Origin of the sequence: Pseudomonas sp. MH10, from assembly GCF_034353045.1 — a bacterium.
GTDB lineage: Bacteria > Pseudomonadota > Gammaproteobacteria > Pseudomonadales > Pseudomonadaceae > Aquipseudomonas.
In genome coordinates this window covers 2,576,886-2,692,228 of sequence record NZ_CP133783.1, presented here as the reverse complement: position 1 = coordinate 2,692,228, position 115,343 = coordinate 2,576,886, and the positions used below count along the sequence as shown (strand labels likewise).

General features: G+C 55.5%; 101 protein-coding genes and 1 pseudogene (2 of these 102 cut by a window edge). 47 read left to right on the top strand and 55 right to left on the bottom strand.

The window, feature by feature from the left end:
* From RHM59_RS12010 to RHM59_RS11975, 8 genes are all read right to left on the bottom strand, one after another.
* Positions 1-1,144 carry the 5' portion of an NAD(P)/FAD-dependent oxidoreductase gene (locus RHM59_RS12010; protein ID WP_322286620.1) on the bottom strand. It extends 104 nt beyond the left edge of the window, so 1,144 of the gene's 1,248 nt are visible here — the first part of the coding sequence; the start codon lies at positions 1,142-1,144; its stop codon lies beyond the left edge, outside the window.
* Positions 1,141-1,932: an SDR family NAD(P)-dependent oxidoreductase gene (locus RHM59_RS12005; protein ID WP_322286619.1), complete on the bottom strand. Its 792-nt coding sequence runs from the start codon at positions 1,930-1,932 to the stop codon at positions 1,141-1,143. The genes RHM59_RS12010 and RHM59_RS12005 overlap by 4 nt, the downstream gene beginning before the upstream one ends.
* Entirely contained in the window at positions 1,929-2,351 is a 423-nt protein-coding gene (locus tag RHM59_RS12000; RefSeq protein WP_322167738.1) for a nuclear transport factor 2 family protein, read from the bottom strand. The genes RHM59_RS12005 and RHM59_RS12000 overlap by 4 nt, the downstream gene beginning before the upstream one ends.
* Positions 2,344-3,789 carry a deoxyribodipyrimidine photo-lyase gene (gene phrB / locus RHM59_RS11995; protein ID WP_322286618.1) on the bottom strand — a complete coding sequence of 482 codons (1,446 nt, stop codon included), beginning with the start codon at positions 3,787-3,789 and terminating at the stop codon, positions 2,344-2,346. The genes RHM59_RS12000 and phrB overlap by 8 nt, the downstream gene beginning before the upstream one ends.
* Positions 3,790-3,798: 9 nt before the next feature.
* The gene (locus RHM59_RS11990) at positions 3,799-4,749 is read right to left on the bottom strand and encodes a MerR family transcriptional regulator (RefSeq protein WP_416194755.1); all 951 of its coding nucleotides are present in this window, start codon (positions 4,747-4,749) and stop codon (positions 3,799-3,801) included.
* A gap of 3 nt (positions 4,750-4,752) precedes the next feature.
* The gene (locus RHM59_RS11985) at positions 4,753-5,706 is read right to left on the bottom strand and encodes a DUF523 and DUF1722 domain-containing protein (RefSeq protein WP_322170740.1); all 954 of its coding nucleotides are present in this window, start codon (positions 5,704-5,706) and stop codon (positions 4,753-4,755) included.
* A gap of 181 nt (positions 5,707-5,887) precedes the next feature.
* Positions 5,888-6,103, bottom strand: a complete 216-nt coding sequence (locus RHM59_RS11980; protein WP_322167740.1) for a TIGR02450 family Trp-rich protein — start codon at positions 6,101-6,103, stop codon at positions 5,888-5,890.
* Positions 6,100-7,086 carry an NAD(P)/FAD-dependent oxidoreductase gene (locus tag RHM59_RS11975; protein ID WP_322167741.1) on the bottom strand — a complete coding sequence of 329 codons (987 nt, stop codon included), beginning with the start codon at positions 7,084-7,086 and terminating at the stop codon, positions 6,100-6,102. Before RHM59_RS11975 ends, RHM59_RS11980 begins: the two co-directional genes overlap by 4 nt.
* A gap of 312 nt (positions 7,087-7,398) precedes the next feature.
* Here RHM59_RS11975 and RHM59_RS11970 point away from each other — a divergent pair, with 312 nt between their 5' ends.
* Positions 7,399-8,301 (top strand): TIGR01777 family oxidoreductase, encoded by a 903-nt coding sequence (locus tag RHM59_RS11970; RefSeq protein WP_322286617.1) that lies wholly within the window; start codon positions 7,399-7,401, stop codon positions 8,299-8,301.
* Positions 8,302-8,314: 13 nt separating this feature from the next.
* Positions 8,315-9,340 (top strand): ferrochelatase, encoded by a 1,026-nt coding sequence (gene hemH / locus RHM59_RS11965; RefSeq protein WP_322167743.1) that lies wholly within the window; start codon positions 8,315-8,317, stop codon positions 9,338-9,340.
* A 1,754-nt stretch (positions 9,341-11,094) separates the two neighbouring features.
* Here the strand turns inward: hemH and RHM59_RS11960 are convergent.
* Positions 11,095-12,372 carry a uracil-xanthine permease family protein gene (locus RHM59_RS11960; protein WP_322286616.1) on the bottom strand — a complete coding sequence of 426 codons (1,278 nt, stop codon included), beginning with the start codon at positions 12,370-12,372 and terminating at the stop codon, positions 11,095-11,097.
* Positions 12,372-13,010: a uracil phosphoribosyltransferase gene (upp, locus tag RHM59_RS11955; protein WP_322167745.1), complete on the bottom strand. Its 639-nt coding sequence runs from the start codon at positions 13,008-13,010 to the stop codon at positions 12,372-12,374. The genes RHM59_RS11960 and upp overlap by 1 nt, the downstream gene beginning before the upstream one ends.
* A gap of 152 nt (positions 13,011-13,162) precedes the next feature.
* On the opposite strand from upp, the gene RHM59_RS11950 reads away from it, so the two are divergent.
* The 3 genes from RHM59_RS11950 to RHM59_RS11940 all read left to right on the top strand — a co-directional run bounded on the left by RHM59_RS11950 (position 13,163) and on the right by RHM59_RS11940 (position 14,630).
* A complete protein-coding gene (locus tag RHM59_RS11950; RefSeq protein WP_322167746.1) occupies positions 13,163-13,720 on the top strand; it encodes a hypoxanthine-guanine phosphoribosyltransferase in 558 nt (185 codons plus the stop codon).
* 46 nt (positions 13,721-13,766) lie between these two features.
* On the top strand, positions 13,767-14,273 hold the full coding sequence (locus RHM59_RS11945) for a hypothetical protein (protein WP_322286615.1): 507 nt from the start codon (positions 13,767-13,769) through the stop codon (positions 14,271-14,273).
* Between the two features lie 69 nt (positions 14,274-14,342).
* Entirely contained in the window at positions 14,343-14,630 is a 288-nt protein-coding gene (locus RHM59_RS11940; protein ID WP_322167748.1) for a PA4642 family protein, read from the top strand.
* A gap of 58 nt (positions 14,631-14,688) precedes the next feature.
* Here RHM59_RS11940 and mqo read toward each other — a convergent pair whose 3' ends face one another.
* A complete protein-coding gene (gene mqo / locus RHM59_RS11935; protein ID WP_322286614.1) occupies positions 14,689-16,197 on the bottom strand; it encodes a malate dehydrogenase (quinone) in 1,509 nt (502 codons plus the stop codon).
* A gap of 725 nt (positions 16,198-16,922) precedes the next feature.
* Positions 16,923-17,156 (bottom strand): hypothetical protein, encoded by a 234-nt coding sequence (locus RHM59_RS11930; RefSeq protein WP_322286613.1) that lies wholly within the window; start codon positions 17,154-17,156, stop codon positions 16,923-16,925.
* Positions 17,157-17,371: 215 nt separating this feature from the next.
* Between RHM59_RS11930 and RHM59_RS11925 the strand changes: the two genes are divergently transcribed.
* Complete coding sequence (locus RHM59_RS11925) at positions 17,372-17,956, top strand: YajG family lipoprotein (RefSeq protein WP_322167751.1); 585 nt, start codon at positions 17,372-17,374, stop codon at positions 17,954-17,956.
* A 110-nt stretch (positions 17,957-18,066) separates the two neighbouring features.
* Here RHM59_RS11925 and RHM59_RS11920 read toward each other — a convergent pair whose 3' ends face one another.
* Positions 18,067-18,273, bottom strand: a complete 207-nt coding sequence (locus RHM59_RS11920) for a hypothetical protein (RefSeq protein WP_322167752.1) — start codon at positions 18,271-18,273, stop codon at positions 18,067-18,069.
* A gap of 193 nt (positions 18,274-18,466) precedes the next feature.
* Here RHM59_RS11920 and RHM59_RS11915 point away from each other — a divergent pair, with 193 nt between their 5' ends.
* Positions 18,467-18,754, top strand: a complete 288-nt coding sequence (locus tag RHM59_RS11915) for a hypothetical protein (RefSeq protein WP_322167753.1) — start codon at positions 18,467-18,469, stop codon at positions 18,752-18,754.
* A gap of 71 nt (positions 18,755-18,825) precedes the next feature.
* On the opposite strand, the gene RHM59_RS11910 is transcribed toward RHM59_RS11915, so the two are convergent.
* Positions 18,826-19,989, bottom strand: coding sequence for a 1-acyl-sn-glycerol-3-phosphate acyltransferase (locus tag RHM59_RS11910; protein ID WP_322167754.1), 1,164 nt, complete (start codon positions 19,987-19,989; stop codon positions 18,826-18,828).
* A gap of 132 nt (positions 19,990-20,121) precedes the next feature.
* Here RHM59_RS11910 and RHM59_RS11905 point away from each other — a divergent pair, with 132 nt between their 5' ends.
* From RHM59_RS11905 to RHM59_RS11895, 3 genes are read left to right on the top strand one after another with little or no spacing between them, the layout of a single operon-like run.
* Positions 20,122-20,304 carry a CPXCG motif-containing cysteine-rich protein gene (locus tag RHM59_RS11905; RefSeq protein ID WP_322167755.1) on the top strand — a complete coding sequence of 61 codons (183 nt, stop codon included), beginning with the start codon at positions 20,122-20,124 and terminating at the stop codon, positions 20,302-20,304.
* Positions 20,304-20,564 (top strand): DUF2007 domain-containing protein, encoded by a 261-nt coding sequence (locus RHM59_RS11900; protein WP_322170744.1) that lies wholly within the window; start codon positions 20,304-20,306, stop codon positions 20,562-20,564. The genes RHM59_RS11905 and RHM59_RS11900 overlap by 1 nt, the downstream gene beginning before the upstream one ends.
* 42 nt (positions 20,565-20,606) lie before the next feature.
* Complete coding sequence (locus tag RHM59_RS11895; protein ID WP_322167756.1) at positions 20,607-21,227, top strand: SOS response-associated peptidase; 621 nt, start codon at positions 20,607-20,609, stop codon at positions 21,225-21,227.
* Positions 21,228-21,298: 71 nt separating this feature from the next.
* Here the strand turns inward: RHM59_RS11895 and RHM59_RS11890 are convergent, their stop codons facing one another.
* From RHM59_RS11890 to RHM59_RS11880, 3 genes are all read right to left on the bottom strand, one after another.
* Positions 21,299-21,883 (bottom strand): TMEM165/GDT1 family protein, encoded by a 585-nt coding sequence (locus RHM59_RS11890; protein WP_322167757.1) that lies wholly within the window; start codon positions 21,881-21,883, stop codon positions 21,299-21,301.
* A gap of 247 nt (positions 21,884-22,130) precedes the next feature.
* A complete protein-coding gene (locus RHM59_RS11885; RefSeq protein ID WP_322167758.1) occupies positions 22,131-23,129 on the bottom strand; it encodes a class I SAM-dependent methyltransferase in 999 nt (332 codons plus the stop codon).
* Between the two features lie 52 nt (positions 23,130-23,181).
* Positions 23,182-24,147: a 2-hydroxyacid dehydrogenase gene (locus RHM59_RS11880; RefSeq protein ID WP_322286612.1), complete on the bottom strand. Its 966-nt coding sequence runs from the start codon at positions 24,145-24,147 to the stop codon at positions 23,182-23,184.
* Positions 24,148-24,564: 417 nt separating this feature from the next.
* On the opposite strand from RHM59_RS11880, the gene RHM59_RS11875 reads away from it, so the two are divergent.
* The 5 genes from RHM59_RS11875 to RHM59_RS11855 all read left to right on the top strand — a co-directional run bounded on the left by RHM59_RS11875 (position 24,565) and on the right by RHM59_RS11855 (position 28,566).
* Entirely contained in the window at positions 24,565-25,422 is an 858-nt protein-coding gene (locus tag RHM59_RS11875) for a transporter substrate-binding domain-containing protein (protein WP_322286611.1), read from the top strand.
* A gap of 64 nt (positions 25,423-25,486) precedes the next feature.
* Positions 25,487-26,209, top strand: a complete 723-nt coding sequence (locus RHM59_RS11870) for an ABC transporter permease (RefSeq protein WP_322167761.1) — start codon at positions 25,487-25,489, stop codon at positions 26,207-26,209.
* Between the two features lie 16 nt (positions 26,210-26,225).
* On the top strand, positions 26,226-26,978 hold the full coding sequence (locus RHM59_RS11865) for an ABC transporter permease (protein WP_322167762.1): 753 nt from the start codon (positions 26,226-26,228) through the stop codon (positions 26,976-26,978).
* Positions 26,979-26,996: 18 nt separating this feature from the next.
* Entirely contained in the window at positions 26,997-27,788 is a 792-nt protein-coding gene (locus tag RHM59_RS11860) for an ABC transporter ATP-binding protein (protein WP_322286610.1), read from the top strand.
* A gap of 148 nt (positions 27,789-27,936) precedes the next feature.
* The gene (locus RHM59_RS11855; protein WP_322286609.1) at positions 27,937-28,566 is read left to right on the top strand and encodes a LysE family translocator; all 630 of its coding nucleotides are present in this window, start codon (positions 27,937-27,939) and stop codon (positions 28,564-28,566) included.
* 772 nt (positions 28,567-29,338) lie between these two features.
* Here RHM59_RS11855 and RHM59_RS11850 read toward each other — a convergent pair.
* The 4 genes from RHM59_RS11850 to RHM59_RS11835 all read right to left on the bottom strand — a co-directional run bounded on the left by RHM59_RS11850 (position 29,339) and on the right by RHM59_RS11835 (position 36,803).
* The gene (locus RHM59_RS11850; RefSeq protein WP_322286608.1) at positions 29,339-30,331 is read right to left on the bottom strand and encodes an IS5 family transposase; all 993 of its coding nucleotides are present in this window, start codon (positions 30,329-30,331) and stop codon (positions 29,339-29,341) included.
* A gap of 1,017 nt (positions 30,332-31,348) precedes the next feature.
* Positions 31,349-32,152, bottom strand: a complete 804-nt coding sequence (locus tag RHM59_RS11845; protein ID WP_322286607.1) for a hypothetical protein — start codon at positions 32,150-32,152, stop codon at positions 31,349-31,351.
* The gene (locus RHM59_RS11840; protein ID WP_322286606.1) at positions 32,149-34,728 is read right to left on the bottom strand and encodes a glycoside hydrolase family 19 protein; all 2,580 of its coding nucleotides are present in this window, start codon (positions 34,726-34,728) and stop codon (positions 32,149-32,151) included. The genes RHM59_RS11845 and RHM59_RS11840 overlap by 4 nt, the downstream gene beginning before the upstream one ends.
* 17 nt (positions 34,729-34,745) lie before the next feature.
* On the bottom strand, positions 34,746-36,803 hold the full coding sequence (locus RHM59_RS11835; RefSeq protein WP_322286605.1) for a type VI secretion system Vgr family protein: 2,058 nt from the start codon (positions 36,801-36,803) through the stop codon (positions 34,746-34,748).
* 516 nt (positions 36,804-37,319) lie between these two features.
* On the opposite strand from RHM59_RS11835, the gene RHM59_RS11830 reads away from it, so the two are divergent.
* A complete protein-coding gene (locus RHM59_RS11830; protein ID WP_322286604.1) occupies positions 37,320-39,002 on the top strand; it encodes a fatty acid--CoA ligase in 1,683 nt (560 codons plus the stop codon).
* 287 nt (positions 39,003-39,289) lie between these two features.
* On the opposite strand, the gene RHM59_RS11825 is transcribed toward RHM59_RS11830, so the two are convergent.
* Positions 39,290-40,282, bottom strand: a complete 993-nt coding sequence (locus tag RHM59_RS11825) for an IS5 family transposase (protein ID WP_322165339.1) — start codon at positions 40,280-40,282, stop codon at positions 39,290-39,292.
* A gap of 254 nt (positions 40,283-40,536) precedes the next feature.
* On the opposite strand from RHM59_RS11825, the gene RHM59_RS11820 reads away from it, so the two are divergent.
* From RHM59_RS11820 to RHM59_RS11810, 3 genes are all read left to right on the top strand, one after another.
* Entirely contained in the window at positions 40,537-42,474 is a 1,938-nt protein-coding gene (locus RHM59_RS11820) for a DUF1302 domain-containing protein (protein ID WP_322167768.1), read from the top strand.
* 29 nt (positions 42,475-42,503) lie between these two features.
* Positions 42,504-43,910 carry a DUF1329 domain-containing protein gene (locus tag RHM59_RS11815; RefSeq protein WP_322286603.1) on the top strand — a complete coding sequence of 469 codons (1,407 nt, stop codon included), beginning with the start codon at positions 42,504-42,506 and terminating at the stop codon, positions 43,908-43,910.
* Between the two features lie 189 nt (positions 43,911-44,099).
* A complete protein-coding gene (locus RHM59_RS11810) occupies positions 44,100-46,844 on the top strand; it encodes a LuxR C-terminal-related transcriptional regulator (RefSeq protein WP_322286602.1) in 2,745 nt (914 codons plus the stop codon).
* A 222-nt stretch (positions 46,845-47,066) separates the two neighbouring features.
* Here RHM59_RS11810 and RHM59_RS11805 read toward each other — a convergent pair whose 3' ends face one another.
* A complete protein-coding gene (locus tag RHM59_RS11805; protein ID WP_322167771.1) occupies positions 47,067-48,257 on the bottom strand; it encodes an HD-GYP domain-containing protein in 1,191 nt (396 codons plus the stop codon).
* Between the two features lie 441 nt (positions 48,258-48,698).
* Between RHM59_RS11805 and RHM59_RS11800 the strand changes: the two genes are divergently transcribed.
* Entirely contained in the window at positions 48,699-49,397 is a 699-nt protein-coding gene (locus RHM59_RS11800; RefSeq protein ID WP_322167772.1) for an OmpA family protein, read from the top strand.
* Between the two features lie 132 nt (positions 49,398-49,529).
* Here RHM59_RS11800 and RHM59_RS11795 read toward each other — a convergent pair whose 3' ends face one another.
* The 3 genes and pseudogenes from RHM59_RS11795 to RHM59_RS11785 all read right to left on the bottom strand — a co-directional run bounded on the left by RHM59_RS11795 (position 49,530) and on the right by RHM59_RS11785 (position 53,079).
* Complete coding sequence (locus tag RHM59_RS11795; protein ID WP_322286601.1) at positions 49,530-50,456, bottom strand: acyltransferase; 927 nt, start codon at positions 50,454-50,456, stop codon at positions 49,530-49,532.
* Between the two features lie 81 nt (positions 50,457-50,537).
* Positions 50,538-52,628: a phosphate acetyltransferase gene (gene pta, locus RHM59_RS11790; RefSeq protein ID WP_322167774.1), complete on the bottom strand. Its 2,091-nt coding sequence runs from the start codon at positions 52,626-52,628 to the stop codon at positions 50,538-50,540.
* Between the two features lie 111 nt (positions 52,629-52,739).
* A pseudogene (locus tag RHM59_RS11785) lies at positions 52,740-53,079 on the bottom strand (DUF3565 domain-containing protein).
* On the opposite strand from RHM59_RS11785, the gene RHM59_RS11780 reads away from it, so the two are divergent.
* The 4 genes from RHM59_RS11780 (at position 53,048) to RHM59_RS11765 (ending at position 56,030) form a co-directional block, all read left to right on the top strand.
* Positions 53,048-53,533 (top strand): peptidylprolyl isomerase, encoded by a 486-nt coding sequence (locus tag RHM59_RS11780; protein ID WP_322167775.1) that lies wholly within the window; start codon positions 53,048-53,050, stop codon positions 53,531-53,533. The pseudogene RHM59_RS11785 and the gene RHM59_RS11780 overlap by 32 nt on opposite strands.
* A 121-nt stretch (positions 53,534-53,654) precedes the next feature.
* Complete coding sequence (locus tag RHM59_RS11775) at positions 53,655-54,137, top strand: glutathione peroxidase (protein ID WP_322167776.1); 483 nt, start codon at positions 53,655-53,657, stop codon at positions 54,135-54,137.
* Positions 54,138-54,298: 161 nt separating this feature from the next.
* Positions 54,299-54,937 (top strand): TetR/AcrR family transcriptional regulator, encoded by a 639-nt coding sequence (locus tag RHM59_RS11770; protein WP_416195069.1) that lies wholly within the window; start codon positions 54,299-54,301, stop codon positions 54,935-54,937.
* Complete coding sequence (locus RHM59_RS11765; protein ID WP_322167778.1) at positions 54,927-56,030, top strand: NADH:flavin oxidoreductase; 1,104 nt, start codon at positions 54,927-54,929, stop codon at positions 56,028-56,030. The genes RHM59_RS11770 and RHM59_RS11765 overlap by 11 nt, the downstream gene beginning before the upstream one ends.
* Positions 56,031-56,742: 712 nt before the next feature.
* Here the strand turns inward: RHM59_RS11765 and cysZ are convergent.
* A complete protein-coding gene (cysZ, locus tag RHM59_RS11760) occupies positions 56,743-57,510 on the bottom strand; it encodes a sulfate transporter CysZ (protein WP_322167779.1) in 768 nt (255 codons plus the stop codon).
* A gap of 367 nt (positions 57,511-57,877) precedes the next feature.
* Here cysZ and trxB point away from each other — a divergent pair, with 367 nt between their 5' ends.
* Positions 57,878-58,840 (top strand): thioredoxin-disulfide reductase, encoded by a 963-nt coding sequence (gene trxB, locus RHM59_RS11755; protein WP_322167780.1) that lies wholly within the window; start codon positions 57,878-57,880, stop codon positions 58,838-58,840.
* 58 nt (positions 58,841-58,898) lie between these two features.
* Here the strand turns inward: trxB and RHM59_RS11750 are convergent, their stop codons facing one another.
* From RHM59_RS11750 to RHM59_RS11725, 6 genes are all read right to left on the bottom strand, one after another.
* Complete coding sequence (locus RHM59_RS11750; RefSeq protein WP_322167781.1) at positions 58,899-59,240, bottom strand: HopJ type III effector protein; 342 nt, start codon at positions 59,238-59,240, stop codon at positions 58,899-58,901.
* Positions 59,233-59,529, bottom strand: a complete 297-nt coding sequence (locus tag RHM59_RS11745) for a DUF1244 domain-containing protein (protein WP_322167782.1) — start codon at positions 59,527-59,529, stop codon at positions 59,233-59,235. Before RHM59_RS11745 ends, RHM59_RS11750 begins: the two co-directional genes overlap by 8 nt.
* Positions 59,530-59,578: 49 nt before the next feature.
* Positions 59,579-59,950 carry a dihydroneopterin triphosphate 2'-epimerase gene (gene folX / locus RHM59_RS11740; protein ID WP_322167783.1) on the bottom strand — a complete coding sequence of 124 codons (372 nt, stop codon included), beginning with the start codon at positions 59,948-59,950 and terminating at the stop codon, positions 59,579-59,581.
* A 2-nt stretch (positions 59,951-59,952) separates the two neighbouring features.
* Positions 59,953-60,513 (bottom strand): GTP cyclohydrolase I FolE, encoded by a 561-nt coding sequence (gene folE, locus RHM59_RS11735; RefSeq protein ID WP_322286599.1) that lies wholly within the window; start codon positions 60,511-60,513, stop codon positions 59,953-59,955.
* 21 nt (positions 60,514-60,534) lie between these two features.
* A complete protein-coding gene (folM, locus tag RHM59_RS11730) occupies positions 60,535-61,245 on the bottom strand; it encodes a dihydromonapterin reductase (protein WP_322170750.1) in 711 nt (236 codons plus the stop codon).
* A 164-nt stretch (positions 61,246-61,409) separates the two neighbouring features.
* A complete protein-coding gene (locus RHM59_RS11725; RefSeq protein ID WP_322167785.1) occupies positions 61,410-61,982 on the bottom strand; it encodes an antibiotic biosynthesis monooxygenase in 573 nt (190 codons plus the stop codon).
* Between the two features lie 201 nt (positions 61,983-62,183).
* Here RHM59_RS11725 and RHM59_RS11720 point away from each other — a divergent pair, with 201 nt between their 5' ends.
* Complete coding sequence (locus RHM59_RS11720) at positions 62,184-63,149, top strand: MerR family transcriptional regulator (protein WP_322184165.1); 966 nt, start codon at positions 62,184-62,186, stop codon at positions 63,147-63,149.
* Between the two features lie 39 nt (positions 63,150-63,188).
* Here RHM59_RS11720 and RHM59_RS11715 read toward each other — a convergent pair whose 3' ends face one another.
* Together RHM59_RS11715 and RHM59_RS11710 are read right to left on the bottom strand one after the other, a co-directional pair.
* A complete protein-coding gene (locus tag RHM59_RS11715) occupies positions 63,189-63,797 on the bottom strand; it encodes a hypothetical protein (protein ID WP_322286598.1) in 609 nt (202 codons plus the stop codon).
* Positions 63,798-63,847: 50 nt separating this feature from the next.
* The gene (locus RHM59_RS11710) at positions 63,848-64,309 is read right to left on the bottom strand and encodes a PAS domain-containing protein (RefSeq protein WP_322167788.1); all 462 of its coding nucleotides are present in this window, start codon (positions 64,307-64,309) and stop codon (positions 63,848-63,850) included.
* Between the two features lie 97 nt (positions 64,310-64,406).
* On the opposite strand from RHM59_RS11710, the gene RHM59_RS11705 reads away from it, so the two are divergent.
* The gene (locus RHM59_RS11705; RefSeq protein ID WP_322167789.1) at positions 64,407-64,862 is read left to right on the top strand and encodes a flavodoxin; all 456 of its coding nucleotides are present in this window, start codon (positions 64,407-64,409) and stop codon (positions 64,860-64,862) included.
* Here RHM59_RS11705 and RHM59_RS11700 read toward each other — a convergent pair.
* Positions 64,847-65,740: a LysR family transcriptional regulator gene (locus RHM59_RS11700; protein ID WP_322167790.1), complete on the bottom strand. Its 894-nt coding sequence runs from the start codon at positions 65,738-65,740 to the stop codon at positions 64,847-64,849. The two genes, RHM59_RS11705 and RHM59_RS11700, sit on opposite strands and share 16 nt — an antisense overlap.
* A 116-nt stretch (positions 65,741-65,856) precedes the next feature.
* Here RHM59_RS11700 and RHM59_RS11695 point away from each other — a divergent pair, with 116 nt between their 5' ends.
* The 5 genes from RHM59_RS11695 (at position 65,857) to RHM59_RS11675 (ending at position 69,716) form a co-directional block, all read left to right on the top strand.
* Positions 65,857-66,243 (top strand): CidA/LrgA family protein, encoded by a 387-nt coding sequence (locus RHM59_RS11695; protein ID WP_322286597.1) that lies wholly within the window; start codon positions 65,857-65,859, stop codon positions 66,241-66,243.
* A complete protein-coding gene (locus RHM59_RS11690) occupies positions 66,233-66,919 on the top strand; it encodes an LrgB family protein (RefSeq protein WP_322167792.1) in 687 nt (228 codons plus the stop codon). Before RHM59_RS11695 ends, RHM59_RS11690 begins: the two co-directional genes overlap by 11 nt.
* 121 nt (positions 66,920-67,040) lie before the next feature.
* Positions 67,041-67,823, top strand: coding sequence for a class II aldolase/adducin family protein (locus tag RHM59_RS11685; RefSeq protein WP_322167793.1), 783 nt, complete (start codon positions 67,041-67,043; stop codon positions 67,821-67,823).
* A 268-nt stretch (positions 67,824-68,091) separates the two neighbouring features.
* Positions 68,092-69,003, top strand: coding sequence for an SDR family oxidoreductase (locus RHM59_RS11680; RefSeq protein WP_322286596.1), 912 nt, complete (start codon positions 68,092-68,094; stop codon positions 69,001-69,003).
* A gap of 188 nt (positions 69,004-69,191) precedes the next feature.
* Complete coding sequence (locus RHM59_RS11675) at positions 69,192-69,716, top strand: hypothetical protein (protein WP_322167795.1); 525 nt, start codon at positions 69,192-69,194, stop codon at positions 69,714-69,716.
* 142 nt (positions 69,717-69,858) lie between these two features.
* On the opposite strand, the gene RHM59_RS11670 is transcribed toward RHM59_RS11675, so the two are convergent.
* Positions 69,859-70,257, bottom strand: coding sequence for a hypothetical protein (locus RHM59_RS11670; RefSeq protein ID WP_322167796.1), 399 nt, complete (start codon positions 70,255-70,257; stop codon positions 69,859-69,861).
* Between the two features lie 448 nt (positions 70,258-70,705).
* On the opposite strand from RHM59_RS11670, the gene RHM59_RS11665 reads away from it, so the two are divergent.
* Entirely contained in the window at positions 70,706-71,230 is a 525-nt protein-coding gene (locus RHM59_RS11665) for a hypothetical protein (RefSeq protein ID WP_322167797.1), read from the top strand.
* A gap of 73 nt (positions 71,231-71,303) precedes the next feature.
* Here the strand turns inward: RHM59_RS11665 and RHM59_RS11660 are convergent, their stop codons facing one another.
* The gene (locus tag RHM59_RS11660) at positions 71,304-71,702 is read right to left on the bottom strand and encodes a hypothetical protein (protein WP_322167798.1); all 399 of its coding nucleotides are present in this window, start codon (positions 71,700-71,702) and stop codon (positions 71,304-71,306) included.
* A gap of 768 nt (positions 71,703-72,470) precedes the next feature.
* On the opposite strand from RHM59_RS11660, the gene RHM59_RS11655 reads away from it, so the two are divergent.
* From RHM59_RS11655 to RHM59_RS11640, 4 genes are all read left to right on the top strand, one after another.
* Positions 72,471-74,270 (top strand): DUF1302 domain-containing protein, encoded by a 1,800-nt coding sequence (locus RHM59_RS11655; protein ID WP_322167799.1) that lies wholly within the window; start codon positions 72,471-72,473, stop codon positions 74,268-74,270.
* Between the two features lie 22 nt (positions 74,271-74,292).
* On the top strand, positions 74,293-75,660 hold the full coding sequence (locus RHM59_RS11650; RefSeq protein ID WP_322286698.1) for a DUF1329 domain-containing protein: 1,368 nt from the start codon (positions 74,293-74,295) through the stop codon (positions 75,658-75,660).
* A gap of 161 nt (positions 75,661-75,821) precedes the next feature.
* Positions 75,822-78,377 (top strand): helix-turn-helix transcriptional regulator, encoded by a 2,556-nt coding sequence (locus RHM59_RS11645; RefSeq protein ID WP_322167800.1) that lies wholly within the window; start codon positions 75,822-75,824, stop codon positions 78,375-78,377.
* Positions 78,378-78,584: 207 nt separating this feature from the next.
* Positions 78,585-82,136 (top strand): dermonecrotic toxin domain-containing protein, encoded by a 3,552-nt coding sequence (locus RHM59_RS11640; protein WP_322286595.1) that lies wholly within the window; start codon positions 78,585-78,587, stop codon positions 82,134-82,136.
* Between the two features lie 7 nt (positions 82,137-82,143).
* On the opposite strand, the gene RHM59_RS11635 is transcribed toward RHM59_RS11640, so the two are convergent.
* The gene (locus RHM59_RS11635) at positions 82,144-82,947 is read right to left on the bottom strand and encodes a SirB1 family protein (protein WP_322167802.1); all 804 of its coding nucleotides are present in this window, start codon (positions 82,945-82,947) and stop codon (positions 82,144-82,146) included.
* A 226-nt stretch (positions 82,948-83,173) separates the two neighbouring features.
* Here RHM59_RS11635 and RHM59_RS11630 point away from each other — a divergent pair, with 226 nt between their 5' ends.
* Positions 83,174-84,199, top strand: a complete 1,026-nt coding sequence (locus RHM59_RS11630) for a Glu/Leu/Phe/Val dehydrogenase family protein (RefSeq protein WP_322167803.1) — start codon at positions 83,174-83,176, stop codon at positions 84,197-84,199.
* Between the two features lie 134 nt (positions 84,200-84,333).
* On the opposite strand, the gene RHM59_RS11625 is transcribed toward RHM59_RS11630, so the two are convergent.
* Complete coding sequence (locus RHM59_RS11625; RefSeq protein WP_322167804.1) at positions 84,334-84,597, bottom strand: YebG family protein; 264 nt, start codon at positions 84,595-84,597, stop codon at positions 84,334-84,336.
* Positions 84,598-84,876: 279 nt separating this feature from the next.
* Between RHM59_RS11625 and RHM59_RS11620 the strand changes: the two genes are divergently transcribed.
* Positions 84,877-85,365 carry a phosphate-starvation-inducible protein PsiE gene (locus RHM59_RS11620; protein WP_322167805.1) on the top strand — a complete coding sequence of 163 codons (489 nt, stop codon included), beginning with the start codon at positions 84,877-84,879 and terminating at the stop codon, positions 85,363-85,365.
* Positions 85,366-85,371: 6 nt separating this feature from the next.
* On the opposite strand, the gene RHM59_RS11615 is transcribed toward RHM59_RS11620, so the two are convergent.
* Positions 85,372-85,698, bottom strand: coding sequence for a DUF3509 domain-containing protein (locus tag RHM59_RS11615; RefSeq protein WP_322167806.1), 327 nt, complete (start codon positions 85,696-85,698; stop codon positions 85,372-85,374).
* 184 nt (positions 85,699-85,882) lie between these two features.
* Complete coding sequence (locus RHM59_RS11610; protein ID WP_322167807.1) at positions 85,883-86,299, bottom strand: HPF/RaiA family ribosome-associated protein; 417 nt, start codon at positions 86,297-86,299, stop codon at positions 85,883-85,885.
* A gap of 316 nt (positions 86,300-86,615) precedes the next feature.
* Here RHM59_RS11610 and RHM59_RS11605 point away from each other — a divergent pair, with 316 nt between their 5' ends.
* Positions 86,616-87,200 carry a hypothetical protein gene (locus RHM59_RS11605; RefSeq protein ID WP_322167808.1) on the top strand — a complete coding sequence of 195 codons (585 nt, stop codon included), beginning with the start codon at positions 86,616-86,618 and terminating at the stop codon, positions 87,198-87,200.
* A 6-nt stretch (positions 87,201-87,206) separates the two neighbouring features.
* Here the strand turns inward: RHM59_RS11605 and RHM59_RS11600 are convergent, their stop codons facing one another.
* A complete protein-coding gene (locus RHM59_RS11600) occupies positions 87,207-88,079 on the bottom strand; it encodes an AraC family transcriptional regulator (protein WP_322286594.1) in 873 nt (290 codons plus the stop codon).
* A gap of 134 nt (positions 88,080-88,213) precedes the next feature.
* Here RHM59_RS11600 and RHM59_RS11595 point away from each other — a divergent pair, with 134 nt between their 5' ends.
* On the top strand, positions 88,214-89,113 hold the full coding sequence (locus RHM59_RS11595; RefSeq protein ID WP_322286593.1) for a DMT family transporter: 900 nt from the start codon (positions 88,214-88,216) through the stop codon (positions 89,111-89,113).
* A 189-nt stretch (positions 89,114-89,302) separates the two neighbouring features.
* On the opposite strand, the gene RHM59_RS11590 is transcribed toward RHM59_RS11595, so the two are convergent.
* A complete protein-coding gene (locus RHM59_RS11590) occupies positions 89,303-90,277 on the bottom strand; it encodes a D-glycerate dehydrogenase (protein ID WP_322286592.1) in 975 nt (324 codons plus the stop codon).
* Positions 90,278-90,310: 33 nt separating this feature from the next.
* Complete coding sequence (locus RHM59_RS11585; RefSeq protein ID WP_322167812.1) at positions 90,311-91,258, bottom strand: LysR family transcriptional regulator; 948 nt, start codon at positions 91,256-91,258, stop codon at positions 90,311-90,313.
* 185 nt (positions 91,259-91,443) lie between these two features.
* Here RHM59_RS11585 and RHM59_RS11580 point away from each other — a divergent pair, with 185 nt between their 5' ends.
* From RHM59_RS11580 to RHM59_RS11565, 4 genes are read left to right on the top strand one after another with little or no spacing between them, the layout of a single operon-like run.
* On the top strand, positions 91,444-92,955 hold the full coding sequence (locus RHM59_RS11580; protein ID WP_322286591.1) for an efflux transporter outer membrane subunit: 1,512 nt from the start codon (positions 91,444-91,446) through the stop codon (positions 92,953-92,955).
* Positions 92,956-93,010: 55 nt separating this feature from the next.
* On the top strand, positions 93,011-95,188 hold the full coding sequence (locus RHM59_RS11575) for an FUSC family protein (protein ID WP_322167814.1): 2,178 nt from the start codon (positions 93,011-93,013) through the stop codon (positions 95,186-95,188).
* Positions 95,178-95,378, top strand: coding sequence for a DUF1656 domain-containing protein (locus RHM59_RS11570; RefSeq protein WP_322167815.1), 201 nt, complete (start codon positions 95,178-95,180; stop codon positions 95,376-95,378). Before RHM59_RS11575 ends, RHM59_RS11570 begins: the two co-directional genes overlap by 11 nt.
* A gap of 55 nt (positions 95,379-95,433) precedes the next feature.
* Complete coding sequence (locus RHM59_RS11565) at positions 95,434-96,294, top strand: HlyD family secretion protein (protein WP_322286590.1); 861 nt, start codon at positions 95,434-95,436, stop codon at positions 96,292-96,294.
* A gap of 1,003 nt (positions 96,295-97,297) precedes the next feature.
* Here the strand turns inward: RHM59_RS11565 and RHM59_RS11560 are convergent.
* Together RHM59_RS11560 and RHM59_RS11555 are read right to left on the bottom strand one after the other, a co-directional pair.
* Positions 97,298-98,119: an SDR family oxidoreductase gene (locus tag RHM59_RS11560; RefSeq protein WP_322286589.1), complete on the bottom strand. Its 822-nt coding sequence runs from the start codon at positions 98,117-98,119 to the stop codon at positions 97,298-97,300.
* Positions 98,120-98,138: 19 nt separating this feature from the next.
* The gene (locus RHM59_RS11555; RefSeq protein WP_322286588.1) at positions 98,139-98,597 is read right to left on the bottom strand and encodes a multidrug transporter; all 459 of its coding nucleotides are present in this window, start codon (positions 98,595-98,597) and stop codon (positions 98,139-98,141) included.
* A gap of 158 nt (positions 98,598-98,755) precedes the next feature.
* On the opposite strand from RHM59_RS11555, the gene RHM59_RS11550 reads away from it, so the two are divergent.
* Positions 98,756-101,578, top strand: a complete 2,823-nt coding sequence (locus RHM59_RS11550; RefSeq protein WP_322286587.1) for an RHS repeat-associated core domain-containing protein — start codon at positions 98,756-98,758, stop codon at positions 101,576-101,578.
* A gap of 173 nt (positions 101,579-101,751) precedes the next feature.
* Positions 101,752-104,592 carry an RHS repeat domain-containing protein gene (locus tag RHM59_RS11545; RefSeq protein ID WP_416195068.1) on the top strand — a complete coding sequence of 947 codons (2,841 nt, stop codon included), beginning with the start codon at positions 101,752-101,754 and terminating at the stop codon, positions 104,590-104,592.
* A 188-nt stretch (positions 104,593-104,780) separates the two neighbouring features.
* Here RHM59_RS11545 and RHM59_RS11540 read toward each other — a convergent pair whose 3' ends face one another.
* The 8 genes from RHM59_RS11540 to RHM59_RS11505 all read right to left on the bottom strand — a co-directional run.
* Positions 104,781-106,232, bottom strand: coding sequence for a mannose-1-phosphate guanylyltransferase/mannose-6-phosphate isomerase (locus RHM59_RS11540; protein ID WP_322167821.1), 1,452 nt, complete (start codon positions 106,230-106,232; stop codon positions 104,781-104,783).
* Between the two features lie 122 nt (positions 106,233-106,354).
* Positions 106,355-107,038 (bottom strand): alginate O-acetyltransferase AlgF, encoded by a 684-nt coding sequence (locus RHM59_RS11535; protein ID WP_322167822.1) that lies wholly within the window; start codon positions 107,036-107,038, stop codon positions 106,355-106,357.
* A 12-nt stretch (positions 107,039-107,050) separates the two neighbouring features.
* Positions 107,051-108,226 (bottom strand): alginate O-acetyltransferase, encoded by a 1,176-nt coding sequence (locus RHM59_RS11530; RefSeq protein ID WP_322167823.1) that lies wholly within the window; start codon positions 108,224-108,226, stop codon positions 107,051-107,053.
* Between the two features lie 10 nt (positions 108,227-108,236).
* Entirely contained in the window at positions 108,237-109,769 is a 1,533-nt protein-coding gene (locus tag RHM59_RS11525) for an MBOAT family protein (protein ID WP_322167824.1), read from the bottom strand.
* A gap of 276 nt (positions 109,770-110,045) precedes the next feature.
* A complete protein-coding gene (locus RHM59_RS11520) occupies positions 110,046-111,179 on the bottom strand; it encodes a mannuronate-specific alginate lyase (RefSeq protein ID WP_322286585.1) in 1,134 nt (377 codons plus the stop codon).
* Between the two features lie 8 nt (positions 111,180-111,187).
* The gene (locus tag RHM59_RS11515; RefSeq protein WP_322286584.1) at positions 111,188-112,645 is read right to left on the bottom strand and encodes an alginate O-acetyltransferase; all 1,458 of its coding nucleotides are present in this window, start codon (positions 112,643-112,645) and stop codon (positions 111,188-111,190) included.
* A gap of 10 nt (positions 112,646-112,655) precedes the next feature.
* The gene (gene algG, locus RHM59_RS11510) at positions 112,656-114,233 is read right to left on the bottom strand and encodes a mannuronan 5-epimerase AlgG (RefSeq protein WP_322286583.1); all 1,578 of its coding nucleotides are present in this window, start codon (positions 114,231-114,233) and stop codon (positions 112,656-112,658) included.
* A gap of 25 nt (positions 114,234-114,258) precedes the next feature.
* Positions 114,259-115,343 carry the 3' portion of an alginate export family protein gene (locus RHM59_RS11505; RefSeq protein ID WP_322167828.1) on the bottom strand. 388 nt of this gene lie beyond the right edge of the window, so 1,085 of the gene's 1,473 nt are visible here — the last part of the coding sequence; its start codon lies off the right edge, out of view — the gene reads right to left on this strand; it ends in the stop codon at positions 114,259-114,261.

Below are 115,343 nucleotides of genomic sequence, written 5' to 3'. Positions count from 1 at the left end.
CGCCAAACAGTTCTTCCCAACGTGCTTGAGCCGCGACGGCCGTCAGGCTGTATTGCGGATGGGAATAGCGGTAGCGGGCGAGGATTTTGCTCGGGTCGATGGCCGCCGTCTGGTTCAGACTGACGCAAAAGCGGGTGTCGGACTTCAGCCCTTGCAGGATGTTCATGTCGTAGGTCACGGCCGCCAAATGCTGTTCTTCACCGCCGAGGCGATAGTTCCAACTGGCCCAGGCCAAGGGACGTTTCGGCAATAACTGGATGTCGGTATGCAGCACCACATCGTTGTCGGCATAGAGCAGGGCGCCCAGGATTTCCTGCTCGACTGCTCTCGGTTTCGCCAGCATCTGCAAGGCTTGGTCGCTGTGACAGGCAAACACGACTTTATCGAAGCGCTCACTGCCAGCTGCGCTGTGAATCACTACACCTTGCTCATCGCGCTCGACCCGATGCACAGGGCAGTTCAGGCGGATTTTGTCTCGGAACGACGCGATCAACGGTTCGATATAGCGGCTGGAGCCGCCTTCGACCACACACCATTGCGGCCGATGGTTCACCGAGAGCAAGCCGTGGTTTTTGAAGAAACGCACAAAGAACTGTAGGGGGAAGCTCAGCATGTCCGCGAGGGACATCGACCAGATCGCCGCGCCCATGGGCACGATGTAGTGCTCGGTAAACCGTTGGCCGTAGCCGCCGCTTTTCAGGTAAGCGCCCAAGGTGGTGTCGGCGGCGATGCGCTGCATGTGGAGGTCATTCAGCGCCTCGCGATTGAAGCGCAAGATGTCGCGCAACATCAGCCAAAACGAGGGTGAGCAAAGGTTGCTGCGCTGGGCGAACAAGCTGTTCAGCGAATTACCGTTGTACTCGACGCCGGAGCGTGGGTCGCAGACCGAGAAGCTCATCTCTGTTGCTTTGAAAGGGACGCCCAACGTGCTCAGCAATCGAATGAAATTAGGGTAAGTCCAGTCGTTGAAGACGATAAAACCGGTATCGATGGCATGCTGCGCGCCGTCTACGGTGACGTCCACTGTGTGCGTGTGACCACCCACCCAATCAGCGGCTTCAAATACACTGATGTCGTTGCGCCGGTTGAGCAGATACGCGGCGGTCAACCCGGAGATGCCACTACCAACGATTGCAATTTTCATGGGATGACCTTTTCCGTGCTCGGCGGGCGAACCATGCGTTTGCCGACCGCAAGTTGCAGACGTTTGGGCAGCATCGCCATCAGTCGCAGGCTCAGAATAAAGGCGGCAGGGAAGGCTATTTCCAACGGACGATTGGGGCGCTGCAAACGCTCGGCAATGTGCCGGGCGGCTTTGTCCACCGGCCAGCGCATCGGCATCGGAAAATCGTTGTTGGCCGTCAGCGGCGTGTCGACGAAACCAGGGCTGACAATGGTGACGTCAATGCCTTCATGGGCCAGGTCGATGCGCAACGCTTCGAACAGATAACGCAGACCGGCTTTAGAGGCGCCATAGGCTTCTGCTCGGGTCAGGGGCAAATAGGTCACCGAGCTGGCGACGGCCACCAAGTGCGGTTTTTTCCCCCGGCGCAGCAACGGCAATGCTGCCTGAACGCAATAACTGCTGGCGATTAGATTGGTCCGCACCACCCGCTCGATCATGGCCGCATCGAAGGTGTCGGTGTCGACGTATTCGCAGGTACCAGCATTCAAAATTGCGGTGTCCAGTGCACCCCAGACTTGAGCGATGCGCTCACCAATCTGTTTGATTTGCTCGCTGTCAGTGAGGTCGCCCGGTGCCAGCAGGACTTGCTGGGGGTAGCGTTGATCCAGCGTTTCCAGTGGCCCAAGGGAGCGTGCGGTCAACGCAAGGCGATGGCCGGCCTTGAGCAACTCTTCTGCCAGCGCCAGACCGATGCCACTGCTGGCGCCAGTCAGCCAAATTCTGCGACCGTTTGGATTGGGCGTCATGCAACTCTCCTCTTCAACCAGGATATGGCTCGGCCCATGATTGGCACGTGTTCGTAAAGCATGGCGCCCGCATCAAAGAAGTCGCGGTGCTGATAGACCTTGTCTTTCCATAACAAATGAGAGCAACCCTCGACGTGGATCAGGTGCCCAGCGTTTAGCCGTGGATGACGAAAGCTCATGGTCCAGCGCAGGTAACCTTTGCCTTCACGCACCTGATCGAATGCGTAAAACTCGAAGCGCAGTTGGCTGACGTTGCCGTACAGCTCGTCGAAGTAGCGCCGAACGTTACCAAGGCCAGTGACTTCGTGCAGTGGGTCGGTAAACACCACGTCATCGGTGTAAAGCTCGCCGAGTTGGTCCAGCGAATGCTTGTCCAGCGCAGCAAAGCTCTGAGCGAAGCGGCGTAGGTAATCACTCATGGAATGTTCCCCCTGGCTGACGGTGGGGTAGGTTTTTGAAGGCGGCCAGCGCTCGTCGGCGACTGAGGGCCAAGTCCACGATGGGCTTGGGGTAGCTGGCGAGGCCAAACAGGCCGCCCGTAGCGGACGGGTTGTGAACTTCTTTTTTGTTGAGATCAGCTAACTCGGGCAGCCACTGCTTGAGAAATAGTCCCTCGCCGTCGAATCGTTCCGACTGACTGAGCGGGTTGAAAATCCGAAAGTACGGCGCGGAGTCGGTACCGGTCGACGAGCTCCACTGCCAGCCGCCGTTGTTGGCTGCCAAGTCGCCGTCGATCAGGTGCTGCATGAAAAACCGTTCGCCCAAGCGCCAGTCGATCAATAAGTTTTTGGTCAAAAACATCGCAACGACCATCCGCAGACGGTTATGCATCCAGCCGGTATCGAGCAGTTGGCGCATGGCGGCGTCGATGATTGGCAGGCCGGTGCGCGCCTCTTGCCAGGCCGCTAAGTCCGCAGGCGCGTGACGCCATTGCACTGAATCGGTCTCGGGGCGAAACGCGCAGTGCCGCGAAACCCGTGGGTAGCCGACCAGAATATGTTTGTAAAACTCCCGCCACAGTAGCTCGTTGATCCAGGTAACTGCACCAGGGCTGCCGGTGTCGAATTCGCCATGATTGCTTCGCAGTGCCGCATGCAGGCATTGGCGAGGTGAAATGACGCCTGCTGCGAGGTAAGCCGACAATTGGCTGGTGCCGGGTTTTGCCGGAAAGTCGCGTTCGCTTTCGTAATAATTGATCTGTTGGTCGGTGAAAGCTTCTAGCCGGCGGCGCGCTTCTTCTTCGCCTGCGGGCCACAACTCGCGCACCGTTTTAGTCGGCGGCGTGAAACCATTCACGGTAGACGGCACCGGGTCGCTGGAAATGGGCAGGCCCGCTTGAGCTGTCGGGCGCTGAACCAACGGCGGAATGGACAGGTTCAGGCGTGCATAACAGACTTTGCGGAATTGGCTAAAAACCTGGAAATAATTACCCGACTTGGTCAGCACGCTTCCGGGTTTGAAGAACAGTTGATCCAGATAGTTGTGAAAATGAACGCCCGCATCTTGCAGGGTTTCGCCAACGGCCCGGTCACGGGTCATCTCGTTAACGCCGTATTCGTCGTTGAGGTGCAGCGCTTTCACGTTGTGTTGGTTGCACAGCTTAAGCAGCACGCCCGGCGCTTGATCCCAGGTGTCCGCGTGGCGGATCAACAGTGGGACGTTTATTTCCCCTAGCGCATGACTCAGTTGCGACAGATTGCGCAGCCAGAAATCGACCTTGGAGGCCGCATCATCATGGGCGAGCCATTGTTCGGCGCTGATCAGGTAGACAGCCATGGTCGGGCCGCGCTCCATCGCAGCGCTCAATGCGGTGTTGTCATGTAGGCGCAGGTCGCTGCGCAGCCAAACCAGTTGCATAGTCACTCCTTAAATAAGCCCGAGTTCGTGCAGCGCGGTTTGGGCGGCAAGGGGATCTTCGGCAAGCGTCAGTCCGTGGATCTCAGTGATAGATACGGACAGCTCGGTGGAATGGATGCATACCGTTGGTCCGGCAATCAGCTTGGGGCAGGCAATGTTGGCCAAGAGTTTGGGCAGCAAGCTCACGCTCAATGCTTTACTGGAATACAGCAGCAGTCCCCTGGCTTGCAGGTATTCCACCGCCAACGCCAGCTCACCAATGGGCAGCGGCCAATCAAACACTTCTACCGGGCAGTCGCTGCTACTGACCAACCAGGCGGTCAGCCACAGATGCGGTTCCAGGGGTAAGTCCGACTGATTGACCAACAACACAGGCGCGCCCTGCAGTTGGCGATTGTTGTAGTAGATCCGTGCGCCGAGCTTGCTGCGCAGCCAGGAATAGAAAAACACCCGCTCCAGTTGTGCGCCGAACTGGCCTTGCCAGCGGCGCTCCAGCTCCGCCAGCAAGGGCAATAGAAGCTGTTCACACAGGGTGCGTGGCGGGTACAGCGCCATTGCCTGATTGAAGGTTTCATCGACTTTGCGTTCAGCCAGCTGGCTGATGGCAAGCAGCAATGATTGACGCAGATTGTCCCAATCGTTCGCCGGGTCATTGGTGATGGGTTGCGGCGCATCAATCAGTTGCTTGACCTGACTGACTGACACCCCACGATTGAGCCAAGTGAGAATCAACAAAATCCGTTGTACGTGCTCGGCGCAATACAGACGATGACCCTTTGGCGTGCGTTGTGGCACCACCAACCCGTAGCGCCGTTCCCACGCCCGCAGGGTAACGGCGTTGACCCCGGTTTGCCGGGCGACTTCGCGAATGGGCAGCCAGCCTTGTTTCAAGGCCAAAAGGTAATCGGCGCGCATCGAGTCAGGCTGGGCGTCGAGCGCCTCGTCAGTGAGTTTTTTCATGGGTTAGATCGCATTGCGCAAACCGAGATTTTCCGGATGCGGTTGGAGGTAAACCTGCTGTGCCAAGTAGGCGTCCGGGTGCTGGCGCAAGTGATGTTTGAGCAGGGTGAGCGGCACCACTAAGGGCACCACACCACGTCGGTACTGACTGATCAGGCGCTGCATCTCTTCACGGTCGTCCTGACTCATGGTCTTTTTGAAATAACCATTGAGGTGTTGCAGGACATTGGTGTGGGTGCCTCGTGTGGCGCATTTTTTAAGGGCGGCCATCAATTCGCTGAAATAAAGCGGGGCGATATCCTGGGGGTCGGTTTTCGCCATGGAACCGAGCATTTTCCCGAGTACCCGGTACTGCGCCGGGTTGTTGGCCATGAGCTGGTATTTGTAGCGCGAGTGGAATTCGGTCAGCCCGCGACGGCTTAATCCGCTGCTCAGCAGGGCTTGCCAGTCCGCGTAAGCAAATACCCGAGTGACGAAGTTTTCTCGTAATACGGGGTCATTCAGTCGGCCATCTTCCTCAACCGGCAGGTTCGGCTGAAGTGCGCAAAACGCTCGGGCGTAGATGCCACGGCCGCGAGGACTCGGGAGGCCGTTGTCCTGATAAACCTTGACCCGTTCGAGGCCGCAAGACGGTGACTTCTGCATAAAGATGTAGCCGCAAATATCGTTCATTTGCGTGGCCATGTGTACGCCGTAGTCAGCCAGCGCCTGGGTTACGTTTAACTCACTGTGGACGCTGCCAATCGCTTGGGGTGCCTCTGGATCACCGATCAGTCGAATGGCTTCTCGGGGAATGCCCATGCCGATGGCGACTTCAGGGCATGCGGGCACGAAATCAAAATATTCATTCAGCGTTTCGGTGCACAGGTGGGATTCCTTGTGCCCGCCGTTAAAGCGCACTTCGACTCCCATCAAGCAAGCGCTGATGCCGATTTTTGGTTTGCTGACGGCGGTAATACTGGACATGACAAACCTCTGATCTTGCGTTGTACAGGTATAAGTTTCTGTACAACTTTAAAGCATCATAGGTTCGGTGCTGTACAAGTCAATTAATTTGTACAATATTTGTCACGGATTCAGAGCGGGGCTGGATGGGTAAGGGTTTTAGGGTGAGTCGCAGTGGGGATGATGCGATGGACTACTTCCAGCCCATGCGCCAGGTGTCGGCGTTTTGCAGGCTGAGCCAAGGTAAGCGCTCGGTGCGCCGAGTGAGAACCGCCTGCAATTCAATCTCCAGCACGGTGCCTTCTTCGTCGCAGAACAGTTCGGTCACCATAAAGTGTTTTTCACGATTGAGTGGATGGGCTGCTGTCCATTTCGACAGCAGCAACTTGCGAGGATTAACGTGGTTCATTCCAAGTGCTCAAGCAGGCGGCGAGCAGCTTCTTGGCCGCTAAGCCAAGCACCTTCAACGCGGCCAGACAGGCACCAGTCGCCACACACATAAACGCCTAAATCCGAATCGGACAAGGAGCCCCATTCATGGGCCCCGGCCGGCCGTGCATAGAGCCAGCGGTGGGCAAGGGTGAACGCGGGGGCAGGCATGGCACAACCGACCAACTCAGCGAAAGCGCCGTGCAGTTGTTCGATGACTGCTTCCTTGGGCAGGTCCAAATGCTGCTTGCTCCAAGCACTGGTGGCATGCAGAACCCACGTGTCGAGGGTGCTTGAACGTCCCGGTTTACTTCGGTTTCGGGCCAGCCAGTCAAGGGGGCTGTCTTGCACGAAGCAGCCTTCCATTGGTGTTTGCAGGGGGGTATCGAAGGCCAGCGCTACCGCCCAAGTCGGTTCCATCTGAACGCCAGCAGCGACGCTGGCGAGCTTCGGTGCGGCGGCGAGCAGAGTCGTTGCTTGCGGGGCGGGCAAGGCAATCACGACATGGCTGAAGGGACCATGGGTGACGCCGTCAGCATCCTGCAAACTCCAATGGTGTTTGCCGCGATACACCTCGGTGATCCGGCAGGAGAAGGTCACAGGAAGATCGCCGCGCATAGCGCGAGTGATTGCACTCATGCGGGGGCTACCCACCCAGCGCGTCTGTTCATCCGGCGAGGGGCTGAGCTTGCCTGAGTGGTAGTTATAGAGCTGAGGCGTCCATACCACGACGTGGCCGTTGGCTTGCCATTGCTGCACGACTTCAACGAAGCGCCGATCACGGGCAGTAAAGTATTGAGCGCCCAAATCCAGAGCACCCGCATCGCTGCGTTTACTCGACATTCGGCCGCCACTGCCGTGGCTTTTATCGAAAAGATGGACGGGATGCCCTGCGCTGTGGAGCGCCTGGGCAGCTGAGAGTCCGGCGATGCCGGTACCGATGATTGCGATGGGTACAGTCATAGGGGCCTCGTTACCTTGTTTGTACAGACTACGCCGTAGTTAAAACCTGTACAATCTTGTTTTTCGGTATAACTTGCTGGCTCGTGCTAATGATGCCGCTCGCTTGTTTGAGTCTGGCCCTTGATCAGGATTACTCAACTACCCGTACGTGTTGCGTGCGGCTAGGAAAAAGGTCGATGAGGGCCGCTATGACCTATGGTTGAGTCAGGGCGCAAGAGCCATCGCCATCGGGCATCCCACTGCGGCACGAAGGTGGAGGGCGGTAATCAATAGACTAACGATTTGCGATGAACGCCACGCGAGGAGCACGTCATGCACATATTGCTGACCGGCGGTACTGGTCTGATAGGACGTCAACTGTGCAAAAACTGGCAGGCACAGGGTCATCAGCTCACGGTTTGGAGCCGCAGGCCCGAAGAGGTTCGTAGGCTGTGCGGCGATTCTGTAAGGGGTATCACCACGCTGGATGAAGTGGATGCCGGCCCTGTCGATGCTGTTATCAATCTGGCAGGCGCACCTATCGCAGACAGGCCTTGGACGCGCAAGCGCAAAGCACTGCTATGGGAAAGTCGTATCGGCCTGACTGAGCACTTGTTGGCGTGGCTAGAGCGTCGTGAGCAGAAACCGTCGGTGCTGATCTCCGGGTCCGCCGTAGGCTGGTATGGCGACGGCGGAGAGCGTGAACTGAACGAAGAAACCGTGCCGGTCGCCTTGGATTTCGCCAGTCGTCTATGCGATGCGTGGGAGGAAACTGCACAACGCGCTGAGGCATTGGGAATACGTGTCGTCATCGTGCGTACGGGTTTGGTCCTGGCGGATGATGGCGGTTTTTTGCAGCGTCTTTTATTGCCCTTCAAACTGGGTCTCGGCGGGCCAATTGGCAGCGGTCGACAATGGATGCCGTGGATTCATCTTCAGGATCAAATCGCCCTGATTGATTTTCTGTTGAATCGAACCGAAGCCCAAGGTCCTTATAATGCCTGCGCGCCTTACCCCGTGCGCAATCGCGAGTTTGCTAAAACGCTGGGCACTGTTCTGCACCGTCCTGCGTTCATGCCATTGCCGACGTTGGTGTTGAGGGCGCTGTTAGGTGAGATGTCCGTGTTGTTACTAGGCGGTCAGCGTGCGTATCCGGCTCGACTGCAAGAAGCAGGTTTTACCTTTCGATTTACCGATTTGAACGCGGCCCTGAATGATGTGCTTGGCCGCCACTGACAAAGGATGTTGCATGACCGATCACGCGCTGTTACTGGTCAACCTAGGTTCACCGGCTTCGACCAAGGTGGCGGATGTCCGAAGCTACCTGAATCAGTTTCTGATGGACCCCTATGTTATTGACGTACCGTGGCCGGTTCGGCGCTTGCTGGTATCGCTGATCCTGGTCAAACGTCCCGAGCAGTCGGCCCACGCTTACGCCTCGATCTGGTGGGATGAGGGTTCGCCGCTGGTGGTGCTGAGTCAGCGTTTGCAGAAAGCGATGGTCAAGGAATGGACTCAGGGCCCGGTCGAGCTGGCAATGCGCTACGGCGAGCCGTCTATCGAGACGGTGCTGACCCGTTTGTCTGCCCAAGGGATTGAGAAAGTGACCCTCGCTCCGCTATATCCGCAATTTGCCGACAGCACCGTGACCACGGTAATTGAGGAAGCGAAACGTGCGGTGAAGGCTAAATCGTTGAATATCCAGTTTTCGCTGTTGCAGCCTTTTTACGATCAGGCTGAATACCTTGATGCATTGGTAGAAAACGCTCGGCCACAGCTTGAGCAGGCACACGACCATTTATTGCTGAGCTTTCACGGCTTGCCCGAACGACATCTTCACAAGCTAGACCCCACGGGTAGCCACTGCTTCAAAGGCGCTGATTGTTGCCAGACGGCTTCTGCGCAAGTGATAGCGACCTGTTATCGCGCTCAGTGCCTGCGCACGGCGGCTTTATTTGCTGAGCGCCTGGGTTTGGCCGACGGCACTTGGTCGGTGTCTTTCCAGTCACGGTTGGGGCGCGCTAAATGGATCGAGCCTTACACCGAAGCGCGCCTTGCCGAGCTGGCGAAGAACGGCGCGAAAAAAATTCTGGTGATGTGCCCGGCGTTTGTCGCCGATTGCATCGAGACGCTGGAGGAAATCGGCGACCGGGGCAAAGAGCAATTTCGCGAAGCGGGAGGGGAGGAGTTGGTGTTGATTCCATGCCTGAACGACGACCCGAATTGGGCTGCCGCGCTGAAGACCTTGTGTGAGCGAGCACCGCTGATGTTGTAGTTTTCTATGCCGCTTCGCCAACTTGTTGGCTCCTTGAGAGACGGGACGGCGCCGGGTTGAATGTGAAATCCATTCCCGAATAAACTCGGTCCCACACGGATTCGTGAGCGCTTTCCATAGTGTGGGAGCAGGCTTGCCTGCGAAGAGGCCGGTAATCGCGCCGCTGATGTCGACCTGATACCCGGTGCGCTTGCAATGACGCTTTCGTTGGCAAGCCCCACAGACGTCTGTGCAACGCCGAAATCTGTGGGACCGAATTCATTCGGGAAGGCGACGGGTCAGGCGCAGACGATGTTGAATGTGAAGTCCAATCCCGAATAAATTCGGTCCCACACGGATTCGTGAGCGCTTTCCATAGTGTGGGAGCAGGCTTGCCTGCGAAGAGGCCGGTAATCGCGTCGCTGATGTCGACCTGAAACCCTGGGGCGCTTGCAATGACGCTTTCGTTGGCAAGCCAACTCCCACAGACGTCTGTGCCGCGCCGAAATCTGTGGGACCGAATTCATTCGGGAGGGCGACGGGTCAGACGCAGACGATGTTGAATGTGAAGTCCAATCCCGAATAAATTCGGTTCCACACGGATTCGTGGGCGCTTCCCAGACGTCTGTGCAACGCCGAAATCTGTGGGACCGAATTCATTCGGGAAGGCGACGGGTCAGACGCAGGCGATGTTGAATGTGAAGTCCAATCCCGAATAAATTCGGTCCCACCGGATTCGTGAGCGCTTTCCATAGTGTGGGAGCAGGCTTGCCTGCGAAGAGGCCGGTAATCGCGTCGCTGATGTCGACCTGATGCCCGGTGCGCTTGCAATGACGCTTTCGTTGGCAGGCCAACTCCCACAGACGTCTGTGCAACGCCGAAATCTGTGGGACCGAATTCATTCGGGAAGGCGACGGGTCAGACGCAGACGATGTTGAATGTGAAGTCCAATCCCGAATAAATTCGGTCCCACCGGATTCGTGAGCGCTTTCCATAGTGTGGGAGCAGGCTTGCCTGCGAAGAGGCCGGTAATCGCGTCGCTGATGTCGACCTGATGCCCGGTGCGCTTGCATTGACGCCTTCGTTGGCGAGCCAACTCCCACAGACGTCTGTGCAACGCCGAAATCTGTGGGACCGAATTCATTCGGGAAGGCGACGGGTCAGACGCAGGCGATGTTGAATGTGAAGTCCAATCCCGAATAAATTCGGTCCCACCGGATTCGTGAGCGCTTTCCATAGTGTGGGAGCAGGCTTGCCTGCGAAGAGGCCGGTAATCGCGTCGCTGATGTCGACCTGATGCCCGGTGCGCTTGCAATGACGCTTTCGTTGGCAGGCCAACTCCCACAGACGTCTGTGCAACGCCGAAATCTGTGGGACCGAATTCATTCGGGAAGGCGACGGGTCAGACGCAGACGATGTTGAATGTGAAGTCCAATCCCGAATAAATTCGGTCCCACCGGATTCGTGAGCGCTTTCCATAGTGTGGGAGCAGGCTTGCCTGCGAAGAGGCCGGTAATCGCGTCGCTGATGTCGACCTGAAACCTGGGGCGCTTGCAATGACGCTTTCGTTGGCAAGCCCCACAGACGTCTGTGCATCGCCGAAATCTGTGGGACCGAATTCATTCGGGAAGGCGACGGGTCAGACGCAGACGATGTTGAATGTGAAGTCCAATCCCGAATAAATTCGGTCCGGCGGGGTTGGTGCGACCTTGGCGCCAATCTCTGTAGAGACTCTTGTTGGCGAGGCCCTCCAGAAGAGCACTCGCCATCGCGCTCTACAGCATCTCTTCCAGCTTTTTCTTGTGCTTCCAGCTGTCATTCCCTGGCAGCAACAGGTTCAAGCCAATCGCCACGACTGCGCATAGCGCAATGCCCTTGAGACCGAAGTCATTAGGGCCAGTGCCGGTGCCGATCAGCACGCCACCAATCCCGAAGACCAACGTCACCGACACAATCACCAGGTTGCGTGCCTCGGCGAGGTCGACTTTATGACGGATTAGCGTGTTCATCCCCACCGCAGCAATCGAGCCGAACAACAGGCACAAAATCCCGCCCATGACTGGAATCGGGATGCTTTGCAGCAGCGCGCCGAACTTGCCAATGAACGCCAGGCTGATGGCGAATATCGCCGCCCACGTCATGATTTTCGGGTTGTAGTTTTTGGTCAGCATCACCGCGCCAGTTACTTCGGCGTAGGTGGTGTTCGGCGGTCCACCAAACAGGCCCGCCACAGTGGTGGCTATCCCATCACCCAGCAAGGTGCGATGCAGCCCTGGCTTTTTCAAATAATCTCGACCGGTCACGCTGCCCACTGCAATCACGCCGCCGATGTGTTCAATGGCGGGCGCCAACGCGACTGGGACGATGAATAAAATCGCCTGCCAGTTGAATTCAGGGGCCGTGAATTTCGGCAGGGCCAGCCAAGGCGCATCGGCGATTTTTACGACATCGACCACGCCGAAATAAAACGCCAGGGCGAAACCGACCAGCACACCGGAAATAATCGGCACCAGACGGAAAATCCCGCGACCAAACACCGCGACGATCACCGTTGTCAGCAGCGCTGGCATCGAGATCCACATGGCGATGTGGTACGGAATCAACTCCGCACCGTCTCCGCCCTTGCCCATGGCCATGTTGGCGGCAATCGGCGCCATGGCGAGACCGATAGAGATGATCACCGGCCCAATGACCACCGGCGGCAGCAAGCGGTCAATGAAACCCGTGCCTTTGATCTTCACCGCAAGGCCGAGAAAGGTATAAACAAACCCCGCCGCCATGATCCCGCCCATGGTCGCCGCCAGACCGAACTGACCCTTAGCGAGAATGATCGGCGTAATAAACGCGAAACTCGAGGCCAGGAATACCGGCACCTGACGCCCCGTTACCACCTGAAAACACAAGGTGCCAAGCCCAGCGGTGAACAGTGCAACGTTTGGGTCGAGGCCGGTAATCAATGGCATCAAGACCAAGGCGCCAAAGGCCACGAAAAGCATCTGCGCGCCGGACAATACGGTGCGCCAGAGTGGATCGTTGAATTCATCCGGCTTCATTAGCCTTCCTTCTGCTTGGTGCCGAATATCTTGTCGCCGGCATCGCCCAAGCCCGGAATGATGTAGCCGTGTTCGTTCAAACGCTCGTCGATGGAGGCGGTGTAGATCATTACGTCGGGGTGAGCCTTCTCCACGGCGGCAATGCCTTCCGGCGCTGCAACCAGCACCATGGCGCGGATTTCCTTGCAACCCGCCCGCTTCAGCAGGTCAATAGCCGCAACCATTGAGTTGCCGGTCGCAAGCATTGGATCAATGATCATCGCCAACCGCTCATTGATCTCAGGAACCAGTTTTTCCAGGTAGGTGTGGGCTTGCAGTGTCGCTTCATTGCGAGCCAAGCCAACTGCGCTGACCTTGGCGCCGGGGATCAGGCTGAGCACGCCGTCGAGCATGCCGATACCTGCGCGCAAAATAGGGACAACAGTGATCTTTTTGCCAGCGATTTTTTCGACTTGCACCGTGCCCGCCCAGCCTTGGATTTCGTAGCTTTCCAAGGGCAGATCGGCGGTCGCTTCATAGGTCAGCAGCGCACCGACTTCCTGAGCCAGTTCACGAAAATTCTTGGTGCTGATGTCAGCACGGCGCATCAGGCCGAGCTTGTGGCGGATCAGCGGATGGCGGATCTCACGGATAGGCATAAGGAAAGACTCCGACGGGGGGCAAAAAAACGGCCTAGATTAATCTATTCAACTGTTACTGTCCGAAACGTTAGTCCAGAAATGCTTGCTCTGACCGAAGCGGATGCGTACCTTTGCCCGCTTTTCTTCCACCGCACCCAATGGAGAGCGCCATGTCTGCTGATCTCGACCATATCCGTCAAATCATGCGCGAAGCTGATTGCCTATACACCGAAGCTGAAGTCGAAGCGGCCATCGCTCGTCTTGGCGCCGAGATCAATGCCACGCTGGCCGACACCAACCCTGTGGTGTTTTGCGTCATGAATGGTGGCCTGATCTTCACCGGAAAACTACTGACGCACCTCAACTTCCCGTTGGAAGCGTCCTACTTGCACGCCACCCGCTATCGCAACGAAACCACCGGCGGCGACCTGTTCTGGAAAGCTAAACCGGAAGTCTCCTTTATCGACCGCGACGTGTTGATCATTGATGACATCCTCGACGAAGGTCATACCCTCGGCGCGATCATCGATTTCTGCAAACATGCTGGCGCTCGCGCGGTACACACCGCCGTGCTGATCGACAAAGACCACGACCGCAAAGCTCGACCTGACCTCAAGGCCGACTTCGTAGGCTTGCCGTGCATTGATCGCTATATTTTCGGTTACGGCATGGATTACAAAGGCTACTGGCGCAACGCTGCCGGCATTTATGCGGTTAAAGGGATGTAAACCTGACCGCATGCTAGAGTGCCCGCCAGTTTTCGGGGACTCTCACATGACGTTGTTGATCCACACTGCCGCCGCGCTGCTCCTGCTGTCGAGCTTGCCGTTGGCGGCGGCGCCGAGCCAGAGCGGCGCTAAATCGATACCGATGCACGCTCAGTATTTGCCGCCCGACGATCAAACCCTGCGTGAAGGCAACCCCACGCAGCAGCAGTTATTGCAAATCACCGAATACTCGGTGGTCATTGGCAGCCAACGCGAATCCACGCAGCAACCGATACCGGTGACATCACCTGTGTTACTGCGCCTGAAAGGTCGGTCGATGAACAAAGGCGCAACGGTGTTTGAGGTTCTGCTGCATTTCGATGGCGAAAGCAAAAGCCTGAAAAAGCCCACCTTCGACGACCAAAGCCATACGTTATCGCTGTATTACCCCATGACTGACTACCGGGCCGTGATCGATTTGCTGCGCAACGAGAAGGTGTACTGCCAGTTTCTGAGTTACGCCAACGGGCATGTCTGGGCCGATTTACACACCACCGAGCTACATGCGCGTTGAGCGCCGAGGTGGGCGAGGGTTAAACTGCCCGCCCGTGAACTATCCGCGAATCAGTTGGAGTCAGCAGCAATGCGTAAAGATAAAAGGCAGGTGATTGGCGATGAGATCGGCGATGAACAAATCAAATTGTTCCTCGATTTCGAACCGGTCGATGCCACCTCGCCCTCGCTGCACAAACTGATCAAGGCCTACCGTGGCCTGCGGATTAACGATTTTGAGCGGTTTCTGGTGTTTTTCCTTGCGGCGGGTCTAGACCTTGATGGCAAAGATGAACACGGTCAGGATTTCGTGGCGTTGGTCAAAGATCAACGTAACGCCGAGGAATACATTGAGCTGATTGAGCAGGCTCGCGGCTGATACTGTTGTTTAGCCCATAAAAAACGCCCCTCAGGGCGTTTTTTTATGGCGGATACGATCAAGCGAAGCTTTCGGTCTCGTTGCTGATCTCAACCAATTCCAAACTCTCGTTGCTCTGGTCGTTGATGCGCTGATAAAGCTGCGCGTCAGTTTCCAGCGCCGTTTCACGTGCTGGGAAAATTTCCTTCAGCTTGGCAGCCCATTCACCGTGAGCTTTGTCCGGGAAGCAGCGGTCAATCAGATCCAGCATGATTGACACGGTGACCGAGGCGCCTGGAGAGGCGCCGAGGAGGGCGGCCAGTGAACCGTCTTTGGACGATACCAACTCAGTGCCGAATTGCAGCACGCCGCCTTTTTTCGCGTCTTTCTTGATGATCTGAACCCGTTGACCGGCGACTTCGAGGCGCCAGTCTTCGGCCTTGGCTTGCGGGTAGAAGCGGCGCAACGACTCAAGACGTTGTTCCATCGACTGCATCACTTCGCTGACCAAGTATTTGGTCAGGTCCATGTTGTCACGAGCGACGGCCAGCATCGGGCCAATGTTGGCGGCGCGAACCGACAACGGCAGGTCCATGAATGACCCGTGCTTCAGAAATTTGGTGGTGAAACCCGCGTACGGTCCAAACAACAACGAGGTCTGACCGTCGACGACGCGGGTGTCCAGGTGCGGAACCGACATCGGCGGCGAGCCCACGGCGGCCTGGCTGTACACCTTGGCTTGGTGGTGTTTGACCACTTCCGGATTGTCGCAACGCAGCCATTGGCCGCTAACCGGGAACCCACCGAAACCTTTGCTTTCTTCGACGCCGGACATTTGCAGCAGCGGCAATGCCGCACCGCCTGCGCCAAGGAACACGAATTTGGCCTCGACTTCACGGGTATTGCCGGTGTTGACGTCCTTGATGCTGACGCTCCAGCCCTGGCCTTTGCGGGCCAGACCGGTGACGCGCTTGCAGTATTTGACCTGCACATCCGGGGTGCTGGACAAGTGCTTGAGCAACTGGTTAGTCAAAGCGCCGAAATTGACGTCGGTACCGTTCATGACGCGGGTGGCCGCAATGGGCTCATCGGCCGGACGGCCTGGCATCATCAGCGGCATCCACTCCGCCAGTTTGGCCTTGTCTTCGGTGTATTCCATGGCTGAGAACGCATGATGCGTGTGCATCGCTTCAAAACGAGCCTTGAGGAACGACACGCCGCTGTCGCCCTGGACGAAACTCAGGTGCGGCACTGGGCTGATAAACGACTTGGAGGAGCCGAAGGTGCTTTTCTTGGTCATGTATGACCAGAACTGCTTCGAGACCTCAAACTGGGTATTGATGTGCACAGCTTTTTTGATGGAAATGGAGCCATCGGCTGCTTGCGGCGTGTAATTAAGCTCACACAGACCCGCGTGGCCGGTACCGGCGTTGTTCCACGGATTGGAACTCTCCGCAGCACCGGAATCCATCAGCTCAACGACTTCCAGCGTGAGGCTGGGGTCGAGCTCTTTAAGCAGCACCGCCAGGGTGGCACTCATGATGCCCGCCCCAACCAGTACCACATCGACTGTTTCGTTATGCGCCATTAACGCGTCTCCAAAATCTGCAGCACCAAATTGACGGCATACGATCCCGAGGTCAGCTGCCGGTCGTTGCCGGGGCGTGAATCCGAGAGTGCCCCAAGTAACTTATGGCCAGGATCGCCATGTCCGATTCTTCGCAATTTTTTGCATCTCAGCGGACGCCACCATTCGGGCTTTGAGTCCATATGAACTCACTTTCAGGCTCGACTGGCAATTCGACTATCGTCAAGGCATCCGTTTGTGCAACCAAATCCGTAGTGGACAGGCTTCAGGCTCCGGTCAGGGAGACTGCGCAGCAGCGGTCGGCCCCGTTTAGCAGGGCTGGATCAGACGTTAACGGTGCATGTAAAAACGCAGAACTATTCATTTGCTCGCCACACTCTTATGAAGTAGTGAAAACCCGTTTTTTTCACGCTCTTTTGGAGACGTGAACCTCAAAAAAGAACCGACGTTACGGTAGGTTCTGGCAGGCCTAATACTAAACAGAAGTGACACTGACGGGCGAGAAGCTTCGAAGCGATTCGAGCGGTTCGACACCGGATCAGCGAGCACGAATGCTGGCAAATGACCTGTGTGGGCGGCTCTCTGTGGGCGGTGCGGGGGAGCTAATACAGAGCATTAGCGATGCTGCGAGGCCCGATCAGGAGACGTCCTTATAATCGGGGCAAGATTATAGCGATGAAACGGCAGGAATTGATCTTATTAACTGACTTTAATTAGCCGCTGGGTCAGTTAGCCATCGCGGGGTGACGACTGAAATGTGTTTCGGGCTTCGCGGTGCGGGCGTTGTCGGGCAATGGGTGGTTCAGCCAGCTTGGGCACACCTCATAGACTTCCACCCACCCGGCAGTCTTAGGTGGTGTGGCGCAATGGCGAAAAACCTGACACATCCCGGAGGCGTCCAGATACACGAAATGACGATGGGTGTGGCGCAAGGCAAACAGAGACCAGAGAAAATTCATGGCAGTGCTCCTGTTGAGTGCTAGCCCAGAGCGTGCCTGATGCAAGTGACAGCTGCATGACACCTACGGTTTTGCAGCTCAAAGAGCGTTTTGACAGGACATATCCGCAGGAACTGATACAGGTGGTGTCAGGTCTGATTTTCAGCTAGTGAGCCGGCTGTCGGCACCGCTATACTGCCCGCCATTTATTGTTTTTGGCCTCTGGAGAGATGAGTATGTTGCATCGCCTGTTGTTCGGTTTACTTGCTGTAAGCAGTTTGACGTTGGTCGGCTGTGCCAACAGCCCGCAACAACTTAGCCCGCAACCTAAACTCACGAGCCAACTCGCTGCGGTAGGTCATGGCCAACCGGTAGTGGTTCGTGTCGTGGATGGTCGCGCATCGCCCACCTTGGGCACTCGCGGTGGCCTATACCCGGAAACCAGCGCGGTCAGCGTCCAGCCAAATGACATCCTGCCTAAATTGCAGCAGCAAGCCGAAGCTGCCGTGCGTTTGCTTGGCTACACCCCGAGTGGAAATAGCGGCAACGTACCTCAGTTGACCGTGACCCTCGCAGACCTGAAGTATCAATCGCCTAAAGAAGGCCTGTACGTGACTGAAGCAACGATCTCCGCGACCTTTCGCGCTGATGTCGTTAATAACGGGAAAAGCTACAACGGTCGCTACGCCGCGTCGCTGGACCAGCGCTTCGGCATGGCACCTAATCAGGAAACCAACACCAAATTGGTCAGCGACGTGTTGAGCGACGCCCTGACACGATTGTTCCAGGACCCGACGGTCGGGCAGATGCTGGGTCAGTAATCGTCTCTGTAGATACCAACTTGTTGGCGAAGCCTTCGGCTCCTACAGAATCTGCGTATCGCCAGAGTCTGTGGGACCGAATTTATTCGGGAAGGCTTCCGTCCTGACACTCACGCCGCTTCCTGGCAAAATCCCAAAAAATTCAATCCGGCTTGCAGGTCCAGATCCGGCAGGTCGTGGTGCTGGTGCCCGCCCAAGGCGCAGTAGACCAGCCAATGGCGGTCTTGTACGTTGAAGGCGAGTGCGTCGATCAACGCTTCTTGTTCATCACTCTGGGCGATCAGGTACAAGCGGTCCTGGTTTTGTGCATGTAACATATCGGGCTCACTGTAGGTATCGAGGCAAGTATCGAGGAGCCATACAGTGGTTGGTTCAGGTTACGTTAAGGTGACCAGCTATAAATTAAAAATAAGAATCGTCCTTCGTCCCAATGCCGCAGCTTGGCAAAACACGAAATACGAGCAGTCCTCCGCACCGTCCGGCGCCAGATCACTGGCCCTCGAGGCTCTCATGTCGCTGCAGTCGTTTGAAGCTGTTCTCGTGTTTGACTTGGCGCACTGCGTCAACAGCGTTGCCTTGTTGGCGACGGTCCCCGCCGCTTGGTTTCTGCAACTGACACGTCGGCGGGAGCAGCGGGAAGTCGAGCATCTAGCCTCGCTGACTGAGCGGGCCCCCATAGATGAACCCCAGCACCTGATGGACATCTCGACGTTACGCCTGAATCGGTTCAACTACCGCTTTGGCTTCGGCTGCCTGATGGGGGTGTTACTGGTGTCGTGGATCAGCACACGGCTGTGAGGCCTGGCGACACCATCGAACTACAAAAAATGGCGCCCCGTGGGGCGCCATTTTTGTTATTGGCGGAACGCTTACAGCGCCAAACCGGCCTTGACCCGGTATTGGTTACGCACTGGCACTGCGTATTGCAACACCAAATAAGGCCGATGCTCCACAGGGCAGGTGTCCACTCGACGGCGCCATTCCGTTTGGGCTCGGGCCAACTCATCAGCAGGGAAAATCTGTGCAGCAGGCGGCACCGCGAGTGTCGGGTCTGCATCTGCCCACTGCGCATACGCCAGATAGTGCACAGGGAACAGCCGATACCCGCCGAGGATTCGCCGGTCCATTTCGACGGCCAATTGCTTGGTGTCATCGAATGTCTCGGTGATGGGTGCTGCGAAACTCACGTGCACGCGGCCTTTGTAGCCGGTGATGCCCAGAGCGATGCTGACATCATCTTCGCCGGGCACTTTGGTGTAGCTCCCGGTGGTTGCGCGGATATACAGCTCGCGGGCTTTGGCATGGTCACACGGGTCGTACTCGTAGCTGATCGACACTGGCGTCAGGTTCAGCGACTGAATCACGTCGGCGAACGGCTCGTCTTTGCGGCTCATGTGAAACATTTTCAGGATCGCCGATTCGGTACGGTCATCACCGTCCTTGGCGCGGCCTTCAGCCTGGGCGATCCAGATCGATTGGCAGTCGTTGCGAATCGAGTGATTGATGTACGCCGACAGCATCAGGTAGGCCGCCATCTTTTCCCGGCGTCCGGTAATCGAACGGTGCACGATAAAGCTCTTGTTCAGTCGCATCAGGTCGCTGACGTAGGGCTTTTGCAGCAGGTTGTCACCAATGGCGATGCGCGGCGTCGTCAAGCCGGCGTGGTACACGGCGTAATTGACAAACGCCGGGTCCATCGCAATGTCGCGGTGATTGGTCAGAAACAAATAAGCGATGCCGGACTTGAGCTGTTCGACGCCGGTGTAGGTCACACCATCAGTAGCTCGCTCAATAGTATGGTCGATGTAAACCTCGACCTTGTCTTGCAACGTTGCCACCGAATGCACCCCGTCGAACTCGCGGCGCAGCCGATGCGCTATAAGGGGCGTGAGTATCCAGCCGAATGCACTGGCCAGACGGGGGAACCGAAAGTGCGTCAGGATTTCAAGAAGTGCTTTGTCGCTAAGCAGACGCGCCAGTACAGCTGGGACTTCGGCGTCGTCGTAAGGTCGGATGGCATCGAATTCGCCCATCATGCTCTCTTGTTGGAAATCGCTAGTGTAGAGGTAGGCTGGGTCTGAAAAATGCCGTCAAACCCGCTGGTTAAAATGAACCCGCCTTCAAATTGAGGGCGATTATACGCATAACTCTTCTCGGAGACCGCGATGCAGGAAATACAGGCTTACGACTGCCCTTATTGTGGCGAATCGGTGGAGGCCGTACTGGATTTGTCCGGCGGCGATCAGAGCTATATTGAAGATTGCCCGGTGTGCTGCCGACCGATTGTGTTCGACCTGCAAACCGATGGCGAAGAATGGAACCTGGACGTGCGCAGCGAGAATGAATGATGCAGAAAGTCTATGAGCCGGAAAACCTGATGGAAGGCGAATTGCTCCAAGGCATGCTCGCCAGTGAAGGGGTGCAGGCCCATCTGACAGGCCGCCACTTGCTTGGCGGCGTCGGTGAATTGCCCGTATTCGGTTTGTTGGGGCTGTCGGTGGACAATGATCAGGCCGATCAGGCACGGCAACTGATCGCCGCGTACAATGCCGCCATGCCGCTGTCGGGAGATGAACCTGACAATTTTCCTGACGTGCTGGTTTGCTGACACGCGTTGGGTCCCGCTTTCAAAAGAGAATGTACTGCCCTCATGTGTGGACGTTATGCGCTGTTTCGCTGGAATCCCGCGTTTGCGGCGTTGCCCGGTTTTCCTGCTGACCAAAAGGCGCAATGGAATATTTCCCCCACCGACTCGGTGTTGATGCTGCGGGGGACGGACAGCCAGCGAGAAGTCGCCCGTGCACGGTGGGGCCTGACGCCGCCGTGGCTGACGGACCTTTCTCGTACGCCGGCCCATGCCCGCGCTGAAACCCTTGCTGAACAGCCGATGTTTCGCCAGGCCTTCAGGGAGCGCCGCTGTTTGCTGCCCGCCAACGGCTTCTACGAATGGCGCGGCACCACGCGTAAGCGGCCGTTTTGGCTGACGCCGGGTGAAGGTTCGACGTTGTTTTTTGCCGGAATCTGGGAGGCGTATCCGGTTCAGGAACACACCTACCTAAGCGTCGCCGTGGTCACGCAGGCCGCCGCCAGTCAGCGTCGACCGTTGATTCTCGATGCCCAAGGGCAGGCCGCCTGGCTCAACCCGGAAACGCCGATCCAGACGCTGCAAGCGCTATTGGCCAGCCCTCAATCGGCATTGCGCGAACGCGGCTTGGCCAACTTGGTCAACGACCCCAAGCTCAATGCGCCCGAGTGTTTGACGCCGCTTTAGAGCCCCCTGCGCCGACCTACAAGGTTTTCAAGCCGGAATTGATGAATCAATCGCCGTTGTTGTTCGAGGCCTCAGACCCAGCCGCTGACCTGCATGGCCTTGAAAACGGCAAAGGCTGCCAGTATGAAAAACGCAAACGCTGCCAAGCGACGAATCAGGGTCAGGGGCAGTTTGTCGGCGGCGAAGTTGCCGGCCAATACCACTGGAACGTTGGCAATCAACATGCCCGCTGTGGTGCCCAGAATGACCAACCACAAATGGGAATACTGCGCGGCGAGCATTACCGTGGCGATCTGCGTCTTGTCGCCGATTTCAGCGATGAAGAACGCAATCAGGGTCGTGACGAAGGGGCCGAACTTGCGGGCTGAGCTGCCTTCGTCGTCGTCCATCTTGTCCGGGACCAAGGTCCACAGCGCGGTGGCGACGAAACTGGCGGCCAGAATCCAGTGCAACGTGGCATCTGAGAAGAGACTGCCGAACCATGCGCCTACCGCACCGGCTGCTGCGTGGTTCACCAGGGTGGCAGCGACAATGCCGCCAATGATCGGCCAAGGTTTACGAAAGCGTGCAGCGAGAATCAGGGCGAGCAATTGCGTCTTGTCACCGATTTCGGCCAAGGCAACAACAGCAGTGGGGACTAGCAGGGATTCCAGCATCAGGCTTTTCCTAAGGGCGGGTAGACACGGCTATGACACGTACAGCCTCCCCGCCCTGGGTAAGGTGTTCGTGTCATAGGTCTTGTCAAACCACCGATCCGTCTGAGCGGATCTGGGTCGCACGCACCATGGTCTGCTGACCAAGTATGTTGATACGTGCCGGACGAGCATGAAGGCTCGTGGGAGACTACTCCCCTAGGACGGAGCGGATTCTGCCTACACACTTCAGATTCGGCAAGTGCTTATTTCAAGCACGTTTGGCGCGGTAGATGCGAAAACCCTGGCCTTCTGCCTTTACTGCACAGACGCCCAAATGCTCTTCGATCAACGGTTGGTAGCGTAGAAAGCTATTGGCAACCAAGCGCAGTTCGCCGCCGGTTTTCAGATGAAGGCGTGCTTTTCGCAACAAATTTTCCGTTGCCTGGTAGTCAGTGTGGACCCCGACATGGAACGGCGGATTGCTCAGGATGGTGCTCAACCCCATCGGTGCGGCGTCGATACCGTCACCGGTTAATACGTCGGCTTGCAGTCCGTTGGCCGCCAACGTCAGGCGGCTACTGGCGGTCGCGAATGCATCGACGTCCAACAGGGTAACGGTGTTATGTGGATAACGACGCTTGACCGCAGCGCCTAACACGCCCGCGCCGCAGCCGAAGTCGAGGACGTTGCCGCTGGGAAGCTTGTCCAAATGTTGCAGCAGCAGCGCAGAGCCGCGATCCAACCGACCGTGGCTAAATACACCCGGCAAGCTGACCACTTTCAGCGGGCCGTCTTCCATCTCGACCTCGTAATGCTGGGCGAGGCTTTCGAGTTCCACGGCTTTGGGCGCGTGCTCTACCGTGACCAGCCACAGCTGGCAGTGGCGAGCGCTGTCGAGTTTGCGCGGTTTACCGAAGGGGCTTAATTGCTTGGCCGCAGCTTCGATTCCGCTGCGCTTCTCACCGACCAAGTACAGCTCGCGCCCGGCCAAGCGCGACGCCAGTGCGTTCAATACGTAATCGGCCAAGTCCCGCGCTTTCGGCAAAAACACCACGGCGGCGTCGAACGCTTGCTCCGGCGCGTGAACGCCAAAGTGAGTGCGACCTTCAAAGCCTGCATCAAGGCTTGCTTGGTCGCCAGCATGCCAGCACCAACCGTGGGCGTTCGGCAACTTCCCGAGCAGATCATCGGCAGGCAAACCCGCCAGCAGCAACGAGCCCTGAAACAAATCGGCCTGACGGAGTAGTACTTCGCTGCGCGGGTCCATCTTTAGCTCCTGCAAAAGGGGCGAAGTCTAAACGTTTTCGTGGGCCAGCGTGTCAGCTGACGACACGTCGCGGCGTTCCTGCCTGGTGCGCCTGAACGTTTTCAATGAGCTGGCCGACAATCCGTTGGCGCGCCTCGCGACTGCCCCAGGCATTGTGTGGCGTCACAATTAATCGAGGAATGTTACCCGCCAATAAAGGATTGCCATCGACCGGTGGCTCAACCGTAAGCACATCAGTAGCGGCGCCGCCAAGGTGACCGTTGCGCAGCGCATCGGCGAGCGCCTGCTCATTTATCAGGCCGCCGCGCGCGGTGTTGATTACGAACGCATGGGGCTTGAGCAGTGCCAGTTGGTGGGCGCCGATCATGTTTTGAGTGTGCTCGTTGAGCGGGCAGTGCAAGGTCAATGCATCCACTTGCGGCAGTAGCTCGTTCAGCGGCACGCGGTCCGGGCGGGCAGGGCGGCCGGGAATTTGCCCGAGCAGAACGCGCATTCCAAAAGCTTCAGCCAGCTTCGCCACTGCGCCGCCCAGCTCGCCATGGCCCAACAAGCCCAAGGTTTTGCCTTCCAGTTCGACGATCGGGAAGTCCAGCAGGCAAAACTGCTTCGCTTGCTGCCAGCGACCGTGCTGTACAGCGCTCTGATAATCCGGCAGGCGTGTGGCCAGCGCGAGCAGCAACATTAAAGTGTGTTGCGCCACGGACGGCGTGCCATAACCTTGGCAATTACACACCACCACCCCGTGTTCCCGGGCCGCTGCCAAGTCGACGTTATTGGTACCGGTAGCGGTAATCAACACCAGTTTCAGGTCCGGGCACGCAGCGAATGCGTTGGCGTCGATCACGGTCTTGTTAGTAATCGCGACCTGCGCACCCTGCAAACGCTCGATGATCTGCTGCGGCGCACTGCTGCTGTGCAACTGCAAATCGCTGAAGTTTTCCCGCAGCGCACTGAAGTCGAGGTCGCCAAGGTCAAGAGAGGTGTGGTCGAGAAAAACCGCTTTGTATTGGCTGCTCATGTGCTCTGGGCTCCTGGCGAAAGTGAAAGGGTGGCAGAAACGGCGGCAGTTACCTTACCCTCAATGCCTTGTAGAGCCAACTCGTTGGCGACGAGACCTGTCAGACAGATCGCGTCAAACTCTCGCCAGCAAGCTGACTCCTACAAATGGGCGCAATTCATCCTCATGGCACACTTTTGGTTCGGAAAGTAACGTTCGGTCCACGATTTAGTGCGCTTCCCGAGACTCTCCCAGAACGAGCTACAGTCAAAAGCGGTCTCAAGACCTGTCAGGCCTGGGGCCTGGTTACTTTTTGAGACGGTTTTTCTCAGAGTTGGCGTTTAAATTGCTAGTACCTGTATGTACAAGCATAGGGGACCACAGGTTGTGGTGTTTTATGCACCACGTTCTCATTTGGCTTAGGCGGGAAGGATGACGATGTCGAAGAAAATCAGTTGGTTTGGATTTGTAGCTGTGAGTGCAGCGGCACTGGCGTTTATGCCGGTTGTGCATGCCAAAGACTGGACGTCGGTGAACATCGCCACCGAAGGCGCGTACGAGCCTTGGAACCTGACGCTGCCGGGCGGCAAGATTGGCGGTTTCGAGCCTGAGCTGATGGACATCCTCTGCCAGCGGATGAAACTGAAATGCAACGTGGTCGTGCAGAACTGGGATGGGATGATTGCCAGCCTGAACTCGGGCAAGTTCGACGTGCTGATGGACGCGATCGTGATCACGCCAGAGCGCCAACAAGTCATGGCCTTCTCGATTCCGTATGCGAGCACCCCGGCGAGCTTCGTCGCCCTGGACGCAAAACTGCTGCCGGGTAAAACCGGTCAGGCAGACGGCATCACATTGGGTACCGATGCTAAAAAGGTCCGCGCCAGTGTTGAAGATTTGCGGGCTGCGCTGAAGGGCAAAACCATCGGTATTGCATCGGGCACGGTCTACACCCCGTTCATTGATGAACAGTTCAAAGACGTCGCCACTATTCGTGAATACAGCAGCTCGGCAGAAGCGATTCTAGACTTGCAGGCTGGTCGAATCGATGTGGATTTCGACGACGTGACCTTCTTGAACTCACTGATGGACAAGCCGGAAAACAAAAACCTCGCCTACACCGGTCCACAGATTGCCGGCCCGATTTGGGGCGATGGCGAAGCCTTGGGTTTCCGTCAGAAAGATGCAGATTTGAAAGCCAAGTTTGATGCTGCGCTGAAAGAAGCATTGGCTGACGGCACAGTTAAAAAGCTCAGCGAAAAGTGGTTCAAGCTGGATTTGACTCCGAAATCGTGAGGCTGGCGTACCTGGCGCCTTAACGGCGCCGGGATTCAAATAAGCGACTCGCAGGAACCTGTATATGAATCTCTTGCAGATGCTGAGCTTCGGTGAGACGGGTTGGGGCATGGCGTTGCTCAAGGCCGCTGGCACCACACTGTTGTTGACGCTGGCGGCATTGTTGATCGGCGCATTGATCGGCGGTGTGATTGCCGCGGCGAAGCTATCCCGTCGACGCGTGTTTCGGGGCTTGGGGGATCTGTACTCGATTCTGTTCCGTGGCATTCCCGAGCTGTTGGTTATCTATTTGTTCTATTTCGGCGGCGCAACCGTGGTGTCTGCGGTCGGCCACTGGTTTGGGGCTGACGGTTACATTGATGTCCCACCGTTTCTGGTGGGCGCCATTGCAGTAGGACTGATCTCCGCGTCGTATCAGGCGGAAGTCTATCGCGGCGCCTTCATTGCGGTGCCCAAGGGTGAGCTGGAAGCCGCGTTGGCCATTGGCATGACCAAAGCCATGCGCATCAGGCGGGTATTGATCCCGCAAATCATGCGTTACGCGCTGCCGGGTCTGGGCAACGTGATGCAAATGAGCCTGAAGGATTCGGCGCTGATTTCGGTGATCGGTTTAGTTGAGTTGATGCGCGCCAGCCAAGTCGCGGCCGGTTCGACCCGGCAATATTTTACGTTCTACATCGTTGGCGGCGCGCTGTACCTGGTCCTCACCGGGCTCTCGGGTCGCATTTTCAATATCGCTGAAGCTCGCGTGCGCCGTACCCAGCGCCGCAGCCCTACACAGTCTTGAGGCAGGAGAATATCCCATGATCGATTTCGCCTTTCTCGCCGACACCATGCTCAAATTGCTGGCCGCTCTGCCCACCACCCTGACGTTATTTTTCTGCTCGCTGGTGCTGGGCCTGACCCTTTCCCTAGGCATCGTCGCCATGCGTGTAAGCCGCTGGGCCATCCTTAGCTACCCGGCACGTTTCTACATCATGATCTTTCGCGGTACGCCGCTGCTGATCCAGATGTTCCTGATCTATTACGGCCTCGGTCAATTTCCGGCGGTTCGCGACAGTTTCATGTGGGTAGTGCTGAAATCTCCCTACGGGTGCGCGGTACTTTCCCTCGCCATGTGTACGGCCGGCTACACCGCTGAAATCATCCGGGGCGGTCTGCTCAGCGTGCCCCATGGGCAGATCGAAGCGGGGCAGGCCATTGGCATGTCGCCGTGGGCCTTGTTGTATCGGATTATTGCGCCGGTGACATTGCGTCAGGCGCTGCCGGCGTATTCAACGGAAGCAATTCTGCTGGTCAAATCCACCGCGCTGGCCAGTCTGGTCACGGTGTGGGACGTCACCGGCGTCGCTCAGCAAATCATCCAACGCACCTACCGGACCATGGAAGTGTTCCTCTGCGCCGCGTTGATTTATCTGGTCCTGAACTTTCTGGTGGTGCGTGCGGTGGCCTGGATCGAGCACCGTCTTTCGCCTCATCTTCGTGAACGACCTGCGGGGGCTTCGCCGAAAACGCCTAAATCAAAGACGGCCGTTACATCACCCACTCATCCCTAATTCGCTGCGGAGCTGGTCATGACGTCTCAATCAAACACCGCCCTGTCGGTGAGCAACATTCAAAAATCCTACGGCTCAGCCCACGTGCTCAAGGGCATTTCCCTGGACGCGCACAAAGGCGATGTGATCTCGATTCTTGGTGCCAGCGGCTCGGGCAAAAGCACCTTTTTGCGCTGCATCAATCTGCTGGAAACCCCAGACGAAGGCTCTATCAGCCTGGACGGCGAGGCGATTGAAATGGCCCGTCACCGCGATGGCCGCCTGCTGCCCAGTAACGCCCGCCAGGTTGAACGGATGCGCAGCCGCTTAGGCATGGTGTTTCAGAACTTCAACCTGTGGTCGCACATGACCGTGCTGCAAAACGTCATCGAAGGCCCGATGCGTGTGCTCAAACGCCCGCGTGCCGAGTGCATCGAAGACGCTGAACAGTTGCTGCACAAAGTCGGCCTGTATGAGCACCGCGATTACTACCCCGCGCATTTGTCCGGCGGCCAGCAACAGCGCGTGGCCATCGCCCGGGCCTTGGCGATGAACCCGCAAGTCATGCTGTTCGACGAACCCACCTCAGCCCTCGATCCCGAACTGGTGGGCGAAGTGCTGCGGGTCATGCGCTCATTGGCCGAAGAAGGCCGGACGATGTTGGTGGTGACTCACGAAATGGGCTTTGCACGCCATGTGTCGAACCGGGTCATTTATATGCACGGCGGGTTAGTTGACGTACAAGGCACCCCGGCTGAGCTGTTTGAAGGCCTGCCGACTGAGCGTTTCCGTCAGTTCGTTTCCAGCCATAACCAGCGCAACACCGACTGATTGTGCGGGCAGGGCGCGGGTTTGATTGCCCGCACCTGCTTCGCTCCATTGCTGCGCAACTGTACCTATGGCACCGAGCAGTGAAGGCGTACTGTGGCGAACGCTTTACTGTTTGCTCACAAAATTTACGCTCGATGCGGAGGCTCCCATGTACTGGACGGAATTTTTAACCGTTGCCCTGATTCACCTGCTCGCCGTCGCCAGCCCCGGCCCGGATTTCGCCGTCGTGGTCCGCGAAAGCGTCACCCACGGCCGCAAAGCCGGCACCTGGACCGCCATGGGCGTCGGCACCGCGATTTTCCTGCACGTGGGTTATTCGCTATTGGGCATCGGCCTGATCGTTTCGCAATCCATCGTCTTGTTCAACGCCCTCAAATGGGCCGCCGCCGCGTACTTGCTGTACATCGGCATCAAAGCCCTGCGCGCCAAACCCGCCAGCGCCACCGACGCCCCGATCAAACTGCCCGTGGGCGAACGCACCGCCCGCGGTGCCTTCACCAGCGGATTCGTCACCAACGGCCTCAACCCCAAAGCCACATTGTTTTTCCTCTCGTTGTTCACCGTCGTCATCAACCCGCACACCCCGCTGGTGGTGCAAGCGGGCTACGGCCTCTACCTCGCCCTCGCCACCGGGGTGTGGTTTTGCCTGGTAGCGCGGTTGTTCAGCCAGGAACGGGTGCGTGCAGGGTTTGCACGGATGGGTCACTGGTTTGATCGGACCATGGGTGTGGTCTTGGTCGCGTTGGGGGTTAAGTTGGCGTTTACTTCGGTGCATTGAGGGGGGACGGGTCCATTCACAGGCAAGTCGGACTAGGGCCAGGCCGCATGTAGGAGCGCGCTTGCCCGCGATCGGCTGCGCAGCAGTCGTAAAATCCCGGCTGTTGTTTCGTTGGGAAAATAGACCGTCTCTCTCATGCTGAGTAACATTATTCTTCGAATTTTTAAACGTAATGTTCGAATCGGCGCTCCGTCAGCGCCGTTTATTATGCGTATGCATTAAAATAACTCTTACCGTTTTCAAATAAGTGGCGGTGCAGTGTATGAAACCGATTTCCACTCAATCCTTTCCTATAGTAGTTATTCGCAGGCGTAGTTCGCAACCACGTCCGCTATCGTTTTTTGTTGACTTCCAATTGTCGCGCGTCCTGTAATTTAAGATATGCTTTGATGCTACTTGCGTCCTTAAGACTACAGGAAATTCGTTTGTTGTTTTCTAAATCCATACCGTCAAAGCAGTTTTGCAGTTTTGCAGTTTTGCAGTTTTGCAGTTTTGCAGTTTTGCAGTTTTGCAGTTTTTCATCTTGGTGGTCTCCTGGAAAGAAGGCAAGCCCCAAGTGCCCGTTTTCTTTTATTAAAGGAAACTCAGTTACGGAATAATAGAACCCTTCATATGATCTGCCAGATCTCACATCTTTAGGGAAGGTCTGAAATAAGACCTTCTTTTTCTGGCAAATCGGGCGTCAAGCGCTCCGAAAGAAAGTACTTCACTGAAATTTCGAAAATATCGGCTTTTATTGATGAATAAGCCGGTTTTAAGCACTTATTAACCCTTAATTTCCATACTGCGGACGCACCTGTCCTATAGGCTCCATCAAATGTCGGCGCGACATCCACAGATTCGACAGTGCAAACAGTGTCACCAACTGCGCCGTGTTCTTTACCAACCCGCGAAACCGCACCTTGGTGTAACCAAACTGGCGCTTGATCACCCGAAACGGGTGCTCAACCTTGGCCCGAGTTTGCGATTTGGCGTATTCAATCTTGCGCAACGCACGGCCAATGACGCTTTTTTCTCCATGTTTGCGGCGGCTGCTGGGCCTGGCGGAGATCGACCAGATCATCTCGCGCCCCTCATGTTCAAGCCGCTTTTCTACGCCGGTGTAGCCCGCGTCGCCACAGAGATGGGTCTCTTCGCCGTGCAGCAACTGATCGACTTGAGTGACGTCCGCGACATTGGCTGCCGTGCCCACCACGCTGTGCGTCAGACCCGTATCAGCGTCTACTCCGATGTGCGCTTTCATCCCGAAAAAATATTGATTACCTTTCTTGGTCTGATGCATTTCGGGATCGCGTTTACCCTCTTTATTCTTGGTCGACGTCGGCGCATGAATGATCGTGGCATCAACAATTGTGCCCTGACGAAGCATCAAACCTCGGTCTCCCAGGTAGCCATTAATGACCTCCATGATTCCCCCTGCAAGATGGTTTTTCTCCAGCAGGCGACGGAAGTTGAGAATCGTGGTTTCGTCGGGAATGCGTTCCAGATTCAACCCCGCGAACTGGCGCAGAATCGTGGTCTCATAAAGAGACTCTTCCATTGCTGGATCGCTATAGCCGAACCAGTTCTGCATCAGGTGCACACGCAACATGGCCACCAAGGGATACGCCGGGCGGCCCCCTTCGCCTTTTGGATAATGCGGCTCGATCAAGGTGATCAACCCCTTCCAGGGGACGACCTTGTCCATCTCGCTCAGGAAAATCTCACGGCGGGTTCGCTTACGTTTACCGGCGTACTCGGCATCGGCGAAAGAAATTTGCTTCATGGGGGGGCAACCGCTCGGCTCATGTGATGGGGGACATTTCACCAGATTTGAAAACCTTTTTCAGAGTTTCCTTAGATATGATGAAAAGTGATTCCCCCCTATTCCGGATGCCTTCCAAGTATAGAAAAAGACTGAAATGATTTCATCGGCTTCTAATTTCCATACATGCCGAAGCTGATTGGATAAAGGGAAGTAATAATAGATATCCCCCTGAGCAACATTGTGTGAAGTGATTAAATTTTTAAATTTGTTAAAATAAGAAAACCACTATCTTGTCGTCGCCGCGTGAAGCTATTACAGGCGGGTGCAGTTCGCCTGTATAATGATGCTCCTCAGAGTTCGATCCTAGAACTATGGGGGTAATGGAAAAACTCAGTAATAAAGTTAAGATAAGCTTAAAATTTTTCAAAGATGTTATTCTCGCCGTAGATCCTGACAAGTTTGCTTTCCGCAAGGCGCAGCTACTCGTAAATTCGTTGATTGCTTTGGTGATAGCGTCTACCTGCTCAGCGGCTGATCCAGGACGGGGTAGGCTAAATGGTTTTTGGTTGATGAGAAATTTCATCTGTAATGATCTAACATTAGCACCCATGTAAATCATCACACTTCAACCACCCGCTAATGTTTAATTCTTAAGATTTCACCAACACCCAGCCTGCCTCTAAGAAATCCTTCCGAGGTCAAAACGACTTCGCAATCTTTAGCAACTTAAATTTACTCAGTTGATGCGTAATAGGTCAGAAATAAGAACAAATTCCATACCCCCCAAAACAACCGTTAAGGAAGATTCCATATTATTGGTAGTTTGCTTTAAGTAAAAACACTATTCACCATTTTAAATATATGGAGCTATTAGCAAATTAAATTACGATCCAATCGGCAACTGAAATAAGGATCCTCGCCGGGGCTACATAAAGTTCGTCGTCAGCATGCACCGGCAACAAGAATAATAACCAGAATGAACTCAGCAATATATTTGAGCTTGTCTTCCACATTCGACCTTCTCGGAATCCAAAATTAATTAATAATTTCCAAGTCGCTCTCTTTTATCCAGCGTGATATTGAACGGCCATTGATGTTTTCATACCGTACATAGAACCACGATTCAGCCTTCTCTGAAAAATAACCACTCAGAAATATCTCGTCACCAATTATTAAGTATGCTTTAGTGCGATGTTTGCTGCTAGGAGAAGAGTAAAGGCTAGCCCTTTCGGATAATACTTTAGCCTTTTTTAATAAGCGTTCCTGAAAGTTATCATTACTGGTAACTAACATTTCCTGCTTTCCTTTTGCCGTATACAGTGTACGATTGATGTAGTCGCAATCTAAGCATTCGTCTCTTATATAGATATGGAAGACCCCATCTTTGATGCGATAAATATCTTCAAACCATTTGGCACCTGTGCGATAAGTACTTATAAGATACTCATGTTCTAGTCGATAGTTGCATAAAGAGTCAATGTTTATTGCTGACAGTGTTCGGGCATGACGATCAACGCTATAGGCGACAGAGCATAAATTCACGTCTCCAGTACGCGTCAATATAATATCTAAGTGACCATCAAGATTGATATCAACCAAAGATAGGGAGCTGTCATTCCATTCATCCAAAAAAACGTTGGATAATTTCAACGGTTCACACGTTATAATATCGCAGGATAATATCCTGACATTTGGATAGTCAACGATCAAGTTAGAGACCATCGGTGTATTTCCCGCAATCGCAAATCGACTGATGAAAAGAGTGAATACGATACTTAGTCGCAGCACTGCGCTCCCATTTGCTCTCAAAGCTTGAATGATCCCTGCTACAGTATTCACTCTAAGCTCCATTCTTGTTTTATCAACTTAAATATTTTTTCCCTTTCTTGCAATCCATTGCGCCCACCATTCACTGCAAGAGTCACTAATTCAACGTTGCTGTTTTCGTTATCAATTAAAATATTGATATCTCCGCGAGAATTATGCTTGGAGTATATCGCACCACTGTATCTCCAATACCAACAAGATACGTCTATTGCGTTAAACATATCTGCTCCAATTTCGTCTGGATTGGCGACAAAGTCTACACCTCTAAAATCGGAATATCTTTGATAATTATTTTTCCATGTTAGTTGGATTAATCCCCTCCCTCTATATCGTGGACCATCCCCGATCACGGAGTTACCATTTTTTTCAGCTGCGGTATGACGGCCAGGATTGTATCCTTCACCTGATGCGAACTCTATTGTTGTTTCAAAGTGTGCAGATTCATGAAAGCACTGCGCAATAAAATGGGCTCGTTGATAGCCGCTATTGATACCATATTTGCTGAGCGCCTTATTTAATAGTTCGACAAATTTATATTTGTCAAAATTAAATAGGTTAGGGTAGTTTGCTTTAAATATTTCCCTAAAGGTTTTGTCTCCGCCAACACCAGTAAACCAATCCCCCGTCTTCCCTAACACTGTTTCTAAAAAATCGACAGTAAACTCGTATCGACGCATCGGTGAGATAGCCCCAACAAACTCCACCGGATGAAAATAAGAAACCCATCCATCCTTGGGCAGTCCAACCTTCTCCGCTACTTCATCCCAAAACACCAAGTTATTAATCCGCTCACTCTCATGCCGCAGCCACTCAGGGTCGTGACTCAGACGGTCCCGAAACGCTTGCCAGTTGGCAGCGTCGGCGGTGGTTTGCCATTCGGTGTGGTGGTGGGTGATGAGTTTTGACCAGCGATTTCTGAACCCGGGGTTTCTCAGTGTCAGCCGCAGTTCTTCGGCGCTGACATCTCCGTCGTGATTGACGTCGGCCAAAGCGTGCAGGTGTTTATAGAAATTACACACCTTCCCCGAAATCAACGGGCTACAGGTATTGGCACCTTGCTCGACCACTTGGAAGCCGAGCGCTTTGAGGTTGTATTGGCTGACGATCTGGGCCTTGGTCGTGCCGTCCTGTACACCCTGTTTACTGATCAATGCTTCAAAGTTACGGATCGGCGCCTTGGGGGTGGCGACCTTTTCCTGAACGTTGATCTTGTAGGCGGGAGCACCGTTTTTGTCGTTTACGACCGGCAGCTTGTTCAGGTCAAACACATGGTCTTGAAACAGAAATCTCCGGAGTTCGCTTTCGGTGTCCTGAGCCACGATGTCCGCTTGCAACTTGGGTACGTGAAGGTATTGCTTGCCCTGTTTAAGGCCCGCTTCGTTGCTGAGAAAAGCGTCGAGGTTCGGGTCGCAGGTGAAGACTTCCACGTGCACTTTGTGTTTGGATGTCTTGCCGGTTTTGGCGGGTGTTTCGTACAACCCCAAGTAACCCACCGGGGCGCCAGCTTTGATCGGGATCGGTTTTTCGGGAACGATAACGCTGTCCAGACCGACCGGCTCAGTGCGCGGAAACTCCAGCTCAATGTCATCCACGTAGGCCCAAAACGCTTGAATGAGAGGCTCGCCTCTGATGGTGGTCGGGGCAATGGTGCAGCGCGCCATGGGCCGTCGGGTGCCATCCGGTGCGTTGACCAACACGGTGTGTGCGTTATCAAAACGAAAGGTATAGCCCGAGGGTAATTGTTCCCGCACGCCGTAGCGGGCGCCCGGTTCGTCGTTCACGGGCGCGCGATGCATGTCCAACCCGTGGAACTGCCGCACGCGGGCTTCAACCATGCCTTGCCAATACACAGGTCGGGCTCGCGCAGGTGGCAGCACCTTGGCCAACAGCAACCGACAGTTATCTGGGGTGATGGGTTGCCCGTGTTGGTGGCTGGCGAACCAGAGTTCTGCACCGGGTTTGAATGGACCGTCGGGTGGTGCCCAGACAAGGCGGCCTTTGGCAAAGCGATAGCCTTCGGCGCCTTCTCGCTCTTCAAGAATGTCGAACACGCTGCCAGCGAGGATCACCCCGATCTTTTTACTGCCGGGTTCACCCAAGGGCACATTGCGGGCTGCGCGGTCGCCGAAACCGACTTGCACGCGGTTGGCGTAGGTCGGGTCATCATTCGGATAGCGTTCGAAGGGCAGCAGGTGCATGTACAGGCTGTAAAAGGTCAGGCTGTTTTGCTTGCCGTGGTTGGGCCCTTCTTCGGGATTGGGCGGTGACTGATAAGTGTGGCGGACTAGGCAAAACGAGGTGGAGTATTTCAGTTGCAGGCAACTTGCGTCCTGTTCGAACTGGGAATCGAGGTAGTCGGCATTCAAGCGGTATGCGACCACTTCACCGTCGGCGATGCAGCGCACCGGTTCGTTGTGGACGCAGTGCGGGGCGCTTTCATTGCTGATATGAATACCGCCGTGCCAGAAGCCGCTTTTGCTCAATAAGTAGAACCCCGACGTTTCTTTTTCCAGCAGTTGATGCAGTTGCTCGGCGTCAGCAAAGGGTTTGCCATCCGCCTTGCGGATCGGGAATTGAAAGGTTTGCATAGTGAGATTCCGGTAGGTCAATCGGAGAACAGGTTGTCGAGATCGCAGGCTTTTGGGGTGGCGGACGCCGATGCGCGGGAGCTGGCTGTTAGAGGTGTCGCACGCGTTGTCAGATCCTGGCGTGAAACGTCAAAATGTCCTGCGACCAGAGGATTTACCGCGCCTGGCGACAGAGGATTCACGGGGGACCCTGGTATCGGCACACCGCCGGGAAGAATGGCGGTACTGGTAAAAATTCCTGCTGAATTCATGAGGAGATGATGACCTCCGGCCTTCATCGAAAAGCTTTCGCCTGCATCGAATACCAGGTTTTGGCCGCCCGTGAAGTGAACCTCGACTCCGGCTTCGACCACCAGCACTTGGCCTACGCGGGTGTGGCTGTTGTTGGCTACGTTCAGGTTGTCGCCCGCCGCGAGGTTCACTTTGCGATCCTGTGTGACCGTGCGATGTTCGTCGCCCTTGATCACCGTTGTGCTCTTGCCTTTAATTGTTTCCAGGCGTTCATTGCCGACTTCGATTCGCAAATCGTTCTGAACCAACTGCTCCATGTCGCGCTGGGCGTGGAGGTAGATCAGTTCATCGCCGCTTTTGTCATCCAGGTGGAGTTCATTACCAGCGGTTCCATCGGGAGAGCTGCGGCTACGGAAAACGCTTTTGGTTTTGTTGGCCGGCAATTCATACGGTGTGGGATTGACGTTGTTTGGAACGCACCCGATGACAATCGGGTCATCCGGATTACCGTTCATGAAGTCGACCACGACCTCCATGCCCACCCGAGGGAGGACAACGATGCCGAATCCGTCGCCACTAAAACTACCGCGTACCCTTACCCAGCGACTGGTTGGAGGGGGGGTGTCACTGTCATTACGTTCCCAATGGAAGCGGATTTTTATCCGGCCATACTGATCACAATGAATTTCGTCATTTTCGGGGCCAACTACCACCGCTGTCTGCGCACCCAGTACTGTCGGTTTTGGATGTTTGAGGGCTGGTCGAAATTGGACTTTTTCAGGAATAGCCGTGAAGGTATTGCGATAGCCCTGAGCGATACGGCCGGGTTCTAGACGGCTATCAGCTTCAGCGTACTCTTCAAGGATGTGAGGGGCTCGTCCACTGTGGTGTACCGAGCGGAGCACCCAGGTTGCGTTCCAATCAGGGTCGGAATGTGCCTCCATCCGAAAGGGCATAGCGCTGCGTAATAGCGGTTGATCACTCTGACCTTCAGCAAGTTTGAAATCCGCCCGATGCCGCTCTAGCGCCCGGTTTACTCGCACGGAGCCGTCTGGAAGCTTAAAAAATTGGCCAGGATAGATATTGTCTTCCAGGTTCGAAAATACTTCCGAATCCTTGACTGACTCCAACAAGAAGTGCGCTTTTTCGAAATCGTAATCGCGATGAACTACACGGCTGGTGCGTGTTTCAACGCGTACGCTGAAATCCTGAATCACAGGATGTGCTGCGGCCATTCCATTTATAGGGATGAACGGAACCATCAATGGCGACGTGTGCTTACGGTAAAACTCGGTTTCCTGGTCGGCAAAAATCAGCTGATGACCGTCCGGCGAGTGTTCGAAGTAGTAGAAGTAGCCTTCCTCTTCGCACAAGCGGCTTAGAAAGTGGAGGTCGGTTTCCTGGTACTGGACGCAACACTCACGAGGGATTGGTTTTTCAGGACCAATGTTGAATTGCACGTGCGGCCCGTTCAGCAGCCAGTGGCCTTTGAGCACGTCGCGGATCGTTTCTTCGACCGTGAGCCCCTGGAAAATCCGACTATTTTTTGCGTGTTGCAGGTAGCGAAGAAACGGAACGATGACTATCTGATAGTGACTTAGCCGCCTACCAGTCTTCACGTGAGCGATCGAGTAGATGTGACCGTGCAACCCCTGATCACCGAACGATAGATAAGCTTGTTTATGAAGCAGACTTGCCAACTCCCGAGGCGGTCTTTCGGTCACAACGTCGACGACGATCTCATACGGGGCGCTGATTGCTTCCTCAGCCTCGAAGGCTAAAACGAGCAAGTCGCGTTGTTCATTTCCTTGAACACTGAGGCTGAATTTCGGGGCATTGGACATTGACGGGGCTTCTGAGAGGAAGGACCCGGGAAGTGTCCGGTAGCAAAATATAGATATATATACGTCTTTGCTGAAATAGGTTGTAGGGGGATTCCGGCACGAGCGTGGGTAATTTCCTAAGGATAATAACTACAGCAAAGCGGCCCCAAACTTAGGCGCTTAAGCCCGTAAACACCTAGCTGCGGAAAACTCTGGAACGCGCTTGCCCGCGATCGCCTGCGCAGCAGTCGTAAAACCTACGACTCAGTTTTTTCAGTTGAAACCGAGTCTGCCCATTGGGACCGCTTCGCGCTCCCACAGTTTGAATATCGACGGTATGGCCGACACACCGCCTCGCCAACACGTTGGCTCCTGCAAATTGTGCGTGACCTCAACAAATCCGGCATTCGAAGTGGCCACAGGCCGCTATCCACATCAACCCCTCAAATCATCCCTTCGGCTGATTTAGCTGGCGAGCAACGTCTCTACAGTGCATATTTTTCAGCCACGCCTGTGCACTTATAAAAAGGAACTCGTATGTTGCAGACTCGTGTCATTGCGCCAGCTGATGGTGCCTATCAATACCCGCTGTTGATCAAGCGGCTGTTGATGTCAGGTAGCCGCTACGAAAAAACTCGCGAGATTGTTTACCGCGATACGTTGCGCTACAGCTACCCAACCCTTAACGAACGTATTGCGCGTCTGGCCAATGTTTTAACGAACGCCGGGGTGAAGGCGGGCGACACGGTGGCGGTGATGGACTGGGACAGTCACCGGTATCTGGAGTGCATGTTTGCTATTCCGATGATTGGGGCGGTGATTCACACGATTAACGTGCGGCTGTCGCCGGAACAAATCCTCTACACCATGAACCATGCGGTGGATAAGTTCGTGCTGGTCAACAGCGAGTTCGTGGGGCTCTACAACGCGCTGGCGCCACAGCTGACCTGTGTCGAAAAAACGCTGTTGCTGACCGATGCTCCCGAGAAAACCGCTGACTTGCCCAACTTGATCGGCGAGTACGAAGCGTTGTTGGCGGCAGCCAGTACCCACTACGAATTCGAGGATTTTGACGAGAACTCTGTCGCGACCACCTTCTACACCACCGGTACGACCGGTAACCCCAAAGGCGTGTATTTCTCGCACCGGCAACTGGTGCTGCACACCCTGGGGGTGGCGACGATCATGGGCTGCATCGACAGTGTGCGCTTGCTTGGCACCAACGATGTCTACATGCCCATCACCCCGATGTTCCATGTGCATGCGTGGGGCGTTCCGTATGCAGCGACGATGCTCGGGCTCAAGCAGGTTTATCCGGGTCGTTACGATCCCGAGTTATTGGTGGCGTTGTGGCGCAAGGAAAAGGTGACGTTCTCCCACTGTGTGCCGACCATTTTGCAGATGGTCCTCAACGCCAAGTCGGCGCAGGACGCTGATTTCACCGGCTGGAAAATCATCATCGGTGGCAGTGCGCTCAATCGCACCACCTATGAAGCGGCCAAGGCCAAAGGCATTCAACTGACGGCGGCTTACGGCATGTCCGAGACTTGCCCGTTGGTGTCCGTGGCGCATTTGAATGAAGAAATGCTCGCGGGCAGCGACGACGAGCGCACGACCTACCGAATAAAAGCCGGCGTGCCGGGGGTGTTGGTCGACGCGGCCATCATCGACGAGGCGGGTAATTTTCTACCCGCTGATGGCGAGACCCAGGGCGAGTTGGTCCTGCGTGCGCCATGGCTGACGGAAGGCTATTACCGTGAACCGGAAAAAGGCGCGCAGCTGTGGGCCGGAGGCTGGTTACACACTGGCGACGTCGCCACACTCGACAGCATGGGCGTGATCGATATCCGTGACCGGATCAAAGACGTGATCAAGACCGGTGGGGAATGGGTGTCGTCATTGGCCCTTGAAGACTTGGTCAGTCGTCACCCGGCGATACGCGAAGTCGCGGTGGTGGGGATTGCCGATCCGCAGTGGGGCGAGCGGCCGTTTGCGTTGTTGGTCATTCGCGATGGGCACAGCATTTGCGCCAGGGAGTTGAAGGATCACTTGAAACCCTTCGTCGAATTGGGGCACATCAACAAGTGGGCAATCCCCAGTCAAATAGCCCTTGTTACTGAAATTCCCAAGACCAGCGTGGGCAAGCTCGACAAGAAGCGCATCCGTCTCGATATTATCGAGTGGCAAAAGACCAACAGTACCTTCCTCTCGACACTCTAAGTGTCCATTTGCCGTGCTCTCTGAGCACGGCAAGCCTCCAGCCACGCGTTCGGCGTGCCAATTCTGGTCGTTACGCTTTTGTGTCCGTGCGAAATTCGACTGATGGGTCGAAATAGCTGTGCCAGAGGCGTGGACGCTACAAATCACACTTTAGGGAAGGTCTGAAATAAGACCTTCTTTTTCTGGCAAATCGGGCGTCAAGCGCTCCGAAAGAAAGTACTTCACTGAAATTTCGAAAATATCGGCTTTTATTGATGAATAAGCCGGTTTTAAGCACTTATTAACCCTTAATTTCCATACTGCGGACGCACCTGTCCTATAGGCTCCATCAAATGTCGGCGCGCCATCCACAGATTCGACAGTGCAAACAGTGTCACCAACTGCGCCGTGTTCTTTACCAACCCGCGAAACCGCACCTTGGTGTAACCAAACTGGCGCTTGATCACCCGAAACGGGTGCTCAACCTTGGCCCGAGTTTGCGATTTGGCGTATTCAATCTTGCGCAACGCACGGCCAATGACGCTTTTTTCTCCATGTTTGCGGCGGCTGCTGGGCCTGGCGGAGATCGACCAGATCATCTCGCGCCCCTCATGTTCAAGCCGCTTTTCTACGCCGGTGTAGCCCGCGTCGCCACAGAGATGGGTCTCTTCGCCGTGCAGCAACTGATCGACTTGAGTGACGTCCGCGACATTGGCTGCCGTGCCCACCACGCTGTGCGTCAGACCCGTATCAGCGTCTACTCCGATGTGCGCTTTCATCCCGAAAAAATATTGATTACCTTTCTTGGTCTGATGCATTTCGGGGTCGCGTTTACCCTCTTTATTCTTGGTCGACGTCGGCGCATGAATGATCGTGGCATCAACAATTGTGCCCTGACGAAGCATCAAACCTCGGTCTCCCAGGTAGCCATTAATGACCTCCAGGATTCCCCCGGCAAGATGGTTTTTCTCCAGCAGGCGACGGAAGTTGAGAATCGTGGTTTCGTCGGGAATGCGTTCCAGATTCAACCCCGCGAACTGGCGCAGAATCGTGGTCTCATAAAGAGACTCTTCCATTGCTGGATCGCTATAGCCGAACCAGTTCTGCATCAGGTGCACACGCAACATGGCCATCAAGGGATACGCCGGGCGGCCCCCTTCGCCTTTTGGATAATGCGGCTCGATCAAAGCGATCAACCCCTTCCAGGGGACGACCTTGTCCATCTCGCTCAGGAAAATCTCACGGCGGGTTCGCTTACGTTTACCGGCGTACTCGGCATCGGCGAAAGAAATTTGCTTCATGGGGGGGCAACCGCTCGGCTCATGTGATGGGGGACATTTCACCAGATTTGAAAACCTTTTTCAGAGTTTCCTTAGAGGGATCAAGTGGTTTCTCCTGCTGGATATAGTCATGACAGCGGTCATCAAGAGCGGATTTGAAAATGCGCATTCGTATTACAGCCTTAGGGCTGCCCGATGCGCGTTAACACTCGAGCGCCATCGAGTGGTTCTTGAATGAGCCTCTGCCATAACAAAAAACACATGGAGTAGCGTCGATGACATCAGCAAACCAGTTCTGGCGCCGGGCTAAGTTGCCTCTGGCTGTCGGACTTGCCTCTACACTCGCCGGTCCCGCCTTCGGCGTTAGTTTCAACGTCGGTGACATCGAAGGTCAGTTCGACTCGTCGCTGTCCATAGGCGCCAGTTGGTCGACCCAAAATCCCGACCGACACCTCATTGGTTCCAACAACGGCGGCACGGGCTTATCACAGACTTCCGATGACGGTCACCTGAACTTTAAAGCGGGTGACACATTCTCGAAGATCTTCAAGGGCATCCATGACCTGGAGTTGAAGTACGGCGACACGGGTGTGTTTTTACGAGGCAAATACTGGTACGACTTCAAGCTTCAAGACGACGACTTGCACTTCAAGAACATCGACAACGACCACCGTTACGAAGCGGCAAAATCGTCGGGTGCAGAGTTGCTCGACGCCTTCGTCTACCACAACTATGCCATTGGCAATGAGCCTGGGACCGTACGGTTGGGTAAGCAGGTGGTCAGTTGGGGTGAAAGCACCTTTATTGGCGGCGGCATCAACTCGATTAACCCCATTGATGTCTCGGCATTTCGTCGACCTGGCGCGGAAATCAAGGAAGGCTTGATTCCGGTCAACATGTTTTACCTGTCGCAAAGCATTACCGAGAACCTGTCGGCTGAAGGCTTTTATCAGATCGGCTGGGACAACACGGTGGTCGACAACTGCGGCACGTTTTTCTCGCAACCGGACGTGATCGCCAAGGGGTGTGACAGCAACCTCGCGGTGCTCAGCACGCAAAACAACCTGAACCGCGCGTTTACCAATGCGGGCTTGCCCGCTCCGTTGCGTGGCGCAATCCAAAACTCGCTGGCGCAACAGGGGGTTAAATTCGGTAACCCGGACGAGGGCGCTGTTGTTGCTCGTGGTGCCGACCGGACGCCTTCAGACAGTGGTCAATTTGGTCTGGCCACGCACTATAACTACGAGCCGCTGGACACTGAGTTCGGCGCGTACTTCATGAACTACCATAGCCGTCTGCCGATTTTCAGCGGCAAAGGCGCTCCGGCCAGTGTCTACAGCCCGGCCAACTTGGTCGGCTCGTTGGTGCGCAACGGTGTTCCGGTGCAGGTCGCTGCCGGTTTGGCGCCGACATTGCTGCCTGTGGTCGTGGCCGCGAACTCCAGCTACTACGTTGAGTACCCGGAAGATATCCGCCTATACGGGTTGAGTTTCTCCACTACCTTGCCTACCGGCACTGCGTGGGCAGGCGAAGTCAGCTACCGTCCTAATGCTCCGGTGCAAATCAACACTACCGACATTTTGTATTCCGGCCTGTCGCCGTTGAACCCGAACGTTTCCCCTCTGCAAGGTACGCCGGGTGCCGACCAGCCTGGCTATCGCCGTAAGGAAATCACCCAACTGCAGACCACCTTCACTCAATTCTTCGATCAGGTGATGGGCGCCGAACGACTGACCGTCGTCGGCGAAATAGGTTGGACGCACATGGGCGGTTTGGACAGCCCGGATAAAGTTCGTTATGGCCGTGACCCGAGTTACGGTCCGGGGCCGTTACCCAATGGCCAATGTGTTGCGCTTAACACCAGCACGTTGGCTGGCGCTTCGCAAAACAATGTATCGAAATACTGCGAAAACGACGGCTACACGACTTCTGACTCCTGGGGTTATCGCGCTCGCGCCATTTGGGATTACAACAGCGTATTCGCCGGCATCAACCTTAAACCAAGCGTGGCCTGGTCCCATGACGTGAAAGGTTACTCGCCCGGCCCTGGCGGTAACTTCGAAGAAGGACGTAAAGCCATCAGCCTGGCTGTGGACGCTGAATACCAAAACACCTACACCGCCAACCTGTCTTACACCAACTTCTTTGGCGGTGATTACAGCACCGTGGATGACCGGGATTTCGTGGCACTCAGTTTCGGCGTGAACTTCTAAGAAGACGGTTTTTCAGGACGACTACCACTATGAAAATAACAAACGGTCTGCTGCAAATCGGAGTACTGAGTCTCTCGTTGCTGGCGACAGGCGTCATGGCTGCGGTTTCTGATACGGAAGCCGCTAAGCTGGGCACTACGTTGACGCCGATGGGCGCTGAAAAAGCGGGTAACGCCGCCGGGACCATTCCGGCCTGGAGCCCGCTGCCAAAAAACGCAGGCACGGTGGACAGCAAAGGTTTCCTCTCTGACCCCTATGCCAGCGAGCAACCCTTGTTCGTCATCACCGCGCAAAACGTTGATCAATACAAAGACAAGCTCGCACCGGGGCAGATAGCGATGTTCAAGCGCTACCCGGATACCTACAAAATGAAGGTGTTCCCTTCGCACCGTGGCGCGACGGTGCCGGATGATGTGTTTGCCGCGATCAAAACCAACGCGACGCACACCAAACTGGTGGCCGGCGGCAATGGTCTTGAGAACTTCAAAACTGCAGTGCCGTTTCCGATTCCACAAACCGGCGTCGAAGTCATCTGGAACCACATCACCCGCTATCGCGGCGGCAGTGTTCAGCGTTTAGTGACTCAGGCGACGCCTCAAGCCAACGGCTCGTTCAGTCTGGTTTATTTCCGCGATCAGTTTGTGTTTCGCGACAACCTGAAAAAATCGGCAAGCGACGAAGCTGCCGCTAAACCGGTGGACGAGGATGAGAAGGCAGGCGATGCCAGCAATATTTTGTTCTATTTCAAACAGGAAGTGACCGCTCCCGCGCGTCTGGCGGGCGGCGTGCTACTGGTTCACGAAACCCTCGACCAAGTTAAAGAACCGCGGTCTGCCTGGGTTTACAACGCGGGTCAACGTCGGGTTCGTCGCGCACCGCAAGTGTCGTATGACGGTCCGGGTACTGCGGCCGATGGCTTGCGCACTTCAGACAATCTGGACATGTACAACGGCGCCCCGGATCGGTACGACTGGAAGCTGATGGGCAAACAGGAAATGTACATCGGGTCCGACAGCTACAAGCTTGATGATCCAGCACTCAAATACGCCGACATTCTCAAAGCAGGTCACATCAATCAAGACTTGGCACGCTATGAGTTGCGCCGCGTTTGGCACGTGACCGCTACCTTGAAAGAAGGCCAGCGCCATATCTACGCCAAGCGTGACTTCTTCATTGATGAAGACAGCTGGCAAGCTGCGGTCATCGACCATTACGATGGCCGTGGTCAACTGTGGCGAGTGGCTGAAGCGCACGCTCAAAGTTACTACAACATGCAAGTGCCGTGGTACACCCTGGAAACCTTGTATGACCTGCAGTCGGGCCGTTACCTGGCGCTAGGCATGAAGAACGAAGAGAAGCAGGCTTACAACTTTAAGTTCGAAGCCAGTGCCAGCGACTTTTCGCCTTCGGCGTTGCGTCAGTCCGGCGTGCGTTAATCCGTACTTTGTTAACATAAAAAACGCTCCGCTGACGGGGCGTTTTTTTATGCGTGACTGGTTAGCAGGGAACTAATGTCTTTGTCATTTTGGATATCTTTGACCGACAACTACAAAAATATCGATTTACCCGCTAGTCTGCGGACATCCGTATTGCCGATAACAGCACTTTAAAAACAAGAGCCGGCTATGACTGATTTGTCCCGTCTGCAAGGAGTTGCCGGCCACGCTGTTCCAGCGCTGGAGGGTCGTTTTTTTCGTCCACCGTTGCCCGAAGGTTATGTACTGCGTCCGCGTCTGTGTGAGCGCTTAAGTGCGGGCCTGGCGGGACGGCTATTACTGGTCAGCGCTCCAGCGGGTTTTGGCAAGAGTTCGTTGGCCGTGGAGTTTTGCCAAGGTTTGCCTGCCCAATGGCAAAGTCTGTGGTTGGGTTTGAGCCATCGCGACAGTGATCCGGGGCGCTTTCTTGAGCGCCTGCTTGCAGGCTTGCAACAGTTTTTTCCGTTGCTGGGGAGTCAGTCGTTGGGCCTGCTAAAGATGCGCCAGCGACATCAACCGTTCGCTTTCGAAGAATGGCTCGACGGCCTTTTAGATGAGCTGACAACTCACTTGTCAGTTAACCAGCCGCTGTTATTGGTGCTCGATGATTATCATCTGGCGCAAGGCGCGGTTTTGGATCGTTGCCTGCAGTTTTTTCTCAATCATTTACCTGACGGACTGACGGTCATGGTCACCAGCCGTCAACGGCCAGGGTGGCATTTGGCACGGTTGCGTTTGTCGCGGCACCTGCTTGAGCTCAATGAGCAGGATTTGCGCCTGACCGACCCCGAGTCGCTGGCGGTGCTCGACCAGTCCTGCAGTTCGCTTAACAGTGACATTTTAGAAAGCCTGGTGCGCCGCAGCGAAGGCTGGGTTGCCGGGCTGCGATTCTGGTTGTTGGCTGCCTCTGAAGTGGGCGATGCCTGCGCGTTGCCCCAAGCGTTACACGGCGGGGAAGGGATGATTCGCGATTACCTGCTCGAAGAGGTAATCGATTGTTTGCCGCCCGATGCTCAAGCGTTTTTATACGACACCGCGTGCCTTGAACGATTTTGCAGTGAGCTGTGCAACGCTGCGCGCGATCGCCACGACAGCGCAGAAATGCTGGGTTACCTGCAAGCACATCAGGTGTTTTTGGTCCCGCTGGATGAGCATGGCCGCTGGTTCCGTTACCACCATCTATTTTCTGACCTGCTGCGCAGTCGGCCCGATATCGGATCTAGCCCGCTGCAAACTCGTCTGCACCTGAATGCGTGCCGTTGGTTCAGCGAGCAAGGATTGCTGGACGAGGCGGTAGAGGAAGCGCTGCGTGCGGGTCACCCTGAAGTCGCCGCCAACCTGGTGCAAAACCTGTCGGAGGAGCAACTGCTGGCCGAACAAAACGTTGGCATGTTGCTGCGCTGGAAAATGGACCTGCCCGACAGCTTGCTGGTCAGTACGCCGCGTTTGATCGTGCTCTACAGCTGGGCATTGGGTCTTGCCTGCCAGTTGGACGCGGCTGAAGAGCTGGCCAATCAGCTCAGTCGTTTCTTGCCCGCACCCTCGGCCACCGCGCAAAAATCCATGCTCGCCCAATGGTTGGCGCTCAGTGGCATCATCGCGCGTGGTCGCGGCGACAGCGCCAAAACCCATTTGTATTGCACCGAAGCCTTGGAGAGCCTGCCGCAAAAGCGCTACGGCCAACGCCTGATGTGCTTATCGACGCTGGCCAATCTGGCGGTGGTCGATGGCGACGCCAAGCGCGCGCGCACGCTTAACCGTGAAGCACTCGAACTGGCGCAGCGGGTCGCCAATCCGTTGTTCGAAGCGTTGGCGCATTACGACCGGGCGCGGGTATTACAAGCGCGTGGTGAAACATTACGGGCACTGGACGAAGTTCGTCAGGGCATCAACCGACTAAAGGACCTTCCTGCTCAGCGGCTGTACGCCATTCGGGCACGGCTGACGTTGTATGAAGGTCATTTGCTGACCATGCGCTTGGAGCCTGAAGCGGGTCGGGCGCTGTTGGTGGTGGGCGTGGCGCAAGCGCGAGCCTGCCGTGACATCAGCGTGTTGATCGGGCAGTGCGTCATCGCCGGATTGGACGGGCGCAGTGGCCGATTTGCCGAGGCCTTCGCTGAATTGGCCGAGGCCGAGCGGCTAATGCATATTTGGGATGTGCCGCCGATTTACTACTTGGCCATGATCACTTTGGTCAAATGTGAGCTGTGGCTGGCTCAGGGCCGGATAGACCTTGCCGAAGTCTGGCTGCTGCGGTTGTCGCAGACCTACAGCGGTAATCAGCCTGCCATTGCGCCAGAATGTCATCCGCAACTGCCGCAACACATCGAGCTGCAACGAGCAGCCCTCGAACGTGTTCAAGGGCTGCTGCCTGAGTCTGAACAGCGGTTGCGTTCGCTGGCACAACAGGCGCAGGACGAAGGCGCGCAGGCCCTCTACACGGCGGCGCTGATCCAGCACATCCTTTTGCTACTGGGTACCTCGCGCGAGCCTGAGGCCCGGGCGTTGTTCATCCGCAGTTTGCAGGCGTCCAGCGGCGGAGCACTTCTGCCGTTTCACTGGCTGCTGCGCGATTACCCGCAATGGCTACGGGCCCAACTGCAGCACGCCGCGCCGAGTGTCAGTCGCGATAAATTGTTGGCCTTGTTGCCCTGCGCGACTATCAGTTTTCGTGCGCCATGCGAACCGCTGCACGGCTCGGAACAACTCAGCGCCCGGGAGTTGTCAGTGCTGCAACTCATCGCCCAAGGTTGCTCAAATCAGCAAATCAGTGAGCAGTTGTTTATCTCGCTGCACACCGTAAAAACCCACGCCAGCCACATCAACAGCAAGTTAGGTGTGGAGCGTCGCACTCAGGCCGTTGCACGGGCTCAGGAGTTGGGGTTGTTTGGCTGAATTGCTTGGCTGCATCGGATCTGTATAAACGGCCATCTGTAAAGCCTAGGTGTTGGCGAAGGTCTTTCAGGCTGATCATCGCGAGAATCTGTAGGACCGAATTTATTCGGGAAGGCTTCGGTCCTGACACGCTGTAACCTCAAACCACGCAAAGCGCCAACCCGATGGCTGCACGAAGGCGTCAGTCGTGTGGCGGATTAGCGTCCCACGTTTGACCCATAACTAAACGTCTGTGCCCCAAGGTATACCTGACCACAATACTTCCGTATTGCTAATGCCTAACTTTTCTGCGGATTCAACCTCAACAATTTTATCGTATGGGTCGATGCTGGCCAGATCGATAATCTCATGTGGAAGGGGTGTCTTGTCGCTCATCAACATGAACACCTTAACTTTCGGAGTTAGCAGCGAACTACTGTTTTGCTCCATGACTACCCCCAAACGACCACTCTTTAGACTCACGAGTGCGCCAATAGGATAGATGCCCACCGTTTTAACGAAGGTCCGGAAAACGGTTTCGTCGAAGTGTCCTTTCCACGTGGCCATTTCACGAATGGAGTGTGCCGGGCCCCAGCCTTTTTTATACGGGCGTTCAGACGTCACTGCGTCATACACATCGCAGACCGCGCCCATCTTCGCAAACAGGCTGATGTGGTCGCCAGCCAGGCCGTGCGGGTAGCCCGTGCCATCTATTTTTTCGTGGTGATGCAGGCATACGTCCAGCACTTCGGCGCCGAAACTTGCGGTTCTTTCGAGAATAGTCATCCCTTCTTCAGGGTGATCTTTCATGCGGTTGAATTCTTCTGCGGTCAGCTTTCCGGCTTTGTCGAGGATGGCGTTTGAGATCATCATTTTGCCGACATCGTGCATGAGCCCAGCGATACCCGCTTCCTTGACCTGTTCCGGGGCTAACTTCAACTGCCGGGCTAACGCGATCATCAGTATGCAAACAGCCACGGAGTGCATATAGGTGTAGTCATCCGAGGTCTTCAACCGCGAGAGGCTAAGCAGTGCGTGCGGGTGCCGAAGGATCGAGTCGGTGATTTCGGCGACCAGTTCCGAGCTTTGTTTTGGGCTGATTGCCCGGCCCAGTCGCGCGTCATTAAACATCGCGATCACGGCTGTTTTGGCTCTTACACAGATCTTTAATGCTTCGGACAGTTCTTCGTCCAAACTCACAGGAACGGGGCTTGCCGGACAGGTCATCACGATGGAGGAGGCAGCTGACGGCGGTCTACCTTTGCTTAAATCAACCCATACTTCCGTAATGGTTAAATGCTGAATTCGCACGATGTCTTGCACATCCTTTACTTCGAAACTGCCTTTCCAGGAAGGATGATTAATCCACGCACCACAGAATTGATGGATGTACATGCCAACGACGATATCAGAGGTCAAGATTTTCCTGAGCATGTGGTTCTCTCTACTGCAACGCTTGCCTGCATCGGAACCGACTGTGTTTCGACGCCTTTTTTTTATTCTTATAACTCTCATGACCCGTTTGGTATCTCGGCCTGTGCGGACGTCGATTTTTTGAATTGGTAACGCTGTGATTGCATTGTGCCATCGCAGCTTGGCTGCTTTTGAACGGCGTGTAAATAGGCTATAGGGTCAGATTCGAAGGGGTAAGTATTGTTCACGTCAGGCTTATGCGGATGTTTTTTTGCAGCGATTTTGAACGATGTATTCGATCGGATTGTGGGAGTGTCTAATTCTATTCTTTCGTGCGTGAGCGCCGTTCAGGGGAGCTTAAGGAATTTCTATTTAAAATGATGTTCAAATTGCGCACGGCTGCGGCGTGACGTTCGTTTCGGCCCCGTGAAGCTGCTTAGATGATAAACAGGAGTTGCCAAAATGTTTACCTCGTATCGTTCGATGATTATCGCTACCGCTGTCGCTTTGTTGGCCGGTTGCGCGTCGCCGAACCCGTACAGCAATCAACCTCAGAACAACGGTTCTGGCGGCGTGAGCAACACGGCTAAATATGGTGGTTTGGGTGCGTTGGCGGGGGCCGTCGCGGGGGCTGCCATCGATCACGGCAATCGTGGCAAAGGAGCTTTGATTGGCGCAGCCGTGGTCGGCGCCGGGGCTGCCGGTTACGGTTATTACGCAGATAAGCAAGAGGCTGCGTTGCGCAAGAGCATGGCTAACACCGGCGTTGAGGTGCAGCGTCAAGGTGATCAGATCAAGCTGATCATGCCGGGCAATATCACCTTCGCCACGAACTCTTCAGCCATTGCTCCAAGCTTTTATGCGCCGCTAAATAACCTGGCGGGCTCGTTGAAGCAATACAACCAAAACATGATCGAGATCGTTGGCTTTACCGATAGCACCGGCAGCCGTCAGCACAACATGGATTTGTCGCTGCAACGTGCGCAGAGCGTCAGCACGTACTTGACCTCGCAGGGCATTGATCCTTCTCACCTGGCAGTAGGCGGAGTAGGGCCAGACCAACCGATTGCCAGCAACGCTGATGTTAACGGCCGGGCGCAGAACCGCCGGGTTGAGGTCAATTTGAAGCCGATTCCTGGGCAGCAGTATCAGCAGCAGTAAGGGTTAGGAGATCTTTGCATCGCAAAAATCTGTGGGACCGATTTGTTCGGGAAGGCAGCACATGGTCGTTTTGACAGACCGCGTCGCCTGCTTCCCGAATAAATTCGGTCCCACAGTGTGCAGAGGTTTGTATTACCCCTGATTCCTGTCTTTACCCCTCGCTGGGTAATCTCGATGCATCGCATGCAGCAATAAATCCTTCTCATCCCAAAGCGTATTAATCCACTGCTGGAATTCCCGACGGTATTCTTCATCCTGGTCGTAATTTTTGCCGATGAACTGCGACGGAATTTTTACCTCTTCGAAATGCGCCACGATCTCTTCGACGTTGCCGCACAGCAGATCCCAATAGCCAGGGCGTCGGCCGGGGTAATGTATCGTTACGTTGACAATGGACTCCAGTTGCTCACCCATCGCGTCCAGCACAAAGGCGATACCGCCCGCTTTGGGTTTTAGCAGATAGCGAAACGGCGACTTCTGCTCGGCGTGCTTGCTCTCGGTGAAGCGTGTGCCTTCCACGAAGTTGAAAATGCCCACCGGGTTGTTGCGAAACTTGTCGCACGTACGCCGGGTGGTTTCCAGGTCTTTGCCTTTTTTCTCCGGGTGCTTGGCCAGGTAGGCCTTGGAGTAACGTTTCATGAACGGGAAGCCCAGCGCCCACCACGCCAAGCCAATTACCGGTACCCAAATCAATTCCTGCTTGAGAAAGAACTTCAGCGGGCGGATACGTCGGTTAAGCACGTATTGCAACACCATGATGTCGACCCAGCTTTGATGGTTGCTGGTAATCAAGTACGAGTGCTGATAGTCCAGCCCTTCAAGTCCACTCAAGTGCCAGCGCGTCTTGCGCAGCAGGTTCATCCAGGCTTTGTTGTTGCTAATCCAGGTCTCGTGAATGTGGCTCATCAGCCAGTCGGTAAACCGTTGTGCGGCCGGGAAGGGCAGGCACAACTTTACGATGGCGACGATGAATAGCGGCGTGCAGCAAACAACGGTGTTTAGCGCCAATAGCAGCGAGGCAATGATGCCGCGCAGTGGAGCAGGTAAAAAATCCAGCATATGGGCCGAGGCCTCCGCGAAAAAATATCGGATGCCGCCGGGTGGTCCGGCGGCACTGGTTTAGGGGTTGAGGGTTGGACCTCAGGACAGGTAAGCGGCTTGAATCGCTGTCAGGGCGATGGTGTAAACGATGTCGTCCACCTGAGCGCCCCGTGGCAGATCGTTCACCGGTTTGCGCAGCCCTTGCAGCATCGGGCCAAGGCTGACGCAATCGGCGCTGCGTTGCACCGCCTTGTACGTGGTATTGCCGGTGTTGAGGTCCGGGAACACAAACACGGTGGCGCGACCAGCGACTGGGCTGTTTGGTGCCAGTTGGCGGGCGACGTCTTCATTGGCGGCGGCATCGTACTGCAACGGGCCATCGATTTGAAGGTCGCTTTGTGCCCGGTGGGCCAGTTGCGTGGCTTCGCGAACCTTCTCCACTTCTTCGCCACTGGCCGATTCGCCACTGGAGTAACTGATCATCGCGACCCTGGGCGCAATGCCGAATGCCACTGCTGAGTCAGCGCTTTGCAGAGCGATTTCAGCCAGCTCGGCGGCGCTTGGGTGCGGGTTCATGATGCAGTCGCCGTAGACCAGCACTTGTTCTGGAAACAACATGAAAAACACCGACGACACCAGCGTGCAACCCGGTGCGGTCTTGATCAGTTGTAAGGCCGGGCGGATGGTATTGGCCGTGGAGTGAATAACCCCCGAGACCAGCCCGTCGACTTCATCCAGTGCGAGCATCATGGTGCCAATCACCACGGTGTCTTCCAACTGCTGTTCGGCCATCGGCGCATTTAAGCTTTTGTTTTTGCGCAGTTCGACCATGGGCGCGATGTAGCGCTCGCGGATCAAGTCGGGGTCCAGAATCTCCAAGCCCGGCGGCAGTTCGATGCCTTGCGCCTGAGCCACGGCATACACTTCTTCGGGCTTGGCCAGCAGTACGCAACGAGCGATGCCGCGCGCCTGGCAAATGGCCGCCGCCTGGATGGTCAAGGGTTCGCTGCCTTCAGGCAGCACGATGCGCTTATTAGCGTTTTGAGCACGCTGGATCAATTGATAGCGGAACACGGCCGGCGATAGGCGCATTTCCCGTGGTGTGCCACACCGCTGATGCAACCATGTCGCGTCCAAATGCCCGGCGACAAAGTCAGTAATGATTTCGGCGCGCTCGCGGTCATCAATGGGGATTTCTTTATTCAGCTGATTCAACTGGTTTGCAGTGTCGTACGAACCGGTGCTCACCGACAAAACGGGCAAGCCTGCCTGAAGCGCGCCACGGCACAGCTCCATGATGCGAGGGTCTGGCACGGTGTCGCTGGTCAACAACAAACCGGCCAATGGCACGCCATTCATGGCTGCGAGGCTGACCGCGAGGATGATGTCATCGCGATCGCCGGGGGTCACCACTAATACGCCGGGTTTGAGCAGTGCCACGGTGTTGAGCACGGTGCGTGCACAGATGATGACTTTCGACATGCGCCGTTGTTCGTAGTCCCCCGCATTCAGAACCTGCGCGCCAAGCAGGTCGGCAACGTCGCGGGTGCGCGGGTCGTTCAGATCGGCCTGAAAAGGTATGCAGCCCAACAAGCGGAATTCACCGCTGCGCAACAACGGCGAATGCTCTTTAAGGCGGGTAGCGAAGGCTTCCATGCTTTCGTCGGTGCGCACTTTGTTCAGAATGACGCCGAGGACTTTCGGGTCTTTCGGACCGCCAAACAGCTGCGCTTGTAACTCGACCCGGCCGGAAAGCTCGGCCAGCACTTCGTTTTCGGGCGCCGAGACGAGGATCACGTCGGCATCCAGGCTTTTCGCCAGGTGCAAATTGACCCGAGCTGCATAACTGGCGTGGCGGGTAGGGACCATGCCTTCAACGATCAGCACGTCTTTGCCGACGGCCGCTTCTTGATACAGATTAATGATTTCTTCCAGTAGCTCATCCAGCTGACCGTCGCCAAGCATGCGCTCGACGTGCGCCAACCCTAGCGGCTTGGGCGGCTTGAGGCCATGGGTGCGGGCGATAAGCTCGGACGAGCGCTCAGGCCCCAAGTCACCGGGATGCGGTTGAGCGATAGGCTTGAAAAAGCCGACCTTAAGACCTGCGCGTTCGAGGGTGCGCACTAGGCCAAGGCTGATGGATGTCAAGCCCACACCAAAGTCAGTGGGGGCGATAAAAAAAGTTTGCATGCGGACATCTCGATTGAGCAGTGCAAGGGCTGTACGGGGCAGCCAGGCAAAAATATCGGGTTACGTCATGTGTGTTCATCGCGGATCACCACGTCGTCAATTCGTGGCGAATCAGTGCGGCGTAAGGTTATCGTTATCCGGGCTCTGCGCACACCAGCCACAAGCAAAGCTTTTACCTATTTGTTGTTGGCGCTTCAACGGATCAAGCACCCAGGCTCTAGATTGCCAAGGCGGTTGATGGCGTAGATGTTGGGTGTGTCCACACGAAAGAATGGCTATCCAATGGCCATCATCGTCCTGACGAAAATCAATGAGTGTGCTGTTGTGCAATGGGCCGTCCGTCAGAGTTGCGTTCGCTTTCGGGCGAGCGCTTGGTTAAACTTGCACGTTCTTCAATTCTCAAGCAAAGGTCTCGCCCCATGCCGATCGCCGCGAACAAGGCCGTCTCCATCGACTATACCCTGACCAACGACGCTGGTGAGGTCATCGACAGTTCTGCTGGCGGCGCGCCGCTGGTCTACCTGCAGGGTGCAGGTAATATCATCCCAGGCTTGGAAAAAGCACTGGATGGCAAGAACGTCGGCGATGAACTCAAAGTGTCCATCGAACCCGAAGACGCTTACGGCGAGTATCAGGCTGAACTGGTCAGCACCTTGAGCCGCAGCATGTTCGAAGGCGTCGACGAACTCGAAGTCGGTATGCAATTCCATGCATCCGGCCCTGATGGCAGCATGCAAATTGTGACCGTCCGTGATCTGGACGGCGATGACGTTACCGTTGATGGCAACCATCCATTGGCCGGCCAGCGCCTGAATTTCGACGTCAAAATCGTTGAAATTCGCGATGCCAGCCAGGAAGAAGTTGCTCATGGTCACGTGCATGGCGAAGGCGGCCATCACCACTGATTTGTGCTGCTAAGCTCAGTTAGCCGGCAAGGCGCCCTGACAGGTTGCGTGAAAACGACGGGCTCGTTTTCACGGCCTGATGCGGGCGCCTTTTTCGTCCGCTCGTTATTTGGAGTTCGTCATGAGTGCTTTTCACGACACTAAATTAAAAGCTCTGGATGGCCAGGACCTGCCTCTCAAGCCTCTCAAGGGCAAAGTAGTGTTGGTGGTCAACGTCGCTTCAAAGTGTGGCCTGACGCCGCAGTATGCCGCGCTGGAAAAACTCTATCAGGAGTATCGGGATCAGGGTTTCAGCGTGTTGGGTTTGCCGTGCAACCAGTTCGCCGGTCAAGAACCGGGTACCGAAGAAGAGATTCAGAGCTTCTGCGACGTGAACTACAACGTCACCTTTCCACTGGGCAGCAAGCTGGAAGTGAACGGCGATCATCGTCACTCGCTTTACCGTTTGTTGGCAGGCGAAGGTGCTGAGTTTCCGGGTGACATCACCTGGAATTTCGAGAAATTTCTGGTAGGGAAAGACGGCCGGGTACTCGCCCGATTCTCGCCACGCACACCACCCGATGATCCCGCAGTGATTCACGCCATTGAAAAAGCGCTGAAGTAATTTAGCCGCGCTCTCCTCGCCGGGTTGCGGTCATTCAAACCCGGCAAGCTGATCCATTTCTGCGCAGTGGTTTTCCCTTCTGCTCGTCTGACTTGTCTTCCTAAATCACCCTCATCAATAGTGCTGGCGCGGTCTAGACGACCGGTCATATGCTCGGCGCCATGAACACATCCCTGCGACTCGATAAGCGCGATCTGATCCTTGCCCAAGGTGCTCACCTGATGACCCGTCGTGGTTACCACGGGACCGGTGTGCTGGATATCGTACAGGCCGCGGGCATTCCCAAAGGCTCGTTCTATCACTACTTCGCCAGCAAAGAAGATTTCGCCGTGCAAGCGCTTGAGTACCTGTACGGGCCAAGACTGCTGCGTTATGAAGCGGCCCTGAACGACCCTGCACAAAGCCCGCGTGAACGGATTTTGGGTTACTACCGCGACGTGATCGTGCATTTTTCCCGCCAAGAAAAGCCGGAGCATCATTGTTTTATAGGCAGCCTGAGTTTTGAAATGGCCGGCGAATGCTTGCCCATCGCCAGCCAGGTCGAGAACATTTTGCAGCGCTCGGTGGCGATTTTGGCCCAGAGCCTGACAGCCGCCCGTGATGCCGGCCAGTTACCGGAAAACACTGACTGTGCGGCGCTTGCCGAATTTGTTGCCAACGCCTGGGAAGGGGCGCTGATGCGCATGAAAGTCAGAAGCAGCGCGGCATCCCTGAACATTTTTCTGAACCAGCTTGAGCATCTGCTGAAGCCCGATCTTCTGCTACCGATTGATTCCCGAGGAGCGTTACATGCCAGTTAAAGCTTTGTTCAAACCCTTCAGCCTGGGCACCTTGCAGTTGCCGTCTCGGGTGGTTATGGCGCCTATGACCCGTTCGTTTTCTCCGGGCGGTGTGCCCAATTCGAAGGTCATCGAGTACTACCGTCGGCGAGCGGCTGCGGGAGTGGGTTTGATCATCACCGAGGGCACCACGGTCAATCACAAAGCATCCAACGGTTACCCGAACGTTCCACAGTTTTTTGGTGAAGCGCCGTTGGCCGGCTGGAAAAAAGTCGTTGATGCGGTGCATGCCGAAGGCGCCAAAATCGTGCCGCAGTTGTGGCACGTAGGGGCTGTGCGTCGCTTGGGCACAGAACCCGATGGCGACGTACCGGCTTACGGCCCGATGGAAAAACTCAAGGATGACAAGGTCGTGGTTCACGGCATGTCGAAGCAGGATATCCAGGAGGTGATCGGCGCTTTCGCTCAGGCCGCCCGGGATGCAAAAGCTATTGGCATGGACGGCGTTGAAATCCACGGCGCCCACGGTTATATCGTCGATCAGTTTTTCTGGGAAGGCACCAACCAGCGCACCGATGAATACGGCGGCGACCTGGCAGGCCGTTCACGTTTCGCCATCGAGTTGATCGAGGCTGTGCGGTCAGCGGTCGGTCCTGACTTTCCGATCATCTTCCGTTTTTCGCAATGGAAGCAGCAGGATTACACCGCGCGCCTCGTTTTGACCCCGGAAGCCTTGGGCGAATTCCTCAAGCCGCTGTCTGACGCCGGCGTGGACATTTTCCACTGCTCGACCCGCCGCTTCTGGGAACCAGAGTTCGAAGGTTCGGACCTCAACCTTGCCGGCTGGACACGCAAGCTGACCGGCAAACCAACCATTACCGTGGGCAGCGTCGGCTTGGATGGTGAGTTCTTGCAGTTCATGGTCGATACCGACAAAGTTGCGCAACCGGCGAGCCTGGACAACCTGCTCAAGCGACTGGGCAACGACGAGTTCGACCTCGTAGCCGTCGGCCGTGCGCTGCTGGTCGATCCAGACTGGGCACAGAAAGTACGCGAAGGCCGCGAGCAAGACATCCTCCCGTTCAGCCGTGAAGCGTTGACCACGTTGGTCTGAGTGAACGGAAATTAACCTGTAGGAGCCAACGTGTTGGCGAGAAGCCTGATGCGGTGTACCTGTCACGCCGCCTCGCGAACACGTTCGCTCTTATCAAACTATTTTTTAATCTTTTAAAGCAATGGGTTGGCGCTGGGGTTGGCGTGTATATCCGGCCTTTGTGGTTGCTGAGCTTATGGTTTCGCTTTTACAGCGAGGCACCTTTTTCAAACGTCGGAGCGCCGAACCGCAAAAAGGTCCCCCAAAACGCTTGCCCCACCATGCGGGCCCTCGCTTAGGCTCGGTCTTCCCTCACTCCGGCGTTGCTCCGGGGGTCGCCGTGAGCGGCCGTCCCTGGCCGCGCACGGCTTACTCGGCATCCTTGCCTCGTCACAGCCTGCGCAACGCCTGCGTTCGGCCGCATGGTTTCACGGGGCCTCTTTCCGTAATTTGATATTCAATTCACGGGCGATCTGCGGGCAGGCGGCCATCTGTAGCCAACTTGTCGGCGAAGGTCCTTCGGACCTGATCGCAGCCTTCGGCAGCTCCTACAAAAATCTGTGCAGCCCCAAAATCTGTGGGACCGAATTTATTCGGGAAGGCTTCCGTCCTGACACGCTGCAATCTCGAAGCACACAAAGTGCTTCCCAGTTTGCTGCGCGACAGCGCAACGTCGAAGACGTGGCGGACCCTCCTGCAGGCTGTATTTGTGCCGCGTGCTGATAGTCAAAGGCTAGCGAACCTTACCAGCCACCTGCTTTTCCACCGCCAGATTCCCACCCTCCCGCACCCAAAACAACGTCGCGGCCGCAACTGCTGCGGGCATCATTAGTACATTCACGACCGGAATCAGCAGCGCCAGATAAACGATTCCGCCAAAGCCCATGCTCTGCCAACGCTTCTGCCGCAGCCAGGCGAGCATTTCGTTCCAGCCGAGTTTGTGGTTGTCGGCGGGGTAGTCGATGTATTGAATTGCCATCATCCAGACGCCGAACAACAGCCACAACGGGGCGGCGATGACGTTGACCACAGGAATGAAAGACAGGATCAGCAACCCAATGGCGCGGGGTAAGAAATAGCCCAGCTTGCGCATCTCGCGGCTGAAGGTGCGCGGCACCAAGGCGAACAGCTCGCCCCAGCTAAAAGTGGGGAAGTCATCGGTGCCCCGCAGGACCACTTCCACTTTTTCCGCCAGAAAGCCGTTAAAGGGCGCGGCAATCACGTTGGCGATCATGGTGAAGGTGAAGAACACCATCAGTATCACTAGCGTGACGAACAACGGCCAGATGATGTAGTTCAGGAAGCTCAGCCATGTCGGCAGTTCTGGCATGAAGGTGTCGACCCACATACCAAATTGATGCATGGCGAGGTAGATCAGCCCGCCGAACAGCAACAGATTGATGGTCAATGGCAGCAAAACGAACAGCCGCAAACCAGGGGTAAGGACTAATCTCAGGCCTTCGCGCAGGTATTGTGGGCCGGAGAGTACAGGGGCAGGCATGGCAGCCTCCGATGAGTGGAATCGGGCAGACCTTACCGGCTTTGCGAGACGGGCGGAAGCTGCGACATTCGCAGTAACAATCGCGGCAAGGTAAAGTCTAGGTCAGCGGTTGTTACAGATGTGTCGGTATAGAGGTGGCCTATGAGCTGGATTGTGAATCCATATTTCCTTAATCTTCGCCTCCTCGATAGTCTTCTCAACAACTTATCGACTTGGCAATACCTGGCAGTGGCTCCGGTCGCCGCCTCAGTTTTCAGGACCGCCGTGTTTAAAGCCTTCCCCAAGTGCTTGTGCGGTCCTTTTTATTCCAGCCGGTACGCCGGCGACCCGACCACGCGTCACAATGGCCGGTCAATAGGAGCGTGTCATGTCTGAAGTACGTCATTCTCGAGTGATTATTCTCGGCTCCGGCCCTGCCGGTTACAGTGCTGCGGTTTACGCCGCACGGGCCAACCTCAAGCCGTTGCTGATCACCGGTATGCAGGCGGGTGGTCAATTGACCACCACCACCGAGGTTGATAACTGGCCGGGTGACCCTCACGGTCTGACCGGCCCGGTGTTGATGGAGCGGATGAAGGAGCACGCTGAGCGTTTCGAAACCGAAGTGGTGTTCGACCACATCAATGCGGTGGATCTTGCTGGTAAGCCATTCAGCCTTAAGGGCGACAACGCGACTTACACCTGCGACGCGCTGATTATTGCGACCGGTGCCAGTGCTCGTTATCTGGGCTTGCCGTCGGAAGAAGCGTTCATGGGCAAGGGCGTTTCGGCCTGCGCGACGTGCGACGGGTTCTTCTATCGCAACCGCGAAGTGGCTGTGATCGGTGGCGGTAACACGGCCGTTGAAGAAGCGCTGTATTTGGCCAACATCGCCAGCAAAGTAACGCTGGTGCATCGCCGCGAAACCTTCCGCGCCGAGAAAATACTGATCGACAAGCTATTTGTGCGTGTTGCCGAAGGCAAGATTGTGCTCAAGCTCAATTCGACACTGGAAGAGGTCCTCGGCGACAAGATGGGCGTGACCGGTGCTGCGTTGCGCAACAACGATGGTACCCGGGACGAGCTGAAGGTGGATGGTGTGTTTATCGCCATCGGCCACACGCCCAATACCTCGTTGTTCGAAGGCCAACTGACGTTGAAAGACGGCTACATGGTGGTTCAAGGCGGGCGCGAAGGTAATGCCACTGGAACAAACATTGACGGTGTGTTTGCTGCGGGCGACGTGGCTGACCATGTGTATCGCCAAGCGATTACCTCTGCTGGCGCAGGTTGCATGGCGGCATTGGACGTCGAGCGTTATCTTGATGGTCTGAAGAACGCTGCGTTCTAAGACGATTCGTTCTGCAACAAAAAAACCGGCCTAGGCCGGTTTTTTAACGCCCCTGAGTTCACTCTTTGCGCGTCAACGACTTGCCTGCGAATGTCACACCCGCCAGCCCGTTAACAATCAACGACCGAATGTTGGCGTGGTCGCTGCCCTCTGGCGTGGCCTGTACCGAGCGGTAGTGTTCGCCGAACGCGAGCAGGGTTTCTTCGTCGCTTAACCCTTCAAGCACTGCGAGCCCGACGATCTTGCACGACCCTTCGTTCTGCCCGGCGGCGTTTTCGACGTTGCCGTTGGTGAAGGCTTGCGGTTGATAAGCATAGCCTTCAGCGATGAACACCAAGGTATCGGCGAAAGGATGTTGGCCGCTGCGAAGGCTGGCGCGCAGGGTGTTCAAGTCAGTCATGCTTTTTGTCCTTAGCGAACGCAGCGCTCTGTTCCGCGTTGGCTTCTTGCTGAAATTTGCTTTTCCACTCGCCGTACGGCATGCCATAAACCACTTCGCGGGCGTCGTCGAGACTGAGGTCGATGTGTTTTTCGTCAGCGGCGGCCTTGTACCATTTGGACAGGCAGTTGCGGCAGAAACCGGAAAGGTTCATCAGGTCGATGTTCTGGACGTCTTTGCGACTGTCCAGGTGCGCGACCAGCCGGCGAAACGATGCGGCTTCGAGTTCAAGGCGTTGTTGGTCAGTCATGATGGGCTCTGGCAGGAAGTTGAATGGTTTTGATCGTAAATGTCTTCAATCAGCGCTGCCCAGCCAAGGTGATCGACACCGATTCGGCGAAACGCAGGGCGTGCGGTTTATCAACTTCGACCTCGGCGTACAGCACCGCCTCATGGCTCATGACCAAATCAAGGACTTCTTGAGTCAGGCGTTCGAGTAGCGCAAAGCGATTGCCTTCCACGTGCTGAATAATGGCTTTGGTAATGGTGCGGTAATTGAGTGCGTGATCAATGTCATTGTCACGCACTGCATCTTGGGCCGCGTAGAGGATGGTCAGGTTAATCAACACGTCCTGTTTATTGAGGATCTCGTCTTCATTGATGCCGATAAAAGTACGCAACCCCAGGTCTTTGACCCGAATCCGCGCGGTTCCTGGTTCAAGTCTAGGCATGCTTACCTGCTCCGTCCGATCAATTGCAAAAATTCCTGACGGGTCGTGCTCGATTCACGGAATGCACCGAGCATCACCGAAGTCATCATGGTCGAGTTCTGTTTCTCGACGCCGCGCATCATCATGCACATGTGGTGCGCTTCAATCACCACGGCCACGCCCGCGGCGTTGGTCACTTCTTGAATCGTGTCGGCGATTTGCCGGGTCAGGTTTTCCTGGATCTGCAAGCGGCGGGCGAACATGTCCACGATACGTGCAATCTTGGAAAGACCCAGCACTTTGCCCGTGGGAATATAAGCCACGTGGGCCTTGCCGATAAACGGCAGTAAATGATGTTCGCACAGCGAATACAGCTCGATGTCTTTGACGATCACCATCTCATCGTTGTCGGAGGCGAACAGTGCGCCGTTGACGATTTCTTCGATGCTCTGCGTGTAGCCTCGACACAAATACTGCATCGCTTTCGCGGCACGTTTCGGTGTGTCCGCCAAGCCCTCGCGATCTGGGTCTTCACCCAGGCCAACAAGAATTTCACGGTAATGCTTTGGCAGGGACAAGGTCATCAAGGATCCTCACGGGGCGACTTACTTAAGGTGCCGACCGCCGTTTACAGTCAAAGTTGTGCCGGTAACGTAAGGGTTGTCCAGCAGATATCGCAGGCTCTGATAGATCACCTCGGCTCCGGGCTCGATGCCCATGGCGGATTTAGTCAGGGTGCTGGCGCGGTACGCCGCGTCGTCGTCAGGTTGAAACATCAACAGCGCTGGCGCGATGCCGTTGACTTTGATTCGGGGTGCGAACTTTGCGGCGAATGACAGCGTTAAGCTCTCAAGTCCGGCCTTACTGGCGCAATAGGCAATGTGTTTGCTGCTGCCTTTGCGGGTAACGTCATCGCTGATGTGAACGATGTCGGCCGTGGGTGAACGGTGCAATAAGTGGGCGCAACGCAGATTGATCAAATACGGCGCCAACATGTGGACGTTGAACATGTGGGCAAACGCTGCGGCTTCATCTCCTGGCGTTTCCACCAACCACTGCGATGCATTATGGACGATCGCTCGCAGGCTGTCGGTGTGAGTGCTGAGTTGCTCGATGAACGTCAGAATGCTCGCTTGCGAGGTGAAGTCGGCATGAATGGCCACGGCCCCCAAGTCGCGCAACTGCTGCACGCCAGGGCGTTCGCTGCGGTAGCTGACAATGACGGGCTGCCCGTGCGCGAGCAAGCGTTTTGCGCAATGCAGGCCGACTCGCTGGCTGGCGCCAGTAATCAGGACAGGTGGGGTGGGGAAAACCATGGGCAACTCGCGCATCAGTAAAGGTCGTTCCAGAGGCCGATAGACGGGCTTCGTGCTCGAACCAACGAAGCCAGCAATTGGCTATCTTCTGGAGCAAAGTTATACCAATGCCTATGACCGAACAACCCGTGCGGCGAGGCGCCGGGCATTCCGTGGTGGACTATCTAGCGGCCGGGCGCGGTTTCAGACGTGCGGATAGGTGCATGAGGCGCACTGTGCAGCCAGCGCGCGAGTAAGTGCGTCGACAACGGAATAAACAGGAACACCATGAGCGGCGTGAGGGCCAGCGTGCTAACCAGCACCCGCGCCAGAAGATTCAATTCACCCAGCAGCGGGCCGAGTACGAAGTTGAACACTAAAGAAACCGGGAAGAACGCCAGCCAGATGGCCACCGCCTGTTTCCAGCGTGGTGGTGGGCGCTGACCCGCGCCACCAAACCAGCCTTCGATACCACTGACTCGATGCTCGGAAGGTTGAGCAAACAGGCCGCTGCCACGCACCAACCACGTGCTTCGGGATGCAGAGTGCTCCCAGGCGTGCATGGTGTCCCGGTTGGAAAATCGGAAGATGATCTGGAATTCGTCCCCATCCGGGGGCGGGGCGAGGACGCCAGAGCCCAGATAGCCGGGAAAATCAGTGGCCAATTGTTCGCCTTCACGTAACCAGGCAATCAGTTCCTCATAGCGGCCATGGGCGACACGGCGAGCAACCATAAGGGTTACAGGGGAGGTAGACATTGTGTATCTCCGTAAGACGGGGCGAAACTCCCGGGTAGGGAGCGCGCATAACGCAGCACCGGGGTGGTGGGCTGCATTCAAATGACAAGCAAGGATTATTCCTTAAATCGGAAATAAAGCCACAGGCTTGTCGCCGCAGGACTGTTTGTGAGCGGCAGCGTTGTGAGTACAATGCTCGATTGTTTTCAATTGATGCCTGCCATGACTGATTCTGTTAACGGCCCCGCTCTAGATGGCGGCCTGCAGCTAGACGGCTTGAAGCAAGAAGAATTATTTCCTATCCGCGAAGTGTCGCGCATGACCGGGATCAATCCCGTCACCTTGCGCGCATGGGAACGGCGGTACGGGCTTATTCAGCCTACCCGTACCGACAGCGGCCATCGCCTCTATTCCCAAGCTGATATTGAAGAAGTTCGCAGCATTCTTGGCTGGATCGAGCGCGGCGTAGCGGTCAGTAAGGTCGGTAAAATCCTCGCCAAAGCCAGCGTCGTCATAGGCGTGCCCGGTGCTGTCCGGGAAGATGGGTCACTCAAGGAGTGGGCTGAATGGCAATCACAGGTGCGCCGTGCGACGCGAGCGTTCGACGAGCGCCGTCTGGAGCAGTTATACGGTCAAATATTCTCGACGTATCCGATGATCGTGGTGTTCCAAGCTATTTTCATGCCCGTGTGGCAAGAGTTCTTGTTGCATCAGGACCAGTTTGGCCAAGCGAGTGAATGGCTATTTCTTGATGCGTTTCTGCGGGGACGAACCCTGCAACGTCTGCAGATGTCCCGCGGTACCGGAGAAACAGCCGTGTTGCTGGCCGCCCTACCTGGAGAATGCCGGGAGCTGGAGTTGTGGGTGGCGGGTCTGTTGTTGGGAACGACCGGTACCTCAATTAGCGTATTGGCCTTGGGTCAGCCGCTGGAAGAGTTAAGCCTGGTATGCGAAAAAACTCAGCCGCAGGTCTTGGTGCTGTATTCCAACCACCCACCCACCGCTGATCTGCCTCGACGCTTGCAGCGCTTGGCGTTAATGCTGGATTGCCCGGTGTTGTTGGCTGGCGAGGCATCGGATCTGGCGCAAGACAGTTTGGTAGGTTCGCCCATTGCGTGTCTTGGAAGTGACGGGCTTGTGATGCAGCGACGGTTACAGCAATTTTTGGCAGGGCATCTGGACTCGTAGCCGGTTGGCTTGACTGTCCGTCTAAGCCGCAAGCCGAGGTCACTCAAGCGGTGCGGGATGAACCAATTGATGCTGCTGCAGGATGTACTGACGCAGCAACTCGGTGCCTTCTTTGTTTCGTTGACTCAGACGGTAAGCCGCCAGTCCCTGGTCTGTGAGCCGTTCGAACGTGCCGCGCAAAGCGATGGGTGCATGTCCTGCCGGACAAAACCACAGCGAAAAGTAGTGTGGGGGTTTAGTCGCCTTGCGGTGTTCCACCAGCACGCCCTTGAACGAAATCTCGTGAACCCACATCGCCGACTGTGAGCCTTTCTCGGTTCTCAATGGCAGCGGCTCAGGCAAGCTCAAGCGCCATGGGCGGCTCATTGAGTCTTTTTCTTCATAGATGCTGGGCGCGCCCAACTGCAAGTGCATGGCGTGGAATTCATCTTCCACCAAGTGCAGCGGGAAGGTCATTTGCTGATTTTCGAACTGTGCTTGGAGGGTTACCTGCTCGTGGGCGGCCAGACGCGTCAACAATTCATGAATCTGCACACCACCATTGACCAACAGGCTACGCGACGTATCACGCACGTTCAGTTTCGGGTTGTGCTGCATGTTTTGAATGAAGTCCAGCTCGTCTTGGGTCAGCAAGGTATCGCGCTGCATGTTGAAGCTCTAGTGTGCGATTAATGAGAAACGGACAACTCGTTCAGCTGTTAGTTAGGACCGCTTATCGATTTAAGCACTATGATTTCTGCTCGTGCCAATGCCAGCTCGGCTTCCAGTTCGACAACCCGTAGCTGAGCCTCGACCTGCTCAGTGACATTTTTCTGGATACCGATGAAATAGGTCAGTTGATCCGCAGCATTGAACACGGGCGTAATGGATAATTCGTTCCAGAAAGCGGTGCCGTCTTTACGGTAATTGCGCAGCACTGTTCGGCAGGGCGACCCTGCGGCGATGGCTTGGCGGATCAGTTCTAACCCAGGTTGATCCCGGTCACCTGACTGCAGAAAGCGGCAGTCACGATACAGAATGTCGTCTACTTGATAGCCGGTAAGGGCCTCAAACGCTTTATTTGCATAGATAAGAATGTTGTCATCGCCTTCTTGCTCAGCGACCACAATGCCGTCGTTCGACGCATTGATTACCAGTTGCAGTAGCTTTGCATTGATCATTGAAAACTTCCGACATGATTGCTAGGTCCGCATTCTAAAACATCGTGCCCGGTTGGGGCATAATGCCGTCCTTTTTACCGTGTTACAGGATCAGTGTATGAAAGTCGTTATCCTTTCCGGATCGGTCTATGGCTCAGCTGAAGAGGTTGCCCGGCACGCGGAGAGCATCCTTCGCGGTGCTGGTCACCCAGTCTGGCACAACCCTCGCGCCACGCTTGCCGAATTGCAGACTTATGCGCCTGAAGCCTTTTTAGTGGTGACTTCGACCACTGGTCTGGGGGAGTTACCGGATAACTTTCTGGCGCTGTATTCACAGATTCGCGACGTGTTGCCTGCGGCCTGGCGCGGTTTGCCTGGCGGCGTGATTGCCTTGGGCGACGCCAGCTATGGCGATACGTACTGTGGTGGGGGGGAGCAGGTCCGCGAACTGTTCGGTGAGTTGGGTATTCGTGAAATACAGCCCATGCTGCGCCTTGACGCCAGCGAAACAGTCAACCCCGAAGCGGATGCAGAACCTTGGCTGGCAGCGTTCATAGCTCAGCTCGAGGCTTGATTCGGCTGTTCACGCAGTAAGGACAGCCAGGCTTGCGCGGCTTTTGATAAGTACGCGCCCTGGCGCCAGATGAAGGCTATGTCCCAGCGCAGGTAAGCCGGGGCAATCAACGCGACACGTACGACGCCAGGTCGCACCAATGCGCGAGCCACGATGCTGGGCAATAACACCACCCCTTGGCCAGCAGCCACCAGCGCCGCCAGAAAATCCGCCTGACCACTGCGACCGCCTTCTTTTGGGGTGAAGCCGGATTGCTGGCACGCTTGTATCAATCGATCATTGAGCATGAAGCTGCGCTGATAAAGCAGAAAGGGCGTGTCGGCCAGTTGCGCCAATTGAACCTGATCCGCCCCGGCCAATGGGTGATCGGCGGCCAGCAGGGCGTCCAGTGGCTCATTGCAAAAAGGCTGATAAGCAAACCCCGGATTGCTCGGCGTCAAACTTCCCCCCAGTTCCAGCTCGCCGTTCAAAACCGCTTGCTCGATGCTGAGGCTGCCACCTTCCAGCAGTTGAATCGAAATATTGGGGTAGCGCCGCCGATATTCCGCAAATAACCGGGCGAACAGTGCGTCGCTTCCCAGCAGCGGCAATCCCAGACGCAACTCACCCCGCACCAGTTGGCTCAGGTCGTCCAGCTCGCTGAGCAATTCGTTTCGCAGTAGCAGCATTTCCTCCGCGCGTTGCAGGACCACGCTTCCAGCGGCGGTCAGTCGGATTTGCGACCCCAGTCGATCCAGCAGCGGCACGCCGAGGCTTTGCTCCAGTTGTGCCACCTGCTTGCTCACCGCTGACTGGCTCACGTGCAGTGTCTTCGCCGCTTGCGTAAAACCACCCTGACGCATCACTTCCACAAAACTGCGCAACTGTTTGAATTCCATGAGGCGTACCTTTCACTCTTAAAATTCCAGTTTGGAATGGATGCTAGTCTAACAATTCGCTTTTGGGATGACAGCGCCGTCCTTAAAATACCCTTGTCAGAGAGGGGCAGACACGTATGAAACGCTTAACCTTGCAGCATCTTGGCCGTCTATTTTCTGAGCTGGGCGTGCTGCTCGCGATCTATTTGTTCGGCTGTCAATTGGCGGCGTGGTGGCATTGGCCCATTCCTGGCGGCGTCATTGGCATGGCCATGCTGTTACTGGCGTTCGCTTTTGGCTGGATCAAGCCCGCCGCTTTGCAATTGGGCGCGGGGTTGCTGCTGGCCGAAATGTTGTTGTTTTTTATCCCCGCACTGATGAGCTTGCTCGACTACGGTGCGCTGATGCGCAACCAAGGCTGGCGCATCATGCTGGTAATCGGTGTCAGCACCTTATTGGTGATGCTGGTGACGGCCTTTACGGTCGAGGCGATGTGTCGCTGGAGGATGCGTCATGAGGCTTGAGCCCATGCCGATGTTCTGGCTGGCACTGACGATTGCTGCTTATGCCTTCAGCCGCTGGGTTTATCAACGCACGGGGCGTTACTTGCTGTCACCGCTCATTCTCGCTCCGGCGTTAGTGTTCTCGGTAGCAGTGCCGTTGCACACCGCGTATGCCGATTATTCGACCAACACCCATTGGCTGATGCTGGTATTAGGGCCGGTAACCGTGGCTTTCGCCGTGCCGATCTGGCAACAGCGGCACGTGTTGATGCGGCATTGGTCGGCGTTATTACTGGGGATGGTGGCTGGCAGCGCGGTCTCGATGGGCAGTTCATTCTGGCTGGCCAAGGCGCTGTCACTGGACACTTCAATCACCCTGTCGTTGGTGCCGCGCTCGATCACCACACCGTTCGCAATGCCCTTGGCTCATGACTTGGGTGGCGTGCCGGAACTCACGGCGGTATTCGTGATGTTCACCGGGATTTTTGGGGCACTGCTGGGTGGCGTGCTGCTTAAATGGCTGCCGTTGCGCAGCGCGTTGGCCCGAGGCGCTTTATTTGGTGTGGGCGCACACGGCGCGGGGGTCAGCCGGGCACACGAGGTCGGCGGTGAGGAAGGGTCGGTGGCCGGTTTGGTGATGGTGCTGACCGGGTTGCTCAACTTGTTTGCGGCACCGTTATTGTCCGCTTTACTCTGAGATGACTCGCTCGGCCAGTAAGCTGGCTGCCAATGCAACTACGGGGATCCTCGGCTCTGAACTAGACTGATCGGCACACCATCCATAAAGCCAACATAATAATAGTGCCGAGGTGAACGCCGTGAATGTCGCTCAAGTTTTGCCCACCCGAAATGTCCAGGATCAAGTCAGTGCCACTGAATGGCAGGCCAGGGTTGATTTGGCCGCGTGCTATCGGCTGGTTGCGATGCACGGTTGGGACGATCTTATCTTCACCCACATTTCCGCCAAGGTTCCGGGCACCGAAGACTTCCTGATCAACCCTTACGGTCTGATGTTTCACGAGATCACGGCATCGAGCCTGGTCAAAGTCGATCAGGCTGGTAACAAATTGATGGACAGTCCTTACGAGATCAATCCCGCTGGTTACACCATCCACAGTGCTATCCACGAAGTTCGGCACGATGTAGCGTGTGTCATTCATACACACACCGCGGCTGGGGTTGCAGTGTCTGCGCAGAAGCAGGGTGTTTTGCCCATCAGCCAGCAATCAATCTTCATCCTCTCCAGCCTGGCGTATCACCCGTATGAAGGCGTCGCCCTCAATCATGAGGAGAAAGCGCGCCTGCAAGCCGACCTGGGTGAGAACAACTTCCTGATGCTGAATAACCACGGGTTATTGACCTGTGCCGGTAGCATCGCCGACGCCTTCTTGATGATGTTCACCTTCCAGCGTGCCTGCGACATTCAGGTACTGGCGCAGAACGGCGGCGCCGAGCTGATTCCCATCCACGGGCAGATTCTGGCCGGTGCCAGAGCGATGATGGCCGGGGTCACTAAAAGTGCGCAGGGTATGGGCGGTGCGTTGGCGTGGCCGGCGTTGTTGCGCAAGGTCGATAAGCTTGACCCGAGTTACAAGGAATAGCGCTGCATAGAACAGCGCTTAAATCCCGGTGGGAGCGAATTCATTCGCGAAGGTCTCAGCACATTTACCATCCTCTGTGCCTGATAATCCATATTCGCGAGTCAATTCGCTCCCGCCGTTATTCGTCTGGCAATAAACGGTTTAGGGCAGATAGACGCACACATCTGCTGGCCTTATTAGTCAGTATTCAGCACGAACCGTGTTGATTGTGACTCGGCGTCGGGTGATTGACACTGATGCCATAGCCTACCTTCCGCTGGAGTTGTTCATGAGTGAGCCTGTGCGTTTTGAAGATAAAGTTGTCATCGTCACGGGCGCGGGCGGCGGTTTAGGGCGTGCCCATGCCCTGCTGTTTGCTAAGCATGGCGCTCGCGTAGTGGTCAACGACCTTGGCGGCTCGGCTCATGGCGAAGGCGCGAATGCGTCGGCGGCGGACCGGGTGGTAGCTGAGATTCGCGAAGCGGGCGGCACGGCCATCGCCAACCACGACTCCGTGACTGACGGCGACAAAATCGTCCAGAACGCCTTGGACGCGTTCGGCCGTATCGACGTAGTCGTTAACAACGCGGGCATCCTGCGCGACAAAACCTTCGCAAAGATGGACGACGCTGATTGGGACTTGGTGTATCGCGTCCACGTTGAAGGCGCCTACAAAGTAACCCACGCTGCCTGGCCGCACATGCGCGAGCAGAACTATGGCCGCGTTATTTTTACCGCTTCAACCTCCGGTATCTACGGCAACTTTGGCCAATCCAACTATGGCATGGCCAAACTTGGTCTGTATGGCTTGACCCGTACCTTGGCGTTAGAAGGGCGCAAGAACAACATCCTGGTTAACGCCATTGCCCCAACCGGTGGCACACGCATGACTGAAGGCCTCATCCCTGCCGCCGTGTTCGACATGCTCAAGCCAGAGCTGATCAGCCCACTAGTTGTATTCCTCGGAAGCGAACAGTGCGAAGAAACCTCTGGCCTGTTTGAAGTAGGCGGCGGCTGGATCGGCAAAACCCGTTGGGAGCGCAGTGTGGGCGCCGGATTTGACCCGCGCGACGGGTTCAGTCCGGACGACGTTGCGGCCAACTGGGAAAGAATCGGAGACTTTGAAGGCGCTTCACATCCCAAAGACACGATCGAAGCATTGAAAGAGATGATGGCGAACTTGCAAAAGTATTCAGTTTGACGTGTTAGTGCGTGTTGTGTTGTTAACTCAGCCGATCATTTGATCGGCTGAGTTGTTTTGTTGTAGGAAGTTTATTTGCAAGTGTGTAGGACGGTTCTGAAACTTTGCAGTAGAGGTGGTTTTCGTTAAAGTTTTTAAAATGGCCTCCGATAAGACGGGAACAGTGACGTCGAGTGTGGAGGTTTTTTATGATGGATAACTATGACCTTGTGAAAGCACGGTTGGAAAGCTATACAGTAATGCCCGATAAAAATTTTAGAGTCGAAACGGATTTGCCTCCCGAAGAAAAAGATATCGAGCAGAAGGTTGGGCAATACTGGGCTGATAAATCCATCTCTAACGAGGAAAGGTTGGCTGGGTTTGAATATGATCTGTCCAATTTTGATCCGGAAAATACCAGTAATATAGAAATGCGCGCTATTGCGTGGAAGCTTTGTGATCGCGGGATAATTGATGCGGGTACTGCCAGCTGGCTAGGGGGGTTTGACGTTGAGTTTAACAGTCAGGGTAATGAAATAAATAAAGGCAGGAAAAAAGATCTGTTTGCGTCTTTTAACAGAAGTCTGGAGTTTTACAAGACGGAAATATCAGCTGGGAATACCAATCTGAAAAACGTGCAGAGAAGCTTGAGTACTGCTCTTTTGGTTTTGCTGGCGTTGCAAGATCGCGCGCAGATAACTCGGGATAAGACACTAATTGATACGCACGCTTAACACTTGTGCGGCTATTATCTTATTCAATAGGTGAGGTTGCTTTGATCTGGTAGCATTGCCATTGATGGGCTTCTATACGCTGTTGGCAGTGGGCCGCTGCATACCAGCAGCGGCCCACATATTTGTGACTTCAGTCAGGATGTTAAAGTGGGACGGAAAATGTCCCACCTTTATAGGAAGTGGATGTTTGACTGCGTTCATTATTTAGTACAATTCGAAACGTCCCAGAACCATACTGTTTGGCTGGATTAAAGGCTCTTCTCTCGACGACGCTCCATGCACCGCCGATCAGTTGTTCTACGTCCACAAACGATAACCCAAGCCGAAACTTGTGATAAGTCGTGGCGCATTTCGCCGTGTAGGGCCCATAGATAACTTTCTTCTCACCCGGTGCCGCCACCCCTGGATAGACCCTGCCGTTATTGACAAAGCATATCTTATCCAACGGCGTCAGCCAGCTCTGCATCGGCTCAGCCGCCACATGACCGCTCATTTGCGCCAACCCAAACGCCAACACCAGTACACTTATTTTCTTATTCATAATGAAGCTCCTGTGGTCTATCAAAGTGTCAAGGCACACGCCTTGTCCCATTTCGGCTCAACGCTTGTTGAATTCCGACTTGGCATCAACAGTTTAATTACACATGTTTGTAGTCCTGTGCCCGAGAATTGCGTAAGAAAAGTCCGGGCGTAGCCACTCGATAAATTCGCTGTGGGAATCTTCTTTTATGCTGCAGGAAATGGCTTGAATAGAGTCAGTATTTAGCGCTTTGGCTAAAGCGTTGACGGTTAAAAAGCCTATAGGGATTTATATCAAAAGCAACGAGGAGATGGATAGGTTCGGTCATATTAGCGAGGTATTTTGTAGGGAGTTTATTGATGGGGCATGTAGGACTATTCTTGATTTCCATTTATAGATCGATTTCGTTCAAGTTTTTTAGGCTGTCTCCGATAAGACGAGAACAATGACGTCGTGTGTGGAGGTTTTTATGATAAGTAATTTTGATCTGGTAAGTAAGCGCCTGGACAGTTACGTTTGTTTTCCCGATAGGAAATTTAGAGGGACTTCGGATTTGCCGTCGCTAGAGAAAGATGTTGAGCAAAAAATCAGGCAATATTGGGCAGATGAAAGTATCTCTAACGAAGAGAAACTAGCCGATTTTGATATTGATTTATCGACGTTTGATCCGCGAAGTACAAGTAATTTAAAAATGCGTGTCCTTTGTCAGCAGCTGTATGATAAAGGGCTAGTGGACGGTTCAAGCTTGGGTTTTCTAGACGCTATCAATACGGAGCACAACAGTTTAGGTAATGAGATAAATAAAGATCGACCGACTAATATAATAGCTCACTTTGATCTCTGCCTTGCATTTTATAAGCAGAAGATAGCAGAAGGGTACGACGACGTAAAAGATGTTCAGTCAAGCTTGATGACTGCTATTTCGGTGTTGCGAGCGTTGCAGGAACGGGCGCAGATGGACAGTGATAAATCGCTGATTGATATTCATGCATAAGGTCAAACGGATCATTGGCATGGGTCGTGACCTAAGCGGCAACGACCCACCTATCATGATTTACAATCGGGTGTTAAAGCGGAACAGAAAATGTTCCGCCGCTGTAAGGTATGGGTGTTTGATTTTTAGTATTGTCGATGACGACTCGAAAGGTTCCCGACCCATATTGCGCAGCGGGGCTGATGTCTTTTGTAGCTCGGTCCACCCATACTCCATTTTTCAACTGCTGGACATTCACAAGCACCAATCCCAGCCGGAACTTATGATAAGTATTCGCGCATTTAGCCGTATACGGGCCATAAATTATTTTTAACTCCCCCGGAGCCGCTACACCTCGGTAAATATTGCCGTTATGACTAAAACACATTTTATTCAACGGCGTCAGCCAGCTTTGCATCGGCTCAGCCGCCACATGACCGCTCATTTGTACCAACCCAAACGCCAGCACCAGTGCACTTATTTTCTTATTCATGATGAAGCTCCTGTGATGTATCAAAGTGTCAAGGCATACGCCTTGTCCTATTTCGGCTCAACGCTTGTTGAATTCCGACTTGGCATCAACAGGTTAATCACACTTGTTTGTAGTCCTGCACCCGAGAACTGCGTAAGAAAAGTCCGAGCGTAATCCTTCGGTAAATTCGCTGTAGGAATCTTCTTTTTACTCTGCGAGAGATATTTTGGAATCGGGTCGGCATTTGGCGCTTTGGGCTATGCGCTGGGGACAAAATCGCACGCAAAAAAAAGCCGCTGTATTAACAGCGGCCAAATAAGACGCGGATCCAGGAGCTCTAAAATCAACGTCGGTCAACCAGGGGAGCAAATAGCGCGTAGACAATCGAGTGGCAACGGTCTACGTGGTGCAATAATCGGTTGGAGCGGTAAGGCATAATTGGCGGCTTTTAATGATTCTGGCCAACTGCTGTGGAAGCCCGGCAAGAATAAGGACATTTCGGTTTATGAAACAGAGCGGTTTGCGACAATGACTATTGCACATCAGGCAACAACCAACGTTTTCGTGGGGTCGCTCAGCTGCGCACCCGACAGCGGCCGGACGGCCTGCAGAAGTTCAATCCATCCCCGTCATCATCGATCATCCATGGCGTCGATGATGCCGCTCAAACCCGGGCCAGATGGGGGATTCACTCTTTCGAGGTACAGCGTAAATACCTCCTTTGTGCGCTTATCGCTCTTGATGGCGCTGGGTAGGGTATCTTCCTCTGCAATCAACCGGGGAAGACGCATGACAACAACAATAATGCGCGCCATCTTCAAGCCAAAGGCGCTGGCGATTGCCGTCGCATTGGGCTGTACAGCACAGGCGCAGGCCGTTTCATTCAACATTGGCGAAATCGAAGGGCAATTCGATTCCTCGCTGTCTCTGGGCGCCAGTTTCGCGCTGCGTAACGCTGACCCAGGTTTGGTCAGCACGGTGAATGGCGGCAAAGGTCAGGCGGCGACCGGCGATGACAATCGCCTGAACTTCCAGAAAGGCGATGCCTTCTCGGAGATCTTTAAAGGTGTACACGACCTGCAACTGAAGTGGGGCGACAGCGGTGTGTTCATCCGCGGTAAGTACTGGTATGACTTCGCGCTCGAAGATAACAACCAGGATTTCAAGCAAGTCAGTAATAACGGGCGTAAGGAGGCCGCCAGGTCCTCGGGCTATGAACTGCTCGACGCCTTCGTCTACCACAACTACACCATCGCTGATTTGCCGGGCACTGTTCGTGCGGGTAATCAGGTGGTCAGCTGGGGTGAAAGCACGTTTATTGGCAACTCTATCAACTCAATCAACCCCATCGACGTGTCTGCGTTCCGCCGTCCTGGCGCCGAGCTTAAAGAGGGCTTGATTCCGGTACCGATGTTGTTCGCCTCTCAAGGGATAACCGACAAGCTCAGTGTTGAAGGTTTCTATCAAGTGCGCTGGGAGGAGACGGTCGTAGATAACTGCGGCACGTTCTTCGGTAACGATGTTGTCGCAGAAGGTTGTAACAACAACTATACCGTCGGCAGCCCGGCTATTGCGCCGTTGCAACCGATTGCTGCTGCGTTCGGCCATGGCTTCCAAACCACACAGGAAGGCGTAATAGTCCCTCGGGGCACCAGCCGCGATCCAAGTAACAGTGGGCAGTTCGGCGGAGCCTTACGCTGGCTGGGTGACGATACCGAGTACGGGCTGTACTTCGAAAACCTGCACAGCCGCATACCGGTCTTGAGTACCAAAACGGCTAGCCTGGCAACACTTCAAGCGATCCCCGGCATTGCCGCCGCCGCTGGTCGAGCCACGGGTAGCGCTGCAGCTGCTGCTGGTTTGGCGCAGAGCACCATGCTCGGCAACGGTCAGTACTACCTTGAGTACCCGGAAAACGTGCGATTGTTCGGTGCCAGTTTTGCCACCACCTTGCCAGAAGGCACCGCTTGGAGTGGCGAGATCAGCTACCGACCTAATGCTCCGGTACAACTCAACACCACCGACTTGACCTTGGCCCTGCTGAATCCGATTGCTGGGGGCAGGGCCTCGCCAATTGCCACCTCACCGGGTGCCGACAACCAAGGCTATCGCCGTAAGGAAATCACCCAGGTTCAATCGACGCTGACGCACTTTTTCGATCAAGTGTTAGGCGCTCAACGTCTGACCGTGGTCGGCGAAGCAGCGGCTGTGCGCGTCGGCGGTCTTGAGTCCCAAGATAGACTCCGTTACGGTCGCGACTCGGTCTATGGCGCTTATGGTTTCGGCGGCGATACCAAAGGCTTTGTGACGACGACTTCATGGGGCTACCGCGCCCGGGCAATTCTTGACTACGCCAACGTATTTGCCGGCGTTAACCTCAAGCCCAACCTGTCCTGGTCTCATGACGTCAACGGTTACGGCCCGAACGGTATATTCAACAAAGGCGCGAAAGCGGTCAGCCTCGGGGTTGATGCCGATTATCGCAACACCTACACCGCCAGCCTCAGCTACACCAATTTCTTCGGTGGTGACTACAACACTTTGATCGACCGTGACTTCGCTTCCTTGAGCGTTGGCGTGAACTTCTGATCAGTTTGAAAAGGGCATGACTATGCGCAAGATCATTCTCCAATGTGGCGTCCTGGCACTCAGCCTGATGGCCGTCAATGTACTGGCTGCAGTGTCGGCGGAAGAAGCCGCCAAACTGGGCAAAAGCCTGACCCCGGTTGGTGCAGAAATGGCCGGTAACGCGGCCGGGACTATCCCCGCCTATACCGGCGGCCTGCCAGTCAACGCCGGCACCGTCGACGCCAACGGCTTTCTGTCCGACCCGTTCGCCAATGAGAAGCCGCTGTTCATCATCACCGCGGCCAACGTAGCCCAGTACAAAGACAAGTTGTCTGATGGTCAGCAGGCGATGTTCCAGCGCTATCCCGACACGTATCGGATTCCGGTCTATACGACGCACCGCACTTTCGCTTTGCCACAAAAGATCTACGACCTGGCGAAGAAAAGCGCTACCACGGTGACGACGATCAACGACGGTAATGGCCTGGCGAACTTCGCCGACAGTCGTTATTACGCGTTCCCCATCCCGAAAACCGCCAACGAAGTTCTTTGGAACCACATCACCCGCTATCACGGCGGCAATGTACACCGCACCATTACTCAGGTGACGCCGCAAACCAACGGCGCGTTTGACTCAGTGACCTTTGAAGAGGACATCGGGGCGCCTGAGGACATTCCGGACATCGATAAAGAAGCCAGTGCCAACATTCTTACGTACTTCAAACAAGAAGTGACCAAGCCTGCACGCCTGGCAGGTAACGTATTGCTGGTGCACGAAACCCTCGATCAAGTAAAAGAACCCCGTCAGGCCTGGATCTACAACGCCGGTCAGCGTCGTGTTCGCCGTGCGCCGCAGGTTGCTTATGACGGACCGGGTACCGCTGCTGATGGTCTGCGCACCTCTGACAACTTCGACATGTTTTCTGGTGCGCCCGATCGCTACGACTGGCAGTTGATCGGCAAGAAAGAAATGTACATTCCTTACAACAGCTACAAACTTGATCAGCCGACGCTCAAATACAGCGACGTGATCAAAGCCGGGCACATCAACCAGGACCTGACACGGTATGAGTTGCACCGTGTTTGGGAAGTTATCGGCACCTTGAAAGCCGGCCAGCGCCATATCTACGCCAAGCGCCACATGTACATCGACGAGGACAGCTGGCAGGTTGCGTTGGTTGACCACTACGATGGTCGCGGTGCTCTGTGGCGTGTCGCAGAAGGTCACGCAGAGTTCCATTACGCACGTCAGGCTGCCGCTTACACGCTTGAGGCTCTGTATGACCTGAACGCCGGTCGTTACATCGCCCTGGGTATGAAGAACGAAGAGAAGCACGGCTACCAGTTCGATCAGAAGTTTCATCTGGCTGACTTCACGCCTAACGCGCTGCGCAACGCTGGCATCCGCTAAGCGTCTAGCGCAATAATCTCAGCAACATCAGAAGCCACTTACAGCGATGTAAGTGGCTTTTCTTATGGAAGATTATCACTGCGCCGAATATTCCTACATCTAGAGCCAGCGAACGGCTTAGTGTGAGCGCGCGAAGTCAGAACAATAACAGGGACTCACCCATGACTGCCTTTACCGTTCATTTGGGTCGTACGGACTATTGGCCTCGTCTGTCGCCACAGCACATGGCGCGTGGACGATTGAGCGTACCGTTACTGGCGTCCGGTGCTCGGGTGAAATTATTGTGCGCCCCGGCGGGCAGTGGCAAAACCGCACTGCTGGGTGAATGCATCCGCCAAGCCCCTCCCGACTGTTATATAAGCTGGCTGCCGTTGGCGGGATACGCACAAAGTCCTGCCGATTTTTGTTCACTTCTCGCCAATGCCCTAGGCCTCGAATACCGCGACGAAATCAGTCTTGTGCATCACTTGGCGCATTGGCAGACGCCGTGTTGGATTGTGCTGGATGATTATTGCCGCATGCCTTCACCTGAACTGGATCATTGCCTCGACCGCTTGTTGGCGGTCAGCAGTCCGACGGTTACTTGGTGGATAACTGGGCGCCGACGTCCCGTCTGCAACTGGCCACGGCTGCTGCTCAGTGGAGAACTTTGCGAATGTGACGGGCCTGCATTGGCCTTGAGTCTCGCCGAAATCGATCAGTTATTGGCCAACGAAAGCGTCGTCTGGCCAGTCGACGCAGGTGCCACGATTCTCTCCGAAAGTGCCGGTTGGTGTGTAGGCGTTCGGGTGGCGTTGCTCAACCCGGACGAATGGATAACGGCTGAAAGTGTCAAACGGCAGCACCGTAGGCAGCGTTGCTCCCGAACACTGTTTGAATACCTCAACCACGAATTATTCGCTGGGCTTAGCCCTGAACTGGCGGAAGCCTGGCGGGTATTAGCTCACTTGCCACGCTTCAACCCAGGGTTATGTGAACACGTGTTTGGCGCAGGCGAGGGCGGAAAGTGGCTCAAGGCTTTGCAGGACATCGGCGGTTTTATTGAACCGTGGGAGCACGATAGCGAGTGGTTGCAGGTATTTCCTCCGCTCGCCCAATGCATGCGCGATGAGGATTGGCCCGAGCGCCGTTCGTGGCATCGACGGGCGTGTCAGTGGTTCAGTGCCGAGGGCGATTGGCAGTCAGCAGTGGAACACGCGGTTCACGCCGAGCAGTTCGAAGTCGCGGTCAGTTTACTGCAGTACTATGATTTTTCTTTCTTGCTGCTGGGTCAAAACATCTCGCTGCTGTTGGACTTATACGAGCGTTTCCCTGATCTGATGCGCGGCACCCCTCATTTGATAAGGCTGACCGGTTCGGCACTGATATACACCGGCCGTTTCGACCAGGCGGCAATCTGTCTGGAGCATCTTGGGCGTTTCCTGCCACAGCCGTCGGCGGTGCTGCAACGTGACTTCATTGCGGCGTGGCAGGCGCAGCAAGGGTGGTTGCACCATCTGTGTGGCGACGCTAAACGTGCAGTCGGGCACTTCGAGGACGCGTGTGCCTATCTCGCGCCTGAGGCGTGGTCATGCCGGGTGCTTTGCCTGTCGGGCATGACTCAACAAGCGTTGCTCAACGGTCAGTTCGATGAAGCGTTGGTACATAATCGTGCGGCGCTGTGCCTCGCGCGCGCGGAAGGATCATTGCTGTTTGAAGGCATGCTGGAACTGGATCATGCGCAGTTGCTGGAGCAGCGTGGCGTATTACAACGCAGCCAAGAGGCTCTGGAAAAAATCCATGATCTGCTGCTGGCTCAGCACGCGGTCGCGGGTCCGCTGCTCGGCAGGATTGCACTGCGTCGGGGGCGTCTGGCCTTGCGTCAGGGGCTCGATCAGCAGGCGCGAACGCAGTTTCAGAGTGGGCTGGACCAATGCCTACGCAGTAAAGACAAGCTGGCGCTGTTCGGCTTTTTGGGCTTGGCCATACTGGAGGCTAATCAGAGCGACTATGCGCGGGCGTTTGTCTGGTTACGCGATGCTGAGCGTGTCATGCAACAAAACCATGTGCCAGAGTATTTTTGGCGAGGCGTGTTACTGCAAGTCAGCAGTCATTTCTGGCTCCAGCAGGGTCGTCCGGGATTGGTCCAAGTGGCATTGACCAGAGTGCTGCATCACTTAAATTGCGCGCCGGCAAAACATGCACCGCCTGCAACGCTGGAGTTGGTCCCACAGATTGAATACTTACTGGTATTGGCCGAGGTTTACCTGCATCAGGCCGAACAGCCCATGCAACGGCTGCAGGCGTTGCAATGCCAAGCCAATCAACGGGGAATGCACAGCCTCGAAACCGAGTTGTACTTGGCAATGGCTGAAGTGGCTTTTCTGCAGGGTGATCCACGTACTGCTAACGCATGCCTGACTGACGGATTGCTGCTTATTGGGCGGTTCAATGTGCAACAGCCCCTGCGCGAGTTAGGGCTGCGACAACCCATGATGCTGCGAGAGCTTGGGGTAGAAGAGCGTTTGATAGCTGCAACCGACAACCCGCTGAGTCTGCGCGAGCTGGAAGTCCTCAAACTAATTGCCCAAGGCAGTTCTAACCTGCAAATCGCCGAGCAGCTGTTTATCTCGCTGCATACGGTGAAAACTCACGCGCGACGGATTCACAGCAAGCTGGGGGTCGAGCGGCGCACCCAAGCTGTGGCCAAGGCCAAAGCGCTGGGATTGATGGCGTAAGTCATCTGGATGTCAGAAACTTTTCCTGCGGTGCCGCGGATTTTATCCTTCCTCTATTGCTATTAGTGCCCCCGGCGCAATTGCAATAGTTACCGCAACGCTCAGAGCGGGGCCGCGTTTTAATAGCGCTCTTTCCAGCGCTACACGTTTCATCCCTATTGGCTGGATGCCATATGGGCGTAGCGCGCTAACTATGGAGCTGTTTTGGTGAATGATTTTTCCGCAGTACCGCGTCTGAGTAATATTCAAACCGAGGCCTCTTTCAAGGCAGCGAAACACTTGGGTTCCATCGCTGAAGCTTCTGCACTGTGCGCACACCTAACGGTCACGGCGCCATCGTTGCGAGACGTTGCACATGGCTTGCTGAGTTCCCGGTTACAAGGCCTTGTTGAGTATCCCAATCCCGATATTTTGTTTCTCAACACCCGAGGGTCGAAGGGTTCGATAGCGCGTTCAATGTCGCTAACGGATGGTTTGTTGCACGCGCTGATTCACGGCACCTCGACGTTTGAGAAACACGATGTCGCTGTGTATGTACACCACGATTCGGTTCGCGACGCGCACCTTATAGCGTCTTTTACGGTTGAAGACGCCTTACAACTATTCAATGAGTTAGTTCAGGTTCTGCCGACGGCATATACAACCAGCCTTGTCGAATTTTGGACTTCGGACATTGACATCGCTGCACACCCGTCTGAAAACAACCATCAGCCGCGCGCGCGCCATGTGACCCTTACCGACCTGCGAGGCCGTTTGTTAACGCACGAAGCCGCGCTAAACAACAGGCTTAAGACGCTGGACCTCGACGCCAGTGGCAGACTCAACGCTATAGTTACTGGCGCCTCCACGGCGGGTGTCTATTCGCTTTCTCTGACGCTGCCAGAGGGAACATCCGTCGCGTTGCATTCAGTATTCGTAGCGACCCAGTTGGTAGAAAAGGTTGATGTGTTAACCCCCGATCAAGAGGTTGGCGCTGCTTTTCTTTACACGCCAGCCAGGGGTCTTGAGGTATTCGACTCACTCGCGCAATTGAATGAATCGGTGGTGCAGCTATTAGCCAATCCCGATGAGCAAGCGTTTCTATTGCAGAACCTGCTACTCGCTGATCGCGACGGATTAGACGACAACGCCGCTGCAATAGCAGGTATGACGCCCTGTTATAACAGGCTCGATGACCCGTTGTTGATTGCTCATACACAAGGTATTCGGGATAAACAGAGCGCGGACTTCAATCACGTGCTTACGTTGGCTCAACGAACGAAAGAAGAGATGCCAGCGTTCTTGGCGCAGGTAAAAAAAATCCAATGCCTGGACTATTGCGATCATGCGCTGTGGCACCGTTTTGAAGAACACTGCGCCGACGCCCGACAAAAGCGATTCCCGGACTGGCTGAAAGATGCAGACGATTGGAAGAAAGATTCTTACCAAGTATTTGAAACCCAGCATCACGAATATGAGCAAGCCGCTGATCAACTGCTGGGGACATTGGGTTCGTTAAAGTCCTATAGCGTATGGGCTATCGACCAATACGTTCGTCAACATCTGGGGTACTCAGTTGACCCGCAGCAGATCTTCATCACGCTACCCGATGAGTTTCCCACCCAGGCAGGAACGTTTAAAACGGTCTATAAAAAATCGTTGCTCGAATTCGTGATGGAAGGATTGCCGTTTACTGACGTTCGGCTTCGACCTTCGGTAGAGGTCCCTGCGCGCAGTGAACACCCGGCATGGACCTATGATTTTGCCGACAAACTGGTGGCTGAGCTGGATGTTCGGATCAACTTTGGTCAGGCCGTCAGGGCGCTATACCAGCAACCAGAAATGCAGCGCGCCTTGCTTCATGTTCGAGACAGCGCCATTACGCTAAGTGCCTGGGCCGCGAAACTTCAAGGGCACCTTCTTGACCGAAGTGAGGAACTGATACGCACCTTAAGCTCAGATAACGTTAAACCCGGCTATCTACTGAGCATCGGTCACGTCACGTTGAATGGCAGCAGCGTGCGCTTAAAGGACTTGATCGTATTTCATGAGGTGAGGGATGCTGACGAACATTATGTTCTTTATGCCCCCGGCGCCCCGGGTGGTCGAGACATGTTCGAATTCTCCTCTTGGCGCTCGCTGTCCTTTGAAATAGGCGGGTGGACGAAAACTGCAGCCGGCGCTCAATACCTGGTGGATCAGGTTCCGCTCTTGAGCCGGGCCGAGACTTCGGTGTTCATCTCGTCCATCACGCATTTACCCAGTAAATGGCAGCCGCTGAGCGTTCGATTTATGCCAGGCAAGGGCAAGAACTACGAGGCTAATCTTCTTGAATTGGTTAATCATAAAGTTGACGTTCATGTGGCTGACAACGACGTCATTACGCCCGCCGATTCCAAACAGGGCACCTATGCGCATCGACGGTCAATGGTGGTGTTGGAGTCTCGGATAACAGAGATCAACAAAGCGTTTCTGGCAATAACGAAGCTGCGTTCGTTTCAGCAAATTGCCCATGATGAAATCAAACGAGTCATCAATAACTGGTTGCGGCAGAACGGCGTGAATGAGCGTATTGACCCCGATACGGTGTATGTGGATGTGCACGGCAAGCCGCGTCTCGAATTGCCCAACTTAGGGCCAGACTCGCCTTTTCCAACCCTCACTCGTCTTGCGATGGACGGTTACTCGGGAAACTATAAGTTTCATCAGGACGCGGTCCTGTACTCCTCCATTGGCCAGGACTTATCCGGGCTCCCGACCGAAGTCATTGATCGCACCTTGCGTGTGTTGTCGCTTGGCGAGCGCTACATGAAGATGCTTGAGGTGGAATATCTCGATAAAAAACATCAATACTATAAACGTCGTCGTGCCCTGTATGCCGTACGCCAGCACTGTGAGCTGCGGCACGCGATCATGTCGGAATACTTGCGTGGCCGACTGACGCAGACGCAGTATCAGTGGTTGGTTCATCTGGTCGTCAGTTTGGGGGCCTCTGGTTTAGCGGACGAACCAAAGAATGCTGCGTTGATTGAAAACAGTTCGGTCAATGCCTGGTACCTGGAAGGGCGGTTAGTCGAGGGTGTGTATCTGTTTAAAAATTCCAATAACGCGGACCCGGATTTTGAATTGCTTTACACGCCTAACGCCCCGGATGGCCTGCTGTTCAGAACAAATGCAGAACTCATTTCATCGGCACTGGCCCCCGGCATGGCCGACTACTATTACGACCGGGTTCGGTACAAGCATCAGCCGGTTATAAACGCTTACTTCGCCAGTCTTAAAAACACACCTCCGGTTGCTGGCATGTCATTCAAGTTTGAATTTAATCCCGCTGACCAGATCAAGACACTGGAGCGACTGTATGACGACATGATCCAACGCATGATCCAGGATATTGACGATCAGACGGAAAGTACCGATGAGCGAATCGGTCAGTACACCTACATCGCAGTGAAATGGACCGGCACGATTTTACTGCTTCCTTTCCCCGGCGCGTCGGTGGCTTGGGGGTTATTGCATTCGGGCATCAGTTTCCAGCGTGGCTTAATCGCCTATCTGGACGGCGACCGAGCAACCGCGTTTCCTTTATTCGTGGGTGCTGCCATTGGCGTCGTGTCGGGAGCAGACGGTATCCGATCCATCACGGTGGGTTCACCCACCGTGGGACGGCTCATCGCTAATTGGGCATGGGTAAAGACAAAGCCTTTTTTGGTCCAGCACTTCACTATTGGATCTATAGATACGACTCCAGTCCTTACGTCGTATACACGGCTAAATTGATTAACCCTCAGTGATAAGCCCTATGGTGCGGTAGATGACTCAGCCGCTCGGTCAAACGCAGCCGTTGAATCGGGTCGTCACTCAATAGCAACGCATGCTCCAGGTCGAATCGCTCGGCCTGGGGGCATTCAAGGGATTGATACAAGCTCGCGCGGGCCAGGTGATCGTTGGTGGTCGCTTGGCCCAATTCCAACACCCGGTCTGCGTCCTTGAGCGAAGCCAGAAACTCATCGTTCATTTGGTGCAGGTGCCGGAGATTACGCGACAGGCGTTGCACCATCGCCATGTCAGTTGCACGCAGCATGTGCTCGGATTTGAGCGGCATGTCTGGGCCAAACTGGCGCACCAGCAATTCACGGCAATCTTTCGGATAAAGCCGACGTCCGCCACAGGGATCCAAGAGATGGTCGGCCCCCGGCACCCGCAACAGAAAATGACCCGGAAAATTAACCCCCTCCAGCGGAATCTCCAATCGCCTGGCCACCTCTAAAGCGATTATCGCCAAGCCTAACGGTTGCCCACGCCGACGCTGCAAGATGTTGTGTACCAGTGCGGCCTGAGGTTTTGGTTGGCTCCAGTCGTCCTGCTGAAACCCCAAGGTGTTCAGCCGGCGTAGCATTGGCTGGGCAAGCTCGCCTGCCGGTAGCATCGGCAACGCAGCACTGATTTGACGTTTTAGATCCTCGACGGTCTCGAACCCTTGCGCTGGGGAAAACTGCGGATCGTGTTCGGCTGACACCCACAACGCCGCCTCCATGACACAAGGCGGTGTGCGTTGCAGGCTGGCAAGGCAGGCTTGACGTGGGGTCATCAACCTCTCCGTTGGATCAGACACCATGGCTCTTGCGACGAGCTGGTTATCGGGCTCTGGAGCTTCCGTTTTAGCCCCAACGACAGATTTCGTCCAGTGCCGTTTTCAAAGCGCATCCAAGAGTGACCGTTACGCCGGTCTGTGTTTGTTCAACGGATCCTGATGGCCCAGCGTTTTTTTTCCCAGCGCCTATACTCGCCTTAGAAAAAACTCGGGAGCACCGCCAATGTTCGCTCTCATGCAAAGCTCACATGTGGAGACGCTGCACTTTATCGTCGATCCTGAGACCGGCCTCAAAGCATTGATCGCAATCCACAACAGCCAGAACGGTCCCGCCTTGGGCGGTTGCCGCTACCTTGATTACTCCGACGAACAGAGCGCCATTCAGGATGCCATTCGCCTCGCGCACATCATGAGCTACAAAGCGGTACTTGCCGGGCTGCCTTATGGAGGAGGCAAGGCGGTGATCATGCGCCCGGCGCACGTTCCCAATCGCGCGGCGTTGTTCGAGTCCTTCGGGCGGTTTATCGAAACCCTGGATGGACGCTATATCACGGCAGTCGACAGTGGCACGTCCAGCGCTGACATGGATTGCATCGCACAACACACCCAACATGTCACCAGCACCACCGAGGCGGGGGATCCCTCATTGCACGCCGCGATGGGCGTATTTGCTGGTATTCGTGCCACCGCAGTGGCGAGGCTGGGCAGCGACAATCTCGAAGGGTTACGTGTGGCGGTGCAGGGGCTAGGGCATGTCGGTTTTGCCTTGGCCGAGCAACTGCATGCGGCGGGTGCCGACTTGTTGGTCAGTGATCTGGACAGCGGCAAGGTGCAATTGGCCATGGAGCAATTCGGTGCCCACCCGATTGCGTGCGACGCCTTGCTCAGCACGCCCTGCGATATTTTTGCTCCCTGCGGGCTGGGCGGCATCCTGACGAGCAAAAGCGTCGCGCAACTGCGCTGTGCCGCCGTGGCCGGCGCGGCGAATAATCAACTGACTGATTTGCAGGTCGGCGATCAGCTGGAAGGACGAGGCATTCTGTATGCGCCTGACTACGTGATCAACTCCGGAGGCCTGATCTACGTGGCGCTGCAGCATCAAGGGGAGACGCCGAACACCATCACCGCGCACTTGTCGCGAATTGGCACTCGATTGACTGAAGTATTTGCTCACGCCCAAGCGGAAAAACGCTCGCCTGCGCGTGTCGCGAACGACTTGGCAGAACGACTGCTGAATAAAGGGTACTGACGTTCAGCGGCTGAATCTGCCGACGCCTTCGCACAGATCCCTGTAGGAGCCAACGTGTTGGCGAAGCGGCACAAGCGCCGTTCCTAACTAGCCGCCTCGCCAACACGTTGGCCCTACAGAGTGTGTAGTGGCGCTTATTCTTCCAGCGGTGCACTCAGCAATTCGGACAAGGCGTCCGGCTGACTTTTGAACGCTTTGGCGAAGACATCGCGATTTTTCGCCATGTAAATACCCGCTTCTTCCACTTGAGCTTCCGTCAACGACGGCACCGCTCGTTGCAACACCTCGGCAAGCAATTCTGCCAGTTCGAGCATTTTGTCATGACGATCAGCTTCGGCTTTATCCATGAACAAACGCTCCAAATCTCGGCTGCTGCGGTATACCACTTCGACGGCCATTCAGCACCTCACATGCCTTCACGATAATCAGTCTTTAACGACTACTGTATTTTTATACAGGTAAAAGCATAAGCCAAACGATCTGTTTTGGATAGTGGCATTTTTGCTTAGATTACTCATAGTGCAGCGTTTCGATGTGTCTTGCGACAATCCACCACGCTCTCAACCCTAGACTCTGGCACCTGTTCTGCTAATAGAAGCACCCATAAACGCCAATGCGACGGTAAATCGTCACATCGGCACGGCATCATCCGCTTGAATTATTCAAGGAAGTACATTGTGAAAATCAACTGGGCTGAGTCTCTGCGCCAACACGTTCACGGGCTGGCCGAGTCACTGGGGAACTTGTGCGTCGAGACGTTCCATTACCTGGCGCTGTTCGCTATTGGCGCGGTAACGGCTTGGGCAGCAGTGATGGCATTTCTGGACATGCTGGAGAAGGGTCACATTACGGTCGATGACATTCTGTTGCTGTTCATCTACCTGGAGTTGGGTGCCATGGTCGGGATTTATTTCAAAACCAACCACATGCCGGTGCGGTTTCTGATTTACGTCGCCATCACCGCGTTGACCCGCTTACTGATCTCGGACGTATCGCACCACAACCCACCGGACCTCGGCGTGGTTTATCTTTCTGGTGCGATTTTGCTACTGGCATTCGCGATTTTGGTGGTGCGCTACGCGTCGTCGCAATTCCCGTCGGGTAAGGTTCCTGACCCGGACAGCAAAGCCAAGGGCGCGCTGACCGAGGAGAAAGGCGAATTGTAATTCGCGTTAGAAACCGGCCGATAGTTGCGGCTGGTTACTCAACCAATTCTTACGAGGAGCGGGTTTATCCAATTGATCGCTGTCGGTCATTGCCGCCAGAATGGCCACGGCGCTGTGGCCTTGTTCGATGGCGATGCCAAATTGCACGCTTTGGATGAGCCTGCGCAGTCGCTTGGGCTCATTGCGTTGCTCGGCACTGATCCAGCGCTTGGCGACGATGCCCGTCTCGTTGGATAAGGTCAGCATGATGCCGCCATCGAGCCCCTGAATGCTCAGATTGACTCGGTAATCAGGCTGAAAAACATCAGTGATCAGTTGAAAAGGGTTATCCATAGCCTGCGCCTGGTCGAGAAGTCTATTTAAGTTGACCGGCTGTCGGTGGTTTAAGTTCGCGACGTAAGACTAATGGCGATGATGGCGCCTCGGTATGCGCCATAAAAAAAGACAGCGCTGTTTTCACAGCGCCGTCCTTTTCAGATTGTTTCCATGGTGATGGTCGTCAATTGCGCGCTGCGGATTAACCGTGCAGGGCGTCCTCTTCTTTTTCCAAAAACTCTTCCTGAAGCATGGCATCCGGATTTTCAGAATCCGCGTCTATCTCCGCGTCTGTTACCGGCGCGCGTTTGTCGCGCAGTTTGCCGAACAAGTGTTCAAGGGCGTGATTGAGTTTCTCTGCCGCGCCTTCCACTGCCTGATCCAGTGTGTCGGCTTTGTGGGTAACCGAAATCGGTTGGTGACCTTTTGGCCGGGCTTCCATCTGGCAGCGAATATCATGCGGGCCAGGCTTTTCGCCATTCTCGTCGCGGATATGAACCTCAACGCGCGTTAGATCTTCTTCGTAGCGTTCGAGCGTGCTTTCAACGGTGGTACGGACCCACTCCTCCAGTCGGATGCTGTTTTCAATATGGTTATCGCTATTGACCTGGATTTGCATAGTTTTTTCCTTACTTAAGGCTTACTCACATGAGAACGATCAGCCTGCCTCGGGTTCGAGGAATAACCACTCGCCTCTCACCCTCAGTGTTGGCCCCGATGAGGAAACAATTCAACCCCTTGATAGCAAATATATTTTGTGGCGGAAAAGGCAAAGGTGGCAGGGATTTTGACAAGGCTGCGCCCGACGATGCGACGCTGGTAAAGCAGGTCAAGACAGAGAATGGGACGTTTCCTACGTTTTCAGCGGAATTCCCTGATTGGCAGCGCCGGATTTTCGAAGCAAATTATCTGTACTCCACTGGACGGAAATATGTATGAACAAATATCTGATCACGCTGCTTATCTCTTTGGCCTCGTTCTCTGTTTGGGCAGACAACTGCGAACAGAGAAAATTGTCTTTCGGTGAGTTGCCGTTTGAACAGAGTGACGGGTTGGTTGTGATTATCGGTCCTTACCAATTCAACCTGCCTGGAGCGCCTATTGCGCTGGTAGCGTTCGACGGAATAATGGCTGCCTACCCAGAAAAAAAATACGTAAGTTATCAACTTATACCCAATGACAGTGTTGCAGCCGCTCTGTCTCAATTCACGACGAAAAAGCTCTCAAGCGCTGATTTAGATCGTTATCTATACGGGCTTTATAGTGTGGAGAGTCTCAATGAAGCAGATCAGGCACTGGTCAGAGCTATGCGCTCTGACATGCAGCTCGACTGCCGTGCGCGACTGACGAGTTTCACCGTGGGCTCTGGCGTTCAAGCCATTTTTCAAGAAGCTACACCAACCGATCCAGAGCACCGAATTTTGCTTTTCGCGAATGATTCTACGTATTTGATCAGTGTGAGGGGTGACAAGGAGATGGCGCTAAATGTTCTGCAAACCATAGCGCTCAAGCAGCAGTAAAACAGCCTACAAAAACGCCAACCGATACTCCCCCGGCGTCGCCCCCATTGTTTGCCTAAACCGATTATTGAAATGACTCGCACTGGCAAACCCACAGGCCATGGCGATACTTCCCAACGGCTGTTGACCCGTACGCAGTAGTTGCTGTGCGTGGTTCATGCGGCGCGCCAACAGGTACTGATGCGGCGGTAAGCCAAAACTTTCGCGAAACATCCGGGCAAAGTGGTATTCGGACAATGCACATAGTGCTGCAAGTTCGCCCAGGCTTATCGGATCTGCCAGACGATGTTCGATGTAATCCACGAGGTGTCGGCGTAGATGCGGGGCGAGGCCGCCTTTGAGGCGGAGGCCGTGGCGTTGGCCGACTTGGCTGAGCAGGGCGTGGCTGAGCATTTCGTGGGCGAGGCTGCTGGTCAGCAGGCGTTCACCAGGTTCGCTCCAATCCAGCTGGATCATGCGGCGAAAACGTTGAGCTTGCTCGGCATCGTCGATAAACGTGCCTTCGCGCAATTGCAGTTCACGGGGCTCACGGTCGAGCAGAGTGACGCAGCCCAGGGCGAATTGTTCAGGGCTGACGTACACATGCGCGAGGCGAATTTCGCCGTTGATGACCCAGGCCGACTCATGTCCCGCTGGCAGTACGCACAGCTTTCCTGGGCTGCCTTTCTCATTTGGACGGTCGCGACGATAGGTACCGGTGCCACCTGTGATGTAACACGACAACGTATGGTGGCTCGGCGCCTGGTATTCCTGTGCGTCGTGGTGGTTGCTCCACAGGGCTGCGACCATCCCGTCACCCAAGCCCGCGCTTTGTTCGAGGCGAGCATTGGGCGAGCTGTTCAGGGCTTGAAAAACCTGGATGGTTTCCAGTGGCGGCATAACGAATCCTCTGTAGTCCGCATCGTACCAAGTCGCTTGCGTACTGCCATTCTCCAAACGATCAAAAGCGCAAGTTTGTGCAAGTCGGCCCTGAGACGAAACCTCAGACTGGAGCTCAATTAAGGAGCCCACCGATGAACCTCTCTTTGTACCTGCTTACCGTACTGATCTGGGGCACCACCTGGATTGCCCTCAAATGGCAGTTGGGCGATGTGGCGATTCCGGTGTCGATCGTCTATCGCTTTGGCTTCGCGGCCTTGGTGCTGTTCGTGATACTGCTGCTCAGCGGTCGGCTGCAGAAGGTCAATCGGCGCGGCCAACTGCTTTGTCTGGCGCAGGGGCTCTGCCTGTTCTGCGTGAACTTCATGTGTTTCTACACCGCCAGCCAATGGATCCCCAGCGGCTTGATCGCCGTTGTGTTTTCCACCTCGACGCTTTGGAATGCGCTGAACGCTCGGCTCTTTTTCCGCCAGAAAGTCGCGAGTAACGTATTGGCTGGTGGTGGCTTGGGGTTGATCGGTCTGGCGTGCATGTTTTGGCCTGAGTTGTCCGGGCATACCGCCAGCCATGAAACCTTGATCGGTCTGGGTTTGGCGTTGCTCGGTACGCTGTGTTTCTCAGCCGGGAACATGCTATCCAGCCTGCAGCAGAAAGCCGGTTTGAGGCCGCTGACCACTAACGCGTGGGGCATGCTCTACGGCGCGGGGATGTTGGCGGTGTATTGCGTAGTGAGCGGCACGCCGTTCAGTTTCGAATGGAATACCCGTTACATCGGGTCGTTGGTGTACTTGGTGATCGCCGGTTCAGTGATTGGCTTTACCGCCTACCTGACCCTGGTCGGACGCATGGGGCCGGAACGTGCAGCGTATTGCACGGTACTGTTCCCGGTGGTGGCGCTGAATATCTCGGCTTTTGCCGAAGGCTACCAATGGACGCTGCCCGCGCTAATGGGGCTGGTATTGGTGATGCTGGGGAATGTGTTGGTGTTTCGTAAGCCAAAACCGGTGACGGTGGTGACGGGAACGCTGGCATAGACCGCCTCGCCAACAAGTTGGTATCTACAGAGGGGTTATGTCTGTAGGAACCACGTGTTGGCGAAGCAAGCAGCGCGATTTAGCGGCGAAACCGAGGTGTTGTCTTCCCGAATGAATTCGGTCCCACAGGATTCGCGCCACGCCATGCGCATTGATCTCTCCCTTCAACGGGCACGGTCTAGGGAGAAATCAGCCTTTCCACACCTGCGGGTTCACCAGGTCCTGCGGTTTCTCACCGAGCAATGCGCTGCGCAGATTCTGATACGCACGGTCAGCCATGGCCTGGCGCGTCTCGTGGGTGGCCGAGCCAATGTGCGGCAGGGTTACAGCGTTGCTCAGTTGGAACAGCGGTGATTCTGCCAGTGGTTCTTTTTCATACACGTCCAGGCCAGCACCGCGAATCGTGTTGTTTTGCAACGCTTCGATCAGCGCCGGTTCATCAACCACCGGGCCGCGGGAGATGTTGATCAGGATCGCGCTTGGCTTCATCAGCGCCAGTTCGCGTGTGCCAATAAGGTGTTTGGTTTTTTCGCTCAACGGTACAACGAGGCAGACGAAATCCGACTCCGCAAGCAGTTGATCAAGGCTGCGAAACTGCGCCCCCATCTGCTGTTCCAGCGCTGGCTTATGGCTGTTGCCGCTGTACAGAATTGGCATGTTGAAACCGAAGTGGCCACGTCGGGCAATAGACGCTCCGATGTTGCCCATGCCAACGATGCCTAAGGTTTTGCCGTGCACGTCGGTGCCGAAATGCCCGGCTTCGATCGAGCGTTTCCAGTGGCCGGCCTTGGTCCAGGCATCCAGTTCAGCGACGCGGCGAGCGCTGCTCATTAACAGCGCGAAGGCCAAGTCAGCGGTGCTTTCAGTCAGCACGTCCGGGGTGTTGGTCAGCATGATGCCGCGCTCGTTGAAGTAGCCCAGCTCGTAGTTGTCGTAACCCACCGAGATGCTCGACACCACTTCCAACTTGCTGGCGCTCTGCAACTGCTCGCGGCCCAGCTTGCGCCCGGCGCCAATCATGCCGTGGGCATGGGGCAGCGCGGCGTCGAATTGTTCATTCATATCGCCCAATTTCGGGTCGGGTACGATCACGTTGAAATCTTGCTGCAGGCGCTCGGCCATTTCGGGGGGTACGCGGCTGAACGCAAGGACAGTCTTTCTCATCGGGCGATACTCTCGGGCGGTTGAGTGGAGGTGTCAGACGATGTTCATCAAATCATGGGTTTTCAAATCGGCCTCGTGGGCAGCCATAATTTCCGGCAGCGACCCGCGCAGGTATTCGACCCAGGTTCTTATTTTTGCATCAAGGTATTGGCGCGATGGGTAGATGGCGTAAAGATTCAGTTCTTGCGAGCGGTAGCTGGTCAGCACCCTAACCAGTGTGCCGTTAAGCAGCCCCTCGATGGCTGAATAAATCGGCAGAATGCCAATCCCCATGCCACTGCTGATTGCCGCTTTCATGGCGTCGGCCGAGTTGACCAGAAACGGCGAGGTGGCAATGGTGACCATCTCTTGGCCTTCGGGGCCATCAAACACCCATTTCTCCAGCGGAAACACCGGACTCACCAACCGCAGACACGCGTGGTTAAGCAAGTCTTGGGGTTTTTGCGCCGAACCGAAGGCTTTGACGTAGGCCGGTGAGGCACAAACAATGCTGTAGGTGATACCCAGGCGTTGGGACACGAAACCCGAATCCGCCAGCTCGGTGGCTAATACGATGGAGACGTCGTAACCCTCTTCAAGCAGGTCCGGGACTCGGTTGCCCATGGTCAGGTCGAAGCTCACGTCCGGATGATGCTTGCGATAACGGGCGATAGCATCGATTACGTAGTGTTGGCCGACGCCGGTCATCGAGTGCACCTTCAATTGACCGGACGGACGCGCGTGGGCGTCACTGGCTTCTGCTTCAGCTTCTTCGACGTAGCCGAGAATCTGTTCGCAGCGCAACAGGTAACGCTTGCCCGCTTCCGTCAGGGCAATACGCCGCGTGGTGCGGTTCAGTAGGCGGGTTTGCAGGTGAGCTTCGAGGTTCGAGACTGCACGCGATACGTTCGCGGTGGTTGTGTCTAGCTGTATTGCGGCGGCAGTAAAACTGCCTGCTTGCGCCACACAGCTGAAAGCACGCATGTTTTGCAGGGTATCCATTGGCAGTTCTCTGATGAGATCGACAAATTGTGACATGAAGTAACGGATGAATGTGAGCCAAGCCCGTCGATTATCACCCGTTTGGTAACAAAGAATCGCACTTCGCCCGTCTTATCGTCTCGTTGACCGCCCTCTAGAATCGATGCCTATCATCCGCATCACACCTAAGTCGGGAATTTGCAGCAGTGCCGCGTCGCATGTCCAGAGGGCTCAAACCCCTATTTGTTATCGCTCTTTCGCTGACTATCGGCGGCTGTATCGGAACCGGGGGCATTGGCCCTCAGGAGCATTCCCTTCCAGCCAACGAATTAGCAACTGACGAAGCAATCCAGAATGCCGCCAAAGAGGCGCACTGGCCTGCTTCGCAATGGTGGCGCGCCTACGGAGACGAGCAGCTTAATAGCTGGATCGAACTGGCCGCCAAAGGTAGCCCAAGCCTGGCAATGGCCGCAGCGCGTGTGCGTCAGGCCAAGGCCTTGGCGGGTGTCGCCGAGTCCGCAGAATCGTTGCACATTAATGGCGATTCGACCCTCAAACGACATAACTGGCCAACCGACCAATTCTACGGTCCAGGTCAGCTGGCGAATACCAGCACTTGGGACAACAATGCGTCGATGGGTCTGAGCTATTCCCTTGACCTCTGGGGTCAGGAAAGTAATACCACCGAGCGTGCGTTGGATTTGGCCCACATGAGTGCTGCCGAAGCGCGTTTGGCTCAACTTGAGCTGCAAAACGATATCATCCGCGCCTATATCCAGTTGTCGCTGAATTACGCACAGCGCGACATCGTTGAAGCAACGTTGGCCCAGCAAGAACAAATCCTGCAACTGGCGCAGAGACGCTTTAACGGCGGGCTCGGTACTCATTTCGAAATCAGTGAGGCCCAAACCCCGTTGCCCGAAACCCATCGTCAGATTGACTCCCTGGACGAGGCCATTGCACTGAGCGGTAATCAACTCGCCGCGCTGGCGGGTAAAGGACCGGGGGAGGGTGCACGCCTGAAACGCCCGACACTGTCGTTGCAAACTGCGTTGAAACTGCCTTCATCACTGCCCGTGGCCTTACTCGGCCAGCGTCCCGACGTGGTGGCCAGCCGCTGGCGGGTTGCGGCTCAAGCGCGTGGCATTGACGTTGCGCACGCTGGTTTCTATCCCAACGTTGATTTGGCCAGCAGCCTCGGTTTCGTTGCAACCGGAGGTGGGATGTTGTCATTCCTGGCGGGTAACAAATTCAACTACAGCGTCGGACCGGCCATTACCTTACCGATCTTCGACGGCGGCCGTTTGCGCTCGGAATTGGGCGAAGCCTCTGCCGGTTATGACATTGCTGTGGCGCAGTACAACCAGACGTTGGTTACCGCGTTGAAAGAAATTTCAGACCAATTGATTCGCCGTGAGTCGATGGCCAAGCAGCAAGCGTTTGCGGCTGAGTCCGTGGCCGCAGCGCAAAAGACCTACGACATAGCGAAGGTTGCTTACACCCGTGGGCTGACGGATTACTTGAGCGTGCTAAACGCGCAGACATTGTTGTTCCGCCAACAACAGATTCAACAACAGGTCCAGGCGGCACGCCTGACAGCACATGCGGAGTTGGTGGTGGCCTTGGGCGGCGGTTTGTCAGCGGGTTCCGATTCGCCTAAAGAAGAGAAGACCCTGCCGTCGAAGGTCCCGGCTGCACTTGCGGCGTTTGACCATTGAAAAATTTCGGTGCCGTTTCGCGAATGAATTCGCTCCCACAGGGTTGGCTGCGTTCATGATCAGCTTCTTCCGTTCTCTTGAATGGCGTCGCGAGTTTTTTGCATGGGCGCGCAGCGATGGCGTGACTTGGATTTACATCTTCAAAGTGCTGTTCGCGGCCTTTGTGACCTATTGGATCGCGCTTCGGCTGGAGTTGCCGCAACCGCGCACGTCGATGATCACCGTGTTCATCGTCATGCAGCTGCAAAGCGGGCATGTGTTCGCTAAAAGCTTTTATCGGATTATTGGCACCCTGGCCGGCTCGGCCATGATGGTGCTGTTAATGTCCTTGTTCGCCCAAAACAGCGAGCTGTTCCTCGGTAGCCTGGCGTTGTGGGTCGGTTTTTGCTCGGCGGGCGCCGCGCGTTATCGAAACCTGCGGGCCTACAGTTTTGTCCTCGCTGGTTACACCGCAGCGATGATCGGCTTGCCCGCGTTGGCGCACCCGGAAGGTGCCTTCTTGGCGGCGGTTTGGCGGGTGCTGGAAATTTGTCTCGGGATTGTCTGCTCGACAATCGTCAGCGCCGCGATTCTGCCGCAAAGCACCAGCGCCGCCATGCGTAACGCGCTCTATCAACGTTTCGGCGTATTTGCCCGATTTGCCGCTGATGGCATACGTGGCCTCAGCGAGCGGACAGCCTTCGAAGCAAGCAACGTTCGCTTCATCACCGAAGCCGTCGGGTTGGAAGGTCTGCGCAGCGTCACGGTGTTTGAAGACCCGCACATGCGTCGTCGCAACGGCCGATTGAATCGTCTGAACAGCGAATTCATGGCCATTACCACCCGCTTCAACGCCCTGCATCAATTGCTCGAGCGGTTACGCTCACGGGGCTTGACCCAAGTGGAGTCCGCCATCGAACCAGGTCTTGCAACATTGGCCGAATTGCTCGACGGTTTCGCCGGACGCGCATTAACCATTCCTGATGCCGCCTCACTCGAACGCAAATTGGCGGCCTACAAAGTCAGCCTGCCGGATCAGGTGCGCAGCCTGCGTGAGATCTTGGTGATGGGCCGTCCGAGCGCTGCGGACTTGTTGGATTTTCACACTGCGTTTGAGCTGCTGTACCGCTTCGTCAATGACCTGCACAACTACGCGCAAACCCACGCATCACTGGCCGATCACCACCATGTTCGCGAACAGTGGAATGAGTCATTCAAGTCCACCACCAGTTGGCTGTCCTCCGCCGCATCGGGCATTCGTGCCACGTTCATCGTTGGCGCGCTCAGTGCGTATTGGTTAGCCACGGCTTGGCCGAGCGGGATGACCATGATCCTGGTGTCGGCGGCAACGGTCGCGTTGTCTGCCACCACGCCGAACCCCAAGCGCATGGCGTTCCAAATGGCCTGCGGCACGTTGATGGCAGCGGTTTTCGGCTTCATTGAAACCTTCTTTGTTTTTCCCTACATCGACGGCTTTCCATTGCTCTGCGTGGTGTTGTCTCCGGTATTCGTCGTCGGTGCCTTTCTCGCCTCACGACCACAGTGGGCCGGTATCGGGCTTGGGTTGCTAATATTTTTCAGCATCGAATCGATACCCAGCAACATGACCCTGTTTGACCCTTATTTGTACGTCAATGATTACATCGCGATGGTCATCGGCATGTTGGTCTGTGCCGCTGCCGGCGCAATTATCCTGCCGCCCAACAGCCGTTGGTTGTGGCGTCGGCTGGAGCTTCATCTGCGTCGGCAAGTGCTGTTTGCCATCAGCGCACCGCTGCGCGGCTTGGGCACGGGTTTCGAAAGTCGTACCCGCGATCTGCTGCATCAGGCGTATGGTCTGGCTGCCGGACAACCGCAGGTGCAGCGTGGATTATTGCGCTGGATGTTCGTGGTGCTGGAAGTGGGTCACGCGATTATCGAGTTGCGCCGTGAACAAGAGGTGCTGCCGGATTTTACCTGTTATGCCGAATACCAGCCCTGGCGCCACGCGATCCGGCTTATGGGCCGTTCGCTAGTACGATTATTCGTTCAGCCTGGCCGGAACAATCTTGAACGCAGCTTGAGCGCGGTCAATCACGCTATCGTCTGCGTGCAGCTAACCGACGAACCCTTCGCCCCGCACTTCGAAACCTCCGCGTTACGCAGGGTCGAAAGTTATTTGCACTTCATCCGTACTTCGTTGCTCGACCCGCAATCACCGCTGGCGGCCTTCGCGGTCAACCGTGAGCCGCAAGGACTTCCACATGCCTCGTGAAATAGCGTTCCACGGCCTCTACATGCCGACCGTGACCGTGATGTTTTTGGTCGCGACGGTGCTGGCCTGGGTGCTGGACAGAATTCTGTCGGCGTTTGATTTGTACCGTTTTTTCTGGCACCCGGCGTTGTTGCGCTTAAGCATGTTTGCTTGCATCTTCGGCGCCCTGGGGCTGTCGGTTTACGGTTGAAGTACCGCTGTTTGAAACACCCTTTTTTGCCTCCGCCCTTTCTTTGAGATCCAGGATGAAAAAGCTCTTCAGTCTGACCGCCACGTTACTGGTCCTGGCCTTGGCCATCTGGATCGGTCATAGCCTGTGGGTTAACTACATGAACACACCTTGGACCCGCGATGGTCGCGTGCGTGCCGATGTGATCAACGTGGCGGCCGACGTGACCGGGACCGTGGTCAACGTGGCGGTGCGTGATAACCAGCAGGTGAAGAAGGGGGATCTGTTGATGCAAATCGACCCCGATCATTACCAGCTTGCAGTCAAAGAAGCGCAGGCGAACGTGGCCTCCCGCAAAGCCACGTGGGAGATGCGAAAACTCAACGCCAGTCGCCGCGCGGACATGGACAGCCTGGTGATTTCCCGCGAGAGTCGCGACGACTCCAGCAATATCGCCGCCTCTGCTCAAGCCGATTATCAGTTGGCCCAAGCGCAACTCGACGCGGCAGAACTCAACCTGCAACGCACCAAGGTATTGGCGCCGGTTGACGGCTACGTCACCAACCTCAATGTGTATCGCGGTGATTACGCGCGCATTGGCGAAGCGAAAATGGCCGTTGTCGACATGAACTCGTTTTATGTCTACGGCTTTTTCGAAGAAACGAAGTTACCGCACATCCGCGTCGGCGACCCGGCTGACATGCAGTTAATGAGCGGTCAGTTGCTAAAAGGCCACGTCGAAAGCATTGCCCGCGCAATTTACGACCGCGATAACCCTGAAAGCCGCGAACTGATCGCCGACGTCAACCCGACCTTCAACTGGGTCCGCCTGGCGCAACGCGTGCCGGTGCGAATCCACCTGGACAGCGTACCGGACGGCGTGATGTTAGCGGCGGGCAGCACCTGCACCGTGATCGTGAATCCAGGGGTTAACTGAAGCTCCTCACACAATGCATAACTTTTTGATACACAGATGATTTTGGGGCGTTGCCGAAGGCTGCGATGAAGTTCAGGGCCTACCGTTCTCAAGCTGCCGAAATCCTGTGGGAGTTGGCTCGCCAACGAAAGCGGCAACGCAGGTGACCCAGGTAATCAGCGGCGTGATGATGGGCCTCTTCGCAGGCAAGCCTGCTCCCACAGCTCAATCAATGACATCGCAAAGCCGTTCCGGCTTTCGCAGCCTTCGGCAGCTCCTCCGGGTCCTGGGTTTACCGGGCGACAGTGAAATTATTGATACACAGATGATTTTGTAGGGCTGCCGAAATCCTGTGGGAGTTGGCTCGCCAACGAAAGCGGCAACGCAGGTGACCCAGGTAATCAGCGGCGTGATGATGGGCCTCTTCGCAGGCAAGCCTGCTCCCACAGATTCAATCAATGACATCGCAAAGCGGTCCCGGCTTCCGCAGCCTTCAGCAGCACCTACGGGTCCTGTGTTTACCGGGCGACAGTGAAATTATTGATACACAGATGATTCTGTAGGGCTGCCGAAATCCTGTGGGAGTTGGCTCGCCAACGAAAGCGTCAACGCAGGTGACCCAGGTTTTCCGGGTGAAATCAGCGGCGTGATGATGGGCCTCTTCGCAGGCAAGCCTGCTCCCACAGCTCAATCAATGACATCGCAAAGCCGTTCCGGCTTTCGCAGCCTTCGGCAGCTCCTCCGGGTCCTGGGTTTACCGGGCGACAGTAAAATTATTGATACACAGATGATTTTGTAGGGCTGCCGAAATCCTGTGGGAGTTGGCTCGCCAACGAAAGCGGCAACGCAGGTGACCCAGGTAATCAGCGGCGTGATGATGGGCCTCTTCGCAGGCAAGCCTGCTCCCACAGATTCAATCAATGACATCGCAAAGCCGTTCCGGCTTTCGCAGCCTTCGGCAGCTCTTAAGGGTCCTGTGTTTACCGGGCGACAGTGCGGTATTTCCAATGGAAAACAGAATTGCTCACAACGCTTTATCCAAACCAAACCGCTTGCGCAGTCCTTTCTCCAGCAATCCTTTTGGCACCAGCCACGCGATCAATGGCATCGCGCGGCAGCCGTTGCCTAAACGCAGCAAGCGGGGTGGTTTGTCTTTTTGCACTGCACTGAGCAAATCCCGAGCGAACGCTGTGGCTGACGTCGGATTGCCTTGTGAGGCGTTGGCCCTGGCGCGAATCGCCTCGCGAAGCGGCCACCAAGGTGATGACTCAGCGATTAACAGCTCAGCCTCACGGGACGCATTGCTCGCAAAGCGGGTGTCGATGGCACCGGGCTGAACCTCCATAACCTTGATACCAAATGGCGCCAGCTCAAGGCGCAGCGCGTCACTCAGCGCATGCACGGCGGCTTTCGACGCACAATAAGCCCCCGCGAAGGGCGTCACCAGAACCCCCGAAACGCTGCCGATGTTCACCACCATTCCCTTGCTTTGGCGTAACAATGGGAGCAGCGCCTGAGTCACGCCGACCACAGAAAATACGTTGGTTTCAAACTGACGGCGCATGGCATCCACACCGCCATCCAGCAACGGACCCATCGCGCCATACCCCGCGTTATTGATCAGCAGGTCAAGCCCACCGTGCGCTCCGAGCTTCATTGCCAAGCGCTCAAGGGCCGCACCATCGTTGACGTCCAGATCAACGGCAGAGAAACCAGCTGCCGTTAGTTCAGCTACATCGTCAGCTTTACGCGCGGTGGCCCACACTTCATAGCCTGCCGTTTTAAACACTTGCGCCAACGCCCGGCCAATGCCGCTGGAACATCCGGTGATAAGAGCGATAGGCATGATTTTTCCTTATTGTTTTTTAGAAATTACCCTGTAAATGCTCAGCCCGGAACTCTACTGTTTCCGGGCGGTAACCAGGGCGCAACGGTGGTGCAGGCAAACAATCCTGCCAATTGCCACCCGCTTGCAGTTCTCCCGGACCGCTATAGCGAGGTGCAGCAGTGACATCATCGGCAAGGTTAACCGTGTCGCCTGGGCGATAGGCTGCCACCCGCCATTGCAATGCTTGCAATGGAACTTTATTGCCATTGTGCAACTGGGCGTGAAGAGGGCGATCCGCCGGACAGGTTTGCGGGGAGTAACTCAGGCGCAATTCAAGGCGATCCAACTGCCGTGTTTCAGTACTGTCCTGCCAGAGCACCCACAGCGTTACCAGTCCCAGACACAGCACTGCTGCCAACGATACCGGTAATGCTTTGCCCGGGTAACGCAACAGCAAGATGAGCCATGAAAGAATGAGGACGATGCCGATCAGCATTAAAGTAAGCCTTGTAAAAATCAACGGTAGAGCATCGTACAGAAACGAGAGCGGTATTGACCATTAGCGAAACCACCCGTCTGAACAGGACGTTGTTTTTGTGCAAGTGACGGCGGGCTGCCTAGGCTTAAATTGTCAATCAGGGATGGATGGACACTATGACAATTCATGCTTTTACCCCCACATTGGCAATCATCGAACCGCGCGGTTTGGTGGTTCGGTCCCTTGATTGGTATCGCTCATCAGAAACTGATGTTTGTCTCGCGCGGGTTAATCGATCCGCGTTCGATCAGGCCGGGCGGATCTTGAAACTATGGGACGCTCGTTTGTGGGCTGACGCATCAGAAGATGCGACCGCACCCGCGAACCTGGCAGTGGTGTATTCGTTATCCGGCCAGCTATTGAGTAGCGACAGCGTTGATGCCGGCTGGCAAGTCGGCTGGTTCGGCGAAGCCGGGCAATTACTAGACGCCTGGGACGGGCGCGGTACTTGGCGGCGTAGCGAATACGATGGGTTACTGCGGCCGACTTCTATATTCGAGATCAGCCATGAGCGGGTTGAGCGTTGCGTAGAGCGTCTTGTTTACGGGAGGGCCGAAGTTGCCAGTGTGCTGCACAATCAATCTGGCCATCTCATTCAGCACGACGATCAGGCGGGATCTCAGTTGATTGGCGAGTATGGCCTGACGGGCTCCATGCTGGAACGAACTCAACATGTTTCGGCGGAACTGCAGCCGGCCGATTGGCCGAGTGTCGGCAACGAAAACATGTGGGAGCCGGGTGTTGGCGCGACGTCAACCTGGCGCTATAGCTCGTTGGGAAATGTGGTTGCTCAGACCGACTCGCTCGGCAATAGCCAAACGTATGCTCATACCGTTGCAGGCCAACTGAAAAGCATTGCCGTACGGCTTAAAGATCAAATCCGACAGCCCATTGTTAGGGGCGTCAGTTACGACGCCCAAGGCCGTGTCGAATCGGAAAACTTGGGTAATGGTGTAATTAGCACGAGCCGTTATCGCGAAAAGGACGGGCGTCTGATTCAGCATCGTGCCCAGCGCGCCAATGGCGAAGTGCTGCAAGACCTGCTTTACGATTACGACCCGGTAGGCAATGTTCTGCGTATCGAAGACAGGTCTCAATCCACGCATTTTTTCGCTAATCAAAAAATAGAACCCGTCTCGACCTATCAGTACGACTCGTTATATCAACTGATCAAAGCCACCGGCTGGGAAGCGGCCAGCATCAACCATGGGCCGATATTCCCAGGATTCCAGACGCCGCCAGACCCTTCGCAACTGGCCAACTACGTGCAAACGTACACCTACGATACCGCTGGCAACTTGCGGCAACTCGCCCACGTTGGCGCGCAGAGCCATTCCAGCACCTTGGTCACTGCTCACTCCAGCAACCGAAGCCTGCCGCAACTCGGTGATAAACCGCCGACCGAAGAAGATATCGCCGCAGGATTTGATGAAAACGGCAACGTGCGGCAATTGCAACTTGGCCAAACATTGGAGTGGGACTCACGTAACCAATTGCAGCAAGTACGACCGGTAGTGCGCGAGTCTGGTAACGACGACAGCGAGCGTTATATCTATGACGCCAGCGGACAGCGCGTGCGTAAAGTACGGATTACCCAAGCCCGGGCCGTTACCCATTGCTGTGAAGTTCGCTACTTGCCCGGCCTGGAAATTCGAACCAATACCGCCACCGGTGAAGTGCTGCATGTGATCACCGTTCGCGCGGGACGTAGCGAAGTACGGGTATTGCACTGGCAAGCGGGTAAATCCGAGGGTATCGATAACGATCAATACCGCTATGGCCTGAGCGATCATTTGGGCTCCAACACTGTGGAACTGGACAGAGAGGCGAAGGTAATCAGTCAGGAACACTACTACCCCTTCGGCGGCACAGCGTGGTGGGCGGGAAGAAACGCTATTGAAGCAAGTTATAAAGCGGTGAGTTATTCGGGTAAGGAGCGGGATGCCACCGGGCTTTATTATTACGGACTGCGGTACTACGCGCCCTGGCTGCAGCGTTGGATCAATCCGGATCCTGCGGGGGAAGCCGATGGGCTGAATCGCTATAGAATGGTTGGAAACAATCCTGCCAGTCGCGTTGATCATGAGGGCCTTATGCAGCGACCCCCCCCGGTTGCAGACCGTCCTGTTTCCTCTCTACGCTGCCCTGGAGTGCCGCCCCCGGTGCCCGATAGACCGGCGAAAATGGGACGTGAGCCCTTTTTTACGGCTCAATCCTCCTCCCACAGCAGCGAAAAGCCGAATTTTCACGCGCCTCAAGTTCCATCAGGTCTACCAGCACCTTACGAAGATTTATCACTGGGCAGCAAGCCGTTGCCGTTAAAAAATATCAGGAACGTATCTAGCAGCTATGAAAGCTGGGTCGTAGAGCTTTCGGACACGGAGTGGGGCGTGCATAAGGACTTCTCGTCGATGACAGTGTTGGATGCTCACGGTTTAGCTAAACAAAAGATCGGAGCAGCAAATGAAGTATTTGCGTACCAGTTCAGCAAAGCGCTTAACTTGAATATCGTTCCGGCAACGGTCATACGGCCGGGAACTGATAGAGAGGTTATTTCACGATACGTCGATACCATCGTCGGCGACGTAGCATTTAATAGGCAGCAATCTAGCTTGTATGTGTTCGATTTTTTATTGAATACACGAGATCGTCTCGATGACGGACGGAACGGAAATATCGTTTTCGACAAAAGTAAGCGTGCGTTTGCAATCGACCACGATTTGATTTTGGAACCAGGTTTTGAAGCGATTTCGGAATCCGAAATTACGCCAGATATGCTTGCAGTTTTTGCTAGCGATCCCGTCACCATGAAGAGTTTGTCAGAAACTGACTGGGACCTTTTTTTTGAAAAACACATATCCCCAGAATTTATCCACCAAAGGGAGGAGGCGAAGTCTGAATTCTTGAGTCGGATCAGTTGCATTAAAAATCGTTTTTAGGATCATTCTGCGACTTCGTTCTGATTCTCGCCGCCTGCGTTCCGAGCTGCACTTGCACTCCCCCGGTTTGCCGTTGCTTTGAGCCAGACCGCTTGTCTGGATCGAGCTGGGCATAGATGCAATCAGCGGTAGTTTGCCTAGGCTTTAACTGTCGATCAGGGATGAATAGATATATGACGCTGCACACCCATACCCCTTGCCTCGCAGTCACTGATTCTCGCGGATTGCCCGTGCGGACGGTTGTTTGGCAGCGAACCCACGTGACGGAAATTGTGCAGAGGCGCGTCAATCGCTCGGCATTCGATCTTGCCGGACGTGTCATTCAGCGATGGGATGCGCGCTTGTGGGCTGAGGTGGAAGATGAGGTGGCTGCACCTGCGAATTTGGCAGCGGTGTATTCATTATCCGGGCAACTGCTAGACAGTGATAGCGTGGATGCTGGCTGGCGTATTGGCCTGATTGGCGAGGCTGTTCAACCGATGTTCGGTTGGGATGGTCGGGGGGTTGTGCGGCGTTATGAATATGACGCATCACTTAGGCCGACGGCCGCGTACGAAAGCACTAACGGGTTGGCTGAACGATGTGTCGAGCGACTGACGTACGGGACGGCTGACGCAGAGTGTATGCAGCATAACCAGTGCGGGCAGCTTATTCGGCATGACGATCAGGCCGGTTCCCGGTTAAACGACGAATTTGGTGTGATGGGTTCTTTGCTAAAACGGACTCAGCATTTTCTGTTTGATCTTCAACCACCTGACTGGCCGGAGGCAGGCCACGATGCTCCGTGGGAGCCGGGTATTGGCGCAACGACAACTTGGCAGCACAGCCCGCTGGGCGATGTCATTATGCAGACCGATGCGCAGCGTACTGTTCAAACGTTTACTTCCACCGTTGCCGGGAAGCTAAAAGCCAGCCGTTTGCAACTCGTAGGCCAGCCCGAACGCGTCGTTGTCAGTGCGATGCGTTATGACGCCCAAGGCCGTGTCGAATCGGAAACCTTGGGCAATGGTGTAATTAGCACGAGCCGTTATCGCGAAAAGGACGGGCGTCTGATTCAGCTTCGTGCCCAGCGCGCCAATGGCGAAGTGCTGCAAGACCTGCTTTACGATTACGACCCGGTAGGCAATGTTCTGCGTATCGAAGACAGGTCTCAATCCACGCATTTTTTCGCCAATCAAAAAATAGAACCCGTCTCGACCTATCAGTACGACTCGTTATATCAACTGATCAAAGCCACCGGCTGGGAAGCGGCCAGCATCAACCATGGGCCGATATTCCCAGGATTCCAGACGCCGCCAGACCCTTCGCAACTGGCGAACTACGTGCAAACGTACACCTACGATACCGCTGGCAACTTGCGGCAACTCGCCCACGTTGGTGCGCAGAGCCATTCCAGCACCTTGGTCACTGCTCACTCCAGCAACCGAAGCCTGCCGCAACTCGGTGATAAACCGCCGACCGAAGAAGATATCGCCGCGGGATTTGATGAAAACGGCAACGTGCGGCAATTGCAACTTGGCCAAACATTGGAGTGGGACTCACGTAACCAATTGCAGCAAGTACGACCGGTAGTGCGCGAGTCTGGTAACGACGACAGCGAGCGTTATATCTATGACGCCAGCGGACAGCGCGTGCGTAAAGTACGGATTACCCAAGCCCGGGCCGTTACCCATTGCTGTGAAGTTCGCTACTTGCCCGGCCTGGAAATTCGAACCAATACCGCCACCGGTGAAGTGCTGCATGTGATCACCGTTCGCGCGGGACGTAGCGAAGTACGGGTATTGCACTGGCAAGCGGGTAAATCCGAGGGTATCGATAACGATCAATACCGCTATGGCCTCAGCGATCATTTGGGCTCCAACACTGTGGAACTGGACAGAGAGGCGAAGGTAATCAGTCAGGAACACTACTACCCCTTCGGCGGCACAGCATGGTGGGCGGGAAGAAGTGCTATTGAAGCAAGTTATAAAGCGGTGCGTTATTCGGGTAAGGAGCGGGATGCCACAGGGCTGTATTATTACGGACTGAGGTACTACGCGCCCTGGCTGCAGCGTTGGATCAATCCGGATCCTGCGGGGGAGACAGGCGGATTGAATCTATTTTGCTTCGTTAAAAACTCGCCGCTGCGGTATGGAGACCACAAAGGCGCAGCCCCCTTCGATGTGTTGGGGGAAGCAGAGAGCGGGTTGAAAAATATTGGAATAGGGATCTTAGCGACTGGTCTGGCGGAATTCAGCAATGAGCATCGGGAAAAAGTAGAAAGGGGAATAAACTTTTCCATCCTGTTTTTGGAACGCGCGCGCACTGAACTGGCAAGTGAATCGCCAAGCCTAGGTATAAGGTCGGCATTGACAGCGACATTTGGTGATTTGGATAGGGCGCATCGAGGACAGCTAATCGATTCCCTCAACACTGCGTTTGGTAAGCAGCAGGATTTTTTAACCTCATTGCTTAATGAGGCCAGCTGGAAAATTAGCCTGATTGAACAGAACCCAAAGGCGCTGGGCTTGACCACCGTACGTAGCGCCTACCAACCTGAACGTACGATTTTGTTGTCGGCGGCTCTGCTAGAGGGGAGGCATATGTTGGAGACTGTTAACACGTTAATTCATGAAACCAGCCATGCTGTTATGGATACTGGCGATATTTTTTATAATAAAAAATTTACCCTGCGGGAGGGCGCTACCTCTGCTGAAGTGAAAATTTGGTCTGAAGATATTCGAATTGGTTTGAGAACAACGGTTGCGAAAGGGCCCGTAGAGGTCCTTACCGGCCCATCTGCTAAAAAATTTGCGATAGCGATGGCGGCGAGTACGGGCAGTGTTTTGTCAGAGACAATGCGTGCTGAAGAGTTCGTGACAAACTCCCGCGCTAGAACGGCAGTGCTGTTAAAAAATGCAGACACATACTCATCTTTTATCATGAGCACTATGCTTCCAGAGCGCTACATGTCGAAAATGACCACGCGGTCGAAGCAGGCTCCCGGCTTCAAAAAAAATAAAGAAATTTTTTAATATGATTTGAAATGAACGGTCCCGTCAGTCCTGTTTTTTTATTGAAAATGAAGAGGTTGCGAAGGCCGACTATAACGTGGGGCTGCGCTTCTCAAAACGAATTTCATTCGCGAAGAAGTCGGCGCGGTGTATCAGACAACCGCGCTTCCCGCTTCCCGAATGGATTCGATCCCACAGATTAATGCCTGTTAGCGCGCAATGGTCTTGGTCTGAACACCAATTTCAGCATTCTTGGAGCGACCGTAGATATCTTCAAAGCGCTCGATGTCGTCTTCGCCCAAGTAGCTGCCGGACTGCACTTCGATAATCTCTAACGCGATTTTGCCGGGGTTGCGCAAGCGGTGCACGGAGGCTATTGGAATGTAGGTCGATTGGTTTTCACAGAGCAAGAACACGTTCTCGTCGCAGGTGACTTCTGCAGTGCCGGAAACGACGATCCAGTGTTCCGCGCGGTGGTGGTGCATTTGCAGCGACAGGCTGGCACCCGGTTTGACCGAGATGTGTTTGACCTGGAAGCGACCGCCCATGTCCACCGAATCATAAGACCCCCAAGGCCGGTAGACCTCGCAGTGGGTTTGGGTCTCGGTACGGCCCTGATCGTTGAGGGTGTTGACCATCTGTTTGACGCCCTGAACCTTGTCTTTGTGGGCGATCATCATGGCGTCTTTGGTTTCGACCACGACGATGTTGTCCAGACCAATGACTGAGACCAGTTTGCCGTTGCCGTGGATCATGCAATTGCGGCTGTCTTGAATGACCACATCGCCTTTGCTGACGTTGCCGTTGCCGTCTTTTTCCTGCACGTCCCACAGCGATGACCAGCAACCGACGTCATTCCAGCCGGCGGTCAAGGGCACCACACAGGCGCGTTGGGTCTTTTCCATGACCGCGTAGTCGATGGAGTTGTCCGGGCAGCAGGCGAAGGTGGCTTCGTCGATGTCGATGCTGTCGCCGTCGCGCTTGCTGCGTTCCAGCGCCAGCAGGCAGGTGTCGTAGATGTCCGGTTCGTGTCTTTTCAGTTCCTCCAGGAAGCGGCTGGCGCGGAACAGGAACATGCCGCTGTTCCAGAAATAACCCCCGGCCTCGACGAATTCCGTGGCGCGTTTTTCATCGGGTTTTTCGACAAAGTGCGAGACACGGCTAACGCCTTCGGGCAGCAACACGTCATGGGTCGACTTGATGTAGCCGTAGCCGGTTTCTGGCTTGGTGGCCGGTACGCCGAACAGCACCATTTCGCCCCGTTCGGCGGCAACGGTGGCCAGGGCCAAGGCCCGTTGCAGGGCTTTTTGATCGTCGATGACGTGATCGGCGGGCAACACCAGCATCAGTTCATCGCGGCCTTCGCTGAGCAACATCATTGCGGTGATCGCCACCGCAGGTGCGGTGTTGCGGCCAAACGGTTCAAGCAGAATCGCTTGAGTCTCAAGCTCTAACTTGGCGAGTTGCTCGTTGACGATGAAGCGGTGGTCTCGATTGCAGACCACGATAGGGTGCTGCATGCCTTCAAACACCAGACGCTTAAGGGTTTGCTGGAACAAGGTGTGTTCGCTGGTCAGCGCCAGGAACTGTTTGGGGAATTGTTTACGCGAAAGCGGCCAGAGTCGCGAGCCGCTACCACCTGACAAGATCACTGGAATCATTTTATTTCTCCATAAGTGTTCGAATGGGCTGTACGCCGTTTTCCGTCGTTTCAGTCTTGTTGTTGTCCGTACCCGGCGGCCTTCTCACGGGCGTAAAGCCAAAGGCCGGCGGGTGAATATCATTAGCGGCTAGCGACGGGCGGTTTGACCCACACCGGTGACAAGTCACTGCCGGTTCCGGTGACATACAGCACGGCGGCTTCACCACGCTCCAGGGCAACCGGTTTCAGGTCGCTGACTTTCTTGTCGCCTTGGTACAGCGCCAGGCTGACTTTCACCGGGTTAATCTCGCGATCGCCACGGCCTTTTGCGGCGACGGCGGTGACCACATCGGTCTTGCCATCAGCGGTTTTCAGGGTCAGCGGCTTGTCACTGAGGTTCTGCACCCGAACCAAGGATTTCTGTTTGTTCTTGAACGGCGGCTCTTCCACCAATTGCGGTGTGCCACTGGTGTTGCTGACCAGGGTGTAATAGTGGTCGCTGGCCAATTTCACCGGTACGGTCTGGCTGCCGACTTTGGCGCTGTAATCGCCTTGGGGCATGAAGCTGAACGCGCTGCTGGACAGCGGGGCTACTTCGCTCATGGCGGTGTTGCCGACGCTGGCGCTGACTTCGGCATTGCTGGCGTTGTAGACCCGAATAAAGGTCGAGCCTTTTGGTGCGGTCGGACCGTACAGCGCAGAGTCGCCACCGGCGAAAGCTTGCGCCGATAACAGGCTGATACCGGCGACCAGTGCGCAGGATTTCAGCAGACGTTTGGTCGACGTGGTTGTAGCAAAACGTAGCGCAGTTGTTTGCAGGATCATGATGAGTTCCTCTCAGTTTTGTGCCCGGTGGGGCGACTCGGCGTTGTTGGCGGTGAGTGCCAGATTTTGTTGGGGATCACGGGCCTTTTTCAGCTCAGCGATCCACTGCGGATCGAACTCGCCAAGGTCGTTATGGGCAGGCAGGTAACGCTCCGGGAATTCCCAGATCAGGACTTGGGGCGGGCTGTTTTTAAAGGCATCGGTTTGCAGATACTTGAGCATCGGCAAGATCGGGCCATGGCCGTCTTCGGCGTAATTGACCACGTCGCTGTGCAGCGCTTGTTTCAACGCGCCGAGGAAATTCCAGTTTGGGTTGGCGCTGTAGCTGGTACCGACCAAGACCACCGGAACATCGGTGCTGGCGAACAATTCATCGTCGCTGGACGTTTGAGTGGGCACGGGATTGGTGCTGCGTTGCTGCAGGTCATCGGGCGTGGGCAGCAGGTCACTGAACAGTGGGTCCAGCGGTAAGAAAGTAGTCAAGTCGCCTTTGTAGGGCGCGGTTTCTTTGGTTTCGGTAATGAAGCGTTCCGGCTCACCGCTTAACGGTGTGTCAGCGGCAATGGTTGCGCCTAGACGTTGCGCAACCACCTCGGCGCCCATGGGGGTCCAATGGGTGTCGGTGCGCAGGAACACGGGCCCGGTTTGTTTCGCGGTCTGCAAGGGTTGCAACAGATCCGGCGCGAGAATCCCGGCCTGAGCCACTTGACTATGAAACTGCTGATACAGATCGGTGTGCAGCGCGGCCGGGTAGTTGGCGCCCAAGTGCTCCGGGTACAAGCGGGTTTTTGCCGGAACGATCGCCAACACCAGTTGCGTGCCCTGTTTTTTCAACGCATCGCGCACGCCTTGAATCAGCGCCAGATTGTCCGCCTCGTTCTGCGCGCCGTTGGCCACTGGGTTGAATTCTTCATCGCTGTACAGCCATTGATCACTGCCCAGCACCACGCCGGGACGGCCTTCGTTGAACAGCTTGAAATCCAGCGCTGCCCAGAGGTTGGTGCCCAGACGCTTGATCGGAAACTGACCGTCGTAATGGACCTCGGCGGCTTTGGTCCAGCGACCGTTGAGCACAGTGGTCTCAGCGGAGGTCGAGAAGCTGGCAAAGCTGCGCAGCGACCAAGCCCCCAGCGCCAGCAAGATGCCGAGAAACAGGGCGATGTAGAGGATACGAAATGATCGGGTCATGGCCGGCACCTCAAAACTGGAAGTAGAGGAACGGCGAGAAACTCTGCGCCGAAAGTTTGAGGATCGAGGCCACGAACATCAGCAACACCGCACCGCGCATGGCATAACGCGGCCAATCAGCGACCCAGAACGCGGGTTGCACTTGGGCGTCGGTGCCAACGGTGAACCCTGGCAGGTGAATGTCGTTGGGCTGGTCGCCGGGCACCGCTTTGATCAGTCCCGGTTGCATCGAGGCTTTTTCGGGTTTGGTTCGGTTGGCGTAAAAATCTCTCAGGCCGAAGAAGGCCAAGGTCATGTAGGCCACCCCCAGCGTTGCCATCTGTAAGCCGGTGACGCTGGCGCGGTTGAGTTCCGACAGGTGCCAGTCACCGAAGCCGAACATCGCGCCGTACATCCGTGCGGCAACGTGAAGGTTTTCCGAGCGGAAAATCACCCAGCCCATGATCACCAGCAAGAAGGTCAGTGCCCAACGGATGGGATTGAAGGTGCGTGCGGACGTGTTGAGGCCCAGCGCTTTTTCAATGGCCAACCACATGCCGTGCCACGCGCCCCAAACGATGTAGGTGATGTTGGCGCCGTGCCACAGACCACCAAGCAGCATGGTCAGAAACAGGTTGCGGTAGGTGGTTATGGTGCCGCCCCGGTTGCCGCCGAGGGTGATGTACAAGTAGTCGCGCAGCCAGGTGGACAAGCTGATGTGCCAGCGGCGCCAGAACTCGGTGATCGACTGGCTTACGTAGGGCTGCTTGAAGTTTTCCATGAATCGGAAACCCATCATCAAGCCCAAACCAATGGCCATGTCGCTGTAGCCGGAGAAGTCGAAATACAGCTGCGCGGTGTAGGCCAACGCACCGAGCCAGGCATCGCCAGTGGTGGGGTGGAGCAGGGCGAAACTGTGATCTGCGACCACCGCCAGGGTATCGGCGATGAACACTTTCTTGATGAAGCCCTGCATGAAGCGCGTGGCGCCCTCGGAGAATTTATCGAGGGTATGGGTGCGGTTATTGAACTGGTCCGCCAAGTCGCGAAAGCGCAATACCGGGCCGGCAATCAGGTGCGGAAAGATCGCGACGAAGGCGGCGAAATCGATCAGGTTGCGGGTGGCCGGGGTGTCGCCACGGTAGACGTCAATGATGTAGCTGATGGATTCGAAGATGTAGAACGAGATCCCGATGGGCAGCAACACGTGGGTCAGGATGAACGGCTCAAGCCCCAACGAGGTCATGAGTGCGTTGATGCTCTCGACGCCGAAGTTGGCGTATTTGAAGTAGCCCAAGATGCCTAGGTCTACTACCACTCCGGCTAGCAGCCAGCGTTGCGCCGGTTTGGTTCGAACGCCCGCGGCGCCGACTTTGAGGCCGATCCAGTAATTCCACAGCGTCACGCCGACGAACAAGGCGAGGAAGTCCACTCGCCACCAGGCATAAAACGCGTAGCTGGCAATCAGCAGCAGCAAGTTGCGATAGCGTAATCCGCTCAAGTAATACAAACCGAGGAACACCGGCAAGAACAAGAACAGGAACACGTTGGATGAGAACACCATCTCAAACCCCTCCGTTGGTCCAACAGTAAGGAGCGCAAAGCCCCCCCAAACCCCCCATAAAAAAATGGGGGGTATTGCGTATCAACGCATAAACCGAGGCGCACCCTTCGCAGGCAAGCCTGCTCCCACAGAACCTTGGTTAACCTAGGTTTTGTGCCTGACACATAACCTGTGGGACTAGGCAAGCTGCTCCCACAGAACTTTGGTTAACTCAGGTTTTGTGCCTGACACATAACCCGTGGGAGCAGGCTTGCCTGCGAAAGCGTCCGTCCGGATTTACGTACCTTTGTTGCCTTTCTCATGCGCCGGGTCGTACACCCTTGTGACATCGCCGCCCAACCGGAACGCTTTGAACGGTTCCATCGCATGTTTGCGGTCCAGCACGTCCGGGGCGCAGGTGTAGAGCGAGCAGTAGGGTTCTAGCCACGAGAATTTGCTGTCGACCTTCAGGTCAGTCATGTCCTGCTCTTCGCCGCTGCGTTGGGCGAAGCTGCTGTTGTCTTTCACGCCGTTGAGTACCCGATCACCCAGGCGCTGCAATGCGCCGTTGTTTTCCGGGCGCAGGTCGACGCCGTTGGCTTGGGCGAAACTGGCGATCATGGCCAGCGGTGGCAGGGCGTAGTTGTGGTACGCCAAGGCGCGCTGTTTACGCTTGACCTCATTGGGCAAGAAGCCGTCTTTGTCGATCTGATTGGCGGCAACCCGGAATTCTTTCACCGACCAGTCAAACAGGTCGCGGCGGTTAGTCACGATCGAGGTGGCCATCACCGACCACGCGGCCCAGTAGGTATGGTTGTTGTTCTTGTCCAACGGCAAGTTGTCCCAATCGCTGACCACTTGATCCGCCAATTTGCTGAACCAGGCTTCGATGATTTTCTCTTGCTCCGGGTGCGCGGCCATTGGCTGCGAGCTGGAGAACTTCAAGTGCAAGTAAGACGACGACATGCTGCCCAACGCCCATTTGCGCATGGACTTGCCGGTATGGTTGAACTCCGTGGATTCCAGCGCACCGGCATTGGCCCAGGTGGTCAACAGCGTCAGGGCGCAATCGAGCTGTTCCGGGCGACCGTCACGCATGTACTGCATGACGATTTTTGCCGTGTCGCGTTCGATTTTGGTGATGTCGTGAGTGCCGTCTTTGAAGGCTTTGTCCGAATCGGCGTTGAAGGTCGAACGCGATTTGTCCGAACCTTCGTACTTACTGCGAAACACCAGCTTGTCTGTGTACGGTTTGGGCATCGCATCACAACTAAACGAGCCGCTGCCGCTTTTGGCTTTTTCGATGCCGGCCATATAACCCTGGGGTGGCATCAGCGATTGGGCTGCCGAAGCCGCGTCGGTGGCAGCCAACAGGGCCGCGCCGAGCAGTGCCGGTAGCATCAGTTTTCGAGTCAGTTTTCCAGTGTGCATAAAAGACCTCATAACCCGGCTTGCGCAGTGGATTGCACGCGCCCTGGGAACACATTGCGTTTGCAGATTTTCGCTTCGACTTGCTGTGGCGCAGCACCCGCTTGCGGGCCCTGTACCTCTACAGCGAGCAATTGCTGGTCAGCCCAGTCCTTGTCGTCGCGCAGTTCGAAGGCGAAGCGCCCGTCGGTATCGGATGTCGTCGGTTTTTCGATTTTCAGGTCTTCGTGCCGGCCATTCATGTACCAAAGCCGGGCGTGCAAGTCCTTCACCGAGGTGTCGGCGAATTTGATATCGACCTGATTACTGCCGTTGCGTACGTCCTTGATTCCGTTGGTGCCATTGACCAGTAACTCATTGGCGCCGGTTTTCAGGGTGGTGCTGGTGGTCATGATGGCGGTCTTGCCTTCACAGCCGTTGCCCAGCATCGACATCATTTGCCGGTAGATCGTCTCTTGGTCGAGGCGGTACAGCGGCGAGAATTCCCAGATCAGGATTTTCGGCGGCTTTTTCTGGAAGTCGTCGCTGCCCAGGTATTGCAACATCGAGCCTTCCAGACCGCCGCCGGGGAAGGCCACGTTGAGAATATCGGCACCGATGTACTCTTCGAGAAAACCGGAGAAGTTGTAGTTTTTGCCGCTGTGGCTGGTGCCGACCAGGGTAATTTCCGGGTTGCCGGCGTCGCCGAACAAATCGCCATCCGCGGCTTCGCCTTTAGGCTCGGTGACGAATTGGTCCATGTACTGAATCGCGTAACTGGTGCCGCACAACTGCCCGGCCATGTTGTGCAGGGTGCCGGTTTTACCCATGCGCCCGGACAAATGACTTTCGAACTCGCGGCGCGGAATGCCGGCGAATTCCGGTACTTTTTTCACCGTTTCAGCGACGATTTTCGCCGTGCGCTGAGCACCATAAGGCGTCCAGTGCTGGTCGCCCCGGAAGTAGAAATCGTGGGCCTGTTGCTCATTGGTCAAGGGCGACAAGTCCGGCACCCAATAGCCCATGGCGCTGAACCGACCGAGCATTGCCTGGTAGTTTTTCAGGGCTTTTTCATAGTCGAATTTGTCGCGTTCGGCGGGGAACAATTTGTTGCGATCCACCAGGCCGCGGGTTGGCTGATAAACCACCACCAGCTCGACGCCTTTGCTCTTGAACGCGTCGTGCAGTTCTTTCATCCGGCGGTAGCCTTGCGGTGTGGTGTCGAACTCGGTACGTAAATCTTCCTGGGTCCGAAACAACCAGTCACCTTGAGCCTGCACCAGCGTGGTGAAGTTCTGCTGATAGCGGGTGGTGTAGTTTTTTGCGTCCAAGGCTTGGGGGCACAGGTTGCAGCAGGTGTCGGCGGTGAACGTCGGGGCGTGCGTATCGTCGGCCTGGGCACCGCCCGAGGCCGCCAGCAATGCAGCGGCGAAACCGGAAAGGCCCAAGAGCCGAGGTAGCTTGAATAACGTGATCAACTGAGCGTGCATAGGTTCTTCCTCAATCCCGGAGTTCGGTTTGGCGTTCGACCGGGTCGATCAACACGGCTTTTTTCTGGCGGACCATCAGGTCGAGAATTTCGTCCTGACGTTCACCGAGAATGTCGTTGAAGCTGATGCCGCTGGTTTTGGTCGGGGCGAGCATAGAGACCCGATACAGCTCAACGCTCAGCGGCGATGCAATGGACAGCGGGCCTGAACCGTTGGCCGCGAGTTCGCCGCCCACCACAATCAGCGACACCTTGGTATCAAAGGGGTCGAGGTCGATGTCGCGGTCGGTATCGCTCAGGTCTTTGATGTGCCCATAGACACCCATCAAACCGTTGGCCATGGCGATGTTTTCGTATAGCCGGATGTTCACGCTGTTGCGCACCCGAATTCCGTGGCGGCGATTTTTGATCACGCGGTTGCCCCACAGCAGGTTGTCGCCGCTCTCGTACAAGGTGATGCCGTCGGTGTGGTTCTGGTAAATCTCGTTATATGCGATCAGGTTGTTGATGCTGTTACGGTCGATCACCAGTCCCGACAGGTTGTTGTCGTAGCTGCGGTTATTGAAGATGAAGCTGTCGTTGACCTCACGGGAAATAATGATCCCGTGCTTTTTGTGGGTGCCGTACACCGTATTGTCGGCAATGATCAGCCCATGGGAGCGGTCGTGGGGGTCAATCCCATAAACGATGTTGTCGCGGTAGGTGTTGCCCTTGATCACCACGTCCCGGGCTTCGTAGCAGTAGAAGCCGTACCACATGTCCGAGAACTCCGAGCCGATGATCCAGCCGGTCGGTTGTGCACGCTTCATGACGGCAGCCATGTTCGGCGTGTATTGGGAAATACTCACCCCGTACGACTTGCTGTTGTTGTAGCCCAAGCTGCTGACCTTGGTGTTGACGATGTAAGTCTCGGTGCCGCCCCAGGACAGCAAGAACGGCCGAAATTCGGTCGGCGTACGAAACGTCGCCGGGCCGTTGTCCGCTTCGCGCCAGCCGGTGATTTTGGTGTCATGGGCAAACAACATGCCGTCGTTGATCAAGAACGCGCCGGACTCTTGAGACAGGTGCAATTGGCGGGTCTTGCCGTCGATCTCAAGAATGCCTTTGTGCCCCACCACGATGGGTAACTTGGCGAGAAACACTCCGGGGGAGGTTTCGCTGAAATACTGCTTGGGCAAACTTTTGGTCAGATCACGCAGGTTCACGTAGCCGTCTTCGATAAAGATCGCCTGGGGAATGCCGTGCTGGCGGGCGACCCATTCCTCCATCTTGTTATCGCCGCCGATGAAGTCCTTGAGCGCGTCCTGCTCCATCATTCGCCGGACTTTGACCTTGCCGATTTTGCTGCGGACGATTTTTTTCGCCACGGCTTCGGCGGTGTAGCCGGTGAGGCTGGGCAGTTTCGGCTTGGCCAATTCCAGCGGGCCAATGGGCGCATCGGTCACCGTGTAAGTTTTGGCCTGTAGCAATTCCTTGACCTGTTTCAGCGGTGCCGCTGCGGGTTCGTCGGCAGCAAAGGCGGCTGCACTGCTCAGCAGTAACGCGCTGACGAGCAGGCCTATGGCGCTTTTGGTATGGACATTATTCATCGCATCGCTCCCTTCGCGGCTTGCATCAGAAGCGCCAGATGACGTCGATAAAGGCGCGGTGCATGTACGAATCCACGCCGCTGCCATAGGCGTCGCCCGGTTTGAACACGCCACCGCGCAAACGCACCAGTGCTGACGGTTCGTTGATGGACTGGCTAAGCCCGGCAGGCAACAGGCCCTGTTTGAAATACTTGGTGACCACCAGGTCCATTTCCTGTCCAAGGTCTTTTCGGCCATCCATCAGCGGCAGCGAGGTGCTTGATTCCACGCCACCTTGAGCGTCGTAGGTGTTGTCGACGGCGTCGATGCCGTCGCTGCCGACGGGCTTATTGCCGTCCACTCGCCAGAACTTGTGGTAGATCAGGCTGGCGTCATATTCGTCGCGCAACATCCAGGAGCCGAATAAGGTGGCGCTTTGAATGTTGTTCATTTCGCCACGAAACGCTTCACCGAAACGATGGACTCGTGCCTGAGTGCCGGTGAAGGTGGAGCGGTTACTTTGCAGACCGTTTTGTTCGTAGTCGCCACTGGCGCGGGCATAGGCCGCACCGACTTGCCAGTTCGGGTCCAGACGCAGACGCAAGCCCAAGTCGGTGGCCCAACCGTTGACGTCGCCGCTGCGTTTGTCGCCGGCGGTTACCACGCCGTTTTCAGTGTGTGGACTGATGGAATCACGGTCGCCGGTGAGCCCGGTCAGGCTGGCCCAATAGTTGACGGTGTTGGTGTTACGGGCGTTGTAAGCGTCGCTGTTGGCTTCGATGCCGAGCCAGGTCAAATCGCCGTTTTCGGTCTTGTCCAACGAGTCAGTCTGATCAAGGCCGGTCTTCAGTTTGCCGTCATCGTGGGTGTGATGAACCCGCAAGCCAGCCCATTGCCCCGGCATCCATTGGGTGGAAATGTCGCCATAGACATGCAGCCGATCCTTGTCTCTGGGCGACAGCTCGCTGATGTCGGTGCGGTACTCGCTGAAGCGTTCTGCCGCGCCTAGGTGGGCGCGTAACAAGGTGGTGTCGAAGTTCCAGTTCACGGCTTCGATGTTGGTGTCGCGCCACATGCCGTCGTCGTTGCGCAGGCGTTGACGACCCAGGCGCAGTTGCTCGCCCGGATACG

Bases quoted from the DNA above. Each gene is read 5' to 3' on its own strand.
- RHM59_RS12005 (WP_322286619.1), bottom strand. From the start codon at position 1,932: ATGACGCCCAATCCAAACGGTCGCAGAATTTGGCTGACTGGCGCCAGC.
- RHM59_RS12000 (WP_322167738.1), bottom strand. From the start codon at position 2,351: ATGAGTGATTACCTACGCCGCTTCGCTCAGAGCTTTGCTGCGCTGGAC.
- phrB (WP_322286618.1), bottom strand. From the start codon at position 3,789: ATGCAACTGGTTTGGCTGCGCAGCGACCTGCGCCTACATGACAACACC.
- RHM59_RS11990 (WP_416194755.1), bottom strand. From the start codon at position 4,749: ATGAAAAAACTCACTGACGAGGCGCTCGACGCCCAGCCTGACTCGATG.
- RHM59_RS11980 (WP_322167740.1), bottom strand. From the start codon at position 6,103: ATGAACCACGTTAATCCTCGCAAGTTGCTGCTGTCGAAATGGACAGCA.
- RHM59_RS11975 (WP_322167741.1), bottom strand. From the start codon at position 7,086: ATGACTGTACCCATCGCAATCATCGGTACCGGCATCGCCGGACTCTCA.
- RHM59_RS11970 (WP_322286617.1), top strand. From the start codon at position 7,399: ATGCACATATTGCTGACCGGCGGTACTGGTCTGATAGGACGTCAACTG.
- hemH (WP_322167743.1), top strand. From the start codon at position 8,315: ATGACCGATCACGCGCTGTTACTGGTCAACCTAGGTTCACCGGCTTCG.
- RHM59_RS11960 (WP_322286616.1), bottom strand. From the start codon at position 12,372: ATGAAGCCGGATGAATTCAACGATCCACTCTGGCGCACCGTATTGTCC.
- upp (WP_322167745.1), bottom strand. From the start codon at position 13,010: ATGCCTATCCGTGAGATCCGCCATCCGCTGATCCGCCACAAGCTCGGC.
- RHM59_RS11950 (WP_322167746.1), top strand. From the start codon at position 13,163: ATGTCTGCTGATCTCGACCATATCCGTCAAATCATGCGCGAAGCTGAT.
- RHM59_RS11945 (WP_322286615.1), top strand. From the start codon at position 13,767: ATGACGTTGTTGATCCACACTGCCGCCGCGCTGCTCCTGCTGTCGAGC.
- RHM59_RS11940 (WP_322167748.1), top strand. From the start codon at position 14,343: ATGCGTAAAGATAAAAGGCAGGTGATTGGCGATGAGATCGGCGATGAA.
- mqo (WP_322286614.1), bottom strand. From the start codon at position 16,197: ATGGCGCATAACGAAACAGTCGATGTGGTACTGGTTGGGGCGGGCATC.
- RHM59_RS11930 (WP_322286613.1), bottom strand. From the start codon at position 17,156: ATGAATTTTCTCTGGTCTCTGTTTGCCTTGCGCCACACCCATCGTCAT.
- RHM59_RS11925 (WP_322167751.1), top strand. From the start codon at position 17,372: ATGTTGCATCGCCTGTTGTTCGGTTTACTTGCTGTAAGCAGTTTGACG.
- RHM59_RS11920 (WP_322167752.1), bottom strand. From the start codon at position 18,273: ATGTTACATGCACAAAACCAGGACCGCTTGTACCTGATCGCCCAGAGT.
- RHM59_RS11915 (WP_322167753.1), top strand. From the start codon at position 18,467: ATGTCGCTGCAGTCGTTTGAAGCTGTTCTCGTGTTTGACTTGGCGCAC.
- RHM59_RS11910 (WP_322167754.1), bottom strand. From the start codon at position 19,989: ATGGGCGAATTCGATGCCATCCGACCTTACGACGACGCCGAAGTCCCA.
- RHM59_RS11905 (WP_322167755.1), top strand. From the start codon at position 20,122: ATGCAGGAAATACAGGCTTACGACTGCCCTTATTGTGGCGAATCGGTG.
- RHM59_RS11900 (WP_322170744.1), top strand. From the start codon at position 20,304: ATGCAGAAAGTCTATGAGCCGGAAAACCTGATGGAAGGCGAATTGCTC.
- RHM59_RS11895 (WP_322167756.1), top strand. From the start codon at position 20,607: ATGTGTGGACGTTATGCGCTGTTTCGCTGGAATCCCGCGTTTGCGGCG.
- RHM59_RS11890 (WP_322167757.1), bottom strand. From the start codon at position 21,883: ATGCTGGAATCCCTGCTAGTCCCCACTGCTGTTGTTGCCTTGGCCGAA.
- RHM59_RS11885 (WP_322167758.1), bottom strand. From the start codon at position 23,129: ATGGACCCGCGCAGCGAAGTACTACTCCGTCAGGCCGATTTGTTTCAG.
- RHM59_RS11880 (WP_322286612.1), bottom strand. From the start codon at position 24,147: ATGAGCAGCCAATACAAAGCGGTTTTTCTCGACCACACCTCTCTTGAC.
- RHM59_RS11875 (WP_322286611.1), top strand. From the start codon at position 24,565: ATGTCGAAGAAAATCAGTTGGTTTGGATTTGTAGCTGTGAGTGCAGCG.
- RHM59_RS11870 (WP_322167761.1), top strand. From the start codon at position 25,487: ATGAATCTCTTGCAGATGCTGAGCTTCGGTGAGACGGGTTGGGGCATG.
- RHM59_RS11865 (WP_322167762.1), top strand. From the start codon at position 26,226: ATGATCGATTTCGCCTTTCTCGCCGACACCATGCTCAAATTGCTGGCC.
- RHM59_RS11860 (WP_322286610.1), top strand. From the start codon at position 26,997: ATGACGTCTCAATCAAACACCGCCCTGTCGGTGAGCAACATTCAAAAA.
- RHM59_RS11855 (WP_322286609.1), top strand. From the start codon at position 27,937: ATGTACTGGACGGAATTTTTAACCGTTGCCCTGATTCACCTGCTCGCC.
- RHM59_RS11850 (WP_322286608.1), bottom strand. From the start codon at position 30,331: ATGAAGCAAATTTCTTTCGCCGATGCCGAGTACGCCGGTAAACGTAAG.
- RHM59_RS11840 (WP_322286606.1), bottom strand. From the start codon at position 34,728: ATGCAAACCTTTCAATTCCCGATCCGCAAGGCGGATGGCAAACCCTTT.
- RHM59_RS11835 (WP_322286605.1), bottom strand. From the start codon at position 36,803: ATGTCCAATGCCCCGAAATTCAGCCTCAGTGTTCAAGGAAATGAACAA.
- RHM59_RS11830 (WP_322286604.1), top strand. From the start codon at position 37,320: ATGTTGCAGACTCGTGTCATTGCGCCAGCTGATGGTGCCTATCAATAC.
- RHM59_RS11825 (WP_322165339.1), bottom strand. From the start codon at position 40,282: ATGAAGCAAATTTCTTTCGCCGATGCCGAGTACGCCGGTAAACGTAAG.
- RHM59_RS11820 (WP_322167768.1), top strand. From the start codon at position 40,537: ATGACATCAGCAAACCAGTTCTGGCGCCGGGCTAAGTTGCCTCTGGCT.
- RHM59_RS11815 (WP_322286603.1), top strand. From the start codon at position 42,504: ATGAAAATAACAAACGGTCTGCTGCAAATCGGAGTACTGAGTCTCTCG.
- RHM59_RS11810 (WP_322286602.1), top strand. From the start codon at position 44,100: ATGACTGATTTGTCCCGTCTGCAAGGAGTTGCCGGCCACGCTGTTCCA.
- RHM59_RS11805 (WP_322167771.1), bottom strand. From the start codon at position 48,257: ATGCTCAGGAAAATCTTGACCTCTGATATCGTCGTTGGCATGTACATC.
- RHM59_RS11800 (WP_322167772.1), top strand. From the start codon at position 48,699: ATGTTTACCTCGTATCGTTCGATGATTATCGCTACCGCTGTCGCTTTG.
- RHM59_RS11795 (WP_322286601.1), bottom strand. From the start codon at position 50,456: ATGCTGGATTTTTTACCTGCTCCACTGCGCGGCATCATTGCCTCGCTG.
- pta (WP_322167774.1), bottom strand. From the start codon at position 52,628: ATGCAAACTTTTTTTATCGCCCCCACTGACTTTGGTGTGGGCTTGACA.
- RHM59_RS11780 (WP_322167775.1), top strand. From the start codon at position 53,048: ATGCCGATCGCCGCGAACAAGGCCGTCTCCATCGACTATACCCTGACC.
- RHM59_RS11775 (WP_322167776.1), top strand. From the start codon at position 53,655: ATGAGTGCTTTTCACGACACTAAATTAAAAGCTCTGGATGGCCAGGAC.
- RHM59_RS11770 (WP_416195069.1), top strand. From the start codon at position 54,299: ATGAACACATCCCTGCGACTCGATAAGCGCGATCTGATCCTTGCCCAA.
- RHM59_RS11765 (WP_322167778.1), top strand. From the start codon at position 54,927: ATGCCAGTTAAAGCTTTGTTCAAACCCTTCAGCCTGGGCACCTTGCAG.
- cysZ (WP_322167779.1), bottom strand. From the start codon at position 57,510: ATGCCTGCCCCTGTACTCTCCGGCCCACAATACCTGCGCGAAGGCCTG.
- trxB (WP_322167780.1), top strand. From the start codon at position 57,878: ATGTCTGAAGTACGTCATTCTCGAGTGATTATTCTCGGCTCCGGCCCT.
- RHM59_RS11750 (WP_322167781.1), bottom strand. From the start codon at position 59,240: ATGACTGACTTGAACACCCTGCGCGCCAGCCTTCGCAGCGGCCAACAT.
- RHM59_RS11745 (WP_322167782.1), bottom strand. From the start codon at position 59,529: ATGACTGACCAACAACGCCTTGAACTCGAAGCCGCATCGTTTCGCCGG.
- folX (WP_322167783.1), bottom strand. From the start codon at position 59,950: ATGCCTAGACTTGAACCAGGAACCGCGCGGATTCGGGTCAAAGACCTG.
- folE (WP_322286599.1), bottom strand. From the start codon at position 60,513: ATGACCTTGTCCCTGCCAAAGCATTACCGTGAAATTCTTGTTGGCCTG.
- folM (WP_322170750.1), bottom strand. From the start codon at position 61,245: ATGGTTTTCCCCACCCCACCTGTCCTGATTACTGGCGCCAGCCAGCGA.
- RHM59_RS11725 (WP_322167785.1), bottom strand. From the start codon at position 61,982: ATGTCTACCTCCCCTGTAACCCTTATGGTTGCTCGCCGTGTCGCCCAT.
- RHM59_RS11720 (WP_322184165.1), top strand. From the start codon at position 62,184: ATGACTGATTCTGTTAACGGCCCCGCTCTAGATGGCGGCCTGCAGCTA.
- RHM59_RS11715 (WP_322286598.1), bottom strand. From the start codon at position 63,797: ATGCAGCGCGATACCTTGCTGACCCAAGACGAGCTGGACTTCATTCAA.
- RHM59_RS11710 (WP_322167788.1), bottom strand. From the start codon at position 64,309: ATGATCAATGCAAAGCTACTGCAACTGGTAATCAATGCGTCGAACGAC.
- RHM59_RS11705 (WP_322167789.1), top strand. From the start codon at position 64,407: ATGAAAGTCGTTATCCTTTCCGGATCGGTCTATGGCTCAGCTGAAGAG.
- RHM59_RS11700 (WP_322167790.1), bottom strand. From the start codon at position 65,740: ATGGAATTCAAACAGTTGCGCAGTTTTGTGGAAGTGATGCGTCAGGGT.
- RHM59_RS11695 (WP_322286597.1), top strand. From the start codon at position 65,857: ATGAAACGCTTAACCTTGCAGCATCTTGGCCGTCTATTTTCTGAGCTG.
- RHM59_RS11690 (WP_322167792.1), top strand. From the start codon at position 66,233: ATGAGGCTTGAGCCCATGCCGATGTTCTGGCTGGCACTGACGATTGCT.
- RHM59_RS11680 (WP_322286596.1), top strand. From the start codon at position 68,092: ATGAGTGAGCCTGTGCGTTTTGAAGATAAAGTTGTCATCGTCACGGGC.
- RHM59_RS11675 (WP_322167795.1), top strand. From the start codon at position 69,192: ATGATGGATAACTATGACCTTGTGAAAGCACGGTTGGAAAGCTATACA.
- RHM59_RS11670 (WP_322167796.1), bottom strand. From the start codon at position 70,257: ATGAATAAGAAAATAAGTGTACTGGTGTTGGCGTTTGGGTTGGCGCAA.
- RHM59_RS11665 (WP_322167797.1), top strand. From the start codon at position 70,706: ATGATAAGTAATTTTGATCTGGTAAGTAAGCGCCTGGACAGTTACGTT.
- RHM59_RS11660 (WP_322167798.1), bottom strand. From the start codon at position 71,702: ATGAATAAGAAAATAAGTGCACTGGTGCTGGCGTTTGGGTTGGTACAA.
- RHM59_RS11655 (WP_322167799.1), top strand. From the start codon at position 72,471: ATGACAACAACAATAATGCGCGCCATCTTCAAGCCAAAGGCGCTGGCG.
- RHM59_RS11650 (WP_322286698.1), top strand. From the start codon at position 74,293: ATGCGCAAGATCATTCTCCAATGTGGCGTCCTGGCACTCAGCCTGATG.
- RHM59_RS11645 (WP_322167800.1), top strand. From the start codon at position 75,822: ATGACTGCCTTTACCGTTCATTTGGGTCGTACGGACTATTGGCCTCGT.
- RHM59_RS11635 (WP_322167802.1), bottom strand. From the start codon at position 82,947: ATGACCCCACGTCAAGCCTGCCTTGCCAGCCTGCAACGCACACCGCCT.
- RHM59_RS11630 (WP_322167803.1), top strand. From the start codon at position 83,174: ATGTTCGCTCTCATGCAAAGCTCACATGTGGAGACGCTGCACTTTATC.
- RHM59_RS11625 (WP_322167804.1), bottom strand. From the start codon at position 84,597: ATGGCCGTCGAAGTGGTATACCGCAGCAGCCGAGATTTGGAGCGTTTG.
- RHM59_RS11615 (WP_322167806.1), bottom strand. From the start codon at position 85,698: ATGGATAACCCTTTTCAACTGATCACTGATGTTTTTCAGCCTGATTAC.
- RHM59_RS11610 (WP_322167807.1), bottom strand. From the start codon at position 86,299: ATGCAAATCCAGGTCAATAGCGATAACCATATTGAAAACAGCATCCGA.
- RHM59_RS11605 (WP_322167808.1), top strand. From the start codon at position 86,616: ATGAACAAATATCTGATCACGCTGCTTATCTCTTTGGCCTCGTTCTCT.
- RHM59_RS11600 (WP_322286594.1), bottom strand. From the start codon at position 88,079: ATGCCGCCACTGGAAACCATCCAGGTTTTTCAAGCCCTGAACAGCTCG.
- RHM59_RS11595 (WP_322286593.1), top strand. From the start codon at position 88,214: ATGAACCTCTCTTTGTACCTGCTTACCGTACTGATCTGGGGCACCACC.
- RHM59_RS11590 (WP_322286592.1), bottom strand. From the start codon at position 90,277: ATGAGAAAGACTGTCCTTGCGTTCAGCCGCGTACCCCCCGAAATGGCC.
- RHM59_RS11585 (WP_322167812.1), bottom strand. From the start codon at position 91,258: ATGGATACCCTGCAAAACATGCGTGCTTTCAGCTGTGTGGCGCAAGCA.
- RHM59_RS11575 (WP_322167814.1), top strand. From the start codon at position 93,011: ATGATCAGCTTCTTCCGTTCTCTTGAATGGCGTCGCGAGTTTTTTGCA.
- RHM59_RS11570 (WP_322167815.1), top strand. From the start codon at position 95,178: ATGCCTCGTGAAATAGCGTTCCACGGCCTCTACATGCCGACCGTGACC.
- RHM59_RS11565 (WP_322286590.1), top strand. From the start codon at position 95,434: ATGAAAAAGCTCTTCAGTCTGACCGCCACGTTACTGGTCCTGGCCTTG.
- RHM59_RS11560 (WP_322286589.1), bottom strand. From the start codon at position 98,119: ATGCCTATCGCTCTTATCACCGGATGTTCCAGCGGCATTGGCCGGGCG.
- RHM59_RS11555 (WP_322286588.1), bottom strand. From the start codon at position 98,597: ATGCTGATCGGCATCGTCCTCATTCTTTCATGGCTCATCTTGCTGTTG.
- RHM59_RS11550 (WP_322286587.1), top strand. From the start codon at position 98,756: ATGACAATTCATGCTTTTACCCCCACATTGGCAATCATCGAACCGCGC.
- RHM59_RS11545 (WP_416195068.1), top strand. From the start codon at position 101,752: ATGACGCTGCACACCCATACCCCTTGCCTCGCAGTCACTGATTCTCGC.
- RHM59_RS11540 (WP_322167821.1), bottom strand. From the start codon at position 106,232: ATGATTCCAGTGATCTTGTCAGGTGGTAGCGGCTCGCGACTCTGGCCG.
- RHM59_RS11535 (WP_322167822.1), bottom strand. From the start codon at position 107,038: ATGATCCTGCAAACAACTGCGCTACGTTTTGCTACAACCACGTCGACC.
- RHM59_RS11530 (WP_322167823.1), bottom strand. From the start codon at position 108,226: ATGACCCGATCATTTCGTATCCTCTACATCGCCCTGTTTCTCGGCATC.
- RHM59_RS11525 (WP_322167824.1), bottom strand. From the start codon at position 109,769: ATGGTGTTCTCATCCAACGTGTTCCTGTTCTTGTTCTTGCCGGTGTTC.
- RHM59_RS11520 (WP_322286585.1), bottom strand. From the start codon at position 111,179: ATGCACACTGGAAAACTGACTCGAAAACTGATGCTACCGGCACTGCTC.
- RHM59_RS11515 (WP_322286584.1), bottom strand. From the start codon at position 112,645: ATGCACGCTCAGTTGATCACGTTATTCAAGCTACCTCGGCTCTTGGGC.
- algG (WP_322286583.1), bottom strand. From the start codon at position 114,233: ATGAATAATGTCCATACCAAAAGCGCCATAGGCCTGCTCGTCAGCGCG.